This window comes from Epilithonimonas sp., from assembly GCF_056329745.1.
Genome location: NZ_JBWEYV010000003.1, coordinates 1 through 115,343, shown reverse-complemented (window position 1 = coordinate 115,343; position 115,343 = coordinate 1). Strand labels below are relative to the sequence as shown.

Sequence of the window (115,343 nt, the reverse complement as noted above, 5' to 3'; positions counted from 1 at the left end):
CCCGGAATTATATTCACGGTTATTTTGGATAACGAAAAATTTTGATTCCTAAAAAATGAAGTTAAAATTTGTGGCTGGCAAATTAGCATTGATAACAGCCATTGGATCATTCATTGTAGGAACAATGTTGCTTGTAATATATTATTTTACAATGTCTGTTTGGGTAGTGTTTTGCAGTTATTATTTCGTAGCAATACTTTTCATCATCAATGTTGTCGTTTTAATTATTCTTTTGATTAATTATTGGGTAAAAAAAATAAACGGAAAAACCCTTTTAAAATCAATTGGATTTCTATTACTTAACATTCCTGTTGGAGTCCTTTACTTCTATGTATTTTCTAATTTGCTTAATACAGTTCGGCTCACATTAGAAAATAAAACCAATTTTACAATAACCAACGTCGGTATCCATGGCTGCTCCGAAAAAATGATACATGATTTAAAACCAGGAGAGCATCAGACTGTTTGGGTTAATATTCCTGCGGATTGCAGTATCACTACCACTTATATAATAAATGGAGAAAAGAAAACCGAAGAGATTGTTGGCTATCTTACCCCGATGCAGGGCCAGAAAGTTACTTTTCTGCTTGGTAATAATCATAAGCCTTTTATTGGCAGCTCTTAGTTAACCGCACTTAGTTTCTGGATTTATAAAAATGCATCACAATTATTTTGTGTTGTATGACGAAAATATAATTGTATGCTAACAATAAAAAAAGTTTTTTTTCTTATTTTTGCTACATATTTCGAAATTACAATGAAAGAATTTTCTAAAGAAGTCTACCTGAAATGGTATGAAGAAATGACGATGTGGAGAAGGTTTGAAGACAAATGCCGTTCTCTTTATCTTAAACAAAAAATCAGAGGTTTCTTACATCTTTATAACGGTCAGGAGGCTATTCCTGCCGGATTTGCCCATGCAATGGACCTTACTAAAGACAGCATGATTACGGCTTATAGATGCCACATCCACCCAATGGCGATGGGCGTAGATCCTAAAAAAATCCTTGCAGAACTTTGCGGAAAAGCAACAGGAACATCCAAAGGGATGGGTGGTTCTATGCACATTTTCAGCAAAGAACACCGTTTCTATGGTGGCCACGGTATTGTAGGTGGTCAGATTCCTTTGGGAGCAGGTATTGCATTTGCTGACAAATATTTTGACAGAAAAGCGGTAAACATCTGTTTTATGGGAGACGGCGCCGTACGTCAGGGATCTTTGCATGAGACGTTTAACATGGCTATGAACTGGAAACTGCCAGTGGTTTTTGTTTGCGAAAACAATGGTTACGCTATGGGAACATCGGTTAAGAGAACAGCCAATCACGAGGATATTTATAAATTAGGATTAGGTTACGAAATGCCTTGTCTTCCTATTGATGCAATGGATCCTGAGAAAGTGGCAGAAGCGGCTTACGAAGCGATAGAAAGAGCAAGAAGAGGAGATGGGCCAACGTTTATTGAGGCTAGAACTTACCGTTACAGAGGTCACTCTATGTCAGATGCAGAACCTTACAGAACTAAAGAAGAAGTGGCTGAGCACAAAAAAGAGGATCCAATCGAAATCGTAAAACATAGGATTTTGGAAAATGGTTGGGCTACAGAGCAGGAACTGGAAGTTATGGATGAAAAATCAAGAGCTTTTGTGGAAGAGTGCGTAGAGTTTATGGAAGAATCTCCGTATCCAAACGTTTCTCAAGTTTATGATTTTGTATATTCTACACCTGATTATCCATTCTTAGACAAATTAGAAAATTAAAAACAGAATTAATTTGAAATTTGAAATTTGAAATTCGTCGGGTTTCAAATGTCGAATATCGAATCTCAAATCAATAAAAATTATGGCAGAAGTAATTACTATGCCCCGTTTATCGGACACGATGACGGAAGGCAAAGTTTCAAAATGGCACAAGAAAGTAGGGGACGCTGTAAAAGAAGGCGATATCCTGGCAGAGATAGAAACTGATAAAGCCGTTCAGGATTTTGAATCCGAGATCAACGGAACATTACTCTATATAGGTGTTGAAGAGGGTTCTCAGGCTCCTGTGGATTCGGTTTTAGCCATCATTGGGCAAGAAGGTGAGGATATTTCTTCTCTCAAAGCCGGCGGTGCTGCTACCGAAGAAAAGAAATCTGAAGAAGAATCTAAAACAGAGAACGAAGAAACTCCTGTTGAAACAGGTCAGGACGCTCCTGCTGCTGCCATCCCGGATGGTGTGGAAGTTATCACCATGCCAAGGCTTTCTGATACCATGACGGAGGGGAAAGTTGCCAAATGGCAAAAAAATGTGGGTGATACAGTAAAAGAAGGCGATATCCTTGCTGAGATCGAAACCGATAAAGCCGTTCAGGATTTTGAATCTGAATTTAACGGAACTTTGTTATATCAAGGAGTTGGCGAAGGCGATGCGGCTGAGGTAGATAAAATATTGGCAATCATTGGCCCTGCAGGAACTGATGTTTCAGCCGTTGTTTCCGGTGGTGGTAAACCTGCTGCTGCACAAAAAGCAGCTTCTGAAGATACAGCCAAATCTGCTGCACTGGCAGAAGATAAAAACGAATCAGCACCTGTGGCGGCGTCCACGGGGGATCGTGTAGCAATTTCGCCTTTGGCAAAAAAAATTGCTCAGGACAAAGGGATTGATTTTGCAGCTATCAAAGGCTCTGGGGAGAATGGCAGAATTGTGAAAAAAGATGTTGAGAATTACCAACCATCTGCACAAGCACCTGCGGCATCTGCTCCAAAAGCTGTAGCAGCGCAACCAAGCGCAGCATTTACACCTGGTGAAGATTCTGAAACACAGAATTCTCAAATGAGGAATATTATTGCCAAAAGACTTGCCGAAAGTAAGTTTACGGCACCACATTATTACCTTACTGTTGAGATTAATATGGATAAAGCCATCGAAGCCAGAAAAGAAATCAACAGCCAGCCGGATACCAAAGTCTCTTTCAATGATATGGTGATTAAAGCTGTGGCGGTGGCACTTAGAAAGCATCCTCAGGTTAACTCTTCTTGGGCAGGTGACAAGATTGTTCACCATGGCAATATCAACGTGGGTGTAGCTGTAGCTGTACCAGACGGATTGGTAGTTCCTGTACTTAAGAATACAGATTATATGAACTATAACGAGATCTCGGCATCGGTCAAAGATATGGCAGGAAGGGCCAAAACGAAAGCGCTTAAGGCTAATGAGATGGAAGGTTCCACATTCTCGGTTTCCAACCTTGGGATGTTTGGTATAGAGACATTCACTTCTATTATCAATCAACCTAACTCAGCCATATTGTCTGTTGGGGCGATCGTTGAAAAACCAATCGTTAAAAATGGTCAGATTGTCGTTGGTAATACCATGAAACTTTCCCTGGCGTGTGACCACCGTGTTATCGATGGTGCTACAGGTGCTCAGTTTTTACAAACATTAAGAACTTATCTGGAAAGCCCACTTACGCTTCTATTAGGATAGAATATAAAGTTCGGAATATTGATAAACCCTTTCAGTTTTTACTGAAGGGGTTTTATTTTTAATTCTTTTTTATTCGGTGTCAAAACAAATAATTGTCCATATAATATGGTTGATTTACTTATCTTAGTCTGGTGAAAAAAATAATAATTCTCGTGCTGTTTCCTGTTAGTATGCTCTATTCCCAAGGGCATGTTTCGGGATTTAATATGGTCTCTCTTAATTATAAGTTGAATCCAAAATGGTTAGCTTATGTGGAGTTTCAAACAAGATCGAGACGAGATTACTCGGTATTGGATTATTACGAAGTGAAAGGTGGTTTGGGCTATAATTTTGATAAACAAAATCAGATTTTTTTCGGTACAGGCCGTTATGCGACTTATGAGAAGATGGCAATTAGTCAGGAGGAGTTGCGGATATGGCTACAGTATATTTACAGTCACCGTTTGGGCAATGTAAAAATAGATCACCGGCTTCGTACAGAGCAAAGATATTTTTTGGCAAGCCAGTCAGGCGAAAAAAGTCAGGCTGTGCGTTTCCGTTACCGTTTGGGTGCAACTGTGCCACTTAATAATGATAAAATTGAGGCTAAGACCTTATTCGCAAATGCTTTTGAAGAAGTTTTTTTCAGTAACGGCGCACCGGCATTTAAAAGATACCGATCATTTGCGGGATTAGGTTATCAGTTTAATAGTTTACTTTCTTCTACTATTGGATATATGTTTCAGCGTGAGTTTTCTGCCAGGAAGAACGATAATTATCATTTTGTTTATTTTGCACTCAATTTCACTATCGATAGCTTTGATACAGAGCGGGATCCCAATATGCCACTTGGGGATTAGTTAGTATTTCTCTGTGAGATAAAGAAAAGCTTTCAGGTATTTATTAAACCTTTTTAGGTCTTTTTCTTCCAGCAGGCTGGGCAATCTTGTGAGATCCATATTGTCCCGCAGGTCGTTCAGTTTTACAGCAATTGCAAGGCTGCTTTGTTCTGTCCTTTTTACAAAAGCATCATAGTCAGCTTCTTCGTTTTCACGTTTTGTGAGACAATCCACGGCAAAGATAATATGCTCTGGGAATCCTTTTTCTCGGAGATAAGCAAAGTCATAATCCGGCACGTCTTCTACCACGTCATGCAACGCACCTACAATTTTTTCGTCAATAGTTTTTCCAGCATTCATTACGCGGAAAACATGTCCCAGATAGGGCGCGCCATACTTGTCGGTTTGTTTTTTGTGTGCTTTAGTTGCGATTTTTATGGCTTTGTAGAGGAGTTCGTGGGACGACATTTATTTGGAAAGTGGTTTAAGTGGTTTGAGGGGTTTGATAGGATCTAAGGAAAAAGGTTTAGGTTTTTCCTGTTGATAATGTTTGTTTGATGGGACTTTTTTGGTCAGCATTTTATAACGAGCCGCCTTGTTGGAATCTAGGTTTTTATAAAAAGGGCTGCTGGCGGTTTCTCTTTTCAGTTTTAAGCTAGTAGCAGAATCTGAATGGGCGAAAATTTCTTTCTTTGGTGTTGGTGATAATAATTTTTCGGCCTTTTCCTGAGAGAAAACCAAACCAAAAGCTGACAATCCAAATAGTAGACAAATTTTTTTCATCTCAATAATTTTGAATGAATTTATAAAAAAAACCTTAATCATAAATGTTAAGGTTTATTAAAGTTTAGAGTTTTTTTTGTGTTATCTTCCCTTCAATTCATCCAAAAGTTTCTCCAGTGAATTAAGGTCTGTAATCTGGACTTCTCTGGCTTTAGCACCATTAAAACCACCAACAATACCGGTTGCTTCCAGCTGATCCATAATTCGGCCGGCTCTGTTGTAACCTAATTTCAACTGCCGCTGCAGCATGGATGTTGATCCCTGTTGTGTGGAAACCACTATTCTTGCAGCTTCTTCAAATAGAGCATCTTTCTCATTCGGGTCAAAAGAACCTACGGATGAGCCACCATCTTCGCCGGAGTATTCAGGAAGCAGGTAAGCGTCGGAATACCCTTTTTGTTCACCAATATATTCCGCAATCCGCTCAACTTCCGGTGTATCCACAAAAGCGCATTGCAGACGCGTGAGATCGTTACCATTAAAGTAAAGCATATCACCTTTACCAACCAATTGCTCCGCTCCAGGCGAATCCAAAATGGTTTTGGAATCGACTCCCGAAATCACCCGGAAGGCAACCCTGGCCGGGAAATTAGCTTTGATCATACCGGTAATTACATTTACAGAAGGCCTTTGTGTCGCCACAATAAGGTGGATCCCAATGGCTCTGGCCAACTGTGCCAATCGCGCAATAGGGTGTTCCACTTCTTTGCCAGCCGTCATAATAAGGTCGGCAAATTCATCCACTACCAGAACAATGTACGGCAAATATCTGTGTCCGTTTTCGGGGTTCAGTTTCCTTTCAGAAAATTTTTTATTATATTCTTTGATGTTTTTACAAAATGCATTTTTCAGCAATTCGTAACGGTCATCCATCTCAATACAAAGCGAATTCAGTGTGTTAATTACTTTCGCATTGTCTGTGATAATCGCATCTTCTGTATCAGGAAGTTTTGCCAAATAATGTCTTTCAATCTTTGAATATAGTGATAACTCCACTTTTTTCGGGTCCACCATCACAAACTTAAGCTCGCTAGGATGCTTTTTATAGATTAATGAAGTCAGGATCGCATTGATCCCTACAGATTTACCCTGGCCTGTTGCCCCGGCCATCAGCAAGTGTGGCATTTTGGCGAGATCGGCAACAAATACTTCGTTGGAAATGGTGCGCCCAAACACCACTGGCAAATCCATATCGGCGTTTTGGAATTTTGGCGAAGCCACTACGGATCTCATGGATACCATTGTCGGGTTTTTCCTTGGCACTTCGATCCCGATAGTTCCTTTCCCAGGCATTGGTGCAATAATCCTAATCCCGAGTGCTGAAAGGTTGAGGGCAATATCGTCCTGTAATTTTTTGATGGCTGCCACGCGGATTCCTGCTTCTGGTACTATTTCATAAAGTGTAACGGTTGGCCCAATTGTCGCTTTGATTTCCGAAATTCCTACATTAAATGTTTTCAGAAGTCCAACAATTCTGTTTTTATTTTCTTCGAGTTCATCTTTGTTGATGGTGATTTCCTCGTTGCCATAATCTTTAAGCAGATCTACTGAAGGCATCTGGAATTTTGCCAAATCAAGCTTGTGGTCATACAAACCATGTTTGCTGATAAGGTCATCGGATTTCTGTTGTTCAGGAGTTGGCAAAAAATCTTCATCTTTTTTTATCTCAACATTGAAGGCAATATGGTCATCAGTTTTAGCAGTATGTGTCTCCACAGGTTTTTCCTGAGAAATAGTTGGGGTAGAAGGCGAAAGGATAACCGGCGAAGGCACAGTTTCCTTAACCTCTTCCTGAAACGAGGTTTGATTCGGTGTTTTGATGGGTTCAACCTCTTGGGTTACCCTGATATTACTGAATTCATCTTCGGTTTTAGTAGGTACTACTACAGCCGCTTTGTTTTCCGCTACTGGTTCCTGTTCCAGTTCTTCGTCCGCTTCAAATTCTTCCTGAGAATCCGGCATCATACTTTTTATCTTGCCAATGGTCTGGTCGTTGATATCGCTCAGTTTCTTTTTGATGGAACTTGGCCTGAGGTTAAATTCTAAAATAAAATAGAGTGCAAAACTTACTACTAAAACCAGCCAAAGTCCTACAGAACCAATGTATGACCTCAGGTAATCCATAATCTGGTAACCGTAAACACCGCCCAACACGCCTTGTCCTTTGGTAACGGCACCAAAGAAAATAGGAGTCCAACAGATGAAAAATAAACTGTGCGATATGGTTTTCCAAGGTTTGAAATAGTTTTTCTTAAAGATCAAAGTCCCAAAAACAAAGAACAAAAATGCCACTACAAATGCTGCAACTCCAATGCTTTCAAAAATAAAAAGGTTGCCCAGCCAGTCACCAATTTTCCCAAAGATGTTGGAAGATTTTACCGCTTTGTCGGCCATAGTACCAGCTTGGCTTTGGTCTGCTTTCCAGTTCATCAGGTAGGAGACAAAAGAAAGTGTAAGTACGATGGATAAAAGGATAAAAACAATTCCGGTGATAATTCTCGGCTTAGAAATAATTTTGCTGTTGTTGAGGCTTGTAGGTTGTTCTTTATTCATTTTTACTAAGGTCAGTAGGTTGCAAATTTAATGTTTTTTCTTTCGGTTAAAAATTAATTGGACTACAGAATCCCTAAAATTATCAATAATGTTGGTAACAGTTTTTTAATTCTATCTGATAGCTAATTTCAAAAAATGATCTTTTACGACTTCTAATAATGTATTGCATGGTTATTTTTAATTATAATTTAAAAATTAATAATTATGGTGTGGAATTTGTATTTTTTAATGTTCAAATATAATAATTTATTAAGTGTTATGATTTTTTATTGATAATTTTTAAATTTAATAGTTATGGCTGATTTTCAAACGCAAGAGCGTAACCCAGGCAAAAAAAGAGGAAACAGTTCAAGAACAACCATGCGTGTAGATATGACACCGATGGTCGATCTGGGTTTCTGTTAATTACATTTTTTATGTTTACCACCAACTTTTCCAAACCCAATGTGATGGATGTGGCCTTTCCTGCCAAAGGGCCTCATACACCTACAGAAATTGATTACAGGAATCAGATTACCTTTATTCTCGGGAAAGATGGCAAGGTTTTTTACTATCAGGATGAAAAAAGCAAGCTTAATGAAAGTAGCCTGAAACCAGTGTCTTTTGATCACTTCCAAGTGGCTAGAACTATTGAAACAGCTAAGGCTAAAGCGCCTAAAAAAGAATTCTTCACCGTGATTATAAAACCTACAGACGATTCACAGTACAGGACAATGGTGGATATGCTGGACGAGCTGGCTATCACCAAATCTCAGCGCTATGGTATTGCAGAGATGAATGATAAAGAAAAGGAACTTTACCTTGAAAAATTAAATTAAGTCAAGAATTAACATACAAAAAGCCCTTTCGGATTATCTATTTCGAAAGGGCTTTTTAATGGATTTTCCTTATTTTAGTGCAAAAATTAGATCCATGAAGAAAATCTTACCTGTCTTGGTGTTATTGTTGGTTGTGGCGTGTAAAAAATCAACTGTTTCTGATACGCCCAAAATTGACAGCGCAAAGATTATTGATTCCATTAATGCCGCCAGAACAAAAATTAACGACAGTATTCTCAGCCATAACCGCTTCCGTAACTGGGAAGGTGAACATAGCATTACCCACGATATGATTCCCGGAAAAGGGCAGGTTCGTTTCTCAAAATTAGGGCGGGACGAGTATAAGATCAATGGCAAAATAGCTCATGGAAAAGATTACATGATCATAGACGGTACTGGCGAGATGCGGTCTGAGAAGTATTTGAGTTTCAATGGAGTCATCAAACAAAGCTTGCAGGCAAACGACAATGGCAAAATCGATGTAAGAAGTGGGCGAAAAACTTTTCTTACCAAAGATGGTGGTAAATCCTTTAGGTTGCAGGAATCGCTTAACGGCTCGGGGTTTGCAGATCAGATTTACATCAAGTTCTAGTCTCCGAAAATGATTGGATTTGATTATAAAACTATAGAATATGCTTAATTATAAAATAGAAGGTACAGGAAACGAAAAGTTGGTTTTGTTGCATGGATTCATGGAGAATTTATCCATTTGGGATGACATGACACCTTACTTATCAGAAAAATTCACATTAATAAAAATCGATTTACCTGGTTTTGGGCAATCCAAAACCATTGCCGAAGTTCAAACTATGGAACTGATGGCAGAGGAAGTGAAAAAAGTAACCGATACTTTGGGGCTGGATCATTTCCATTTGCTGGGACATTCTATGGGCGGATATATTGCCTTGGCTTTTGCGGAAAAATATCCCAAGTTGCTGAAATCAATCACTTTATTTTTTTCCACTTATTTTGCGGATGACGAGGCCAAAAAAGAAATCCGAAGAAAAGGCCTTAGGATAATCAAGGATAACCTTCGTGGTTTTGTGAATGCAGGTGTTCCCAATCTCTTTAATCCCAACGAAATTGATGTTTTGGAAGCTAAGATCGCATTGGCTAAAGAAACGGCTTATTCTTCTTCGGTAGAAGGTGTTTTGTCCGCACAGAAAGGAATGATTGAACGCCCCGACAGGTCTCAGGTTTTAAAGGATTTTGAAGGTCGCATTCTTGTACTCGCCGGCAAACATGACTCTGCGGTTAATTCTGCCCAAACACTCAAAAACCTGCCGGATCAAACGAATATCAAATCTTATCTTTTGGATTGTGGGCATAACGGACACTGGGAAAAACCGGGCATTTGTGCAGCTATTATCAATACAGAGTTGCTCCATCATTTGCCAAAAAACCTGGTCATGTAATGCATTGGTTTCTGGATCAGCCCAAAAAACCGAAAGTGGGCATTGCGTTGTCGGGTGGTGGCATGCGTGGCGTAGCACATATTGCGGTGCTAAAGGCTTTGGAAGAATATGGCTTAAAGCCTGATGTAATTTCCGGAACTAGTGCCGGAGCAATCGTTGGTGCTTTTTATGCCGCCGGGAAAACCACCGATGAATTGACCGAAATGGTGAAAACGGAAACTTTTTTCTCCAGATCCTCTATCAAGTTGTCTGGCCGGGGGATTTTTAACCCACTGTTTTTGCGCCGGATTTTTGAAAAATATTTTGTAGATGATGATTTCAGTGTGATGAAAATTCCGCTGTATGTGGCAGCTTCCGAATTAACGCAGGGCAGGATAGAATATTTCTCCAGGGGTAGTTTGTTTGATGTTCTTATGGCGTCGGCGAGCGTTCCGTTCATTTTTCCGCCCGTTATCTTGGGCGACAAATTTTATGTAGACGGCGGCGTACTCAATAACCTTCCCATAGAGCCTATCAAAGATCAATGCGATGTTTTGATTGGTTCGCATGTCAACTCTATGAAACCGGAATCGGTGCAAAAACTCACCACAGCCACCGAGGTAGACCGCATTTTCCATCTCGCTATTTCCAATTCGGTTTATACCAAGCAGCAGGATTGCCGGATTTTTCTCAACCCGCCCGAGATGCTCCGGTTCAGCCTTCTCAGTAAAGAATCTGTAGATGTCATGCTAACCGAGGTTTACAATTATACCTGTCAGCAGCTGGAGGCGCATCAACTCAAAAAAATAGCGAGGTAGTTCTTTTTCTGCCTCGCTTTTCGAATTTTTAGGAGCTTATTCCCGCTGTCCGCTGTATCTTTTTTTCCAACGCCCAGCCTCCGCAAAAAAAGGATGCCGCTTCCATCGGGGCTAGGGGATTGGTCTTCAATAAGAATTTTCAGTATAAAATTACATCCTTTTAAAAATCTTCCTGCTCCACACGTTCTTTAAAATCAACGATGGTTTCTTCAATCGTTTTATAATATTTCCCTCCGGAAGCGTTGATATGTCCGCCACCATTAAAGTATTTCCTTGCAAACTGGTTGGTATCCACAGATTCTTTGGATCGGAACGATATTTTCACAAAATCATCGTAAAGGTCTTCCATAAAAAAGGCGGCCATTTTGGTTCCGGCAAGGCTTAGTCCGTAATTAACGAAACCTTCGGTATCACCTTTGTCAAAGCCATATTCTTTCAGTTCGGAACGTTTTAGCCAAAGGATTGCCACTTTGCCTTCCTTGGTCAGTTCAATCCGGCCAAGAACCAAAGATAGGAGATGGAGCCGCGAAAGGGTATTGGTATCCCAGGTGTTGGACGTAATCACCGCAGGATCCGCACCTTTCTCGATAAGGTCTGCCACAATGCGGTGCGTGGTAGCACTCGTAGAACGGAAGCGGAACCCGCCGGTATCCGTCATAATGCCCGTATAGAGACATTCGGCAGCTTCTTTTGTGACCAGTTTTTCCTCATGGTTTTCCTGGATAAAATGATACACCATCTGGCAGGTCGCCGGTACTGTGGTGTCAGAATAGATATAGTCAAACTGCTCAGGCATCTGGTGGTGGTCAATCAGTATTTTTTTTGCCCTGGATTTGCTTACCCAGTCTCCCAAAATCCCAATCCTGGACGGCGAATTAAAATCCAGACAAAAGATAACATCTGCATTGTAAATTGCTTCTCCAGCCAATTTTCTTTTGTATTCGCCAATCACTATTTTTTTGGCTTCAGGCATCCATTTCAGAAATTTTGGAAAGTCGTTGGGTGTGATAACGGTGGCATCCAGACCTTTTGCTTTCAGGTAATGTTTAAGGCCAAGAGAAGAACCAATGGCATCACCGTCCGGATTGTAATGCGTAACGATAACGATATTGTTTTCTGGTTTTAGAAGATGGTTGATTTCTGAGATTTCTTTGGCTGTAAACATTAGGATTTTTTGAAAATTGAAGTGGTCAAAGATATGGAAAAAGAAACAAGGTTATATCGTCTCTTGATGTACAAAATTTACAGTATTTTTAAAAATTATATAATAAGCCTCTAAGTTTTTGATTGAATGCTGATTTATCTTAAGTTAAAAAAACCTTACCTTTGCCAATCAATAATTCTTATAACAAAATAGCTGCTTTTACTTGTGGCTTTATAATATTTACCAATGCACAAAGCAGGATTTGTCAACATCGTCGGAAAACCGAATGCCGGAAAATCAACCCTTCTCAATCAGCTGATGGGCGAGAAACTGGCGATTGTTACCCAAAAAGCCCAGACAACGCGTCACCGGATTTTTGGGATTTACAATGAAGATGATCTTCAGATTGTTTTTTCTGATACGCCGGGGGTTTTGGATCCCAAATATAACCTTCAGGAGAAAATGATGGATTTTGTAAAGGACTCTTTGCAGGATGCAGACGTTTTTCTTTTCATTGTAGATGTCACAGATAAGGATCAGCCTTCAGAGTTTCTTATCGATAAGCTTAACAAGATCCCTGTACCTGTGCTTTTGCTGCTGAACAAAGTAGACCAGACCGATCAGGAAGGCCTGGAAAAACTGGTGGCAGAGTGGCACGAGCGTATCCCAAAAGCCGAGATTCTCCCAATCTCTGCGCTCAATGCCTTCAATACAGAAATTATTTTACCGAAAATCAAATCTCTGTTGCCTGAAAATCCCGCGTATTATGACAAAGACCAGTTTACGGATAAGTCTGAACGTTTCTTTGTAAACGAAGCGATTCGCGAAAAAATCCTTCTTAATTACGAGAAAGAAATTCCGTATTCTGTAGAGGTGGTAACAGAAATGTTTAAGGAAAAGGAAGGGATTATTTTCATAGATTCTATCATCTATGTAGAGCGCGATACCCAAAAAGGCATCGTCATTGGCCAAAAAGGCGAAGCTATTAAAAAAGTGGGGACAGAAGCGCGTTTGGACTTGGAGAAATTCTTTAGTAAAAAAATCCATCTTAACCTTTTTGTAAAAGTCAAAAAAGACTGGCGTAAGAATGACCGCGACCTCAAGAATTTTGGTTATCGCTAAAAATCCTTTGTGGTAAAGGATTTTTTTGTAGTTTTGATAGAAATTTGATTCATACCAATGAAAAATTTTAATTCATCAAAATCAAATCCCAACTTGCAGGATTTTATGATATTAGTCGTTCGTGTTTTTGTGGGCTTATCCATGCTAACACACGGCATTCCCAAAGCAGAAAAACTAATCTATACAGAAAAAATTGAGTTTGTAAGCATCTTGGGTATGGGATCGGCACTATCCCTAGTTTTGGCTGTTTTTGCAGAATGCGTTTGCTCTGTCCTTATTATTTTTGGGTTGCTTACACGCATGGCAGTCATTCCGCTCATTGTTACCATGCTTATAGCATGTTTTGTTGTACACGGCGCAGATCCTTATGATGTCAAAGAAGCCAGTGTCCTGTACTTTTTTCTCTATTTTGTGATTCTTATTTTAGGCTCCGGCAGGTTTTCTCTGGATCAGCTGTTTGCCAAAAAGGAAGTGGTTTATTAATCAAACCATTGGGTTACATAATCCCGGATTATAACCCAGAAGTTTTTCCCTAAAAAATAGATCAGGGTAGATGTAATAATCCCTTTTACCGTAAAAAAAATAATTCCACCAATCCCAAAACGCTTCACCCAAAGTTTCCATTTCGGTAATTGTTTTTCGGCATCCTTGTTTTGCTCCATTTTTATTTTTTTGTAAAACTAAGAAAATTTAGCCAATTTAGATTCATTCAAAATTATTGATTTTGGCGTGCCCGTAAGTTTTTCCCCAATGCTAGGGCCCATGCAAAAAAACAAACGGTCGGTCTGCGGGCAGTCGCTATTTTTTTTAAGCTTTGTCATTCTTAGGATTCCGAAGCACCAAAATAAAAAAAATGAGCTCCAACAATGCCCTCCGCCCTCACGCACCACAATACAACCTTTCAGTTATTTTAGAGGTATAACTAACGATTGTTAGTTTTTCATTTTGCCGGTCAAAATATATTTTTATCTTTAGAGATACTAAAAATGACGATTATTATGGTCCTTACCTCAATAGTAAAAAACCTCGAAAGATTGGGAATAACAAACAATAATCTTGGTTCATCCACAGGACAGGAATTTTTTGCTTCCGGCAATCCTATAACAAGTTATTCACCTGTTGATGTCAAAGAAATTGCAACGGTAAAAACAGCAGTTACTCAGGATTATGATCAGGTTCTTGCAAAAGCACAACAGGCTTCTAAAGAATTCAGGTTGGTTCCGGCGCCCAAAAGGGGAGATATGGTTCGCCAGTTTGGGAATAAACTGAGAGCATATAAAGATGACCTTGGGCATCTGGTGTCTTATGAGATGGGAAAATCCCTTCAGGAAGGTCTTGGCGAAGTTCAGGAGATGATTGATATTTGTGATTTTGCCGTGGGGTTGTCCCGTCAGTTGCATGGCTTCACCATGCATTCTGAGCGTCCTGGGCACAGGATGTACGAGCAATACCACCCGTTGGGCATTGTGGGCGTTATCTCTGCATTCAATTTCCCGGTAGCAGTTTGGAGCTGGAATGCTGCTTTGGCCTGGATCTGCGGAAACGTTGTCATCTGGAAACCCTCCGAAAAAACACCGCTTTGTGCCTTGGCTTGCCAACATATTTTTGCGGAGGTGGCTAAAGAAAATAATCTTCCGGAAGGCGTTTCCAACCTTTTGATTGCCGATCATGAGCTTGGTGACAGGCTCGTAAAAGATGAAAAAGTCGCCTTGGTTTCTTTCACAGGTTCTACAAGAGTAGGTAGGATGGTTGGGAAAAATGTGGCGGAACGTTTTGGGAAATCCATTCTGGAGTTGGGTGGCAACAATGCCATTATCATTACAGAAAATGCGGATATAAATATGTCAATTATCGGTGCGGTCTTTGGAGCAGTGGGTACTGCGGGGCAGCGCTGCACTTCTACAAGGCGATTGATCATTCACGAAACCGTTTATGATGAGGTCAAAAACCGACTGGTAAAAGCTTACAGTCAGCTAAAAATTGGAAATCCATTGGACGAAACCAATCACGTGGGGCCATTGATTGACAAAGACGCCGTAAAACAATACCTGGATTCCATAGAAAAATGCAAGTCAGAAGGTGGCCGATTTGTGGTAGAAGGTGGTGTTTTGGAAGGTGAACAATATGCTTCTGGCTGTTATGTAAAACCATGTATTGCAGAAGTCGAAAATCATTATGAGATTGTTCAGCATGAGACTTTTGCACCAATTCTTTATTTAATCAAATATAAGGAGTTAGAAGAAGCTATCGCTTTGCAAAATGATGTCCCACAAGGTTTATCTTCTGCAATTATGACGCAAAACCTCCGCGAAGCAGAGCTTTTCCTTTCCCAAGCCGGGTCAGACTGCGGTATTGCCAATGTGAATATTAGGACTTCGGGTGCGGAAATTGGCGGTGCATTTGGCGGTGAGAAAGAAACGGGTGGCGGCCGCGAATCAGGTTCCGACGCTTGGAAATATTATATGAGAAGGCAAACCAACACGATTAATTACACAACAAGTTTGCCTCTGGCACAAGGGATTAAGTTTGATCTTTAGGATCTTAAAACTTATTTAAATTTGGATTCACAATAGCTTTACACCAATAATCTTCAATAAAATATGATTACAACAACAGAAAATAAAGTAAAAGAATCGTTAGGCAGGCATATCCTCGCTGATGGGTTTGATTTTGTGATGGATTATGAGAATTCACAAGGCTCGTACATTGCAGATCGCATTACGGGGAAGAAATATCTGGATATGTTCTCTATGTTTGCCTCGGCTTCGGTAGGATACAATCATCCTTATATCGTGCAGAAGGCAGCATGGCTGGGTAAAATGGCGATTTATAAACCTACACTCAGCGATGTTTACCTGCAAGAATATGCTGATTTTTTGGAAGTGTTTGCGTGTGTTGCCATCCCCAAAGAATTGCCCTACTGTTTTTTTATTGAAGGTGGCGCATTGGCTGTGGAAAATGCCCTGAAAACGGCATTTGACTGGAAAACCAGAAAAAACTGGCAAAAGGAGATCGATAAAGAAGCTGGCATTGCCATTCATTTCAAGCAGGCTTTCCATGGCAGGAGTGGGTATACGCTATCTTTGACCAATACTGCAGATCCTCGGAAATATCAATATTTCCCCAAATTTGATTGGCCAAGGATTACCAATCCAAAATTAACTTTTCCCATTACCGAAGATAATCTGGAAGAGACTATCAGGCAAGAGCAATTAGCCTTATTGCATATTCAGGAAGCTGTTTTGGCCAATCCTGATGAAGTTGCCTGCGTGATAATAGAACCCATACAGGCAGAAGGTGGCGATAACCATTTCCGTCCAGAATTTTTTAAAGAATTAAGAAGGATTTGTGATGAAAATGAAATCCTGTTGATCCTTGATGAGATCCAGACAGGTATAGGAATGACCGGTAAAATGTGGGCTTACGAGCATTTTGGGATCATCCCGGATATTATTAGCTTTGGTAAAAAATCCCAAGTTTGTGGTATATTGGCCAATCAGGAAAAATTGGATCAGGTAGATCATCATGTTTTCAAAGAAAGCTCGCGGATCAACTCTACCTTTGGAGGTAATTTGATCGATATGTTGCGTTTTCAGCTCGTTTTGGAAATTATAGAAAACGAAAATCTGGTAGAAAACGCAGCAGTTACAGGAGATTTTTTACTAAATGGTATTAGAAAGCTGGAGCAGCAATTTCCGGAACATATTACCGCAGCACGGGGAAAAGGCTTGATGTGTGCTTTTGATCTTAAAGATCATGGCAGCAGAGACTATTTAAGAGATCAGCTTTTTGAAGATGGTGTTATCATTTTGCCATGTGGTGAAAAGTCCCTCCGATTCAGGCCACATCTTAATGTAACAAAACAGGAAATCCAAATCGTTTTAGATAAAATATATTCTGTTTTTAATAAATTAAGCTAAGGATTTGTTTGTATTTATATTTTTTTCGTAAATTGCTTTGCTTAAACAAAATCAAAAAATCAGAATTATGGATACGACAACAAGAGTCGCTGTTTACGAAAGCAGCAACCCCCAGGAAATCCAGCTTATGAAGTCTAAACTGGAAGATGCAGGAATCAAATGTGATGTTGAGAATTCTTACCTTAGCTTTCTGTCTACACCTACTGCAACTAATACCTTTATTAAAGTGAATATCAGGGATGAAAAAAAATCCTTTGATATTATCGATGAGTACTTAAAATCAAATCAAAATTGATTCATATTTTTAAATTTTACGTTTTACAGAAGTCGGGTTCAATTTATTGAGCCCGATTTTTTTTGAAATTATTAAGAATCGCCTTGTAGGATGATATTTTTTTCTTTATTATTGCACTGTGAATGGGGAATTAGCTCATCTGGCTAGAGCGTTAGACTGGCAGTCTAAAGGTGACGGGTTCGATCCCCGTATTCTCCACTTTTTTTAACCATCAATTTTTTTGATGGTTTTGTTGAGTTTATAACCTAAAAAAGTCCCGGATTATAGACAAATATTTATGCTCTAAAAACTTGTAAGATGAAAAATTCTGTACTGGTCATCCTAGCTTCGATAATATTGGTCTCTTGCGGTACTTCCCACTCGGCAAAGAAATATACCTACAAAAAGCCCGCAACATCATACAGGCCGGCTAACATCAAAAAACTAAATTCTTCCTACGCCGGTAATGTTTCCGGGAAAAGAAAATCCGTTGTCAGCGGAGCAGAGAATTATTTGGGCGCGCCTTATAAATATGCCGGTAACAATCGTTCCGGCTTTGACTGCTCTGGGTTGGTATGCCGCGTTTTTGATGAGAATCAATTGACGCTACCGAGGCGTTCTCAGGATCAGGCCAAATATGGGCAATCTATAGAAATTGCGAATGTAAAACCTGGTGATCTTTTGTTTTTTGCCACATCAGGAGGTTCGTCTATCTCGCATGTTGGCATTGTACACGATATTTTGAATAGCGGCGAAGTCACTTTTATCCACTCTTCTACTACCAAGGGTGTTATTATCTCCTCTCTTAACGAAGCCTATTGGAACAAAGCATTCCTTTTTGCGAGAACAGTACTTTAGTTTTTCATACATTATAAGTTTAAAGATTTGATGGTAGTTCTTACTATCAGCAGAATCTTGATATCCGTTTAAAGTAAAATGATTTTGAACAAAGCATTTCTTTTTGCGGAAAGTGTGCTTTAGATTTATTATTTTTGCCATGATTAGTACGAAGGGGTTTAATAATTGTTATTGCCCTTTTTTATTTTTTAAAATCAATTATCATTAAACAATTATCATTTATAAAACATATGTCTTTACAGGAAAAAATAGAGAAAGTCTGGGAAAACCGCGAACTGTTAAAAGAAACCGAATATCAGGATGCTGTACGCGAAGTAGTTGCAAAGCTGGATGCAGGCGAATTGAGAACTGCGGAACCGACTGCTGATGGGTGGCAAATCAACGAATGGGTGAAGAAAGGTGTGGTGATGTATTTCCCAATCCAACAGATGCAGACGATAGAGGTTGGTCCCTTTGAATTCCATGACAAAATTCCTTTGAAGAAAAATTATGCTGAAAAAGGCGTTCGTGTTGTACCTCATGCTATCGCCAGACACGGCAGCTTTGTAGCCAGTGGTGTAATCATGATGCCTTCATATGTCAATATTGGTGCTTATGTAGATTCGGGGACGATGGTGGACACCTGGGCAACCGTGGGCAGTTGCGCTCAGATTGGTAAAAATGTACACCTGAGTGGTGGCGTAGGTATTGGCGGTGTTTTGGAACCTTTGCAGGCCGCGCCAGTGATTATAGAAGACGATGCCTTTATCGGGTCAAGATGTATAGTGGTAGAAGGTGTCCGTGTAGGTAAAGAAGCTGTTTTGGGAGCTAATGTCTGCTTAACGATGTCTACCAAAATTATTGATGTAACAGGGGATACGCCGGTGGAGATGAAGGGTTATGTGCCAGAGCGTTCTGTTGTGATCCCGGGAAGTTATACCAAGAAATTCCCTGCCGGTGAGTTTCAGGTGCCTTGCGCCCTTATCATTGGGAAAAGAAAAGAATCTACAGATAAAAAAACGTCTCTTAACGATGCATTAAGGGAAAATAATGTAGCCGTTTAAGATTTGGAAACGAACAACCCATTGAAAAGCAGGTTTCTGAAAATCATTTCTGACTACAGGATAGTATTTGCCGTTTATATGATTATAACGGCATTTTCTGCTTATAGCAAATGGAAAAGAGGAACGGGAGGTTATAATAATTACCTCATTTTCAAAGGGGTATTTAAGAATACGGTTGAGCAAAAAAATATTTTTCTGCAATATCCGGATATGTTTGCGGATAGCAACCATTATGGCGTATTCTTCAGTGTTTTGATAGCGCCTTTTGCTATGATGCCAGATTGGCTGGGTGCTATTCTATGGAATGTTGCCAATGCCGCCGTGTTTCTTTTTGCTGTTTACAAATTGCCTTTTTCCGGGAAAAAAAAGGCCTTTTTTGCATGGCTTTGTCTTCAGGAGTTTATCACCGCGGCATTGTATTTTCAGTTTAATATAGCGTTAACGGGGCTTTTAATGCTGTCCGCAGTCTACGTTTACGAACGAAAAGAAACCAAATCGGCCGTGGCAATTCTCATTGGCACTTTTGTCAAATTATATGGGATTGTTGGTTTGTCAGCATTTTTCTTTATCAGGAACAAGTGGAAATTTATCCTGGCTATGATAGGTTTTTCGGTGTTATTTTTTGTGTTGCCTATGTTGATTTCCAGTCCGCATTTTGGCGTGCAGTCTTACGCAGATTGGTATCAGTCCCTTTCAGAAAAAAATATTTCCAATCAGGTGCTGGGCAACCGTCAGGATTACTCGCTGATGGGCGTTGTAAGAAGGATTATGGGCCGTGCCGATATTTCTAATCTGATTTTTATAATTCCAGGATTTGTCGTTTTTATGTTGCCATATCTAAGGATAAAACAATATAAAAATTGGGCTTTTCAGTTGATGATCCTGGCTTCTACACTGCTTTTTGTGGTACTCTTCAGTTCCGGGTCAGAGAGCCCGACTTACATTATTGCCGTGGCAGGTGTGATGATTTGGTTCCTCATGCAGAAAAAACATTCCAGTTGGGACATTGGATTGCTTATTTTTGTTATGGTTTTCACCTGTTTCGCATTTTCGGATCTGTTTCCTAAATGGATTAAGGAAGAAGTTTTCATCAAATATTCTACCAAGGCTATACCTTGTATTGTGGTTTGGTTCAGGGTAATTTATGAACTTTTGACGCGGGATTTTGAAAAAGACTATCAACTGAATTAATGGATTAATGCCTGATTCATCATTATAATATCTCATTAATGAAAAAAATATCTATTGTAATTCCGGCTTTTAATGAAGAAGGCAACCTTTCCGAAATCAGAAGGGCGATAGCAGACGTTTTTCTTCATTTGCCCGATTATAATTATGAAATCATTTTTGTTAACGATGGCAGCCGGGACAGGACACAGGAATATCTGGAAGAGATGTCACTCAGCTACCGAGAAGTAAAATATATTGAATTTTCCCGCAACTTTGGTCATCAATATGCTGTAAAGGCAGGCCTTGATTTGGCCGATGGCAATGCCGTGATCTCTATGGATGCTGATTTGCAACATCCACCTACATTGATTGCCGAGATGATTACAAAATGGGAAGAAGGCTATGATATTGTTTACACCGTCCGAAAATACCCCAAAAGTATTAGCCGCTTCAAACGTTCTACTTCGGATTTTTTCTATAAAGTTTTATCCAACCTTTCTGATGTAGAGCTGGAGAAAGGCAGTTCCGATTTTCGTTTGCTGGATGCTTCGGTCATTGATGTTATTAGAGATGGTAGAGAATCTGACGTTTTCCTAAGAGGGCTGGTAAAATGGGTTGGTTTTCGGCAGTTTGCGATTCCGTTTGTGGCGGGTGACAGGTTTGCGGGCGAAAGCAAATATAGCCTTGGCAAGATGTTCCGCTTTGCATTTACAGGCATTACGGCATTTAGTGTAAAACCATTATATCTTGCCGCTTATCTCGGATTTTTCTTCTCGCTGTTGTCACTGCTTTATATTCCGTATGTGATTTATTCTTTCCTAAACCACTCAGAGATTTCAGGATGGGCATCATTGATTATGACGGTGGTATTCTTTGGTGGCGTTCAGCTTATTATTTTGGGGATTTTGGGAATTTACATGGGTAAGATTTTCAAACAAATCAAAGGACGGCCCAATTACATCATCCGTTCGAAAAATTTATAATTATGATCTTATTAAGTTTTGATATAGAAGAGTTCGACATGCCGCTGGAATATAACGGTGAGATCCTTTTGGAGGAGCAACTGGCGGTGTCCAGGGATGGGCTACAGAAGATTTTGGTGCTTCTTAAAAAACATGATATAAAAGCCACTTTTTTCTCAACGGTGGTTTTCGCAGAAAATAATCAGGATTTGATAACCGAATTGTTGAGCCAAGGCCACGAACTTGCCAGCCACACATGTTATCATTCTTATTTTATAGAAGAACATCTAGCAGAATCCAAACGGCAGTTGGAGGGTCTTTTTGATACCAAAGTGACAGGTCTCAGGATGCCCAGGATGAGCCCAGTTTCGGTGAAAGCTGTGGCCGACGCTGGTTACCATTACAATTCTTCTATTAATCCCACATGGTTGCCTGGTAGATATAACAATCTAAAAGTTCCCAAAACTTATTTCTACGATCAGAAGATTCTCATGATGCCTGCATCGGTTTCTTACTTTCGGTTTCCTCTGTTTTGGCTGAGTTTTCATAACCTGCCTTTATTTTTGTATCAAATTTTGGTGAAAAAATCTTATAGTTACGGGAACTATCTTAATGTCTATTTCCATCCTTGGGAATTTTCCAATATCAAAAAAGAAAGCTACAAACTGCCTGGCTTTACAACCAGAAATACCGGTGATGCTATGGTAAAAAGGTTTGATAAGTTTTTGACATGGCTTAAAAAGAATCAATATAGTTTCGGTACATTTCAGCAATTTCAAAATCAGCTTGGGTCATGATTATTGCTTACGATGCCAAACGCTTTTTTCATAATACATCAGGTTTAGGCAACTATTCTCGGGATCTCGTTCGGATTCTTGCAACGCATTATCCCGAGAATCAATATCTTTTACTCAATAAAAATCAGTCGGAGAGAGGTCAAAGTATTCTTAACCTTTCTAATGTCAAATTTGTGCAGACCAGCAAAGGTCGCATGTCTCGCCAGTTGAAAATGGGAATAGATGCACAACGTCACAATGCCGACATCTTCCATGGTTTGTCCGGAGAATTGCCACTGCGGTGGGAAAAGAAACCAATCAAGAAGGTTGTAACGATCCATGACCTTATCTTTATGAGGTTTCCCAAATATTACTCATGGTTTGACCGAAAAATCCATCTTTGGAAATTTAAAAAAGCGGCAAAATCGGCGGATCAAATCATTGCCATCTCGGAGCAGACCAAGCAGGATATTATCCGGTTTCTGAAAACGGATGAGCGTAAAATTACCGTTGTTTATCAGGGTTGCCATCAGAGTTTTAAAGAAAAACCAAGTGAGGGTTTTTTAGTTCAGATTAAGGAAAAATTTAATTTGCCGGAGAAATTTGTCCTTAATGTCGGCACTATCGAGGAACGTAAAAACCTTTTCAATCTTGTAAAAGCTTTAGCCGGCAGTGGTATTCCGTTGGTAGTTGTGGGCAGAAAAGACAAAAGCTATTTCGGTAAAATTGAAAAACTCGTCAAGCAAAGTGGCGTAGAAGTCTATTTTCTGGAAAATGTTTCGATGAACGAGTTGGCGGCAATTTATCGTCTGGCAACCATTTTTGTATATCCCAGTTTTTTCGAAGGTTTTGGTATCCCAGTGATTGAAGCCCTTTATTCGGAGACCGTAGTTGTGACAAGCAATGTTAGTTGTCTTCCGGAAGCTGGCGGACCGGATTCGGTGTATGTGGATCCTCATAACGTGGAAGACATCAGCGCAAAAATCCGATTCCTTTGGGAAAATGAACCCGAAAGGAAAAGACGGGAGGAAAAAGGGCTGGTATTTGTTCAGCGTTTTAATGATGACGTAATTGCAAAGGATCTGATGGATGTTTACTGCAATTTGTAATGTATTGTTCCTGTTTTAAAATGAAAAAGCATCACGATTATGATGCTTTTTTACTATTGATTTGTTGATATTACAGTTCTGTAATCAAGTAATTATGGTATTTTGCCTTATCAAACGTAAAAACTGAAGATGATAGAGGCTGGTTTTCTTTGTAATTATTGATGCTGATGACCGCAGTTTCGTTATTTCCCGAAACTTGTTCTAGCTTTATTAATTTTTTCTGTGGTGTATTAATATACAGTGTTACAGATTTGATTCCGTTATTTTTAGCAGGTAGCATGGTGATAATATCAACAGGGATTCCACTCACTGTTTTTTTGCCCATATACTTTACATTATAGTCTTTTTTGTAAGAATCTAGGTAACTGAGCGGTGAAAAATGTGTTTGATTAGCGTTAGGTTTCGAAACCGTTACTTCTTTGTCCTCATCATTGATATTATAGACTTTGTTGCCATCAAAAATCTGTTCTATACCCATTATTTTTAATCTGTAGCGGTTGTTATCAGAGTAGAAGATGCCCGTTTGATTTTGGCTGGTTTTCCCATTACCAGTCGAGTAAGAAAATTTGAAATAAGAATTTTTTTTGCTTTTGTAATTTCTTGTCACATCGTCCAAAATGCTTTTGGATTTGCTGTCTATTGTTTGTGAATGTGCACTGAATCCTGTACCTATAAGGATAACAGCAAGCAAGGTCATTAGAAAATTTTTCATTTATTTTTAATTAATTTTTTAGCAAAGGTAGGTTTTCAACATTGATGCCAAGCTTCATAGGTAATAAAGTTTTGTTAAAGATTATTGGCTTTTTACGATTATTTTGTGAACTTTTTAGTAGCTCTAAAATAATGAGCATAGTAATTTTGTGTCTAGTTAGAGTAAGGTATAGAATCTTAATTGCAATTGTAAGGTCAAGTAGGATTTCAATGAGTCTATATTTGTATTTTAAAGTTTTATTAATCCGCTATGCTATGGCATTTTTATATGTATCGGAGTTTTAAGTATTACTTACTGTAATGCCGCTTTTCAGTTTAAATATCTCAAATTATGGAATATAATACAAGATTCCTCTATTCAAATGATGTATGATTTTTCTATCAGGGAATGCTTTATATTTTAAAACCGGTTTAAGAGTTTTTGCAACAAGTTTGGTTTCAAGCGATTTAGTTATTAAATACTACAATTTTTCTTATAATAAGCATTGCAAAATATTGCAGAAAATACCCTTGCGTTAAGGTGGGTAAAAGGATTTGAGAAAAAAAAACATTTTTTTTGGTCCCATTTTTTGCTAATGATCTTTACTTTGACCTTTATTTATAACCGCAGGACTTATGCAGTACTTCTTTTTTGTTTTAACTTTACAGTTATAATGTAAAGCATATGAAAGTTATTTTATCATTGATTTTTTCTTTTTTCCTAATCGTTATAAATGCGCAGAGTCGGCTTTCTGAGGTGGCAGGCTATAAGGATGTGGTTTATAAAACTCAGGATTCGGTACAGCAAAAGCTGGATATTTACCTTCCCGAGTCAACGGGAAAAAAGGCGCCTGTCCTCGTCTTTATCCACGGTGGTGGATGGGTAGAGGATGATAAAGCATTACCTGAAGGCACTTACCCGCATGATTTTGTGTTGGCATTTGTAAAAAATGGTTATGCCGTGGTAAGTATCAATTATACGCTGGTTTCGAAAAGCAGGCACTTCCCACAACCTGTAGAGGACTGCAAAGAGGCGGTGCGTTGGATACGTGCAAACGCTGATGCCTACCATCTGGATCCTGACAATATAGGTGTTTGGGGAGCCTCGGCGGGTGGGGAGCTCGCCCTGCTGCTGGGGTACACCGGTGATGGTGAGTTTACGGCTAATAGTAATCTGACAGCTTATTCTTCTAAGGTTAATTATGTGATTGATTATTTTGGCCCTTCGGAAATGAATAAATTGTTTCGCACCAGGGCGTCACTCTTTACCTTATTACTTTTCAAACTGTTTTTGCCAAAGATTTACGATGTGCGCAGCCAACTTGTTTTTGCCCTAACGGGACTTAGCATAAAGGATCATAAAAAAGAGGTGATCAATACGCTGGATCGTTATTCGCCCGTCCGTTATGTTAGCAGTTCATCTGTACCCACGCTGATGATCCACGGTACCAGCGACAAGGTAGTGCCATACCGTCAGTCTGTCCTGTTGCAAAAACAACTTAATAAATATCAGATAGAAAATGAACTAATTCCCATCCCCAATGGGGACCATGGCCTGAATGATGTGCCAGAGCATGCCATGATGCTGGAGAAGACACTCCGCTTTATGAAAGCGCATACACATCCTGCTTTTTAACAGGAAATGGGCTATATTTGTAAAACTTTCTGTAAACATACCTCATGAAAAAATACCAGGAAACGGTCTATAAAATCATATTGGCCTTCTCGGCACTTATCAACGTCTTTCTGCTACTGCTCTTGTTCTGGGTTGTCAGTGATTCCCTGGCCGGCCGGGGAGACTGGTTGCTTGAGGGGCGCAGTTTTTGGTTTTTTGTGGGTATCGTACTTTTCTATTCTGTGGCCAATGCGGTGTTTGTCTTCCGATTATTAAAAATTAAATCTGAAGAGTAATGATATTGGTAACCGGTGCAACAGGGATATTAGGCAGGGTGATTGCTCTGGAACTTGTTAAAAAAGGTCATGCCGTGCGGGCTACCAAGCGCCCCATAAGCCATTTGGATGAAGTACGAGCATCTTTCCGATTCTATACAGATGAACCTGATTTCTATTTTGATCAAATCCAGTGGGTTGATACTGATTTTGAATCTATAGAATCACTGGAGCATGCTTTGGAAGGTATAAATGAGGTATATCATTGTGCTGCCAAAGTGAGCTTTAGCCCCAAAGATGATAAAGAATTATTCAAAACCAATGTAGAAGGTACTACAAACCTCCTGTATGCCATAAATCCTGCGTTGGTAAAGAAATTCCTTTTTGTGAGTTCTATTGCCGTGCTGGATGGCTATAATGAAGAGGGTATGATGGATGAAAATTCGGATTTCAACTCTAAGCTAAGTCATTCCGCTTATGCTATCTCCAAACATATGTCGGAGATGGAGGTATGGCGGGCATCTGCAGAAGGCCTCAATACAATTATCATCAATCCAGGATTAATCATTGGCTCCGGCAACTGGGGCAGCAGCAGCGGTGACCTGATGGCTAAATCCGGTTTGTCTGTTACCTTCCCGGGAGGTACGGCTTATGTGGATGTGCGCGATGTTGCAAGGATTGCCATTGAGTTGATGTCCAAAAATGCTTTTGGGGAACGTTTTATTCTTGTTTCTGAAAATTCCAAATATCAACTGATTTCAGACATTGTAAGGCAAGCCGAAGGTAAGCCAAAGGCAAAAGTGATCTCGCCTGTCCTTCTTGATCTGGCACCTGTGGTAGGAACACTTTTGGGCTGGCTGATTCCGGATCTTGGTATACTTACAAAATCGAATGTAGAGGCAATAAAGTCAGATTCACGGATTTCTAATAAAAAGATTATGGATTACCTTGGTTATCGTTTTATACCGGTTGCAGAGAGCGTGGCTTTCCATTTGAAAAACTACCTTTCTGATAGGAAATAGGAGTTTTCATTTTCAGATTGATCCGTTGCTCAGTTCTTTTAAAATTAGTATTTTTACGAATCTTTTTCAGTAAAAAATCTAATCTAAAGTTTATAAATGAACACACAGCAATTTGTTAACCGCCACATCAGCCTCAACGAAGCTGACAAGGCGGAAATGCTAAACAAAATCGGTGTTAGCAGTATCGATGAACTCATTTCTCAAACCATCCCGGACAGTATAAGGTTACAGAAGGACCTCACCCTAGATGAGCCCCTCTCTGAATATGAAATGCTGTTGCATTCAAAAGATCTGGCAGCTAAGAATCTTGATTTTGATACCTACATCGGATTCGGGTATTTCAATACAATTTTACCATCACCTATCCAGCGTAATATCCTAGAGAACCCAAGCTGGTACACGGCTTATACACCTTACCAGGCAGAGATTGCACAGGGCAGGCTAGAGGCTTTACTTAATTTCCAGACTGTGGTGTGTGACCTTACAGGTTTTCCAATGGCCAATGCCTCTCTGTTGGATGAGGCTACAGCAGCGGCAGAAGCGATGCACATGTTTTTTAATAACAGAAGCAAAGCGCAGAAAAAAGATAATGCCATTAAGTTTTTTGTTTCGGATTTAGTTTTACCACAGACTATTTCTGTGCTTAAAACCAAAGCAGAAGGCCTTGGTATTGATATTATTGTGGGTAACCATGTTAATCATCAGTTTAATGATTCTTATTTTGGTATTCTTCTTCAGTACCCGGGTAAAAATGGGATTGTGCTGGATTATACAGATTTTATAGCTGAGGCTAAAACATTTGACCTTCAGGTAGTTGTTGCCTGTGATCCAATGGCTCTTGTAAAGCTGAAATCACCTGCCACTATGGGTGCTGACTGTGCTGTGGGAACTACGCAGCGTTTCGGTATTCCTATGGGATACGGTGGCCCTCATGCGGCATTTTTTGCCTGCAAAGATGATTATAAAAGGGATATCCCGGGCAGGATTATTGGTGTTTCTCAGGATGTGTACGGCAAACGTGCCCTCCGTATGGCTTTGCAAACCAGAGAGCAACATATCAAAAGAGAAAAAGCAACATCCAACATCTGTACGGCTCAAGTGCTGCTGGCAGTAATGGCAGGTATGTATGCTGTTTACCACGGGCCAAAAGGGCTGAACTTTATCGCAGACCAAATCCACTATAAAACCAATGCCGTAAACGATGCCCTGAAAGTGCTGGGTTACGATGTGGTAGAGGAGCCGGTATTTGATACGGTAAAATTCAGGTTGCATGAAGAAGAGAAAACTTCTCTTCGCCTGCTGATGAGGGATAGAAAGATTAACCTTAACTATTTCTCTCATGGCATTGTGAGTATTTCCGTTAACGAAACAACTACGGTAGAGAAGCTTAATAAACTGATTGATGCTTTTGCCCACTTCAAGGGTAAACAAGGTTACAAATTAATGATTAAAGAAGACTATTCGATTCCTGATGAACTTCTGAGAACCGACGATATCCTGACGGAAGATGTCTTTAATAAATACCATACAGAAACCGAACTGATGCGCTACATCAAGCACCTGGAAAGAAAAGACCTTTCCTTAACCCATTCTATGATTTCTTTGGGATCATGTACCATGAAGCTGAATGCGGCTACAGAGATGATTCCATTGTCATGGGCAGAGTGGGGAAGTATCCACCCATTTGTGCCAACAGAGCAGGCGGGCGGTTATCAAAAAATGATCAAACAGCTAGAGAAAGACCTTGCTGAGATCACAGGTTTTGCAGGCACAAGCCTTCAGCCCAACTCGGGAGCGCAGGGTGAGTATGCTGGGCTTATGGTAATCCGAGAATATCATAAAAACAGAGGCGAAGGCCACCGTAATATTGTTCTTATCCCACAATCCGCACATGGTACAAATCCTGCGTCTGCCGCTATGGCAGGAATGAAAATTGTAGTGGTTAAAAACCTCGAAAATGGGGAAATAGACTTCGAAGATCTGAAGGCTAAAACGGAACAGCATTCCACTAACCTAGCAGCGGTGATGATAACATATCCTTCTACTTACGGTTTCTTTGACGCCAATATCAAAGAAATCACCCAACTAATCCACGAGCATGGTGGCCAGGTTTATATGGATGGCGCTAATATGAATGCGCAGGTAGGCTATACCAGCCCAGGGAACATTGGTGCAGATGTTTGTCACCTGAACCTCCACAAGACCTTTGCTATCCCGCATGGTGGTGGCGGGCCTGGAGTAGGGCCTATTTGTGTAGCAGAACACCTGGTGCTGTTTTTACCAACCAATGCCAATATTCCTGTCGGATCAAAAGAGGCTATAGAGGGTATTTCAGCAGCGCCATACGGTTCCGGACTTATTCTTAATATATCGTATGCTTACATAAAAATGCTGGGTACATCGGGCCTTAAAAACGCTACCGAATATGCTATCCTTAATGCCAATTACCTGAAAGAGATTTTGGCTGCACATTTCCCAATCCTTTATGCCAACGCCAACGGACGTGTTGCGCATGAATGTATTGTGGACTTCCGCCAGTTTAAGTCATTGGGAATTGAGGTAGCAGATGTGGCTAAAAGACTGATGGATTATGGTTTCCACGCGCCAACGGTGAGTTTTCCTGTGGCCGGGACGCTGATGATAGAGCCTACCGAATCCGAAAGCAAAGAAGAAATCGAAAGGTTTGCGGAAGCTTTAATCAGTATTAAGCAGGAGATAGAAGAAATTGCCAATGGTGATGCCGATAAGGATAACAATGTTCTTAAAAATGCGCCACACACAGAGCAAGTTGTGATCTCAGACAGCTGGGATAAGCCATACAGCAGGGAAAAAGCAGCCTATCCGCTGGATTGGGTGCGTACACACAAATTCTTTGCTACGGTATCCAGAATCGATGAAGCTTACGGTGATAGAAACCTTGTCTGTACTTGTGAGCCTATCGAAGCATACATGTAGTTGCGGCTTGAAGATAATTAATAAAAATTTGGCTGAATTATAATTTATGTCTTTAGCTCTGCCAAAAAGCAAAAACCTCTCTTTTAAGGAGAGGTTTTTCTGTTTAGGCTTCCCACCATTTTTGGAAGGTTTGGTTTTGATTGTCGAGGTTAAGTTTTTCGCCGATAGCTGGAGTAAAAAGATTAAATCCTTTTTGAGAACAGTTTTCGCAGACTTTTTCTAAAGGTTCTTTCCAAGGATGTTGGGCGAGGGCAAACTTCCCGGAGTGGACAGGAAGAATATTTTTTGCATTAAGGTCTTCGGCAACTTTTGGAAACTCTTCTGGCAAGGTGTGGATGTAGCGCCATTTTTCATTGTACTGGCCGTTTTCCAAAATAGCCCAGTCAAAAGGCCCGTAGGTTTCTCCTATGGATTTGAAGTGGGAATCAAAGCCACTGTCGCCTCCTATGAATATCTTTTTGTGAGGCGTTTGCAGTACATAAGATGACCATAATGTGTTATTTCTTTTAAACCTTCTTCCGGAGAAATGCCTTGCCGGTGTAGAGGTAATTTTAAAACCATCAGTTAAGTTTTCTTCCTCATACCAGTCTAGCTCTATTAGTTGGTCTTCCTCGTATCCCCATCTCTCGAAATGCGCACCAACTCCAAGTCCGCAAACAACAGTTTTAATTTTAGGTTTTAGGCTTTTGATGGTTTTATAATCCAAATGGTCGTAATGGTCATGCGATACAATCAGGAAGTCTATCGGCGGGAAGTCCGCTGCGCTGTAAATATCTGTACCGGCAAATGCTCTGGTTGTGCCAGGGATAGGAGATGCATGACCGCTAAACACGGGATCTACCAAAAATCGTTTGCCGTCTAGCTGAAAATAGTAGGATGAATGTCCCATCCACACAAGAAAATTATCTGTAATAAGCTGATCCTTAAGGTTGGTTTTAGTGGTGATAATGCTATGATTAGGTCTTATTTCTGAGCTTTTGTTAGTTAAAAATTCCCATATAACACGCGGCATACTGTAGCCTTCTGCAAGTGCGGGCGTAGGACTAAGGTTTTGGAATGCACCTTCGTGGTAATTTGGGGACTGTTTTATTCTAACCAATCGTCTGCCTTTTGATTTTGAACCAAATACAGGATGGTTGTACATATATATTATGAAAGCTGCTGCTATAACAAAGATATAATTAAGCATAATAGAAAACGTGATTGAAAGATTTGCTTGAATATGATGTTGACGTTGGTATCATTATTTTCCTTTAATCTGAATAAAAATTACGACTTTTTTTAATGGCAAGCTTTTATTGTATTCATAAAAATTGTAAATTAGTCAAAATGTTATTTTTGTTTATTTTTAACTTTATTTATAAATAATTTTTCAATGCAAACATGATTTTTAACACATAATTAATACTTAATACATTATCGTAATGGGAAAATATGAATTAATTATTAAATTTATATCATAAAAAGAAGGCCCTTTTTAGTTCTTAGCTGTTTATTAAATCTGAATACAATATCTATAAATGATTTGCATAAAAATTTAAAACCAGAACTAACTTACTTGTTAAACCTAAAAAAAATAACTGATTGTTATGATAACCAATACGATTAAAAAAACATTTCTCATTTGTGGTGCGCTGTTCTCTAGCTATGCATTTTCACAAACCAAAGACAGTATTTCAAAACCTGAACCTACACCAGAGGTTAAGTACCCGCAGTTTCAGTTCAAAGGTCTATTCCAAGGCCGTTATGTGGTTTCAACTACAAAAGATGTAGATGTTAATGGTTTGCAACATACAGATCACAGTGGTACCGATAATACTTTTTTGATTAAGTATATGAGGGTACAGATGCAGGCCAAGATTAGTAAACATGCCGATGTGGTGGTTCTTGCTAATCTTGCGGATTTTAAAAGTGATACCAAAACCAAAGTTTTGGAGAATGCATATTTGAGATACACCTTCAGTCCAAAATTATCCTTCACGGTGGGGCAATTCCGCCCTTGGTTTGGTATAGAAGAGACTTACCCTATTGATATCATCAAATCTTTGGACTGGTCCAACCAATATGTAGAATTTGGTAAATTGGGTTGGACAAGTTTCCAGATTGGTGCATCGGCCAACGGACAGTTAAAACTGGGTACTATGCCATTTCAATATGCCGTGTCTGTGGTAAATGGCAACGGTAAAAATCAGATCAGCGATAGCGATAACGGAAAACAATATTCAACACGATTAATTTTTGGGCTTGCAAAAAAATACGCTCTTAATCTTGGATTAAATGGCGGTATAGGTGAGGTTTCTGCCAAAAAAGTATATGCACTTGGCGCGGATCTGACTTCCTTGGTTTACTTTAACCCAAAGTGGAGTTTGGATATGCAGCTGGAAGCTAAACAGGCAGTCAACCATGTTTTGTATTATGCTATGGATCCTGCAGTGCGATTGTCTGATATTACCAATTATCAGGTACGTGGTATTTACTTCCTGCCTAATCTAAAATATGAAATCCATCGTAAAAATTTGAGTGCTCTTGAGTTCTCCTGCCGTTATGAGTATCTTGATTCTAATTTCCGGGTGGGATCTAATCCCAGACAAACGATTACACCAATGTTTGGCTTAGAATTTTTAAAAGATTATGGTGCCAGGATACAGCTTGGGATGCAGTTTGACAGATACAAACATCAGATTCCCAATACCGCGCAATACAATAATAACCTTTTCATAGTTCAGGTACAAAGTAGATTTTAACCGATTAATACAATCAATATCATGAAAGAGATTAACATCAGAAATGTAGGCATTACAATTGCCATTGCCATTATACTGTGGTTTATCCCGGTTCCTAAAGGCGTTACAGAAGATGCCTGGCATCTGTTTGCAATTTTTGCAGCCACCATCTTGGGCATTATTTTAAAAGCAGCTCCTATGGGCACCATGTGTATGATGGCACTGGGGATAACGGCACTTACTCAGGTTTTAGCACCTGGCGATGCCGGAAAGTCCATTACCAAAGCATTGTCAGGATTTGGAGATAAGGTGATCTGGCTTATTGGGATATCTTTTTTTATTGCCAGAGGGTTTATCAAAACAGGGTTGGGTAACCGTATTGCATTTATCTTTATCAGGATTTTTGGCAAGAGTTCCTTAGGTCTTGCCTACGGTTTGGGTCTTGCTGATGTTTGCCTGGCACCAGCTATACCAAGTAACACGGCGCGTGGTGGTGGTATTATTTACCCCATTATGAAGTCGATGGCCATCAATTTTGGATCCTTGCCTGAGAAGGAAGAAACACATAGAAAGTTGGGTTCTTTTTTAACTTTAAACAGTTATTACATGAACCTCATTGCATCCTCAATGTTTCTTACCGGTACAGCGAGTAACCCAATGTGTCAGAAATTTGCGGCTAATTTGGGAATTAATATCACATGGATGTCTTGGGCAGAGGCTGGGTTTCTACCAGGATTGGTTGCGTTTTTTGTAGTCCCACTGGTGTTGTACAAACTTTATCCGCCTGAACTCAAAAGTACTGGTGATGCGCCAAAAATGGCTGCTGAAAAACTTAAAGAAATGGGGCCTATATCCAAAAACGAATGGCTCATGTTATTGGCATTCTTTATTCTTTTAGGACTTTGGATTTTTGGTGGCGCCTTGTCTATTGATGCTACTACCACAGCTTTTATTGGTCTAACATTATTACTGTTAACTTCTGTACTGACTTGGGAGGATGTAAAATCAGAAAAAGGCGCTTGGGATACCATTGTATGGTTTGCTGTGTTGGTGATGATGGCCAGCTCATTAAATGATCTTGGATTTATTGGATGGTTCAGCGGATTGATTAAAACGCAAATATCCGGCCTCAGCTGGCAATATGCTTTTCCTGTCATAGTAATAGTCTATTTTTTCAGCCATTACATTTTTGCAAGTGCTACAGCTCACGTTGCTGCCATGTATGCAGCACTATTAGGTGTGGGTGTTGCGGTAGGAGTTCCGCCTATGTTGTTGGCCATGATGCTGGGTTTTGTAGGTTCCATATATGGTGTTTTGACACAGTATGGGCATGGTCCTGCACCTGTATTTTTTGGAAGTGGTTATGTGGATCTCAAAGCGTGGTGGCTCCGAGGTCTGGAGATTGGCGTAGTACTCCTCATCATCTATATGGGCGTAGGAGGATTGTGGATGAAAATTCTTGGATATTATTAATCATTAAAACTAAAGTATGTTATCAACCTTAGCCAGAAAAATGCTAATGTGCCTCACGGGGCTGTTTTTGAGCTTTTTCTTACTGATTCATTTTTTGGGAAACCTGCAGTTATTCCTTCCCGAGGAACAGGCGCATCATCAGTTTAATGCTTATTCCCACTTTTTATCAGGTAATATTATCATTATGATTGTGTCTTATGTTCTGTATGCAAGCATTATTCTGCATGCTGTGGATGGTTTGGTGATTACAATTAAAAACAGGAAGACACATGGCAGTTATAAAGATGACCGCCGTGGAAGAGCCAGCAAATGGTACTCACGTAACATGGGGATTCTGGGAACCCTTATCCTGATTTTTTTGGTCATTCACTTTCAGAATTTTTGGTACGTCTACAAATTTGGAAGCCTGCCTTTGGATCAAAGCGGAAACAAAGACCTTTACCTGCTTGTTGTTGCGGTTTTCAAAGAATGGTGGTATGTGCTTATCTATGTATTGGCTATGATTGCGTTGTGTTATCATCTCATTCATGGCATATACAGTGCGACAAGGACTTTAGGGCTATACCATCCTAAATATGTTAAATGGTTTAAAGTGGCTGGTGTAGCTTATTCCGTCATTATCAGCGTAGGATTTGCCATGATGCCAGTTTATGTTTTTTTCACCGCCCGTTAAATAAAGAAGTTATGATTTTAAATTCAAAAATACCGGAAGGCCCGCTTGAAGATAAATGGGCTAACTATAAAAAAACGGCCAAACTTGTAAACCCGGCCAACCGGAAAAAGCTGGATGTTATTGTTGTTGGAACCGGCCTTGCAGGCAGCTCTTTGGCGGCATCGCTTGGCGAGATGGGATATAATGTGAAATCGTTTTGCTTTCAGGATACACCCAGGAGGGCGCACTCTGTAGCAGCTCAAGGTGGTGTGAATGCGGCAAAAAATTACAAAAATGATGGCGACAGTGTTTACAGGATGTTTGTGGATACTATCAAAGGTGGCGATTTCCGGTCTAGGGAAGCGAATGTTTACCGAATGGCTGAGTGCTCCCTTAACCTGATAGATCAGGCCGTGGCGCAGGGCGTACCGTTTGGCCGCGAGTACGGAGGTTACCTTAATAACCGTTCCTTTGGTGGTGTGCAGGTCAGCAGGACATTTTATGCCAGAGGGCAAACTGGACAGCAGTTACTTTTGGGGGCTTATCAGGCTTTGCAAAGGCAGATTGGTAAAAAGTCGGTTCAGTTATTTTCTAGGCACGAGATGCTGGATTTGGTGGTTGTAGATGGCAAGGCGCGAGGCATTATTGCTAGAAACCTGGATACCGGAGAATTGGAAAGACATGCCGCACATACGGTGGTCCTCGCCACAGGCGGTTACGGGAAAATCTATTACCTATCCACTTTGGCAATGGGCTGTAACGGCTCTGCCATCTGGCGTGCCCATAAAAAAGGTGCCCTCATGGCATCGCCAAGCTGGATTCAGATCCATCCAACATCGTTGCCGCAATCCGGGAATTATCAATCCAAATTAACATTAATGTCAGAATCGTTAAGGAATGACGGCCGTATTTGGGTGCCTTTGAAAAAAGATGAAACCAGAAATCCCAACGACATTCCCGAAAACGAACGCGATTATTATCTGGAACGCCGTTATCCTGCTTTCGGGAACCTTGCACCACGTGATATTTCTTCCCGTGCGGCCAAAGAAAGAATTGATGCCGGATATGGAATCGGTCCGCTTAAAAATGCGGTTTACCTGGATTTCTCAAAAGCCATCAAAGAGCAGGGTATTGATAAAATTAAGGAAAAATATGGTAACCTCTTCGATATGTATCTCAAAATTACGGGATACAACGCTTATCAGCAACCGATGATGATTTCGCCATCTGCACACTTCTCTATGGGCGGTTTGTGGGTAGATTATGAGTTGATGACGACCGTTCCGGGATTGTTTGCATTGGGCGAAGCTAATTTTGCAGACCACGGTGCCAACAGATTGGGTGCTAACTCATTGCTTCAGGCTTCTGTGGACGGTTATTTTATAGCTCCTTACACTATTGCCAACTATTTGTCCAATGAGATTCATACAGGTAAAATAGACCCATCAACCCCTGAGTTTGACGAAGCGGAGCAAAAAGTACGGCAGCAGATTGAAGGTTTTATGAAGATTAACGGTACCAAGACAGTAGATTATTTTCATAAAACATTGGGTAAGATTCTTTACGATTACTGCGGCCTGGCCAGGAATGAGAAAGGTTTGCGCTATGCAATTGACGAAATCCGCAAACTGAAAGATGAATTTTATAAAGATGTTAAAGTTTCTGGACATGGTGATGCCATGAATGCCGAACTTGAAAAAGCTGGTCGCGTTGCCGATTATTTTGAAATTGGCGAATTGATGTGTTATGATGCATTGACAAGAAATGAATCCTGTGGCGCCCACTTCCGCGAAGAATACCAAACCGCAGATGGAGAAGCTAAGCGTGATGATGCCCATTACCAGTTTATATCTGCTTGGGCATGGACAGGCGAAAATAATGAACCGGAACTCGTAAAAGAGCCTTTGGTTTTTGAAGAAATACAACCTACAGTCAGAAGTTATAAATAAGAAATTATGGATCTACACCTTAAAATATGGAGACAGAAAGATCGTAAAACCGAAGGTAAATTGGTAGATTATGATCTCAAAGATTTGAATACCAACATGTCTTTTCTGGAGATGCTGGACACACTTAACGAAAAACTGATTCTGAATGATGAAGAACCTGTAGAGTTTGATCACGATTGTCGGGAAGGCATTTGTGGACAATGTGGTATGATGATTAACGGGATTGCACACGGTCCGCTAAAACATACTACAACCTGCCAACTGCATTTACGCAGTTTCAAGGATGGGGAGACGGTTTTGATAGAGCCCTTCCGGGCAGAGGCTTTCCCTGTGAAAAAAGATTTGAAAGTAGACCGTTCCGCATTTGACAGGATTATTTCTTCCGGTGGTTTTGTGTCCATCAACACAGGCCAGGCTCCCGATGCTACGGCTATTCCCGTTACGCATATAACGGCGGAGGAGGCTTTTGATTCTGCGGCGTGTATTGGTTGTGGCGCTTGTGTGGCGACCTGTAAAAACGGCAGCGCAGCACTTTTTACCTCTGCAAAAATTACCCACATGGTATTGTTGCCGCAAGGGAAAGAAGAGAGAAGCGAACGTGTGCTCAATATGGTGAAACAGATGGATGCCGAACATTTTGGTCATTGCTCCAATACCGAAGCCTGCGAGGTAGAATGCCCTCAGGGTATTTCTGTTCTTAACATTGCGAGGATGAATTATGAGTATGGCCGGTCCTTGTTTTTCAGAAAAAAATAATGGATTACTGATTTTTTTGATGTGATTATCTCTGTAATGCAGCTTTTTTGTACTGTTCCTAAGTACGAAAAAGTTGCATTTTTTTATTCATTCACATTTCTTACCAGCAAGATCCAGTCATTGTCAAGGAACTTGTAGCCCTGCTCGTAGATAAAGAAATATTGTGCACCATTTTTATAAGTCACAGTCTGCGTGAGGTAATCGAAATCAAATCCGGCATTGGCCAGCTTCTGTCGACTGACTTTCGTTTTCCCTTCGGGATTATGCTCTGTGAGGATGCGGTAATTTTTGCGCAGTTTGTTGTTCACATTCCGCATATAGTTGGTGGTGGTTTTGTTCTGCTTGTTATTGTAGGCATTGCGGCAGGCATCGGAGCAGAATTTTTTATCAGACCTTCCAACGATTTTATCACCACATTCCGGACAGGTTAAATGTTCCATGGTTTTTGTTTTTATACAATTATTCTATATTCAACAATTTGAAATATAGATGATTATAATATTAACTCGAATTTAAAAATAATTTTAATATGAATTGTTATCGGAATTAAAAAACATTTGTAACCGACTACAAACGGATATAAATACTTCTTAACCGAATCATGATCCGGGTATTTTGAAAATTTGCATCAAGGAAATCGGGAAACACGACAACAGAGCCCGGTTTTAAATGTTTAATTTCAAATACTATTTATTATGTCGTTAAGAAACAAAGTGACATTAATTGGTCACACAGGCAAAGATGTGGAAATCTTTAATTTTGAGAACGGAAACCGCAAAGCGACGGTAACACTGGCAACCAATGATTATTACACCAATAACAATGGCGAAAGGGTAGAAGAAACACAGTGGCACACACTGGCGGCTTTTGGTAAAACTGCAGAGATCCTGGAAAAATATGTCCCAAAAGGGAAAGAAATTGCCATAGAAGGGAAAATAATGTACCGGAATTATGAAGATAAAGACGGTGTAAAAAGAACGATTACTGAAATTCGCATAGAAGAACTACTGCTTTTAGGAAGCAAATGATGAGAAAGGGAGGAGTTAGCCTTAACTCCTCCTTTTTTTCTTGATTTTAAAGTAAAAATAACATAGCAATAGATGGAGGTTAAGACTTTATCTCTTACATTTGTTATATGCTAAATGATCAGAAAATTGAAAAATTCCGGCAGATTGTAGAAAATAAGTTTCAAATCTACAATGCGCTCTTCATGAGTTTGCCGTATGATAAAATGACAAATATTGGGATGCTTCTTCCTTTTCTTTATGAGGAAAGTAAAGATGGTTACCAGCTGGGGAAATCACCGGAGGAAATAGTGGAAGAGTTTTTCCAGAAACATACCGAACTAGATACCGAGGAGCAGAAAACCGAATTGCTCTTTAAAATTATCCAGTACATAGAAAGACAGGTGGTATTGTTTGACAGTATAGAGGATGCAGCGTTTCAGCAGCTCCATTTGGAGACGGATCCTGGGACAATCCTTAATATGTCTGACCGTGCAACGCAGGAACATCATTTGACAGCTATCCGCCAAAAAATGGATGATTTTGCTATTAAAATTGTGTTTACAGCACACCCTACGCAATTTTATCCCAATGCAGTACAGCGGATAATCCATGATTTGAGGGATGCTATTATCAATGATTCGGTGACGCAGATTGATACATTGCTTCAGCAGTTGGGGAAAACACCTTTTGTCAACAAAGAACGGCCTACACCTTTGGATGAAGCCATGAGCATCATCTATTACCTGCGGTATGTCTACTATCAGAGTATTGGTGAGTTGTACAAAAAAATTAAATCCGTATTCGGGACTTCTAATTTTACACCAAGTCCGGATATTATTCAGTTAGGATTTTGGCCAGGGGGCGACCGCGATGGCAACCCTTTTGTAACAGCAGATATTACCATGCAGGTGGCAGAGGAACTTCGGATTTCTATTCTCAAAGATTACTACGGGCATCTCAAAATTGTAAGAAGGCGCCTTAGTTTCCGCGGTGTGGTAGATGTTTTGGACGAACTGAGTAAGAATATTTACGCTGCTATTTTCCAGAAAGATATTAAGATTTCCGCTGAAGAGATTATTTCACAACTCAACAAAGCAGAAAAAATACTTGTAGAAGAACATAACGGACTCTTCCGTGATGTGATAGACGATTACCGCGATAGGGTGAGGATTTTCGGAACCCATTTTGCAACCTTGGACATCCGCCAAGACAGCAGGATTCACCAAAAGGTAATGGATGATATTTATGCCAAAGTTTCCGGTCTTTCCGGTGATAATAAAACGCCTGATGAGAAAATCAAATTCTTGTTGGACAGCAATGCTATATTGAATCCCGGGGATTTTGAAGACGAGATGACTTGTGAGACCCTGAAAAGTATCTATAACATCAGTAAAATTCAGGAGAATAATGGGGAAAGGGGAATGCACCGCTACATTATTTCAAATTCTGATGAGGTGAAGGATGTGATGAATGTCTATGTGATGATGAAACTTTGTGGTTATTCAGAAGAGGAGATCAATATTGATATTGTACCTCTTTTTGAAACAATGGAAGGCCTTGACCGATCCGAAGAAGTGATGAAAACACTCTATAACCATCCTGTTTATCAAAAGCATCTTAAAAAGAGAAATAATAAGCAGATCATTATGCTTGGTTTCTCCGATGGAACCAAGGATGGAGGCTACCTAAAAGCCAACTGGCAAATCTATACTTCCAAAGAAAAACTGACCAAAATATCCGAAGATAACGGTATAAAAGTGATATTTTTTGATGGTCGTGGCGGTCCGCCGGCAAGAGGAGGTGGCAAGACGCATGATTTTTACGCCTCGCAGGGCAATACAATTGCTAATAACCAGATTGAGCTGACAATCCAAGGGCAGACCATCACAAGTGTTTTTGGAAATAAAGATCAGGCAAAATTCAATTTTGAGCAGTTATTGACGGCTGGTATAGAAAATGACGTTTTCAAAAGCCACAAAAAAGATCTGGATGAGCATGAAAGAAAATTGATCTCTGAACTGGCAGAAATTAGTTATAAAAAATATTCTGATCTCAAGGCGCATCCTATGTTTGTGCCATATCTGCAAGAGATGAGCACGCTGGAATATTACGGACGTACCAATATTGGCAGCCGCCCCAGCAAGCGTGGCGCAGGATCTGAACTGAAATTTGAAGATCTCCGGGCTATTCCGTTTGTTGGATCCTGGGCGCAGCTCAAGCAGAATGTTCCCGGATTTTTCGGGTTTGGATTTGCGTTGAAAGCACTGAAAGACGAAGGCCGGTTTGACGAAGTACAGGCGCTTTATAAGGGTTCTGATTTTTTCAAAACGCTGGTTCTCAACTCGATGATGTCTATGAATAAGACTTATTTCCCGCTGACTTATTACATGCGGAATAATCCTAAGTTTGGGGAATTTTGGAATATCCTGTTCTCCGAATTTGAATTATCTAAAGAAATGATGCTGGAGCTTACCGGATACAAAATCCTGATGCAGGAAGAACCTCTTAACCGAAAGTCTGTGAAAATCAGGGAGAAAATTGTCCTTCCGCTGTTGAGTATCCAACAATATGCACTCATCAAACTACAAAAAAACGAAGGCGACCGCGAAACCTATGAAAAACTGGTAATGCGTTCCCTGTTTGGAAATATCAACGCGAGCAGAAACTCGGCGTAGATCTTTCCCAATATCTATAACAATCCCGCTTCAGTTTTCCTGAAGCGGGATTATGTTTTAATATTTAATTATCAATTTTAGAAAGATCATCAATATAATTTTTGATCCGTTTCACAATAGAAACTGTTGCGTTTGGAAAGACCAGTTATTTTGTCAATGATAGCATTTCCACACTTGGGACATGTTTTCTGGTGATAGGCTAAAAAGTGTTTTGATAATGTATTTTGCATCTTCCATTTCATGAAATCAAAACTGTACGCACGGACTTCTTTTATTAAATCATTGATCTTGGCAGACGGGATATTTCCAACAATACTTTCCGGCTGTAAGCCAATCCTGAACAAAACTTCATTCTTTATAATATTTCCAACGCCTGAGAAAATATCCTGATTCATCAGCGCATCGCAAACCATTATTTCGGGATTGGATTTCAGTTTTTGTCTGGCTTTATCGGGGTTCCAAATATCACTCATCACATCAGCTTCCCAGTCTATGGTTTTCAGAAAATCGAGTGGCAAAAGCTTAACGGAACAGGTGTAGAAGAATGCTTTACCATTTTTAAATTCCAGGCTGAGGCGCAGGTTTTTTTCCGGTTTGGTCTGCTCATCCACCTCATATGAGCCAAACATCAATAAATGAATCCGCACGCAGCAATGATCAAAAATCAAATAGGTCTGTTTGCCATATAGCTTGATCTCTTTAAGTTTCTGCCCAACAAGCCGGCTAACATCCGGGATGGCATTGCCGCCGGTATTAAACACTTTTTGACCTTCAAATTTTACAAGGTCTTCTTTCATCAGTACAATGGTTGGTCCTTCTGGCATAGCGATATTTTTGCCTGAAAAATCAAATATTATTCCGATAAAAATAAAATATCCCTTATTTTTGACATCGATATGAATCTTAACACAATTTTTACAAACCAAAGGACGGGTAACAACCCGTTTACTAAAGCTTCCAGAACAGACTTCCAAAGAGATTTTGACCGGATTATTTTCTCTTCTGCGTTCCGTAGGCTACAAAACAAGACACAGGTTTTTCCGCTTCCGGGTAGTGTTTTTGTTCATAACAGGTTAACGCATTCTCTGGAGGTTTCCTCTGTAGGACGCAGTTTGGGCAGTATAATTGGCGAGTTTTTCCATGATCATTTTGCGGGAGATCTTACGGAAGATTCCAGTAATTTTTACCTTCATAATTTGGGTAATGTGATAGCAGCAGCCTGTCTTTGCCATGATATAGGAAATCCTGCTTTCGGGCATTCCGGCGAAGATGCCATTGCAAGTTATTTTGAAAGAAACGAGAGTGATATCAAGCGAAAATTTAATGATAAAGAATGGGCAGATCTTGTTAATTTTGAAGGGAATGCCAATGCGATCAGAGTCCTGGCACAGCAACAGCAAGGCAAAGATGCTGGCGGAACGCAACTGACGCTTACCACTTTAGCCAGCATTGCAAAGTACCCTTGTGAAGCTATTGCAAAGAAAAAAGGCATGTTGCACCGCAAAAAGTTTGGGTTTTTCCAGAATGAGAAAGATATTTTTTTGGAGATTGCAAAAGGCACACAAATGATTCCGGAATCTGATGATCCTTATATTTTTAAAAGGCATCCGTTTGTATGGCTGGTAGAAGCCGCTGATGATATCTGTTACAATATTATTGACATGGAAGATGCCCACAGGCTGGGAATTGTCTCTACAGGCGATTGCAAAAACCTGTTTTATGAGTTGATTAAATCTGAAACGGATGACATCGGAAGGGTTGAGCGGAAGCTGGATTCCATCAGTAACGAAAACGAAAAAATATCTTACCTGAGGGCTAAAGTCATTAATGCACTCATCAACAAATCGATTGAACTTTATACATCTAATCTTAATCTTATTTTGGATGGTCGCCTGGAAAAAGGGCTGCTGGATATTTATAAATCCGAAAATAATACACTGCAGGATATAGAGCAGTTTTCTATTGATAAAATCTACAACCACCGCGCTGTTGTCGAGATTGAAAATGCAGGTTACAACGTGATGTATGAATTGCTGGATCATTTTATCCCTTCTATTCTCAAATCCGGGGATGACCGAAAATCTTATGATAAAAAAGCCCTAAAGCTGCTCCCAAAACAGTTTTTTTATGAAGAAGGATCAGATTACCAAAAAGTGCTTGGGGTGGTAGATTTCGTCTCCGGGATGACCGATAATTATGCCACTGATCTTTACAGAAAAATAAAGGGAATAGACATTGGAATGACGATGTGATCATAAATGATGAGAGTCAAAATTAATCAATTATCGTTGATCACTCATCATTTATAAAACCAATTCGCAGCCAAAAACATCTTCAAAATGTTTTTTGATCTTGCCTTTAACTTCTTCTGTATTGACCTCATGCTCCAGTTCCCTTTTAAGTGAGGTTACCTGTTTATCTGTAATTCCGCAAGGGATGATGTATTCAAAATATTTCATATCTGTATTGACATTCAGCGCAAATCCGTGGATAGTGACCCAGCGAGAAGCTTTGACGCCCATTGCACAGATTTTTCTTGCATAAGGTTTGCCAACATCCAGCCAAACGCCGGTTTCTCCATTGGAACGTTCGCCTTTCAGCCCGTATTCGGCAATCGTGCGGATGATGACTTCTTCCAAGTCGCGCATATAACGGTGGATGTCTGTATAGAAATTTTCCAGATCCAGAATGGGGTAGCCTACAATTTGGCCAAAACCATGATAGGTAATGTCGCCACCGCGGTTGACTTTGACATAAGTAGCTCCAATTTCTTTGAGTTTATCCTGATTGGCCAGCAGGTTTTCTTCGTGCCCGCTTTTCCCCAAGGTATAAACATGCGGATGCTCTACAAAAAGTAAGTGATTCTCAGTATTTTTTTGATTCTCTGGGTTCTCGCGGTTATGGATTTTGGTATCTAGGTTTTTTTTTAGCAATTCTTCCTGATAATCCCAGGTTGGCTGGTAGTCTCGGGTACCCAAATCCTGAAAGCTTACTTTTTTATTGATAATGGTATTCACTGCTGTTACATTATTTTCACAAAAATACTCATTATTTTATCAAATTACAAAATAATAAAAAACCACCCGAAGGTGGTTTATAAAGAATAAAATTAGAAATAGGGCTTATTTGAAGATCAGTTTTGTAGTTACTTCACACCTATAAAATTATCTTTGTTTTAATACAAGTTATTTCTTAATGAATTTGGACTTAAAAGTGTTTCCATTATTATTTTCTAAAATTATGAAATATACCCCGGATTGAAGTCTAGAAATATCTATGGTACTGTTTGTAACTTTTGTCGGTAATGCCGTTTGCCCAGATGCAGAGTAAATCTTTGCTGTGGTAATTGCCTCGGCTGAAGTAAACTTTAAAAAATTATTATCTGATGAAACAGCAAATTTCATATTTGCAATCAGGCTGCTTTCATTCAAGGATAAATTACTGTCATATTTTACATTGTCTATTTGTAAAGCGGTATGTTCAATCGTTGGTGTTTCCTTTATAACCAGATAGGTTCCCGATGAAGCTGGTATATTAACTTTTATATTTTGAATAGTTGTACTGGTAATTTGTATTGGATTACCCACAGCAACAAAAGTTGACATATCTGTAGGGCTGGTTGCTAAGCCAATTTGAATGGTACTAGTGCCGGGTGAAGATTCAACCAATCCTGTGTCAAAAGAAATTGCTTTATCGCCAGCGGGTGTCACAATTTGGGGTGTCACAAGATACAAGGGCATGTTTGAACTACCGCCTGCGTAAGCTTGTATCGCCTTATCTGTACCTGCCGTCACAATCATCATTGGCTGCGGCTGTTTCGGTCCCGTTGGTAATACAGCAGACCATCCATTTTGAGGGAAGGTCTTACTTCCTGCTGTAAAGTTGTTAAAATTTTCATCAATTGTAGATAATTGTGCTTGTGCCACCATAGAGAATAGTGATCCGACTAAAAGTAATGTTGCTTTCATAAGTATTAATTATTTATTATTTAGAACTATTCTACAAAAGTATAAATTATTTTTATTGATTCTAAATAAAATATTATATTTGCTAAAAATTTTTTTGATGAAGAAGTTAACAGTAAGTGCTTTATCCCTTTGTATTACGGGTTTTGCATCTGCCCAAACCGATACACTCAGCCGGAAAACAATAGAAGAAGTTGTGGTTACCGGGCAGTATAGTCCGCAGTCAATCAACAAATCCCTATACAAAGTAGAGGTGATTAATGCACAAACTATAAAAAATATGGCGGCAACCAATGTGTCTGAAGTTCTTAACCAAAACCTCAATATGCTGATTGTTCCAAACTCTTCTAGTGGTAGTTCTTTTGCGAATATCTTGGGGCTTGGCGGTGCGTATACCAAGGTGCTTATAGATAATATTCCTGTTGTGAACGATGAGGGGCTGGGCAATCTTATCGATCTTACCAAAATTAGCCTTGATAATATAGAAAGGATAGAGATTGTGCGTGGTTCTATGGGTGTGGAATATGGTACCAATGCATTGGCGGGTGTTATCAATATTATTACTAAGAAAAATTCTTCAAAAAAGGTAAAGGCAACATTAGCTTTGCAGGAAGAGACGGTAGGCAAAGGCTATGACTGGTATAAAAGAGGCAAAGGGCGACATGTACAGAATCTAAATCTGGGTTACAATATAAATAGCAATTGGTACGTAGGTTTAGATTTTAACCATAACGATTTTCAGGGTTATGAAGGCTCTAAGAATGGATACCGCTTTTTTGATGAAAACAGCAACGGAAAACGAGGTTACGACTGGCAGCCAAAAGACCAGATTAATTCCAATGGCATCGTCAAATACTCCAATAAAAACACTTCTGTCTTTTATAAGGTCAACTGGCTAAAAGAAGAAATCAATTACAGAAATCCTAATACAGAATTGCTTAGCTATGCTGGTGGAGACAGGACTTTTATAAGCAGGGATCGTGATTATTTTACCAATCGTTGGCTTCATCAGTTGAATGTTGTAAGTAAGTTGGGTCAGATAAATTATGTGGGGGATTTTTCTTACCAAAAACAGGAAAAACAGTTGCAGGATTATATCTACGATGTTCCTAACCGGGCAGAATCATCCCGAGACAACAAGAAAACGTACTACGACATCAATACCTTATACTCCCGGGGGATGTTTTCCAACTTTTTGGATAGTGACAAATTTAATTTCCAGCTAGGCTATGAGCTGGATAGAACCAATGGCTTTGCAGATGCCAGTGTTGGCCGGTTTAACGGGAATAATGTAAGAAGAACTATTTTTAATTATGCTAATTTCTTCTCTGCCGAATGGAATGCATTACCCAATCTCTACATAAGGCCAGGAGCGCGTCTTACAGTAAGTGATAAGTTTAAAAATTTATATAATTATTCATTGGCGGTAAGATTGGCTTCCGGCCAATCAGATTTCAGGATCTCTGGCGGTACGGCCAATAAACTTCCCACCTATGATGAACTGTACACTTATATGGTAGATGCTAACCATGATATCCGTGGGAATGAGAATTTGAAACCTGAAAATGGCTATACTGGTGCTTTATTTTGGGATTACAGCGATAACAATTCTAATAGGAGTTTTACAGCAAGCTTCTCTGCAATGATTATCTATCTGGAAAACCGAATCGAATCTGCAGTTTTCAACTTTACGCCATTGCAGTATAAATATATTAATGTAGATAAGTACAGAACCATTCCTATCAACGCCAGCTTTGGTTACCGAAAGGGTGATTTTTCTTTCAACGCCGGTGTTTCTTTTGCGGGCATATCCAAGTCATTATATGCAACTAACTCGGTTTCACCAGATAATTTTTATTTCTATCCAGAAGCTAACGCCAGCTTAAATTACAAGTTGCCAAAAGCAAAAACATCATTTGCCATCTATTATAAATATAATGGGGAAAGCAGGGTTTATAAAATGGTAAGCCAGGATACAAGTGGCAACGCGGTTTACGAAATAGGAAAAATTGGCAGTTTTAATATGTTGAATGCTACCATTTCTCAGCCTTTTTTTAATAATCATTTCGAAATTACAGCTGGAGTCAAAAATATTCTTGATGTCAAGCAGATTACAAATACCACTAATACTGGGGATGCTCACAATGCAGCAGCAAGCCTTATGAATATGTTTTATGGCAGAAGCTTTTTTGCGCGTTTAATTTATAACCTATAAGAAAATACCAATGAAAAATATTTTATATGCGATCATTTTGTTGAGTTTTGCGACCATGCAATCTTGTATTAATGACAATGAAGATCCTGTTGCAGTATCACGCTTCGAAGGAAAAATGTTACAGCCAGCAGTTGGAGGCCCCTCTCAGCCTAACCAGGTTTGGATAGATTTGAGCACAGGTGACATGACAACGACGGCCAGGACGAAGTGGGATTTAGGTTTTTATTCTGGTGATTCTTTCAAAGTGGTGATGAACACGTCTTTGCTCATGGCAGCAGGAAAAATAGATGGAGCCACGGATATCGATGCCGTCACGGAATCTTCTGTAGCATTATTAAAGAAAAAAGTACAGGTTGCTAATTTTGATACTGATAACGAACAGTATATAGACAACGTTCGTGGTGAAATAAATGGTAAAACGGCTATCGCTGAGGTCAGTGCCAATGATTCAGACAACGCAATTTATATTTTAAACTTGGGTAAAGGTATCTATAATGGCACCGTACCCGTTGGATCTACAACTTACAGCGGCGATCCAAGAGGGTGGAAAAAAATTCAAGTACTTAGAAGTGGTAATGGTTATAAAATTAAATATGCTAATCTTAACGATACTACGCACAAAGAATTTGTAGTGGCAAAAAAACCGGATTACAATTATACATTTTTCAGTTTTGAAACCAACTCCGAAGTGTCGGTGCAACCTCAAAAAAAGAATTGGGATTTAAGCTTCACAGTTTTTACGAACATTATTCCAGGGGCTGGAAGTTATGCTTATGCAGATTTTGTAACCCACAATGTTTTAGGAAATGTTGGTGCTTATCAGGTTAATGTACCAGCGGCCGTTAACGCATCGGATTATTACAATAATTTCAAAGCTGCGGATATTGATATTTCAAGACTGATTTTTAATGACCAGCGTATCATAGGCTCCAACTGGAGAAATCCTGTAGGTACAAACGGGATCGAGGTCTATGGCGACCGTTTTTATATAGTTAGGGATTCAGACGGGCTTTATTACAAAATAAAATTTAATAGGATGACCAATCTAGAAGGCGTCCGCGGTTACCCTCAGTTTGAATATAAACCACTTTAATAAACTCTAAATACTAATTAAATAATTATGAAAAACATTAAAATTGCTGCATTGTCAGCCATTCTACTAGTAGGTTTTGCCTGCAAAAAAGATGATAATAAAGCGGTGGCTTCTGAGGGGCAATCAACCGAAAAGCCGGTATCTAATCAAAAGATTGTCAGCATTAGCGGTGGTGTTACAGAGATTGTAGCAGCATTGGGTCACGAAAAAGAGATTGTGGGGACAGACGTTACCAGCACCTATCCAGAAAGTTTAAAAGCTACAGCAAAGGATTTGGGACATGTGCGCTCTATGACTATTGAGCCTATTATGGCACTTAACCCAACTTTGATTTTAGCGTCTGATAAAGATGTTAACCAAGATCTTTTGGCAAAAATCAAATCTTCTGGGATCAAGTCTGATGTTTTTCAGCAAGAATATACCATAGAAGGAACCAAAAAACTCATCGCGCAGGTAGCAAAAGCCCTTGGGAATTCAGATTACCAAAAACTTGATGACAAAATAGATGCAGATATAAAGCAAATTCAGCCTATTGCGAAGAAGCCAAAAGTTCTTTTCATCTATGCCAGAGGCAATATGCTGATGGTAGCGGGCAAAAACACACCTATGGCTAACATTATAGAGATAGCAGGCGGGCAAAATGCAGCCAACGGTTTCGAAGATTTCAAACCATTAACACCAGAAGCCGTAGTGCAGGCCAATCCTGATGTCTTGTTGTTTTTTACTAGCGGATTGCAGGGTTCAGGCGGCTTAGAAGGTGCGCTTAAAATGCCGGGCGTTTCCCAAACTAATGCGGGGAAAAACAAAAGAGTAATTGCATTGGATGGCGGATTGCTATCATCTTTCGGGCCTAGGGTTGGTGAAGCTGCACTCAGCCTAAACAAACTTTTGGTAGAAAAAACAAAATAAGAATATTAAGAATCTGTAGATTCAAATATTAATCATCCCAGCTGGGATACGGACAAAACTTAGCATTTTGAAATCAAGAAGTCTTACATTTTATATCGTAGTCGTTATCATTTTATTGCTAATTGTGATGGTTTTAGCATTAAATATCGGAGTCTACGATTTTGGGAAATCTTCGGCTTATGAGGTTTTCTGGAGATTCATCACCGGTGATTCTGCTCTTTCTCTTAGTGAAAAATATGTCATTTGGGAAGTCCGTGCTGCAAGAATTGTTATGGCTGTTCTTATAGGGAGTATGCTGGCTGTGTCCGGGACAAGTTTGCAGGGGATGTTCAAAAACCCTTTGGCAACAGGAGACTTAATAGGTTTAACTTCCGGCGCTACACTATTAGCAGCTATTGCGATCGTCTTGGGGCATACTTTTCAAGACTATCTGCCGGAATGGATGAGGTTTTCTTTGGTGAGTATTTCCGCTTTTGTCGGGGCTTTGCTGTCAATGATTTTGGTGTACCGAATTTCAACTTCAGGCGGTAAAACCAATGTTGTGATGATGCTTTTAAGTGGTGTGGCCATTACAGCCATAGGTTTTGCCATTACCGGGATGCTTATTTATATTTCCAAGGATGATCAGTTGCGTGATCTTACCTTCTGGAATCTTGGTAGTTTAGCCGCTGCAACATGGACAAAAAATGCGATTCTCTTTGTTGTTTTAGTAGTTTCTTACCTTGTATTATTGCCAAAGGGCAAAGCTCTCAACGCTATGATGTTAGGGGAGAAAGATGCCCAACATTTAGGAATAAACGTTGAGAGGCTAAAAAAACAGATTGTGGTGCTTACGGCGCTGATGGTAGGCAGCTGTGTAGCGTTTTCCGGAACGATTGGTTTTATAGGATTGATCGTACCTTACATTTTGAGATTTCTTTTCCGTTCAGATTATCATTTTATTTTGCCTTTGTCGGCGATTGGTGGCAGCATATTACTGTTGTTTGCAGATACGCTCAGCAGGACTATGGTTGCTCCGTCGGAATTGCCGATCGGAATTTTGACAGCCGTGATGGGTGGGCCAATTTTTATTGCTATTTTATTAAAATTCAAAAATAATTTGAGATGATAAGGGGGCATCAGATTAATTATGAAAATCAGAAAATCAACATTCTGAAAGGTGTTGATATAGAAGTAGGTTACGGTCGTTTTCTGGCTATTGTAGGTCCCAATGGAGCCGGCAAATCCAGCTTGATGAATATATTGGCTAACGAGATTAAAACGACGCAGAAAATTGATTTCAAAGGTAAACAACTCTGCGATTGGAAGGTGGATAATCTTGCTCTTCATAAAGCTAAATTTTCCCAACATAATGCGCAGGACATTCCTTTGTTAGTAAAAGATGTGGTGATGATGGGGCGTTATCCGTATTTCAATTCCCAGCCACATAATGTTGATTTTGAGTCGGCAGACAAAGCAATGAAGGAAACCGATGTTCTCCATTTTGCATCCCGCGACTACAATTCACTTTCTGGAGGGGAGAAGCAGCGCGTGCACCTGGCAAGAGTCCTGGCGCAGCTAGATAATGAGTTGGCACATCGCCTCTTATTTTTGGATGAACCTCTTAATAATTTGGATGTCAAGCATCAATACAGGACGTTGGGATTAATCAAAAATTTCACAGAAAATGGTAATACGGCAATTGTAGTTTTGCATGACCTAAATCTTGCGGCACGTTTTGCTGATCAGGTTTTACTAATGCAAAATGGGGAGGTTTTGGCTAATGGTTCTCCATCACAGGTTTTTACCCAGGAGAATATCAGTAAGGCTTATAATTTCCCATGCACCATTTGCAAACATCCTGTTCATCAGGATACAATGATATTATTTGGATAAAAAATAACAAATTAAATTTATAAATATGAGTATATTAGTAAGTGATTTAAAAGAAAAATGGGCATCGTTAAAGGCAGATAACCCACATCTAAGAATAAGAAATGCCGCGCAGGAATTGGGCGTGAGCGAGGCTGAGCTTTTGGCTACCAATGTAGGAGAAGGCGTTACAGTCCTGAAACCAGATTTTGCTGCATTGTTGCAGGAAGTGGAAAGTTTGGACAAAGTGATGGCATTGACGAGGAATGACGAATGTGTGCATGAGAGAAAGGGCGTTTATCAAAATCCGGATTTCAGCAATCCGCACGGGCAGGTGTTTGTGAGTGAGGATATTGATCTTAGGATTTTTATCAATGCGTGGAAGTTTGGGTTTTCCGTAATAGAAGGAGACCGGAAAAGCTTTCAGTTTTTTGGTAAAGACGGGCTTGCGCTTCACAAGATTTACCTGACGAATAAAAGCAACGAAGCCGAATTTGATGCTTTGACGGAGAAATATAAATCTGATGTACAATCGCCGGAAATCTTAACAGAAGCAGTAGCGGAAAAACCGGCAGAAAAACCGGATTCAGAGATCGATATTGCAGGGTTCCAACAGGCGTGGAAAGACCTCCAAGATACACATGATTTCTTTATGATGACGCGAAAATTTGGGGTCAGCAGAACTCAGGCTTTGAGATTGGCACCACAAGGTTTTGCACATAAAGTGGATAACTCCAAAGTGGTCAACCTGCTAGAAGACGCTTCAGAAAAACATATCCCGATTATGGTATTTGTGGGGAATAGAGGGATTATCCAAATTCATACCGGCGAAGTGAAAAAAACGCTTTGGCATCAGCAATGGTTCAATGTGATGGATCCAGATTTTAACCTTCACCTAGACACAACCAAGATTGCAGAAACATGGGTTACCAAAAAACCCACCGAAGATGGCGAGGTAACCTCGGTAGAGGTTTTCAACAAAAATGGTGATTTTATAGTACAGTTTTTTGGTAAAAGAAAACCTGGCGTTCCCGAACTTAAAGAATGGAAAAACTTGGTGGCTAATTTGTAAATAGAATTTATTATTAGTAATATTGACAAGGCCATTCTTAGGTTTTAATTGACTTTAGAATGGCTTTTTTAAATAGTTTTATATGAGGAAGTTATTGCTTTTTATATTGTTTTTTAGTTTAAGTAAATTTTACGCGCAGGAATTTGAAGCCTTTAAGTTTTACGATAAAAATTCCAAAGGTATAAATGCTCAAAAAATGGTGAATAACTTAGCAGATTATGATGTGGTTTTGATTGGCGAACATCATAATGATGCCATTAATCATTGGTTGGAAAAACGGATTACAGAAGCCTTGTTCAATAAAAAAAATGGGCAAATTATTTTGGGTGCCGAGATGTTTGAGAGGGATAATCAAAATAGCCTTGATGCTTACCTTGCAGGAAAAATAGATCCCAAAAACCTAAAGGATTCCGTAAGGCTTTGGAAAAATTACGAAACCGATTATCGCCCGTTACTTGATTTTGCAAAAGATAAAAAGCTGGCTTTTATTGCTACCAATGTCCCACGAAAATATGCTTCACAAACATCCAAAAGTGGCATTGCAAGCCTGAATGGTTTGCCGGAAAATGAAAAGAAATGGATTGCCCCGTTACCAATAGATGTGACGCTGGAAACACCAGGCTACAAAGAAATGAAATCCCTGATGGGCGATCATGTTGATGAAATGAAGCTAATGAATTTCATCTCGGCTCAGGCGGTGAAGGATGCTACAATGGCAGAATCGATCTTCAAAAACCTGCAGCCGGGTAAAACCTTTATCCATTATAATGGTGATTACCATAGCAAACAATATGGTGGAATCTACTGGTATCTGAAAAAGCTCAACCCCAAACTAAAAATTGCCGTGATTTCCGTTTTTGAATCCGAAAATACCCAATTACCTTTGCCTGAAAAGGATTTTATTCCGACAGACTTTAACCTGGTAATTCCAGGTGATATGACGAAGACTTATTAGGTTAGATGTTTCCACTCATTATCATGATCAATGTTGTCAAAAGATAAATATGGCAATTGTTTGGAATAGATTATTGATTTTTTAACAAAATTTTATGATTTATAAAATAAATGCCTTTTCTTTGCCGTTCCTATCTTATGACAGAGATCTATGAGCGTTTACAGTCGGCTAGCTGAGAATTTACAATACATTTCGCCATCTTACTACAAAAGCAGGTTTTTCAAAAAGCTGAATAACCTGACGCCTCATAACTTGTTGCAAAGAAAGGTAGAGCCTGAGTTTTTGTGGATCCAAGACGTTCTTGATAAAGATGCGGTTTTTATGGACATAGGAGCTAATGTTGGAGCCTATATTTATGTATTGGAAAAGCATCTGAGACCTGAAAACATCTACGCTTTCGAACCTAATCCTCAATTATTCCGAAGATTAAATCGACTTTTTCCTAAGGTTAATTTGAATGCTGTGGCTTTGTCGGATATTTCAACGGTTGCAGAATTCAAGATTCCGGTAATTAATGGTGAGAAAGTCCATACAAGAGGGACTTTGCAGACTTCGATCAAAGAAAAAAATGAAGAAAAAACCATTATTCAAAAAGTTCAGGTAAAACCTTTGGATGATCTTAACCTCAGTTTAAAAAAGCTTGATTTTATCAAAATTGATGTAGAAGGAAACGAGATGCAGACTCTGCGTGGTGCCAGAAAAACAATTCAAAAATTTCAACCCATTCTCATGGTAGAGATGGAGCAGCGCCACCACCATGATGATCTTTGGTCACTCATCACAGAAATCATGGGCTGGGGCTATACTGCCAATTATCTGGATCTCCAGACGTTGAAACCACAGTTGCTAACAGAAGAGTTTCTGGCTCAACAAAATCCGGATCAGGTCAAGAATTATAAGGATTATATCAACAATATTATTTTTCTACCAGAGGCTAATAAGCCCTAATCTGGTTGAATAAAATTTATCAATTATCAATCATCATTTATAGAAAGTATGAGCGTTGTAGCAAGGCAAGGTGTAAAATATTCGATTATCGGTTATCTCGGTTTTTTGCTGGGAACTTTTTCGGCGATTTTCATTTTCCCCTACGATATGGAGTTTTACGGGAAACTCCGCTATATCCTGCCCACTGCGGAGATGATTGTCCCTGTTATTGTATTTGGTTTGTCATTTTCCAATGTCAAGTTTTTCAGTAAAGTGCGCGCGGATGGTAAGCATCACAATATGCTGTCGATTTCTCTGTTAGCAGTCATTTTTAATTTTGTCATATTTGTTGGGGCTTACTTTTTATTGAGCTGGATTTTTCCACAGTTGCAGAAACAACGCCTGTGGGAAATGAAAAACCTGATTCTCCCTCTGGCATTGGTTCTGGCACTTTCATCGGTACTTAATAAGTTTTTGACCAATTACAAAAGGATTGTTGTTCCCAACATATTTGAAAATTTTGTTCCTAAGATCGCTAACCTTGGCGCTTTCTGTTTGTTTTTCTTTATGGGCTTTGCAGAGAAAACGGCCTACGGGTTTTTCTTTCTGATGTTCTTTGTTTCGCTGGCGGGTTATGGTTTGTACACCAATCGGCTGGAGAAGTTCAGACCAGATTTTGACCTAAGCTACTTTAGAAAAGACAATTTTTATCAGGAGATTTTAACCTACAGCCTTTTCGGTTTTTTGGGGAATATCGGGAATTATATCGCTATCAATATTGATAACTACATGATTGGTGAATTTATCAGCTTCGAGGAGAATGGGATTTACAGTAATATTTATTCAATCATATCGCTGATTACTGTACCGCAGATGGGGTTGTTCAACATCTCTGCACCAATTATCAATAAAGTCCTTGCCAATGGTGATTATAACGAGCTGGACAGGTTTCATAAGAAGACCTCGCTGAGTTTATTTTTCCTCGGTCTGGTGTTGTTTTGTTGCATTGTTGTAGGATTTCCTTACCTAGCGGATTTTATGAAGAATGGTGAAGATTTGCGTGCCTCAGAACCTGTTCTCTGGATTTTGGGGTTTGCCATGCTATTTGATTTGGCTACAGGGTTTAACGGGCATATTATTTCATTGTCAAGATATTACAAATTCAATATTGTAGTCATGTTGATTCTGGCTGTTTTAACGGTGAGCCTCAACATGATCTTCCTAAAGCATACCAATTTTGGGATCTTCGGGATTGCCATTGCCTACGCCATTTCGTTATCCCTTTTCAATATTATTAAGATTAGCTTTAATTACATAAAATTCAAGGTATTTCCATTGGGCATTGAGATGATATACGCCCTAATTTTAGGCTGTATCTCCATTAATGTAGCCATTTTTCTGCCGGATTTTAAGCTTAATCTTATCAACCTATTCTACAAGCCGGGAGTTGTTTTACTACTGTTATTTGTAGGTAATTATTTCCTCAAAATTTATCCGGTTGATAAATACCTGAATAAAGCATTTATCAAGAGCCTTTTTAAATTCTAAAATTTTCTCAAAATTATAGTCAAAAAATATCAATCACATTACTATTGTAAAGGTTTTATCTTAAAACCATGAACCGATAATAAGATTTTAAAATTGTATTATCGGGAATTACAATTTTTTTGTTTTTTTTTCTAACATAATCAAAATCATTTCAACCGAAAAAAACTGTTCAAGCCTATTTTAGTTATTATTAAAATTTAATCATTTGATTAAAACAAATTAGTAGTTTTTAAAATTTTTATATATTTGTAGACTTTAACGCTTAGAAAATGGCTAAAAAGAAACTGCAGACATCGCAGGATTCTTCAACGGAAAACAAAATTAAAGAGGCTGCTAGGAAGGTTTTTCATGAGAAAGGCTATGCTGCTACCAGAACCAGAGATATTGCAGAAGAAGCTGGTATCAATCTGGCGCTCCTCAACTATTACTTTAGGAGCAAAGAAAAACTGTTTGGTTTGATCATGACAGAAACAATGTCCGGATTTTTAAAACAGTTGACACCTTTGTTGAACGATGACAGTACCACACTCGAGCAAAAAATTGAGTTGATTGCCTCTAATTATATTAATTTTCTTTCAGAAGAGCCCGTGATTCCATTATTTATCTTAAGTGAGATTAGAAATAACCCGGAGAAATTATTAGAAAAATTGCCTATAGGAGACACCGTGTTGAGCTCTGTCTTTATGAACCAATATCAGGCGGCTGTAAAAAACGGTAGTATGTCAGAGTCTAATCCGTTACAGTTCCTGATGAATCTAATGGGATTAGTAATTTTTCCATTTATTGCGCAACCTATGCTGAAAGAATTAGGTAAGGTAGATAATAAAATGTTTGATCAAATGATGCAGGAGCGTAAAAAAAATATTCCAATTTGGATTAAAGCCATGATGAAGGTCTGATTTTTTTTGCTTTTACTTTAATCATATGATTAAATCTATTGTTCAATTTTGAATAAAAATTTATAAATTTTAATTTAACATGTATGTTATGTTTTTAAATAAAATCAATGTTCTCTTGCTTGTAGTTGCTGTCTCGTTTCTGACGTCGAATCTGAAAGCACAGTCGGGGAAACTAACTCTGGAACAATGCTATGCGCTGGCTAAGCAAAATTATCCCGTGGTGAAAAAGCTAGATTTGATCAATAAATCTGCCGATTATACTATCAGGAATGCGAATAAAAAATTCCTGCCACAACTTAATATCAGTGGACAGGCCACCTACCAGTCCCAGGTGGTGGATTATGGTGCGCTGCTGGGCAATAATACCTCGGCTATTGGTATTGCGCCGCCGGAGTTCAGCAAAGACCAATACAGAATCGCTGGCGAAGTAGAGCAGCTGCTATACGATGGGGGCAATGTGCATTATCAAAATGAACTTACAAAAGCTAATACCGAATTGCAGGTGCAAGGTATAAAAACCCAACTTTATCAGGTAAATGAAAGAATCAATAATATTGTTTTCTCTGTTTTTCTGCTGGGTGAGCAGCTAGAACTTAACAATTTGAAAATCGCCAGCCTGCAGACCCAGCTCGATAAAACCGAAGCTGCCTATAAATACGGAACGGCTTATGCAAGTGATGTAAATGAATTGAAGGCGGAGATTGAGAACACGAAACTAACCAATATAGACTATGCTGGAAACCGGCAGGCGTATCTGAAAATGCTGTCCATCTTGATAGGTCAGGTGGTGGCAGATGCATCGGAACTTGCTAAACCAGAGCCGGTCTTGTCTACTGGTGATATCAGACGCCCAGAACTGGAGCAATTCAATCTCCAAAAAAACCTCAGCGAAATTCAGTCCAGTCAACTTAAATCCGGTTACTTACCTACGCTTAAAGCTTTTTTTCAAGGGGCTTATGGCCGCCCAACACTCAATCCCGTTTCCAATGATTTTGGCGCCTGGTACATTACCGGCCTGCGTCTTAACTGGAATCTGGGTAACCTTTACACAGTTAGAGACCAACGCAACATTTACAAAATTAACAGCCAGACAGCTGATGTTGACCGGGAAAGTTTCCTCCAAAGCGTGAAGCTGGACATGGCGCAGCAGGAGGAAAATGTGAGCAAATACGGGCTTATGATTGATCAGGATAATAAAACAATTCTGTTAAGGGAAGCTGTTACAAAATCGGCTTCTGCCCAGTTGGCCAACGGTGTTATAACCGTCCATGAGTATATCCAGAAACTCAATAATGAAAATGTGGCAAGGCAAAACCTCAAGATTCATGAGCTGCAACTGCTACAAGCGCAATATAATCTCAAATTTAAATCAGGAAATTGAAACACCAAGCCGTAGTGTATAACAGAATAAAAAGAATCAATATGAAACAAACAACAATACTTTTTCTGGCTGCAGCATTCGTTTTGTCTTGCAGTAAAAAAACAGAGTATGATGCATCGGGGAATTTTGAAGCCGATGAAGTGATCATCTCCGCCCAGCAAAATGGGGTTCTAGAGACTTACACTGTTAAAGAAGGGCAGCAGCTGCAACCCGGCAGCAATGTGGGGCAAATTGATGTTTCTGTACTTAAAATACAAAAGCAACAAACCGAAGCAAGCATAGCGGCACTGTCCCAGAAAACTGTTGCGCCTAATGATCAGGCAGAGCTGGTACGCCGCCAGCTGGAAGTACAGCAGGCGCAGCTGGATCAGCAACTGAAAGAGCGAACCCGAACAGAGAACTTGGTAAAAGCAGATGCCGCTACCCGCAAACAACTAGATGATATCAATGCTGCCATTATCCAGTTGAAAAGGCAAATAGCGGTAACCGCACAGCAGCTAAAACTGAATACCTATAATACCGGTGTACAAAACAAAAGCATCCTGAGCGAAAAAGGGCCACTCGAAAAAGCCGCAGCCCAGCTGCAGGAGCAGATTGATAAAGGCCAAATCATTAACCCTCTTAAAGGGACGGTCTTAACCAGCTATGCCTTACAGGGCGAGATGCAAACCATCGGTAAGCCGCTCTACAAAATTGCCAATACAGAACATCTGGATCTGAAAGCCTATGTTACCGGAAACCAATTGCCACAAATCAAGGTGGGGCAGAAGGTTAAAGTAAGGATAGATGATGGTAAAGAGGGTTACAAAGAATACCCGGGAACAATAAGCTGGATTTCTGCAACATCCGAGTTTACACCCAAAACCATACAGACCAAAGACGAAAGAGCCAACCTGGTGTATGCCATCAAGGTTCATGTTAAAAACGATGGCTTTTTAAAGATTGGGATGTATGGGGAAGTGATTTTCGGTCAATAGTAAAATATTCAAAATTGTAGAATGATTTCCGTAAGTGTAAAAAATATCACCAAAACCTATAACAAGGGCGAGCTAACAGCTGTCAGCGATGTGTCTTTTGAAGTCCAAAAGGGCGAGCTGTTTGGGCTGATAGGGCCGGATGGTGCAGGCAAGACTTCCTTGTTTAGGATTCTTACCACTTTATTGTTGGCAGACAGCGGAACGGCAAGTGTAGAGGGTTTGGATGTTGTAGACAAATACCGCGAAATTAGGAATATTGTAGGCTATATGCCCGGTAAGTTTTCACTTTATCAGGATTTGACGGTGCAGGAGAACTTATCATTTTTTGCCACAGTTTTTGGGACGACCATTGAGAAGAATTACGACCTTATCAGTGATATATACGATCAAATCAAACCATTCAACAACCGCCGGGCGGGTAAACTGTCTGGGGGCATGAAGCAAAAATTGGCGCTTTGCTGTGCTTTAATCCATAAACCGACAGTGTTGTTTCTGGACGAACCTACAACCGGTGTGGATGTGGTGTCCAGAAAAGAGTTTTGGGATATGTTGGACAAACTTAAAAAGCAGGGCATTACCATCGTGGTATCTACGCCTTATATGGATGAAGCCACTCGTTGCGACAGGATTGCGCTGATACAGAATGGCAAGGTCATGTCTATTGATACTCCCGAGAAGATCATCAACAATTTCCCAAAAACACTGTTCGCAGCAAAAGCGGATGATATATACAGGCTGTTGCAAGATCTGCGAAATGACGGGCGGGTAGAGAGCTGTTTTGCATTTGGGGAATACATTCACCTGACCCTTAAATCCGATGATAAGAACGGTGAAGAAGTTGTTAATCAATTGGCAAAGCAAAATAACTACTCTGCTGTGGAGGTAAAAGTCATAAAACCAACAGTGGAGGATAGTTTTATCTGTCTGATGAATGAAAATGATAATAATGGAAAATTAGAAAATGAAAGTTGAAATGCCCGCATACATTATCACACTACAAAGCTTAATCTCGATAAAATATAATTGAAATGGAGCAAGAACGGTCAGCTTTTAACTCTCAACGTTCGTCTGAGAACAAAGCAATCATCTGTAAAGATCTAACAAAACAGTTTGGGGATTTTAAGGCGGTAGATAACATTACTTTTGATGTGGAGAAAGGGGAGATCTTTGGGTTCCTCGGTGCTAACGGAGCCGGCAAAACTACAGCCATGCGCATCTTGTGCGGACTGTCTTATCCCACCTCAGGTGAGGCTTTTGTTGCTGGTTTTGATGTATACAAACAGCAGGAAAGCATCAAGAAAAATATTGGCTATATGAGCCAGAAATTTTCCCTGTATGATAACCTGACTATCCTGGAGAATATCGAATTCTACGGCGGTGTGTATGGCGTAACCCGCCCCGAAATCAAAGAACGGAGCAGGGAACTGATCCAAAAACTGGGACTGGAGAATGAAGCAAAAAAAATGGTGGGCGAGCTCCCTCTGGGGTGGAAACAGAAACTGGCGTTTTCGGTAGCTATTTTCCATCAACCACAAATTGTTTTTCTGGATGAGCCTACCGGTGGTGTGGATCCTGTAACAAGGCGGCAGTTTTGGGACATGATATATGAGGCGGCAGGTAATGGGATTACCGTTTTCGTAACAACGCATTACATGGATGAAGCCGAGTACTGCAACAGGATCAGTGTAATGGTAGATGGCAGGATAGAGGCACTGGATAGCCCTTGTAATCTCAAACATCAGTTTAAGACCGATTCTATGGATGAGGTTTTTTTCCAGCTGGCAAGAGGAGCAGTAAGAGCTTCGGATTAATAGTTGACAATGATGGTAAAGGGCAGATTTATTTACATATTAAAAAATATGATAATCAATAACAATAAAAATTTCAAGAGGGTGCTGTTGTCTTTTCTGGGGATGTTTTTCTTATCGCAGGCTTTGCTGGCACAGGCCAACCTAAGCAAAGACAGCACCGAGTATTATATCAGCAAATCACCGGCATTTTCTATTTTTAAGGATAATTATTTCATCAGTGGCATCCCACTGGATCATAAGCCTGATAAGGATAATTCGGATGCCAAATTCCAGTTCAGTTTCAAGCAGAGAATCCAGAACAGGCCTATAGTATGGGGTTCTTATTTTTATCTGACTTATACCCAAAAATCGTTTTGGGATATTTACAAAAAATCTAGTCCTTTTGCCGAAACCAATTATAATCCGGGTTTACAGCTGGTAAAACCTATTTATACCAAGGGGAACCTCACGGGTGTGGTAACCCTGAGTGTAGAGCACGAGTCTAATGGCCGGGACAGCATCTATTCTCGCAGCTGGAATTTTGTGGGAATTAGTTATTCTCATTTGTTCTCAGACAGACTGAATGCGACGCTTAAAATCTATATACCTTCTAAAAGCAGTGATAACCCAGATCTTAATAAATACATTGGCTATTCTGAAGCACAGTTTTCGTGGGGAATTAAAAAAGACCTTCTTATTCTTGATCTCACGGCGAGAAAAGGTGCCAGTTGGGATACCAAAGGCAGCCTCATGACAACCCTCAGTTTCCGCCCGTCGGTCAAAAGAAACCTTTATTGGACGGTGCAGTGGTGGCAGGGCTACGCAGAGAGCCTTGTAGATTATAGGCAACGAACCAGTATGATTCGGATTGGCTTTATGGTGAAACCTTCCTTTTTTAGATTTTATTAATCATCCTTAATGTCAGGAAATGAAACAGTTATTTGCATTTATACGAAAAGAGTTTTACCACGTTTTCCGGGATAAGCGGACCTTGCTCATCCTTTTTGGGATGCCTATTGTCCAGATTGTTCTTTTTGGTTTTGCGCTCAGTAGCGAGGTCAAGAATATCGGATTGGCAGTGCTGGATAATGCAAACGATGTACAGTCCCAGCAGATCATCAATAAAATCAATGCCAGCACCAATTTTAAAATGAGCTCTCCGGCCATTAATTATGATGAGCTGAAGAAACAGTTTAGGGAAGGCAGCATCAAGTGTGCATTAATATTCCCTGCAAAATTTGGTAGTGATATATACAGTCCCGGAGGCGCAAAAATCCAGTTGATTACGGATGGCTCAGACCCCAATACCGCAGCCACTGTCACCACTTACCTCAATGCTATTATTGCAAATTACCAGCAGGAAAACAATCCCACTTCCAGGCTTTCTTATCAGATTATCCCAGAAACCAGGCAACTCTACAACGAAACTCAAAATGGCTCGCTCAACTTTATTCCCGGTGTTATTGCACTAATCTTTATGATTGTAAGTACGGCGCTTACCTCTGTGGCTGTGGTACGGGAGAAAGAGTTGGGCACTATGGAGATTTTGCTGGTGTCACCATTCAAACCGATAATGGTATTGATTGCCAAGGCGGTCCCTTATCTGGTACTTTCACTCATTGATTTTATAATCATCCTTCTGCTGGCAGTGTTTTTTCTTAATGTTGAGATCAGGGGAAGCTTGCTTCTACTTTTTGCGGAAAGTATCCTATTTATCATCACCTGCCTGTCTCTAGGACTGTTGATTTCCAACATCACGGCATCGCAGCAGACGGCCATGCTGATCTCTATGATGGGGATGATGATGCCCACCATGCTGCTTACAGGCTTTATGTTTCCGTTGGAGAATATGCCCAAAGCGTTTCAGTATGCGTCTTACATTATACCTTCCCGCTACTATTACAGCATTACAAAGGCGGTAATGCTGAAAGGTTTGGGCTTTGGTTACATTTGGAAAGAAACACTGATACTGGCCGGAATGGCAACTGTGCTACTTACGCTGGCACTTAAAAATTTTAAAATCAGGTTATAATGAAGGTATTGCGTTTTATATTGCAGAAGGAGTTTCGTCAGATTCTCAGGGACAGAACGATCTTGTCCATGATGTTTTTTGCACCCGTCATGCAGTTGATTATTTTGCCGTTGGCCGCTAATTTTGAAGTTAAAAATGTCAATGTGGCATATGTGGATAATGACCACAGCAGTTATTCCCGAGAACTTGAACACAAGATAGCATCATCCGGCTATTTTAAAATGACAGATCGCGTAAACTCCTTCAGACAAGGACTGGAAATGGTGGAGTATGGCAAAGCCGACCTGATTCTGGAGATCCCTGCAGGATTTGAGAAAAACCTCGTCCGTGAAGGCAGTCAAAAAGTCAATCTTTCTGTAGATGCTATTAATGGAACCAAAGCCTCTCTGGGCGGTGCTTATCTGGTGCAGGTGCTGCGGGATTATAACCGAAATCTGGATGTCAATTACAAATTACCGGATGGCCGACTGATCCCGCAACAGAATATCAGTATAGAGAGTACCAATTGGTATAATCCCCATGCGGAGTATAAATATTATATGGTGCCGGGTATATTGGTCCTGCTGTTGACCATGATTGGCGGCTTCATTACAGCACTTAACATTGTTAAGGAAAAAGAGATTGGCACTATAGAACAGATTAATGTAACTCCCATTAAAAAGTGGCAATTTATCCTCGGTAAACTTATTCCGTTTTGGATCATGGGTATCATCGTTTTTACACTAGGGCTGATTGTTATGTACCTGTTTTACGGTATTTTTCCGAAAGGCAGTTTGCTTCTCTTATACGGTATCGCGGCTGTTTATCTAGTAGCAGTGTTGGGTTTGGGTCTGTTAATTTCTACTTTTGCAGACACCCAATTGCAGGCCATGTTTATTGCGTTCTTTTTTATGATGATATTTATGTTGATGAGCGGCTTGTTCACCAGTACAGACAGTATGCCCGACTGGGCCAAAACACTCTCTGCCTTCACCCCCGTCACGCATTTTATAAAAGTGGTACGCCTCATCGTACTCAAAGGAAGTGGTTTTGATGATGTTAAGTCCGAGCTTCTAAACTTAGCAGCCTTTGCTGTTGTCCTCAACGGATTGGCAATATGGAACTACCGAAAAACCAATTAGTATTCTTGATTTTTGGATACTTTGCCAAGTTATTTTACGGTAGTGATGATGAGTTGATAACTATTGTCTGAAAAAAACTAAATATATTACTGCCTCAGGACGAAGTGATAGAGGCTAGATTGGAAATCATGCTTCCATATGGCTTAGTGTTTACTTGTCAGTTACATCAAAACAGAACTTTGCAGCGGGTAGCTTTTTTTTATCAACACCGATTTTCTATTGGGGCAATACAGAGCAGTTTTTGATCTGCTTGTAGATCGCCATCAAGATTGAATCATTCTTAAAAGTGATTTGATTTTTTCGTTGTCAAACAATCTATAAACGTGGTGCACAATACATGAAGAACAGTATCTACCTAAATTAACTGTTACAAAATCTTTACTAGACGCTATTTGCGCCATGATAGCAGATCAAATAGAGCATCTTATTAAGAATTCTCACGTTTTTGGCAATATGAAATTTACATTATCCCACAAAGTGTGTAAGTTAAAAAGTTAGAGCTTGGATTTTATAATCTGAGCCTTTTTTCAAAAATAAGCATAAACTGGTTAAAAACAATACCCCAATTTTGGATAGGCATCGTCCATTTTTTACTAGCTTCTTTTAATGCGAGATATACTGATTTAATTACTGCATCATCGGTGGGAAAAGACATTTTGTTTTTGTTGTGTTTTCGGATTTTGCCGTTGAGATTCTCGATTAAATTGGTGGTGTAAATAATTTTACGGATTTCTAAAGGAAATTCAAAAAAATACGGTCAGCTCATTCCAAATGGAAGATTCATTGAATATCAATAAAATGATAAAATTAGATGAGATATTTATTCCACCAGGATTCAATCGTGTAAGAATATATACTTTCCCATTTTTCTGCAAAATCACTCAGAGCAGCTTCCGCCGCCTGCTTTGTTGGCCACTGTCGACCTTATTGTTTCATACTGCTCATTAGTGTATAATACAGTAGTGCCAGCAGCAATTTTACAGTTGTGTTTTGATTTGGCTATTATTTCAAAAACCTTCTTCACTAAGTTCTTTGTTGGTCATGCTGCCGGCAATTCCACCCATCGCTACGGCATTAGCGACCGAACGCATCATTGCTGTATTGTCACCACAAGCAAAGATGCCTTCAACTGTTGTTTTCTGAAAACTATCAACTTTAATATAACCCTGTTCTGTCAGTTCACATCCTAAAGTAAGGGGAATATCACAATACTGCTCAAATGGTAAAGGGGAATATAATGCATCAAAATTCATCATAATATCATCATTAAAAACCACATTTTTAATCTGCCCGCCAACATGTTCAATCCCGATAATTACTTTTTCGGTGATTTCAACGTTGTGCTTTTTCAGTTTTTCTAATTGGTCAGCGTTAAATTTAGCCTCTCCTGAAGTAAGGAGTGTTATATCATCCGTTAAATTACGAACCAAAGAAGTAAGTTGAAAAGCGCGATCCCCGTTTGAAAATATGCCGGTTTTCTGATTACGAAATTCATAACCGTGACAGTATGGGCAGTGGATTACGGAAATTCCCCAACACTCAGAGAAGCCTCTTATCGGCGGCATAATGTCCTTGATTCCTGTAGCAAATATTAATTTTTTTGCGTTGAAATGATTGTAGGACTGCGTGGTTATCGTAAAACCAGATTCCGTTTTTTTTCGCTTACTGCAAGGTCATTTACAATATGTACGGACGCATATTCTAAAACTTGGGATCTGGCTTTATCAGCAATTTCAGCAGGTCTTACACCATCTTGGGTGATGAAGTTGTGAGAGTAGGGTGTTTGCCTGTTACAAGGCAAACCACTATCAATAATTAGAACACGTCTCATCGAGCGTCCCAAAGCCATCGCGGCCGAAAGCCCCGCATAGCTGCCACCGATGATGATGACATCGAAATATTCATTATGATCCATAGCACAGATTTTTATTAGTGATTTTTAAAAAGAAGGAACGTTGATATTTAGTTAATCTATTGTAAATTCGGGGCCTAACTAACTTCAGCAAAGGTAACAAAAGTTTTATTAATGCAAATTATTCGCAATAACTAATTTCAAATTATTTCATTAATTTTGTAATAGATGAAAATGTATTTATGAAACGTCGAAATACACCGTCAAAAGAAGCAGTTTTGGACCTATTGATAAGGTCAGGTAAAGCAATGAGTCGTGATGTGATAGAGGAAAAAATTGATGTAGAAATCGACCGGGCAACGATTTACAGGGTTTTGAACCGTTTCTGTGAAGATGGCATTATCCATAAAATAGTGGCTGAAGATGGTAAGCAATACTTCGCTGCCTACATGAAATGTGATGAGAATAGTTTTAAGGATAATCACTTTCATTTCCGGTGTAAAAATTGCCAAACCATCGAATGTCTAACGCAATCGGTCCATTTCTCGGTACCTGCAGGTTACCATGTTGACAGCGTCAACTGTGTTCTAACAGGAATTTGTAAAGACTGTTCTTCTTAGTTGAAATCCTACTGCTATAAAGGACTTGTAGCCGGTCATATTAAAATCGCAAAAGATATAGACGGCGCTTATTCACTAATTAATGGCGATGACTTTCTATCCTGTGTCGATTTATCTTCGGATGCTCCAAATTTCCAATAAGCATAAGCATTCAGCTCTTCTCGCTGGAAATTTTTTTCATCACGTAGATAGCGTCGGATTTCTTTGACTGAAGAATACTCTGCAGCTATGTGTGCATACCGGTTTTCCTCCGGTAAGTCTGTACTCTTAAGTTTCTCTGGTAATTGGCTGCTTAAACCAGGTTGTAAACTATGTAACCATTCGAAATGAATATCTGCCGCAGTAGTTAGGGGCTGTTCATCTTCTTTATTGTAGACTTCAATTATACAGATACCTTTGGCAGTAGCCGGAAGATTTTCCAAAATTGCCGACAAAACCGGTATTCCTGTGGCATCTCCCATCAACACATAATGATCTACAATAGGGAATAATTCCTTTTTCCCGGCTTTCATCATCACACCCAAAATATCTCCTTCTTTTGCATTGATGGCCCAAGCTGATGCCGGACCTTCTTCTCCATGAGCTACAAAGTCGATCCATATTTCCTTTCTATTCAAATCAAATCCTCTGTGCGTATAGGTTCTTGTAATAGGGCGAACCTCTTCAGACGGTTGTATCCATTTCTTCGTCACTGGATCAAAATAGGGAAAATGAATATTACGGATTCCTTTCGGTGGAATTAAGATCTTATTGTGTTCTCCAACAGTTGTGTCTGCAAAGGCTTCTATATCATTTCCCGTAAGCCAGACTCTAATGTAGTGAGGGGTAAGATATTGTTTCCTACTGACTATTAACTCAGCTTGTATTGTTTTAAATGTTTCTTTACTCATGTTTGGATTGATATTATGGATATACTGTTTTACAAACAATATATCCATAATATACTTATTGATTTTTATTGTTAATCACCATTTAACCTCACCTTCTTCGCTAAAGAATTTTCCGGTCGCACCTTCATCGGAAAGTATAGCACATTTCACAATGGGTTTCGCGCCTTCTTCCACAGTTTTGAATCCTTTGTAATTGTTAAACTCTGTTGCGGTATGCCCAGGTGTAACACTGTTCACTTTAAAATTAGTGTCTCTGAGTTCATATGCCAAGGCAATCGTATAGGCATTAACGGCCGATTTTGATGCTCCGTAAACAGCGAAAAAAGGTTTTACAGAATCATATTTGAACCAGTTGGGATCACTGTTCTCAGTCAAAGATCCTACCTCGCTGGAAACATTAACGATTCTTGGTGAGCCGGATTTTTTTAAAAGTTCCATAAATTGTTGTGTCACCTCAATAGTACCAAAAACATTGGTTTCAAAAACATTTCTGTAATTCTCTATACTTGTTGTAGAAGGCTCCTGTGGCATATCTCCCAGTATGCCGGCATTATTAATGAGTACATCAAGCGATGCTGTTTTCTTTTCCATTTCTGCTCGAGCCTGCTTTATGGAGCTGCTATCAGCAATGTCTATATGTAAAAAATCAACATTCTGGAAACCTTGGTCCTTCATTAATTTGACGGCATTTTCTCCCTTTTCTTTATCCCTGCTCCCGAGATATACAAAATATCCTAGTGAAGCCATTTGTTTAGCGGTTTCAAAACCAATTCCTTTGTTGGCTCCTGTTATTAATACTGTTTTCATATTTTCTTTATTAATTGTTATAAATGATTATTCTTTATTGTAAGCTGTGGCAAAGTCTCTGGCAAAATCAACCAATTTTATCTTACCTAAGGCAGGTTTATTTTTATGGTAGTCTTCGTACAAAGCACCTGTTCCCTGACTGGTCTGAAACTCCGCAAATCCCTTTGCTATCTGTTCGTTAAAACCAATAGACAACCAATTGTCTGTTAATTCTTCATTGGAGATTACCTGCCACTGTAGATCTGGTATTCCAATAGCTTCGCCCAACACCTTGGCAATTTCGTTAGGTGAAACTTCATCGCTGGCCACATAACGAACCATTCTTCCTTCAAAAGGCTTTTTAATTTCTTCGGCAATGACATCCGCAATATCCAATGGAGAAACCCAGGGTTCTTTTTTATCTCCTCCCCAGTTCGAGATGATAACACCTTTTGTTTTTATGGTACGGATAAACCCAAACAGATTCGTGAAAAAACCTACCGGACGAATGAATTTTATGGATACATCTTCAGGCAACTGTCTCAGGATATTTTCCACATTGTGGTGGAATATCAGGATACCTGTTCCTTTATTAGTATGTGCTCCGATACTGCTGAGATGAACCACTTTTTTAACACCAGCTTCTAAAATGGCTTCCTTGTAATGATGTCCGATTTGGTTGATTGAAGCAATAAAATCTACGTCCTTATCAAAAAATCCCCCGGCCGCATCCAATGTTTCCATCAGGTAAACGATATCTGCCCCTTTAAATGTTTTTGATAGAAAGTTTTTGTCAAACATGCTTCCGATAGCTGCCTTTGCTCCAATAGCTTCAATATCAATCCGTCTTTCAGGTTTACTGCTAACGACCGTAACAGAGTGCCCTTCTTTTATCAATTTTTCGGTAAGAGGTTTACCTACATTACTAATAGATCCTGTTAATACAATATTCATATTTTATAATTTAATTTGTTTAAATAATGAGAGTAGCCCGTAGCTATTTTTCTGCAGCTGTCAATTCTATATCTTTCGTGGTCATGCTTTTTTTCTCACCAAGAAACAGTACCAACACGGCGATAAAGCAGCTAAGTGCCCCAAATATATACACCATTTGGTAGTTGTACCACTGGGCAACCAAACCGGCAATGGGTGCGGCAAGCCCCAGTGAAAGGTCAAAGAAGGCGCCGTAGGCTCCCAGTGCCGTTCCCCGCATTTGTGGAGATACCTTTTTTATAGCCATAACACCTAGAGACGGGAAAATCAATGAAAAACCTGCTCCTGTAAGACAGCATCCTACAATTGCCATCGCTTTGGAAGTTGCAAAGCCAATGCAAAGCTGACCAATAATTTCAATGACTAATGAGATTAAGGCTATCTTATAAGCACCGTACTTATCAGGAAAAGATGAGAAGAAGAGGCGAACAAGTATATAAAACCCACCAAACAACATAAATGCCTGTGATGCATTTCCCCAATGTTGTTGGGTAAACAATAATATAATAAATGATGATATGCAGGCGAAGCCGATGGAAGCAAAGGCAAGTCCCAAACCTTGACCATAAACTTTTCCTACAACTCTGTAAAAAGGGGCGCGGACATGATTTAAGTCTAACGGTAAAGGGGGGAGTTTATGAGTGATTATCAGACTAAATCCTGATAACAAAGCAATAGCTGCAAATGAAATCTCTATACCGATTGTCTTAACTAGTGTAATACCCAGGGGAGCCCCTAGCGCAATTCCCGCATACATCGCTATGCCGTTCCAGGTCATTACTTTTCCTGATCTGGACATACCTACCAATCCGATACCCCAGCTAAGCGAGCCTGTAACCAATAAGCTTTCGGCAACGCCATGCAAAATCCTTGATGTTAAAACAAGGGTGAGTGCTAGAGCAGGACTGGCACCAAATAAAGTTGATGTGAGATAAAGCAGCCCTGTAATTATTCCTAATGCTCCACCGATTCGGGTGCTTAATCTAGCTCCTCTTGTATCTGTAAGTTTACCTGCATATGCTCTGGTAACCAATGTAGCTAAAGCTTGTGCACCAATTACAACACCTACAATTACACTGTTGTATTTTAAGTTAGATTCTATATAATTAGGTAGGATTCCCAGCATCATGCCTATGGTAAGGTAAACGGAGAAGACGGATAGGATGATTGGCGTTGTAATTTTATAAAATCCAGCCTCAGCATTTTGTTCAATAGTTGCGTTCATATAAATTGTTTAAATTTTATGATGCAAATTTAAGAATGTTAGCTGCGAGAGTCCGGTGCTATTTCATGGTGATAATTGGACAAATTATGGTTTGTTTATACGAAATGCAGAGGCGTTATGTCCCGTATGTTTTTTAAAAAATCGTGAAAAGTACGTGTGATCTTCATACCCCAAATCCCACGCAATTTCTTTTATATCCTTCTCAGAATAGGAAAGTAGTCGCTTAGCTTCCAAAATTATTTCCTGCTGTATCCAATAGCTTGCAGGAAAACCCGTTATTTCTTTCATCACTTCGTTGAGATACAAAGGTGTTATATGGAGCAAAGCGGCGTAATCTTTAACTTGTTTAATGGTTAAAAAATTTAGATTTATTGATTGTTTAAATCGTGTTGCCAATAGGTATTTTGAGCTGTTAATATATTTAAAACTTGTGGAGGCACCCAATAGTTTAGACGCCATAAGCCCCGAAATGCTATCTAGTAGACCTCTTGTGATAGTAGGGGATAATTTATCTGTTGGTTTATCACTTAACCACCATCTTTCCAAATTATTGGCAAATGAAAAAATCAGGTCTTGTTGGTCAAGATGGACGTGTTGGGTGACGTTCAACATCGTATCAAAATTATCACGAACCTGTTTTGATAGATAATCTGTATTGAGAAATAAAAGCCATCCCTCACATTGCTCACATTTTAGGTAACGCTGTACCTGCCCGGGTGCAACATAACAGATACCAGCGTTATTGATCTCAATCATATTAAAGTCAAGCTCAAAAACAAAATGACCTTTATTTTGAATAATGAACATATAATGGTCATCCCTATGTAACCCCTGACTGGTAAACTGTAATCCTTTCAAAGGCAGAACCTCTATACCGATTTGTTTCAGTTCATCTTGATGAATGGGGATATCATGTTTTGAAATCAATTTATTTAATTTAGCTTTGGTAAATATAAGCATTACACAAATTGTCACTCACTTATTTAAAATTTAAACTTGTTTTCAAAAGGCGTAGCAATTTTTTTATTATAACGTCATAGATAAGCAATTTACGAAAGGTTCAGTAAGGATTTTACATAGATGACGTGTGCAAGGTGGAAATCATTCTTTTAAAAGATTTTTCATTTTTGTAGATTACCTGATCTCTAATTTTGACAAGAATAGAGTAGGGCTAAACTAAGTGGTGGTGATTGTTTTGTTGCCAAGGTAATTAAAAGATTTTCTATACTTGGTGGGAGAGATAAATGCTTTGTTCTTGAACAGTTTATGAAAAGATTGAGGGTATTCAAAGCCTAACTGATAAGCTATTTCCTTAACCGACATGTCGGTGCTGGATAATAATATTTTGGCCTTTTCAATTAGTTTTTCGTGGATATATTGCTGTGTATTTTGCCAGACAATACTTCGCAGAGCATCAGTCAGGTAATCTGCCGATACCGCCAATTCTCTCGCTATGTATTGTACGGTAGGCAAACCGAATCGACAAAAATTAAAATATTAGAAAGTCGTAATTTTATAATATAATATTAATATAATAGGAAATGCTTAATAGAGGTGTTACTACTTTTTATGATGAATACGTTGATCGTAAACCCAATAACCAGAAATCTTATCTGGGATACTTCGATGTATTGCTATGGGAAGACCTTAAAGACGATCTAAGCGCATGCGAACGTCTGCAACGAAAACCCTTTTATAAAATAGCCCTTTTAGATGGAGAGGCTAACTATTATGCTAATGGAAAAAATATAAAAATATCTGGCAAACATATCGTTTTTACGAATCCGCTGACAAGGTCAAGTTTTAAGACAGAAGATTTAGGATTCACGGCTATATACTGTGTATTCGATGAACATTTCATCAAAGGAACCGACCGCATCCCAGTAGAAGATTGGCCTGTTTTCAGGGGAAAAGAAATTTTCAACGTTGCTTTGAAAGAGGGTCAATATAACCAACTTTTGCAAATTTTTGACAACTTAAGGGAAGAAGAACAAAGTGAATACACTTTTAAAGAATCGTTGATCCGAAATAGGATTTTTGATCTGATTCATTATGCACAAAAAATCATTGATACACCGTCGACTGAATCGAAGAAAGAATATATCGAAGATCATTTTTTTAAATTATTAGAACGTACATTTCTTAATATCAATCCCAAGTACCCATTAGAAGGGAAATCACCCTCTTTCTTTGCTGAAAAATTGAGTATAACAACTGACCGCCTGAATAAGACGATGAAAAGGGTAACCGGGAAAACTACTCAAACACTCATCCACGAACGGATCATAGAAGAAGCCAATGTATTACTCAAACACACGGAATATAGTATTAAGGAAATAGCCTGGATACTTCATTTTCAAGAAACATCCCACTTTTTGAACTTCTATAAAAAGTATATGTGCCTTACGCCACTAGACTATAGAAGTAGCAAATAGCTTTTTTGCACCTCAAACACGGATTCTTGTACCTTCATCACCTTTCTACTGCCATACCTTTGCCTAAATCATTTTTAGAAACGTATGGAAAAATCATTTTTAATAATTGGTACGGGAGAACTAGGGTTGGCAATGCTCCATAGTCTTCTTCAATACCAAAAACAGCAGGGCTTGCATGATAAAATAGGTGTTGTCATCAAACCATCTCATGAAAGTATTGAAAAATTCAAAAATATTCCGGAGTATAATGATGTCATTATAGAAGAATTAGATCTTGGCATACCGATTAAAGAGCTGGCAAGTGTATTCAAAAAATACGACACGGTTATATGTTGTAGTGGATTCTCTATCGGGAAAGGAATGCAGGTTAAGATAACGGAAGCCGTATTAGAAGCGGGTGTGAGAAGGTATGTACCGTGGCAGTTTGGGGCAGATTATGACAAAATCGGCAGAGGTAGCGCCCAACCTGTATTTGATGAACAATTGGATGTTCGGGATCTTCTGCGTGGACAAGACAAAACCCATTGGGTCATTGTTTCAACCGGTATGTTTACCAGTTTCCTTTTCCGGGAAGATTTTGGAATCGTCAACCTTTCCAGCAAAACAGTCCATGCGCTGGGAGATTGGAACAACTCCCTTACCCTGACTACCTGTGAAGATGTGGGTGCATTGACCATAAAGGTGCTTTTTCATGAGCCGGAAATTTTGGATCAAGTCGTGTTTGTGGCAGGTGATACGTTGACGTTTAAAGAAATCGGAGACAAAATGGAAAAGATATTTTCCGAAAAGTTTGATAGACAGCTATGGGACACTACTACACTGGAAAACAATATAGAGATCAATCCGGAAGATGTATTGGCTCGTTATCGTCTGGTATTCACTGATCCGGGTGTTACATGGCCGATGGCGGAAACATTCAATTATAAGAATAATATTGAGGTGGTCGATGTAGAGCAATGGGCTCATAAAAATTTAATATAAATAGAATAAACGAACAATTTAAAAAAAGGATAAATGAAAAAAACAATTGTAATTTTCGGTGCAGGAGAAGGAATTAGCTTGGAGACTGCTAAAAAATTTCTTGCAAATGGATTCAAGGTGGCCTTAGTAAGCAGCGTATTAGAGCAAGCTTAACCCCGCTCAGTATATCTGTTGGAACTATGCAAATAAGCGGTGCTGTTTTAAAAGCAACAAACTTATACCACCCAGAAGATATCGCTGAATTGTTTTGGAAACAACATGCAGACAGGAGTTCAGCAGAAATCATATTGTAATTTGAGCTTTTACTCAAGAATGTCAGATACTAAAGCCTTGGGTTCTTTAACTCAGGGCTTTTTGGATTACATTTCTATTCTTATAAAAGGAGCAGAGAAATTTGTTTCATGATTCCTCCGAAATGCCCAAACTATTTTTTGTATCAACACGAGCGAATTTTGTCTAAGTCCATCACCATATTATTACAGCCCAGTTTCCTTATTTTGGCAAATGAGCAACCAGTTCTACCTCTAATGGTGAGTGAAGAGGGAAGTGGGAGGAGTGAAGATGGAAGATGAAAAGGGGGCTGGAGAGCTGTTGGGGGGCTTTTTTTATGGGATGGATATTTTCTTTTTTGTATTGTTATTTTTAATACCTTTGGTTCACACTATTTGGATGTTGCTGTTTTCCAAGGTCTTTGGCGGGAATTTCTATAATAGATCCTGACCTCCCGATTCTTACTCATTTCATTATTTTTATTTTTGGGGTTATATTTTTGTGAATTTAATAACCGAATTCTCGTCCTTTTTTCATGCACTATCCTAGGGGAGGCTATTAAGTATCCATGGCTTATCTATGAATGGAGTATTGGTAATGGATTATTGGTTTTATTGTGATTTATTTAAAATGGTGTTGGGCAATATTAATATCCAGAAATGACGACACTTCTTCATTTTTATAAGAAGCTTTTATATAAGCTAATAGACCCACCATATTAGACTGAGGGTCTCGAAGCCCGCCATATTCCTCTCCAATTCTCTACTCCCAGTTCACGTTCAGATCCCGGAACTCTTGATTAGATTGGTTAAAATTAAGAGGGTGGCCTTCCGGCTCATTCCGGGTAATAAATTTAAATAATTTAACGACTTTAGGCTCTTCGTTGTTAGTTTTAAAAACAAATTTTAATTTGAGAGGAACATTCAAGCTTATTTATTAGTGGTAGTTTTTTTTAATTTCTGTCGAATGTTTTTGGAATTATATTATTGTCGGTTTCACCGCAAAATGTCCATGAAATAATGTACCAACGATTATTTTCAAAAATCAATTGAATGCTGTTTATTCCTCTTCTTGCAACCTTTCCATCTTTTTCTAATTTCGTTTCTTATGTACTCCAAACGTGTGCAATGTTTCCAAAAACTCTTACCTCTCTATTAATTTCACTTTCATAAAATGCAGTTCCAAAAACCATATCATCGGTTTCTTTATGAAATTCCTGCAACGTCATAGTTTCTTGTTTTTTTGTTTTCTATCGAAGTATGAATATACTGCTTTTGGATGATGTAAATAGTTATCTCTTTCCCATTGCCGTTTTGCCACCTTTTCCCCTGAGACAACCTCATAGCTTGCTTTCATTAATGCATCGATTGTTTTTGCATCATTTTCGAATGTTTTATTTTGTGCTTTTAGATTTCCTGTAGTCATAAATGCGATAGTTGTTAAGTAAATAAAAAATTGTTTCATAATATTTTTTTACAAAGCAACTCCGATAATCTTTTCAAAAAAAATAAGCTATTTACTTCGGGTAAGTTTTTATGTAGATTACCATATTTCTTATTTAAAGTAGTAATTTGTCAATATTATTTAATAGGCAATCTTTATAACTTCTTGCTATAGTGATTTTATGTTCGCCAACAATCAAATGGTTATCTTCTATATATTCTACGTTTTTCAAATTAACGATGATTGAATTATGAACCCTCATAAATTCATCTGGTAGTTTGCCGATAAGCTCTTTTAAAGTTTTATAGTAAATATACTTTCTACTGTTTTTTGCAAAAATCTCGACATAATTTCCTAATCCTTTAATAAACATAATATAGTCAAAATTTAATTTCACTAATTTTTTGTCTGTTTTTATAAAAGTGAAATTTTGTTGATTTCTCATTTTGAGGCTCGTTTTTTGAAATTGCCAATTACGGTTGTGCGGATTGGGGAAGTTACCAATTGAAAGAAAGCTTTCTTTTGGGATTTAGCCAATCCTCCAAATCCTCCAAATCACCCAAATACACACGATATTTCTTACTGGAAACCATAAAAACAAAAATCCTGACAAGGTTAGAATTATCTTTATATCGATAAATCATAAATTAAAACTTAGTTACTAGCTGCTGTTTTAATGGGGGTGTAATAATTTTTAGCTATTTGCTGCATAGAAAATTTAGTGGATACGCTAGTGGTATATTAGCTGAAGTACAAGTCTTTTTTAATTCTTTTGCGGCAGAGAGTCGTTTTTGTTTTCTATAATTGCTTTAATATCTCTAGAAATTTCAAAAATTTTTCCTTTATAATTATTACTTAGAATTATAATGTCAAAATTATTTAATTCCGAAATCAAAATTGCATCATAATTTCCAGCTCTTCCATCGTGAGAATGCTCAATTAATTTTTTGTTTACAAATTTTGCTTCACCTAAAGCAGACTGCGTATCATCTTGTTTAAATTGTTGACCTAATTCAAACAAAGAATTTTCATTGATCAGTTTTTTTGAATGAAGGCAATTTATGAATCTCAGCAACTCTGCTGTTGTGATAAAAGTTCCTCCAGTTAAGAAATCGGGTTTATCTTCAATCAGTTTGTCATTAAAACCTTTTGCAACTAAGTTGACATCAACAATTGGTGTAATTTCTGCCGAATCAATTTTGCAAGGTTTGAAAATATATTTTTTCACATAGATCTTATATGGTAACCCAGTGATTTTTTCAACTACAAATTGCCTTAAAAATACATTGTTCATGTTGTAGTCATATTTTGTTCCGGGAACAAAATCAAGCTTATCAACTAATTTTAAATCTTCGAAAACATCTTCATTACTTTTGATTGATCTCCAATTAACATTTGGAAGCCCACTGGTATATTGCAGAATATCTTTTATCGTAACTTGATTTGACCACGTTGGTAATTCCGGAAAGAACTTTGAAATTTTATCAGTTAAATTAAGTTTTCCTTCCTGTTTTAATTGTTGCAACGCTACTGCACTAAATTCTTTGGTGATAGAACCAATATTAAATTTGAAATTGGGAGTTAATTTTGTTGTTTTACTAGCATCTGTAAATCCGAAAGAAGAATTGTAAATTACTTTACCATTTTTCGAAACAAGTACATTTCCGTTAAACATTCCATTTTTGCTGAATAAATTCATTAAAGAATCGATTCGCTGTGGAATATTTGTTTGAGAATATGTGTAATTTGTGACAATTACTAGAATTAAAAGTATTAAGAATTTGATTTTTTTGCGTAACATATTTTTTGACTTTTTTCTGGAGGCTTTATTTGATGCCTTCTTTATAACCATCATTATAACCTCTTTTCACAGCATCTTTGAAACCATTCCAATCATAAATAGTTTCAATTACAAAAATTGTCAGAATTCCAGCAATAAAAAAAATGATTTCTCTCTTTGTTATTTTCATATCAGTATATTTATTTTCAAATCTATGATATTTTATAATCAATTTCAAAAGAAACATGATAGAAAATTACCTTTGTAGCAGTAATTATTGCGCACTACAATAATCTCCTTATCCGCCTAAGTCTTATGATTGAAAATCAATCAATTTTTTAAGAATTAAGAATTATATTTATTTATAATTTATAACGTTTGAGAGGCAAAAGGCGTTGTGGCAGTTCATCATTGTCTTTTTTCGGTCAACAACTTTTACGGTAAACCATAATCCACAAAAAAATTATGACATTGTCAGAATTTTTTGTTTTTATATTAACAAATCAAAATCAAACGCTTATTTACTAGGCACCATTTTAATATGTTTCTGAAAATTTTTAACCAATTACTGCATAGAAAATTTGGTGGTTACCATAGTTCTATGTTATGTGCAGGGCTTTTTTCTCTACTAAAATATGGAGTTTTCTAATGTCCATTCTCCTTTATCTCCTTCTATAAAGATTGAAGCATCAAACAGGTATGGTTTAACATTAGTTTTTTCACAAAGTTGTTGAATTGCATCAGAAACGAAATTGTGAAAATTAATATCCTGTAATGTTATTGCAGAAACTGTAATCGGAAATCCTAACTCGTCATTCAACCATTTTGATATTCTACTGTCAATTGGAATTTCATAAATTGTTAAACCTAAAATCTGTAGTAGATTTCTGGATTGTTTTGGTCCAAAACCTTTTAAATTATCTTGAATTTTTTTTGCAAATTTTCAAAGTTTTTAGTGAGTAGATTAGCAATTCTATCATAAAATCTTATTCCTCCAAAAAGCTTTAATGAACTTGAAATATAGTTATCCAAATTTTCAGAATTAGATTTACAATTTTCTAATTCTAAAGGAAACGGTTTCTGTCTTGAATATCTTGAGATAGGACTTTCTGCGCTCGAATTTTGTTGGGATGTTAAAAGACAAATAATAATACATTTCCAAATTTTATCTCTTTCTGAAATTATAACTTTTTTCTCAATGTTTTTTGCTAATCTGTTTTTGAAAAAAGTTTTGTCATTATTTTTTTCAATTAATTTGCGAATTTTTTCGAAGTCTTGCTCTGCAAATTCCCATTTTAGTTCCATACTTACAAATTGATTTAGTTTTCGGTTATTCCATTTATATTCATAAACGAGAACGTAGTTTGTTCTATTTCTTTACAAAGTGCGATAAGTTTCTTAATATTTAAGTCCTCAACTAATTCAAAATGTTTAAGTGTTCTTCTAGTCCAATGAACGTGAAAGTTGAGACAAATAGGTCGAAACAGCTAATTTAATTCTTCGCTTACTTTTGCTTGTATGTCACCAAGCTTTAGGTCAGTAAACGAGCCTATTTCAAGGAATAGCATATGTTTCTAGAGCTTAAACATCTATAACTTAATAATTTGAAATTTAAAGCACGATCAAATTTAGGTTCTAAGCACTTTTTGGACTGCTGATGATTTTTTCGCCACAAATTTTACAATACCTAGCATTCTGATCATTATCATCATTGCCACATCTGCTGCAAATAATATTGCTTTTTCTCTGTCTTCTAAATTCGGAAGTGACGATGCCTGTAGGTACGGCAATAATACTGTAACCGCAGAGCATAACGATGATTGATAATATCTTGCCTAGTGGTGTGCCGGGTGAAATGTCGCCATAACCAACCGTGGTGACGGTAACTACTGCCCAATAAATACTTTGCGGTATACTGCTGAATCCATTTTTACCGCCTTCGATTACGTACATTAATGCTCCAATGATGGTAATAAAAATAACCATAAACAGCAGGAAAATGTAGATTTTTCTTGAGCTGTTGCGTAATGCCGAAACAATGAATTTTCCGTCATGCATATAGTCGGCAAGGTTGAAAATTCTGAAAATCCTTAGAATCCTGAGCATCCTGATGATAGCCACAAAATGCCATATAGGAAAGAATAAAGAAATATAAAAAGGTATTATGGATAAAAAATCAATAATCCCAAGCGGACTGAAAACATACTCCTCTCTATCTTTAACACATATAATCCTCAGGAGGTATTCAATGGTAAAAATTACTGTGATAAAAAATTCGGTGTAATAAAATTCTTTGTAGTACTGCAACCTGATGATAGGAATTGTTTCTACCATGAGTAAAACCGTACTGGTCAAGATCAGAAGAAGCAAGGCAATATCAAAAATCTTTCCGGCTCTCGTGTCGGAGAGATAGATGATTTTGTAAATTTTTTTTCTCCATCCATCCTCGGGAATAAGATCAAATTCGGATTTAATTTTCACTTTCATCATTCAAAAATAAACTTTGAAATTATAAAAAAAAATTTTTGCAGGACTATTTTAAAAATTTAGACAAAAGTCTTTTTATTTTAGACAAAAGTCTTATATTTGTGATGTAAAACAACCTTATGAAAAAGTACACAACATCACAGTCAGACCACACCATTCAAGAACCTGTGGCTGTTTATGGTTATCATAACTTTGATGATGCCGGGATTTTTCGCATAATAGATGTTGCAGAAAAAGGCATCAGTTTTAAGTTTTTTGATGCTCTTGTAAAAAAATTCCCATTCAGTTTTCAGGACTGGGCAGGTTTTCTTCATATCTCCGGTAAAACATTATCTAGGTATCAGAAAGAGGAAAAAACGTTCGATACATTACAGTCAGAGAAAATTCTTCAGATAGAAATGTTATACGCCAGAGGCGAGCAGGTTTTTGATTCTGCCGATAATTTTATGATTTGGTTGCAAGCAGAGAATCTGGCCTTAGGCAAAACCAGGCCTCAGGATTTATTAGGCAGTAGTTTTGGGATTGCTCTTTTAATGGATGAGCTTACCCGTATAGAGCATGGCGTATTAGCTTAGACGATGATTGTTTACAGGCTTTCAAAAGAGATGTATGCCAATGACCTTTCCGGGAAAGGTGCGGAAATTGCGGGCGGCAGATGGAACAGTAAAGGAAATGCGGCCTTGTACACAGGTCAGTCTATCGCACTTTGTGTTACCGAAATTGCCGTGCATATCCCATTGGGGATTTTGCCAAAAGATTACAAACTGGTTCATATAGAAATTCCGGATGACGTTTTTTTTGAGCCCAAACGCTTGCCCAAACAATGGAACACGTTTCCGCATCCTCACAGCACACAGAAAATTGGGGACAAATTCTTAAGAGAAAATGCTTTTCTTTTTATGAAGGTGCCTTCTGCAGCAGTTCAGGGAGAGTTTAATTATATTATTAATCCTCGGCATGCCCATTTTGAAAAAGTTAGTATAAAAAAAGTCGAAAAATTTACTTTTGATGACAGATTGTTCATCAGATAAAATAACAATTATGAAAATCAAAGAATTTATCAAAGAGTTTGAGAAAATAATCCCTATAAAACAGGCAGAGGATTTTGACAATGTCGGTTTGCTTTGTGGTAATCCGGATCGTGAAATATCCGGAGTGCTTATTGCACATGATGCGCTGGAATCTGTTGTTGACGAGGCTGCAGAAAAGGGTTTTAACCTGATTTTTTGTTTTCATCCCATTATATTTTCCGGACTTAAATCTATTACCGGAAAAAACTATGTAGAAAAAGCAGTTCTGAAAGCTTTGGAAAATAAAATTGCTATTTACGCTATTCATACGGCTTTTGATAATGATTATTTCGGGGTTAATTATAAAATTTGTCAAGTGTTGGGTCTTAAAAACCAACAAATCCTGATGCCTAAACAAAACCAACTGAAAAAATTGGAAGTTTATGTCCCTGTGGAATCTGCCGAGAGTCTTAAAAATGCTTTGTTTGATGCAGGTGCTGGTAATATTGGATTTTATGATGAATGCAGTTTTCTTATTAATGGGAAAGGTACTTTTCGGCCGTTGGAAAGTTCCAATCCTGTCACGGGAAAACATAATGAGCGGGAGAATGCTGACGAGGTTTTACTTTCCTTTATTTTCGAAGATTATAAACAGTACCAGATTCTTTTTGCAATGCGGCAAAATCATCCATACGAAGAGGTGGCTTACCAGCTGATTTCTCTTGATAACGACAATCAATACACCGGTTTGGGAAGGTTTGGCGAATTGGATGCTGCATTGGATGTTGTAGATTTTTTGAAATTGGTAAAAGAAAAATTTAATCTTAATGTCATCAGGCACAGTGCTTTTAATGAGAAAAAAATCAAAAGGGTAGGTGTGTTGGGAGGCAGCGGTGCTAGCGGGATAAAAGCGGCTTTGTCTGCAAAATGTGATGCATACATTACTGGCGATGTCAAATACCACGATTTTTTTTCTGCAGAAGGTCAAATGATGATTTGTGATATTGGCCACTTCGAGTCAGAACAATTTGTGGCTCAACAATTATTTGAAATTTTGTCCGAAAAATTCACTACCTTTGCGATCGCTAAAACGACGAAAAAAACAAATCCGGTTAATTATTTTATATAGATATGGCTAAAGTAAACGAAATTTCTGTAGAAGAAAAACTAAGAGCTCTTTACGATTTGCAGATTATAGACTCGCGTCTGGATGAGATCCGCAATACAAGGGGCGAATTGCCGATTGAAGTAGAAGATCTTGAAATAGAGATCGAAGGCCTCGAAAAAAGAGCCCAAAAGTTTGAAACAGAAATTGCTGAGCAAAATGCTGAGATCAATGATAAAAAAGAATTGATTAAGCAGGCTCAGAACCTGATGGAAAAATACAAAACGCAACAGGACAACGTTAGAAATAACAAAGAGTTTGAAGCGCTTGCAAAAGAAGTAGAATATCAGGATTTAGAAGTTCAGTTAGCTGAAAAAAGGATTAAAGAATTTGGTGCAAAAATAGACCATAAAAAGGAAACTTTATCTGATCTTAATACTAAAATCGAAGAACTTAAAAATCACCTGACTCACAAGAAAAACGAGTTGGATACATTGGTTGCCGAGACTCAGAAAGAGGAAGAATACCTGTTAGAAAAATCAAAAGAATTCTCAGAAAAAATCGATAATAGACTTTTGGTTTCTTACCAAAGAATCAGAAACGGTTCTACAACAGGCCTTGCCGTAGTTGGTTTGGAAAGAGGTGCGCCAAAAGGTTCATTCTTTACAGTACCGCCACAAAAACAAATGGAGATTGCCCAAAGAAAGAAAATCATTATTGATGAACATTCTGGTAAAATCCTTGTAGATGACGAGTTGGTAAACGAAGAAACTGCTAAAATGCAGGACGTTATCAAGTTTAACTAATCTCTATAACATAGATATAAAAAGAGACCTGTCAATCAGGTCTCTTTTTCGTTTTTATAAGTTGTTTTATCGGATGTTGACAGATCCGGAACTGCTTTCGTTTTTCATAATTTTGTTCAGGCTTCCTCTCTTAACCACATTGATGTCTCCGCTAGATGATGCGCTGGCAGTAAGCGATTGGCTCACACCCACTGTAATATCCGCAGAGGAAGAAGTGGTGAGAACCGCATTTTCAGCCGTTAGGTTTTCCGCTTTGATATCTCCGGAAGATGACGCTTGTGCCGTTACATTCTCCGCTTTTCCCTTGATGTTGATGCCGCCGGATGAAGACGTTTGCAGATTAAGGGTTTTGGCAATCACATCGCCATAAAAATCGCCACTGCTGGATGCTTGGATGTTGATGTTGTTCCCGCTGATATTCCCTTTGATATTTCCGGAACTCGATACTTTTACATCAAGATTAGAGAAACTGAAATCGTCTTTCAGCACAATACTTCCGCTGGAACTTGCCGCCAGTCTATCAAAATCTTTAGCATAAACTTTAATTTTGATTCGGTCTGTCGAGATATTTTTGAAACCGCGAGATTCTATTTTTACCTGAACTTTTCTGCCCTCTTGTTTCACCACCACGTATTGTATCAGGTCAGATGGTGCATAAACAATAATCTGTTCCTTATTGGATTTAAAAACTTCAGCGTTAAGGCCTGTAGAAATTTGAAGTTCGTCAAAATCCACATCATAAGTTTTTTCGACTACTTCTCCTTTTCCGGAATCTGACAGGATGTGGGAAAACATTACATCGTTAGAACCGTTTTTGCTTTGGATACAGGAAAAATTCCCTACCGCGGCCAGAAGAACCAGAGATAAAAGTTGTATTTTCATAATAATATATTTTATAGTAGTTAGACAGTTCAGCCTGATAAAGTGTTACATCTGACAATTATTTTTTCTCATTCTAAATAATTTTCTAAATTTACATTATTAAAAATAAATTTATGAAAAATCTGATTTCTGTTCTTTTATTAGGTGCGTCTTTGTCTTTTTATGCGCAATCCGGGCCGCCAGCCGGCGATGCAAAAGTAGGTGATTTCTATGGTCAGGATGTTTCTGCCAAAGCGGTAAAAAAAGCCGTTTCTACAGACGAATTGAACAAAGAGCTTAAAGCAAAAAATAAAGTAACCAATGTTTCCGTAAAAGGAAAAGTAACCGGCGTTTGCCCCAAAAAAGGCTGTTGGGTAAGCCTGGCAACCGATAGTGGCGAGACATTTTTTGTTAAGATGAAAGATTATGCGTTTTTTGTCCCAACCGCTTTGGAAGGTAAGACGGTGGTGCTGGAAGGCAACGCAGAGAGCAAAACAACCTCTGTGAAAGAGTTGCAGCATTACGCAGAAGATGCCAAAAAATCACAGGCTGAGATTGATGTCATCAAAGAACCAAAAACCGAGACCCGTTTTCTGGCCAATGCTATTAAGGTGGTAGAGTAAATTTGATGTCAAAATAATTGGAAAGCTTCAGGGATTAACTGAAGTTTTTTTTATTTTTTGGCGTATCCCTTTTTGCCTCACCAGATCCTTGCAAAGGGTCGTGCTGTCCACTCTTATCTTTTGTTTTTTAGAAGCTTCGGATCCAGATACGGTTTACGTGAAAAAAAACAAAAGGATAACCGTTTCCATCCCTTACGCAGCTGCGCACAATTCATACTTTCACGGCCATTATTCGGGAGCCAAAATCCAATTAATCTGCGTATATTTGGGGAAAATTTTCAAAAAAATGGCAGACTGGAAAACCGTCAAAGAATACGAAGATATTACCTATAAAAAATCAAATGGTGTTGCAAGAATCGCCATTAACAGACCGGAAGTAAGAAATGCTTTTCGCCCAAAAACAACCTCGGAATTGTACGATGCGTTTTATGATGCATCAGAAGATCCTTCTATCGGCGTTGTTTTATTAACCGGCGAAGGCCCAAGCCCAAAAGACGGCGGACACGCTTTCTGTAGTGGTGGCGATCAAAAAGCACGCGGCCAAAAAGGTTACGTTGGCGAAGATGGAAGGCATCGTCTTAATATTCTGGAAGTTCAGCGTTTGATTCGTTTTATGCCAAAGGTGGTGATTGCCGTAGTAAACGGTTGGGCTGTTGGCGGTGGGCATTCGCTTCATGTGGTTTGCGATTTGACGTTGGCCAGTAAAGAACATGCCATCTTCAAACAAACCGATGCCGATGTTACCAGCTTTGATGGTGGATATGGTTCTGCTTATTTAGCCAAAATGGTGGGGCAGAAAAAAGCAAGGGAAATTTTCTTTTTAGGCAGAAATTATTCTGCTCAGGAAGCGGCTGATATGGGGATGGTAAATGCAGTGATAGAGCATGCAGAGCTGGAAGATACCGCTTACGAGTGGGCTCAGGAAATCCTCGCAAAATCGCCAATGTCCATCAGGATGCTAAAATTCGCAATGAATTTGACTGATGACGGAATGGTTGGTCAGCAGGTTTTTGCCGGCGAAGCTACCCGTTTGGCTTATATGACGGAAGAAGCTAAAGAAGGTAGAAATGCGTTCCTCGAAAAGAGGAAACCAGATTTCGGTGACGACCAGTGGATTTCGTAAAATATTTATAATACACTATACATTTTGAAAAAAGCCTTCGAATTTCTGAAACATCTCAGCAAAAACAATAATCGCGATTGGTTTTCCGAACACAAACCGGATTATGATGCGATTGCAAAAGCTAATAAAGTGTTTTTTAATGACGTTTTTTCTGACTTTCAGGAATACGATGATGTAACCAATATTCATATTTTCAGGATTTATAATGATGTGCGTTTTTCTAAAGGCAAGCCTCCTTACAAAACTAATTTTGGCGCAGGATTATCCCGAAGAAAACCCAATTTGAGAGGTGGTTACTACATTCATTTGGAACCGGGCAACAGTTTTGTTGGCGGAGGTTTTTGGGCGCCTGATTCCGCAGATTTGTTAAGGATCCGCAAGGAATTTGAATTCGGTACAAGCGAAATCAATAAAATTACTTCGGATAAAAATTTCGTCAAATATTTTGGAAAACTCGAAGGGGAAGATGGTGTAAAAACAGCACCAAAGGGTTTTGACAAAAATCATCCTGCGATTGATTTGATCAAGAAAAAACAATATGTGGTGATGAGAAGGTTCTCTGATAAAGAGGTTTTCTCAGTTGATTTTAAAAAAGAAATTACCGCCACTTTTTTGGCAATGCGCCCTTTTTTCGATTATATGAGTAATGTACTTACCACAGATTTGAACGGCGAATCTGTAATTAAAGATTAAAAAATAAAATGATTCATTGGATAAAAGCAGCCCGGCTGCGGACATTACCACTTTCTCTCAGTGGGATTATTATGGGAGCATTCATTGCAAAATGGCGCATTTCTCAGGAAGGCGGATTTTGGGATTGGCGGATTTTTGCCTTGGCACTTCTTGTTACATTATTATATCAGATCCTTTCCAACTTTGCCAACGATTATGGCGATGGCGTGAAAGGAACAGACCAGAACCGGATTGGTGAAGCCGAAAGCAGGGCAGTAGCCTCGGGTAAAATCACAGCCAATCAAATGCGGAATGCTGTTATTTTGTTATCGATTTTATCTTTTGCGGCAACTGTTGCCTTGTTGTACGTTGCTTTTTATCCAGATTATACCAAAGAATTTTGGATTTTTATAGGATTGGGTATTGCCTGTATTTTTGCCGCAATTGGTTATACAGTGGGTAAAAAACCTTACGGATATATGGGATTGGGTGATATTTTTGTGTTTATTTTTTTTGGTTTGGTTTCTGTTTGCGGCAGTTATTTCTTGTTTACCAAAACTTTTGATTACGATGTTTTGATCCCGGCATCTGCCATTGGGATGCTGAGTATGGCCGTTCTAAACCTCAATAATATGCGTGATATTGTGAATGACAAATTATCAGGTAAAAAAACATTGGCATTGAGGCTTGGCTTTAGAAAAGCGATGGTTTACGAGATTATTCTTTTGCAATTGCCCATCCTGCTTATGTTTCTGTTTTTGATGATTAATTTTGGACAACAACACGATAATTTTTACCCTTTTATAGTGGTTGTTCTGATGTTTCCGTTTATGAAACTGAGGAGAAATATTATGGCAGTAAAAGAACCAAAATTATTAGATCCATTTCTGAAACAAGTCGGAATTTTAACTTTTATGATGGCAGTTTTGACGGCTTTTGGTTTGAATTATTTTTAACAATAAATAGAATAAAAATGAAAATAAAATTCCTTGGACAAAACTGTTTTTTGTTCACTTACAACGGTAAAACAATTCTTTCTGACCCTTTCTATAATTTTAAAAAGGAACAATCCGGTTTTGATATTAAGGCTCAAAAAATCGATTATGTTTTGATTACCCACGCTCACGGCGATCATATTGCGGACGTAAAAGAAGTTCTGGAAAATCATCCTGATGCAACGGTTATTGGACAACCCGAAATCTGCGGATATTTTGGGAATTCTAATAATATCGACATTAATTTTGGAGGTTCTGCAAAAATTGATGATCTCAAAATTTCGATGGTTCCTGCATTGCACACCAGCTCTTTTCCCGACGGAACTTACGGCGGATTGGCAGCGGGTTATGTTTTCAGGTTTTCAGATGGTAGAAACCTTTATTTGGCGGGAGATACAGGCGTATCGGCTGAGATGGGTATTTTGCCACAGGTTTTTGGGAAACTGGATTTGTCGATTTTACCTGTTGGGAGACATTACACCATGTGTCCAAGAAAAGCCGCTTTTGCAGCGTCTGAATTATTGAAAACACCTAAAGTGATTGGTTGCCACTTTGATACTTTTCCGCCAATCGAAATCAACCACGAGAATGCTAAAAAGCATTTTGCGGATAAAAATATCGATTTTACTTTACCGGAACTGGGACAGGAATTTGAATTTTAGGATCAAAAAAATGAGCTAACTTGAAAATTATATTACCAAATTAGCTCATCAATTAATTAAATAAAAAATGGCAAGCTACCTAAATCACACCGCTACAACCGATTACCTTTGCTGCGTTCCCACCCTGGAGGATTCTCAGGAGCTGGTTGTTTAGGACTTGCCGTTGCAAAGATAGAAATTTAAAATGAAAATGAAAAAAGAACAAAGGGAAAAGGCCAAAGAATCCTTGCAAAAATTGATAATCAACTGATTTTTAATTTGATTTTTTTTAATTGTCTTTCATTTTTTTCTTTAATCTGTTAATCTAAATTACATTATGACAAAAAATCCCCTGGCAGTTGGCCTAGGTTTGTACATCGCAACGATGCTCGTTTTTTTTACGATTTATTACTTTTTTGCCAATGCCAATTATTGGAATACCACTATGCAGGTGAATGCATTCGGGATGACATTTCTCTACGTTTTGGGCGGTTTCCTATCCGTATTATGGCTGAGAGGTAATGGGAAAATCACCTATCCGCAGGCATTTAAACAATGTTTTTTAACCTTGTTTGTTGGTGGTTTACTTTCTGTATTATCCATTTTTGCATTTCTTAATTATGTTGATACAGATGCGCGGGACCTTCTCAATCATCAATACATCCAGACAGAACTTAATAACCTGGACGAGGCTTATGAGCAAAAAAAGTTGGAAGCCGCCAATCTGAAAGACCAAACCAAAATCAAGGAATTGGAAACGGATTACAAAAATGCCAAAGAAGCAAGAGAAGTGGCGCAGAAAGAAAATCGTAATTATTTTTCTTTTCAGTTTCTATCGGCAGTGTTTGGTGGGTTTATGTTGTTTTATCTACTTTTGTCCATTATTATTGCAGGGTTTTTGAAGAACAAAAAACGGTACGAGTAACTTAACATAAATGTTTTTTTTGGCAGCTTTATCCGTCTTCCGTTCCCGCTATCCCGAAAGCCAAATTATATCCAAGGCTTTTCGGGATGAGCTCCACTCAAGCCGGGCTGCTTTTATTCAACGTTCCAAATAACATTTTAGATATTTATGAATCTCTCTATTATAATTCCACTTCTTAACGAAGAAGAATCCCTTGAAGAACTTTTTGCAAGGATAGACAAGGTCTGCAAAAGTAATAACCTGTCGTACGAAGTCTGGTTTATCGATGACGGAAGTACCGATTTTTCTTGGGCTATTATAGAAAATTTGAAAATCCAAAATCCTCAGATTCACGGGATCAAATTTTCTAAAAATTACGGAAAATCTCAGGCACTGCACGCTGCTTTCGAGAAAGTGAGTGGTGATGTGATTATCACAATGGATGCTGATTTACAGGATTTTCCGGAAGAGATTCCAGAACTGTATGAAATGGTAAAAGTAGGGAATTATGACATCGTTTCCGGCTGGAAGAAGAAACGTTTCGATAATGTGATGACCAAAAATATCCCTTCGAAACTCTTCAATGCGGCTGCCAGAAAGGTGTCCGGTGTTTCGCTTCACGATTTCAATTGTGGGCTAAAGGCTTACCGTAAGCAAGTGGTAAAATCCATTGATGTTTATGGCGATATGCACCGATACATTCCGGTTTTGGCCGCTAATGCAGGTTTCAGGAATATCACCGAAAAACCGGTTCAGCATCAGGCAAGACCTTACGGAACGTCAAAATTTGGCACTGAACGTTTCATCCGTGGGTTTCTTGATCTCGTAACACTTTGGTTTGTCAGCAGGTTTGGCGGAAGACCAATGCACTTCTTTGGTGCAGCAGGAACTTTGATGTTCATCATTGGCTTTTTATCTGCAATCTGGCTGGGGGTTTCAAAGCTTATTGATGTTTATTTTTTCAAAATTTATGGTAATCTTATTGCCAATAATCCTTGGTTTTTTATCGCTCTAACAATGATGATCCTTGGAACTTTGCTATTTGTGGCAGGATTTTTAGGTGAGTTGATTATCCGAAGCAATCGTGAGCATAAGAACTATCATATAGAAGAAATAATTTAGATTATGAGCCATCATTTGTTGTTGATTTTACATCTATTAGGTGCCTCGGTTTGGGTCGGCGGACATTTGATTTTATCAATAGCAATTTTGCCTGATGTCCTGAAAAAGAAAGATCCTGATATTCTTCTTGATTTCGAAAGAAAATATGAAAAGATAGGGTTGCCAGCATTACTTCTAATGGTGATTAGCGGTGTTTGGATGTCTTACCAATTTGGGATTGGATTCTCAAATTGGTTCCATTTTTCCAATCCTATAGAGACTGTTATTTCTTTGAAATTGGTTTTGCTATTGATAACTGTATTGTTTGCAATCAGCGCCAATTTCTTCGTGATTCCCAAACTAACGGCTAAAACTTTACCATTAATGGCTTTTCATATTTTATCGGTAACAATCATCGGTGTTTTGATGTTGTTGTTAGGGAGTTTTGTAAGATATGGCGGACTTACTTTTTGATTAAAGTCATTATCCCATTATCTGAAAATAATTGTAAATTGCTTAGGCTAAAAAGTATAACATTGAAACGAAAAATTAATTCTTTTATATATCTGTTCTTCTTCTCTTTATTGATAATCAGTTGTGGGAAAGTTACACCAAAGGGGGACATACAATCCAAAGATATAGAGTTATCTGAGTTCTCAAAACTTAACCTTAATGGGAAATTCCGAGTGTTTTACGTACAAAGTCCGCACAACTTTGTTAATATCGAGACCTATCCTAACATCTTTGATAACCTGAATGTTGAAGTGAAAAACAATCAGCTGGATATTACAGAAAACCGCCCTACGGACAAGGTTGATTTTTATAACATTACAGTGTATGGTAAAAACCCTTTTAGCGAAATCAAAATATCAGATTCTGTGGAGCTTAACATTTCCAGCCAGATGAAGGTGGATAATTTTACGCTTCATTTAAAAGATAATGCTAAATTTATCGGGTCAGTCATTTCGGAAAAATCCGAGATTGATATGTCCAATAAAAGCCGTGCTAACTTATTGGGAAAAACGACTTTAGCTAGATTAAATATTAAAGATACAGCAAGTATTATTTCGCCTTATTGGTACATCAAAGATTTGGAGATCGATTCTCAAAATGGGAATTATGCAGAACTGAATGTGGATGAAGAAATCAAAGGAAAAATCGGTAATACTTCTAAATTAATCTACTATGGAAATCCATCCAAAAAATTGAAGGTAGAACAAAAAGCAACTTTGGAGAATAAAAAATTGAATTAGAAATTAAAACTATATAAAAATAATGTCAGAATTATCAACATTAGATAAAGCAAAACTTTGGCTTGGAGAAGCCTTTGATGAGGAAACCAAAAACGCAGTACAAACGCTGATTGATTCCAATTCACCGGATCTAGAAGATTCTTTCTACAGAGAACTGGAATTTGGAACTGGCGGGATGCGCGGTGTGATGGGCGTTGGAACCAATAGGTTGAATAAATATACGCTTGGGCAGGCTACTCAGGGTTTAGCGAATTATCTTCATCAGCAATTTGCAGGTGAGGAGATTAAAGTGGCTATTGCTTACGATGTTCGTCACAACTCCAAAGAATTTGGGAAAATTGTAGCAGATGTTTTAACAGCTAATGGCATCAAAGTTCTTCTTTTTAAAGAACATCGCCCAACACCGGAATTGTCTTTCACGGTTAGAAATAAAAAATGCAATGCCGGAATTGTTTTGACAGCTTCCCATAATCCACCGGAATATAATGGCTACAAAGTTTATTGGAATGACGGTGCGCAGATTGTGCCACCTAATGACGAGAATATTATCAAAGAAGTCTATGCTACCAAATTTGAGGACATCAAATTCAATGGTAATGATAATTTGATAGAGTGGGTTGGCGAGGAGCAGGACGATGTTTATATCGATGCGTGTATGGAAAATTCTCTTTATCAAAATGTGGGAAGAGATAACCTAAACATCGTTTTCACATCCATCCACGGCACCACTTACACCACAGTTCCTAAAGCGTTGGCAAAAGCAGGTTTTAAAAAGGTAGACCTCGTTCACGAGCAAATGATACCAAGTGGAAATTTCCCGACGGTAGCTTCACCAAACCCTGAAGAACCAGCAGCACTTTCTATGGCAACAGATTTGGCAGAGATTACCAATGCGGATATTGTAATAGGAACGGATCCTGATGGAGACAGGCTGGGCATTGCCGTACGAAACTTGGAGGGGAAAATGCAGCTTCTTAACGGAAACCAAACCAATACGATTCTTACTTATTATATCTTGGATAGATGGAAAAAAGCAGGGAAAATTACCGGAAAAGAGTTTATTGGTTCTACCATTGTAACATCCGATATTTTCTTTGATTTAGCGGCTAAGTTTGGTGTGGATTGCAAAGTTGGGTTAACCGGCTTCAAATGGATTGGGAAAATGATCCGTGATTTTGAAGGTCAGGAAAAATTCATTTGTGGTGGTGAAGAAAGTTTCGGTTTTATGACCGGCGATTTTGTGCGTGACAAGGATTCTTGTGGTTCCATTTTAACGGCCTGTGAGATTGCCGCTTGGTGCAAAGCCAATGGTACAACGGTTTACCAATACATGATTGATATTTATAAAGAAGTAGGATTCTATTATGAAGGTTTAATTAATGTGGTGAGAAAAGGCAGAACTGGTGCCGAGGAGATCAATCAGATGATGAGCGATTTCCGAAATAACCCACCGAAAGAAATTGCCGGATCTCCTGTTGCTGAACTGAAGGATTTTAAAGAACAAACCATGCTGGATGTGGCTACGGGAGAGAAATCTGTGATGGATGATATTCCCAAGTCTAACGTGTTGATTTTCTACACCCAAGACGGAACCAAAGTTTGTGTGCGCCCATCTGGGACAGAACCAAAAATTAAATTCTATGTTTCTGTAAAAGACAGCATCCATTCTCAAGAGGAGTTTGTTGCCAAACTTCCTAAGCTTCAGGAGAAGATTAATCTCGTGAAAAAAGATCTTAATCTTTAATTGAAAATTTTTATTCAAAAAAAATATAAATACAAATATTTTTCATGAAAAGTTCTCAATTATTAAAGCAATTTAATTTTGGGAACTTTTTTTTGTAATAATTTGAATTAGTTGGTTACATTTAAGACATTTGTAAATCATAAAAAGTAAAATTCGGACTTGTTCCGGGAAATCTAATAAAAAATAATCCAGTGAAAGTATCAAAACTAGCCTCCAATCTTGTTGGGTCAGAAATTGTAAAAATAGGTAATGAAGTGAATGATTTGAAAGCCAAAGGAGCCCAAATTACCAATCTTACCATTGGCGACCTTAATTCTAACATCTATCCAATCCCTTCTGAATTGAAACAGGGAATTGAGAAGGCTTATCAAAATAACCTGACCAATTATCCGCCGGCTAACGGAATGTTGTCCCTGAGGACTTCTGTAAGCAAGGATCTTAAAAAACGTTGGAATCTGGATTATTCGGCTAACGATATTCTGATTACCGCAGGTTCCAGGCCTTTGATTTATGCCGTTTTTAAAACTATTGTGGACGAAGGTGATAAAGTAATTTACCCAATTCCTTCTTGGAATAACAATCATTATTCTTATTTAACTTCCGCTAATGCCGTTGAAGTTCAGACCAAGGAAAGCAATAATTTTTTGCCTACAGCCGATGATTTGCGGCCTTATGTTGACGGTGCTGTTTTGCTTTGCCTTTGTTCTCCCTTAAATCCTACCGGAACCATGTTTACAAAAGAACAATTGTCCGCAATTTGCGAATTGGTTTTGGAAGAAAATAAAAAAAGAGGCGCAGATGAAAAACCGCTTTATCTTATGTATGACCAGATCTATGCGATGTTGACTTTCGGATCGGAGCATTACAACCCGGTAAGCCTTTTCCCGGAAATGAAAGATTACACCATTTATATAGATGGAACTTCCAAATGTTTTGCGGCTACCGGTGTAAGGGTAGGTTGGGGATTTGGACCAAGTCTTGTGATTGATAAGATGAAAGCTTTGTTGACGCACGTTGGAGCTTGGGCACCGAAACCTGAGCAGGAAGCGGTTGCTGAGTTTTTGGCTGACGATTCTGCTGTCGATACATTCCTTGCAGATTATAAACAAAAGCTCAATACAAGTTTGAAAGAGCTTCACGCAGGCATTCAGGATTTGAAAACCAAAGGTTTCGCTGTAGAAAGTATCTCGCCAATGGGAGCGCTTTATCTCACTATCAAGCTGGATTATCTTGGGAAAACTACTCGTGAGGGGAAAGTAATCGAAAATTCTACTGACTTGGTTTTTTATCTGATAAATAATGCAGGAATGGCCTTGGTACCTTTTTCAGCTTTTGGAAATGATAAATCCGTTCCTTGGTTCAGGGCTTCTGTAGGAGGTTGTTCATTAGATGATATCAAAGACTGCCTTCCAAAATTAGAAAAAGCTTTAGAAAATTTAAAATAATTGGAAAAAATTCGTTTTTGATTTGGAAAAAATTCTATATTTGTGAAAAGGAAAATAGAATGGCAACCTCAGACAAAAAAAACAATTCCAAAAAACATCTCGTAGAAGAGCCAGTGGCAATTTATGGAACCGAGTTTTCTGTGTTCCATAAATTTGCTATCAAGGATGATTATAAACTTCTGAAAAAAGCACAGCAAGGTATCAAGACCGAGGTTTTTTATTCCTTGGCTAATGCCATAAAAATTCCAGAGAAAACTTTGGCTTCTATGATTAATCTATCACCCAGGACTATCAGCAATTACAGAGACCAGGAAAAAGAGTTGGATCCTATCTATAGCGAACATCTTTTAAAACTCATCAATCTTTATCAGTTTGGTAAAGAGATTTTTGGTTCTTTGGACGAGTTTAATCTTTGGATGGAGCGTCCTTTTTGGAGTTCCCAAGAAAAACCGATTGATTTTATTTCAACGTCCGGCGGAGTAGATTTGATTTATGAAGAAGTAGAAAAACTGGCGCAAGGCTATCCTGTATAATGCTTGTTTACAGAATAGTTCATAAAAGATACGCCGATTCTTTGTTTGCCAGCGGGCTCGAAGGACGATGGAATGCTGAAGGTAAAAAAGTAATCTACACAGCCGAAAGCGTTTCTTTGGCTTATCTGGAAACTTTTGCCCACAGAAAAGGGTTGGGTTATAATAAGGATTTCAGAATTATGATTATCGAAGTCCCTTCTGATACTGATATTCTGGTTGTGGAAACTTCACAATTACCCAAGACTTGGCGGGATTTTAGAAATTACGAAATTTGCCAAAATATTGGTAACACTTGGTTTGACGGTTGCGAAACTTTGAGTTTAAAAGTGCCGAGTGCCATAGTTCCTGAGAATAAAAATGTGGTGATTAATACGTTTCATAAAGATTTTAAGAAAGTAAAGTTAATTGAAGTCATCAATTTTGAGCCGGATGACAGGCTGGAACAGATTATCAAACAATATCAATAATTAAATACCGAATGCTAATAAAAGCATTTATTAACCTATGAACAAAGTTATTGCAGTGATACCTGCCCGTTACAATTCGACGCGTTTTCCCGGGAAATTGATGGAAGTTTTGGGAGAAAAAACGGTTATTGCAACAACTTACCAAAATGTGGTGGAAACAGGTCTGTTTGATGATGTCTTTGTAGCAACAGATTCCAAATTGATTTTTGATGAAATTGTGAATTCCGGTGGCAAGGCCGTGATGACGGGCGAACACGAAACCGGAAGTGACCGTATTGCCGAAGCGGTTCAAAGTATTGATTGTGACATAGTGATCAACGTGCAAGGTGATGAACCTTTCCTTAAAAAAAATCCTTTGAAACAACTCATCGATGTTTTTTCTGATGATGATAAAAAGGAGATTTCTTTGGCATCTTTAAAGATCCAATTAAAAGAATCCGAGGAAATCCAAAATCCTAATAACGTAAAAGTTATTACCGATCGGGACGGGTTTGCTTTGTATTTTAGCCGCTCTGTAATCCCTTTTCAGAGGGAGTTGTCTTTTGATGTCAAATATTACAAACATATTGGCGTTTACGCCTTCCGGAAAGAAGCATTGCTGGAATTTTCAAAACTTCCAATGCTGCCGCTGGAGACTTCGGAAAAACTGGAACAGCTTCGCTATCTGGAATATGGGAAACGGATCAAAATGATAGAAACCGATTTTGTAGGCGTAGGTATAGATACTCCGGAAGATTTGGAAAAAGCCAAACAATTGATCTAGTTTTCGCCAATTCTCCCGGAGCAGATTTTAGAAGTCGACAGTTTCCGGGTCTAAGCCAGAAAAGCCTGTTTCTTTAAGGGTTTTAAGTTGATCCATATCACTTTCGGATATTTTAAACCTCTCGAAATGGAGATTGTTATTGATGTTATCTGCATTTTCTGATTTTGGCAAAACAGCCACGCCACATTGCAGGCAAAACTGAATGCAAAGGATCGCCGGAGAAACATTGTATGTATCGGCAATGGCTTTTAGTTCGGGGTCTTTGAGAAGCCGGCCGGATCCAATTGGGCTCCATGCTTCTATAGCAATGCCTTTTTCTTTGAAATAATCAACAACTTTTTGCTGCGTATAGCCGGGATGGAACTCAATTTGATTAATCGCCGGGATAATTTCTGCATTTTCCAACAAAGCTTTGATGTGAGGCAACATAAAATTGCTGACACCAATACTTTTTACAACGCCGGATTTATACAGTTCCTCCATCGCCTCCCATGTTTCCGCATTGATTTCTTTCCAGTTAGGAAACTGTTTGTCGTTGGCTGGCCAATGGATCAGGAGCAAATCGAGGTAAGTTGTCTGCAATTTTTTAAGAGACTGTGCTACAGAAGCTTTAACACCTTCGGTACTTCGGTTGCTGTTCCATATTTTGGTAGTAATATACAGCTCTGTTCTGGGTATTCCCGAGGCAGCGATAGCTTCGCCAATTTCGGCTTCATTGCCATAGATATCGGCAGTATCTATATGTCTGTAGCCACTGTCAAGTGCTAATTTTATCGTTTTCTGAACATTTTCCGTAGTTTGCCAGGTTCCAAAACCGATGTCAGGGATTTCGGTTCCATTATTAAGAATTAAATTACTCATTATGTTTAATTTTCTGATTTGGTAGCGAAAATCACGCCAGCGAAGGGCTTTTTAGAATAAATAATTGTTATCAAAAGCCATTATATTTTCGGATATTTTATAAATTTGGACAATGGAGAAACACGAGTTTGGATTGCTTGGAAAGAATATTTCGTATTCATTTTCTAAAAAATATTTTGAGGAGAAATTTAAAAAATTATTCCTCAAAGATTACAGTTACAATTTTTTTGATATTAATGAAATAGAAGCTGTAAAACCGATTATTTCAAACCCAAATCTTGTTGGAATGAATGTCACAATCCCTTATAAGCAGGCCATAATTCCTTTTCTTGACGAACTTAGCGAAGAAGCTGAGATAATAGGTGCCGTGAATTGTGTTAGCTTAAGAAACGGCAAAAAAACAGGTTACAATACAGATTCATTTGGGTTTGAAAAGTCCTTGCTCATTCACCGTAAACCGGAACATAAAAAAGCACTCATCTTGGGTGATGGAGGAGCGGCCAAAGCCGTAAAATATGTTTTGAATAAGTATGATATCGATTATCAAATAGTTTCGCGAAATTCGGAAATCAATTTTGACAATCTTACGGAGGATCTGGTAAAAGATTCGTTGCTAATTATCCAGACAACGCCGGTCGGCACATTCCCGAATGTGAATGATTCTGTCCCATTTCCTTTTGGTGCAATTACCGATAAGCATTACGTAATAGACCTGATATATAACCCGACTGAAACGGCTTTTCTGAAAGCTTGTGCGTCGCAAGGTGCCACTACGCTTAATGGCTTCTATATGCTGGAGCAGCAAGCAGAAAGAGCTTGGGAAATCTGGAATGGTTAATTTACAAACAACTCATAATAATTTTCCATTTTTCCAGTTTTTCCTCAAACTTTATCGTATGCAATGGGCTGGTAGAGGGCAAAACAATAATGGGAATATCACTTGTTTTTCCTATTATTTTCTTTAGGTTTTTATAAGATTTTTGACCATTACAAAAGATTATTTTAATGTTCGGGTGGTTTTTGATTAGGGCGTGGATGTCATTATCTATCTCGGCTTTAATTTCGGTGTCCTTGCTGCCTTTTCTTTCACAGCTTTCTATCACGTCCCACAATGCAACATGGTTCTCTTTAAGTAACTTTAATCTTATTGGATAATCTGTTGAAAACTCACGGTCCAAAAGTTCAAACATCAACTTCCAAAACTGGTTTTGCGGATGTGCATAATACTGTTGCATTTCCAGTGATTTAGCACCAGGAACTGATCCTAAAATAAGGATTTTTGAAGATTTGGAGATGATAGGCGGAAATGACGAAATGCGATCCATAGTTATTTTAAATGATCCAGAATTTTGAAAAGTGCATTGCTGATGCTGCCACCCTGATAATTGTTAAGTATGATGGAGAACACATAGGTTTTCCCATTATTAGCTTTGTGGTAGCCCGCAAAAGATTTGCTGTCTTTGATGGTTCCGCTTTTCATTTTGATGCCATTTTGAGTAGGGAAACCATCGTAAAATACATCGAACCAATTTTGTTTTTTAGCATAGAGCAATGCCTGAACCTGAGCTTTTGCCGAGACATAATTCTGTGGAGAAAGTCCACTGCCATCCGCGAAATTAATCATCTTGGGATTGATTCCTTTAGATTGCCAAAAATCTCTCAAGTACCTCACCCCGGTTTCAAAATTGGGATTATTGCGTTTTTCTTTGGCCATGGTTTTTATCAGCGTTTCCCCATATAAGTTGATGCTTTTTCTTAAAAACCAATAGACGATTTTGTCCAGCGTAGGTGATTTATATTCTAATATGATGTGATTAGTTGGTGCATTATCGATAGATTTTCCTGCTAATTTTTCGTTGTAATAAGTGGTTATTTTTTCAGACATTATAATTTTATTGTCTTCAAGTAATTTTTTAATTTCTAATGCTAATTGTATTGGTGGATTGGGAGTTGCACCCGACACTAATAAAGTTTTACTTGAAGGTAATGTTCCGTTAATTAGAGCACTATGAGAATGAGGAGCCGTAAATATTAAACTTTGGTCAGAACTGCCGCCGGTCTTCAGCTCATTAACCCAATTAACGTGATCCAAATCGTAAGAAAAAGTTTTGATCTGGTCTCCATTGATATTAATATCAAATTGATTTTCGCGCCAATTGACACCAAAAGTTCCCGCACCATAATAGTTGCCCAAATCATTCCAGGGCCAGCCGCCGGGCGTACTTTGAAAATCGAAGTAAGAATCATCTACAACTAGGTTGCCATTTATTTTTTTGATACCTTGTTTTTTAATGGCTTCCAATAATTTGTCTTTAAAATTTTCCGGCTTGTAGCCATCATAGCGCCAACTTCCTAAAGTAGGGTCGCCATTGGAGGTGATATATAAATCTCCGTTTAATGTTCCATTACTGATGGCTCCGGAATATGAAGCTGTGGTGGTAAACTGATAATTATGTCCTAAAGTTTCCAGAGCGGCAGCTGATGTGAAAATTTTCTGTGTGCTGGCTGTGGAAAGGCCTTTGCTACCGTTGTAATCATAGATTACAGATCCTTTTTCATCGGTTACGTAGAAGGACAGATTGGCGGCGAGCGCATTAGGTGTGGAGAGCATTTCTTTTACCGATTGGTCAAGTTGGTTCTTAAGATTTTGTGAAAAATAGATTTGTGTACCTAACAACGCGAACAGGAAAATGCTTTTCATCTGTAATTTTTATCAAAGCTAAGGATTTTACTGTTTTTATTAAAATAGTGTGTTTGTTTAACGTATTAAACTAATCAAAATCTCATAAAGTTTTTTTATCATAAAGTTTCATAATTTTTCCTGCTTTAGTCGCCTCCAAATAATAAGTTTTCCCTATTTTCGTTGAAAAAGGAACAAACTTTGTTGCAGCCCTTGCTTCGACAAATAATTTTGAAAATCTATATGAATTCAAAAAAAGTAATACTAGCCTCGCTAATATCTTTTTACGGGATTGCCGAGGCGCAACAATCTCAATATTTTACTCAAAAAGAAGACTATCAGTTGGATCTGGCAGAGAATCTTTACAATACCAAAGTTTACAACGCTTCCCAATACGAATATTCCCAGCAATATTTTTATAACCAAAGCCTTAGCAATTCTCGCAAAGAAGCCGCTTTGTTTTTCAGCAATGTGATTGGCGTGATTTTGCAGCAACAATATGCCGAAGAAGGCTTGAAGGCGTTTATGAAAGAATATCCGAAGTCGGCTTATTTTGCTCAGGCCAACGGTCCTTTGGCTGATTATTATTTAGCTAAAAAGGATTTTCAGAAGGCTTTGGAAACTTTGCAGAATGTGAACCAATACCAGCTGAGCAAAGAAGAAAATACGCAGCATATTATGAAGCTGGGTTATGCCAAGTTTATGACTGGCGATTCGGCTGGAGCTATTGAAGCGTTGGAAGAATCCTACAAAAACGCGGATGAAGCCAGCAAACCCGCTATTGCTTATATGTTGGGACATCTTTATTATGCTGACAAGCAAAATGAAAATGCTTTTATTTACTTTGACCAAATCAAGAATAATGAAGACTATGCACATCTCGTAAAGCCGTATTATGTGCAGATGTACTACAATCAGAAAAATTATGATCAGGCCATCTCGGAAGGCAATGATATTTTGAATTCCGGGAAAACAACAGCCTACGATACCGAAATCCACAAAATAGTAGGAGAGAGCTACTTTATGAAAGGTGATTATCAATCTGCGTATCCGCATCTGAAATTGTTCCTTGATAAAGAACAGACACCATCAGAATCTGACCTTTATGAGATGGGATTTGTTGCTTCTCAAGTGGGGAAAAATGCCGAAGCAGTAGGCTATTACAACCAATTGATTAACAGTCAATCTCCGTTGGCACAAAATGCTTATTATCAGTTGGGAAATGCTTATTTGCAAAATAATCAAAAACAAGAAGCACTGTCGGCCTATCGTAATGCGTCTCAAATGAATTATGATACAAAAGTGCAGCAACTGGCTCTGGAGCAATATGCCAAATTGAGTTATGAATTGGGAAATCCGTTTGAGAATTCATCAAAAGTCATTCAAAGGTATATTGACAAGTATCCGAAAAGTGCGAAAATTAATGAGATGAAATCACTTTTGGTGAAATCTTATTTGTATTCCGGGGATTATAAAGCGACTTTGGATGCATTGGGCAAACTTGACCAGAAAACCAATGAGACGAAGAAAATAGAGCAGGAGGTTTCTTATTTATTAGGTTCTGAGGAATTTAATAAAGGCAATTTTGATGCTGCTGAAACTTATTTTAAACGCAGCCTTCAATCCAATCTCAATAAAGATTTTTACAAGAAAGCACAATATTGGCTGGGACAGACTTATTATCAAAAAGGTGATTACAAATCGGCAATAGAAGCTTATACCAAACTTGAAAACGAAACAGCCGATGGTTTCCCGGAACGTGAACAGTTGGATTATGATTTGGGTTACGCCTATTTCAAGTCTAAGGATTTTACGTCTGCTCAGGAATATTTTAAGGAATATCTTAGGTTCCCAAAACAAGAATACAAAGCTGATGCAGAGCTGCGTTTGGCTGATACTTATTACGCCAACAATCAGCTGAATGAAGCGCTGGAAATCTATAATAAAACCGAAAATGCCAGCGATTATACTTTGTATCAAAAAGCTCTGGCTTTAGGCTTTAAAGGTGATACCGTTGCCAAGATTTCTGAACTCAAAACCTTGATTTCAAAATATCCAAATTCGGAATATGTGGATGATGCGAGTTATGAAATAGCAACCGCTTATGCTCAGAATGATGAATTTGACCAATCCAATTCTTACTTTGATAAAATTATTAAATCAAGTCCTGACAAAGATTTGGTAGCCAATTCTCAGATTTACAGGGCACAGAATTACATCGATCAAACCCAAAATGATAAAGCGATTTCGGAATTCAGGCAATTGGCGAATCAGTATAAAAATACAGCTTTTGCAGATAAAATTGTGGCGGCTGCCAAACCGGCTTTTGTGAAAAATGGCGATGTTGCAGGCTATGAGCAATTTGCGAAAAGCCTAAGTGTCAATGTTTCAGGGAATGAAATCAGCGAAATCAACCTGAATCTGGCACAAGATAGTTTCTCGAAAAAAGATTATACAAAAGCGGTTTCTTATTACGAAAAATATCTGGATCAGAGCCCAAGCGGCGATAACCTTTTCAAAGCGCAGTATGAGTTGGGCGAGAGTTATTACCAATTAAAAAAAATTGACAAAGCACTGTTGCCGTTACAAAATGTAGCCGATTTCCAAAATGATTATCAGCAGGAAGCGCAGGTAAGGCTGGCTCAGATTTACTTGTCTCAGGACAAAGTGGCGGAAGCTAAGAAATACCTGGAGCAAAATGCCAATTCTACCAATGTAACGGTTAAAAATTTTGTATCCGTCGAACTGATGAAAATCTATGCGGACGAAAAGAACTTTTCCGAAGCAGAAAAATATGCGAATGCTGTAATTGCCAACACAAAAAATTCTGCGGCAACGCTGGAGCAGGCAAAAGTCATCAAAGCTAGAAGCCTGATGCAACAGGGCAAAGATAAAGATGCTCAAACTGCTTATTTACCGTTAGAAAAATCTTCTAATACAGAAGTGGCGGCAGAAGCGCTGTATGCAAAAGCCTTTTATCAAAACAAAGGGAAAGCTTTTAAATCATCCAACGAAACGATTTTCAAATTAGCTAACAATTATGCTTCGGAAGAATATTGGGGCGCAAAAGCACTGGTAATCATGGCAAAAAATTATCTGGCGCTGAAAGATAATTACCAGGCCAGTTACACAGTTGACGAAATCATCAATAACTACGGCGATTTCCCAGAGATTGTCGCAGAAGCGAAGGAAGTGAAAGCGCAGATAAAAAAGTAATTAATAATGAAGGGAATAATTTCATTAATCCTAATTTCAATTTCATCTCTTGTGCTGTCGCAGCAAGATTTGAAATCAACTTTGGAACATATTATCAAAGACAAAAAAGCAACAATTGGTGTTTCGGTTTGGCATTTGGAAAAAGCCGATAGCTTGAGCATCAATGGAAACAAACATCTTCCCATGCAAAGTGTTTTTAAATTGCATATTGCAATGGCAACTTTGGATTTGGTGGATAAGGGAAAGTTGAAGTTGAATCAGAAAATAATACTAACGAAGAAGAATTTACGACAGAATACTTGGAGCCCGCTTCGTGAAAAATATCCTAATGGGAATGTAGAAGTGCCTCTATCAGAACTGGTGGGATATTCTGTTTCGCAAAGCGATAACAATGCCTGCGATATAATTCTTGAATTGATTGGAGGAACAAAAATAGTTCAAAATTATATGAATAGAATTGGCATAAAAGATTTTCAGATTGTTGCTGATGAACAAACGATGCATCGAATTCTTGATATTCAATATCAGAATTATTCTTCTGCAAATGCGGCCAATTCTGTTTTGAGAAAATTATATTCTGAACTAATTTTAAGCAAAAAAAGTAAAGAATATCTTATTAAGATCTTAGAAAATACCACAACAGGACCAAATCGCTTGAGAGGAGAGTTGCCGCAAAATACAATCGTTGCCCATAAAACAGGAACTTCTTATACCGATGATAAAGGAAAAACTGCTGCAACCAATGATATTGGTGTTATTACTTTGCCAAATGGTCAGCACCTTGTTATAAGTGTTTTTATAAGTGATTCTTATGAAGATGAAAAAACCAACGAAAAAATCATTGCTGATATTGCAAAAACAAGCTATGAATTTTATAAATAATTTAAAATAAAGATTATGGTTATTTCTAAATCTTTTAATTTTTAAATCTTTTAATATTACTAAATGAACAAACTAAAATATATCGCCGTTTTGGCATTTTTGGGAACGGTAGGGATTTCGGAAGTGGGAGCGCAGATCAAAGAAGAGCAATTGATCCTGGCCAAAAAACGCGAACCCGAAGTTAAGAAAATAGAGAAGAAAAAAACGTCTGTTGTTCAGGAAAAAAACTATCCGCCGGATAACAAGAAAAAAGAAGATTCTCTGAATCTGAAATATGAGATTGTGAATGTTCCGCCGGTTTCTGACTTCAAAACCACTCAAATCCAAGGCGAAGATATTTCTCCGAAATTCAGTAATGATTACCAGTCTAATTATTTCAGATTGGGTTATGGGAATTACGGAAAGTTTTTGGCGGATGCTAATATTTCTGGGAAAATTCAGGATAATGTAGAGATTGGCGCTGATGCGCATTATCTTTCTACAAGTGGATTGAAGAAAGATTACGATTGGGATTCCAAACAAAACGAAGCCAAGATTGGTGTATTTTCCAACATCTATACAGAAACCGGAAAGTTTAATATTGATGCCAATTATGCCTTCAACAATTATAACTATTACGGGATCTATGCTTTGACACCAGCAAATAATGATGTCGATTTGCAGCAGAAAGTCAACAAATTTAGCGTGAATGCGTTTTATGATCATTACTCCAATGATATTCTGAACAACGCCCGTGTGAAATCTTACTTTTTGAGCGATCATTTTGGAGCGAGTGAAAACTATGCGAATGTTGATGTTAACCTCTCAAAACACGATTTTTCAGTTTATGATGACATCACTGCCAACGGCGATTTGGGAATCAATCTGGAAACGGTGAATTCTAAATTTGACATACTAAACAAGAATACAAATAATCAGTTTAACTTTACGCTGTCGCCGAAAGTAACTTTCTATAAAGGTGATTCCTACTTATTGGTTGGTTCGGATTTTAGTTTCCTTAATTCTAAAAATTCTGATGTGAGCGGCAATTACAAAAACAACAAATTTTATTGGTTCCCAAGAGCAGAAGTTTTGGTTGCAGCGGCGGATGAATTCAAGTTCTATGCAGGGATTGACGGCGGTTTGAAACTGAATACCTATGGCAATCTGCTGGATGAGAATCCCTATATTGTTTCAGATTTGCATCTTGTACCAACTGAAACCAAATACCACTTCTATTTTGGGATGAAGGGGGATGTGGATCAGGCATTTAAATATGATTTTAATGCAGGATTTAGCAAAGTGAACAATGCGCAGTTTTTTATGGCCAATAACCTGTTTGATTTTAATATTAACAGTAATCGTAATGCTTATGATTATTCCAATACTTTCAACTCCGTTTATGACAACGGAACGCTGATGGAGGTGAAGGGAGATTTGCAGGCTTTCCCAATGGAAAATTTGGTAGTGGATGCGGGTTTACATTTTATGAAATATAAATTGGATAATCTGGACGAAGTCTATTACAAACCACTTTTCAGGTTTAATCTGGGTGCCAAATATTCCATGCTGGAGAAAAAACTGAACTTAGGGTTCAAGGCCTATTTTGTAACAGATAGAACCACCAATTCATTTAGTTTTGATAATGGGGCTTCATTACCACCAAGTTACGTGGCAACAGAAAACATCAACGAAAAAGTTGGTGGATTTGCTGACATAAATCTTTCTGCAGAGTACAAAATTCACAAAAATTTCAGTATTTTCGCACTCGGAAATAATCTTCTCAACAGCAAGTACCAAAATTATCTGGGCTACAAAGTATTGGGTGCGCAGTTTGTTGCTGGTGTAAAGGTTACTTTCTAAATTATAAATGATAATCGATGAGTGATTCATCAATTATCATTTACAAAACTGGCTCCGTAGTTCAACTGGATAGAATATTGGATTTCGGCTCCAACGGTTGGGGGTTCGAATCCCTCCGGGGTCACTTAAGGAGACAACTATTTTTTAGTTGTCTCTTTTTTGTAGCCATAAATATCTCTTTGTCAAACCTTTATGATTTGACTTTTAGTGTTCGACATTTTAAACGTAAAATGCTTAGTCTGTTTGAAAAAAACAGTCTGAAATTACCACAGTAGGCTTGTAGTCTACAATTGTTAAGTGTTCGAAATCTTCTTAAGGTTAGGGCTTTTTCTCTTTTTGATTTATTGTAGATCTTTGATATTAAAGATAATAATTCTAATATAATTTTACCTTTCTTTTATTTCCCATACTATCATTCTTGTCTGTAATAATAATTGCTTGTTATTAATAGATATTCTTCTGAAAAATCTAAATTCTGATAAAAAGACTTTTGGATTAAATTTTATTTCTAAATTTGCCATATGAATTTCTTGAGACTATTCCTTACAATCTATTTTGCGGTACTAACTGTATTACCGTGCAATGATGTCAAGGCACAGTCATCCGCTGGAGAATTCACAAAAATATCCAGCTATTCAGAGGATTCTCACTCCAAAGACAAAGGAGATATATGTTCTCCACTTTGCATTTGTAATTGCTGCCAGATGACAGTAGGTTCATTTAAGATAGAGCCAATATTAAGTTTTCCTGAGCAGATAAAATTGTATTATTCCAAGAAAATTCTTTTCCACAAGAATGATTTTGCTTATTTGGTGTATGACCAGATATGGCAACCGCCTAAGATTTAATTTTTATTTTTTTTTTGAAAGTTAACTTTCAAAATATGTTGTAAAACATTGCAATATCATTGCATTGTTTACAGCTCTACATTTGCTGTAACCTTATGTTTGGGAATTTCCAAACTTATTGTGTTGGCAGTTTCAATAAAAATTAAATCAAAATTCTGTGTTAGATAAAATCATAAAATTTAGCATCAAGAACAAGATTGTCATTGGTATTATGACCTTGTTGTTGATTATATGGGGTATTTGGAGTGCAACCAAATTACCAATAGATGCTGTTCCCGATATTACAAATAATCAGGTACAAATAATTACAGTATGTCCAACTCTTGCGGGACAGGAAGTCGAACAATTAGTAACATTTCCAATAGAACAAAGTATTGCAAACGTTCCAGATATTGAAGAAACTAGAAGTATTTCGAGATTTGGACTTTCTGTGATAACAGTTGTGTTTAAGGAAGATGTTGATATTTACTTTGCCCGCCAGTTGATTAGCGAGCAATTAAAACAGGCTGTAGAAGAGATTCCAAAAGGAGTCGGTACTCCGGAAATGGCTCCTGTAAGTACGGGGTTAGGAGAAGTTTACCAATATATCCTACATCCAAAGAAAGGAAGTGAAAATAAATATACATCCAAGGAACTAAGAACAATGCAGGATTGGATTGTTAGGAGGCAGCTTAATGGAACTCCGGGTGTGGCTGAGGTCAATAGTTTTGGTGGAGAATTAAAGCAATATGAAGTTGCAATAGACCCGAATCGTCTTAAAGCGATGGATATTAGTATTACGGATATTTTCACTGCTTTAGAAAAAAATAATCAGAACACAGGTGGTGCGTATATAGATAAGAAGCCTAATGCCTATTTCATTCGTGGAATTGGTATTGTAACATCCTTAGAAGATGTTAAAAATATTCCTGTAAAAAACAATACCGGAAGTGTTCCTATTTTTATCAAAGATGTAGCAGATGTTCAATTTGGTAAAGCGGTAAGATACGGAGCAATGACCTATAACGGAAAGGTAGATGCAGTTGGAGGTATTGTGATGATGCTGAAAGGTGCTAATAGTAATGAAGTAGTGAATAACATCAAGGATAAAATTCCTACAATTCAAAAGTCTCTTCCAAACGATATAGTAATAGAACCTTTTCTGGACAGAACCGATTTGGTAGGTAGAGCTATCAGTACAGTTGAGAAAAATTTAATTGAAGGAGCGCTAATCGTCATTTTTGTACTAGTTATTTTCTTAGGTAATCTTAGAGCAGGTCTCATTGTGGCATCAGCCATTCCCCTTTCTCTTTTGTTCGCTCTGGGGATGATGAATGTTTTTGGCGTTAGTGCCAATCTGATGAGTTTGGGAGCAATCGATTTTGGATTGATTGTGGACGGTGCTGTAATTATTGTCGAAGCCACGCTTCATCACTTAGGTTTAAGGAAAAGCACCAAGATGCTGACTCAATCTGAAATGGATGAAGAGGTTTTTCTTTCAGCGTCTAAAATTAGAAGCAGTGCTGCTTTTGGAGAGATTATCATCCTAATTGTTTACATCCCAATTTTAACACTTGCAGGCGTAGAAGGAAAGATGTTTACTCCAATGGCAAAAACAGTTGGTTTTGCTATTCTTGGAGCATTGATTTTGTCTTTAACATATATCCCTATGATGAGTGCTTTGTTCCTTTCAAAAAAAGTATCTCATAAAGAAACGTTCTCAGACAAGATGATGAATAAGTTGCAGAACATTTACCAACCGATGTTGGAAAAAGCGATTAGATTCAAATATTGGATAGTTGGAGCAACTCTATCATTGTTTGTTGTCAGCTTATTGATTTTCAAAAATATGGGTGGCGAGTTCATCCCACAATTACAGGAAGGAGATTATGCCTTTCACTGCATTTTGCCACAAGGAAGTTCTCTTAGTCAGAGCATAGAAACATCTATGCAGGCATCCAGAATTATTAAAGAATTTGATGAAGTTAAAATGGTTGTTGGAAAAACAGGTTCAGCAGAAGTTCCAACTGACCCTATGCCTCCAGAAGCTACGGATTTGATTGTAGTACTTAAACCTCAGGACGAATGGAAAACCAAGAAATCTTATGAAGAATTAGCAGATGAAATCAGTGAAAAATTAGAAGTAATTCCCGGTGTTTTCTTTGAAAAAAATCAACCAATCCAGATGCGTTTCAATGAATTGATGACTGGAATCAGACAAGATGTAGCGGTTAAGATTTTTGGAGAAAATCTAGATTCTTTAGCAATTTACGCAGATAAAGTTTCAAAGGTTATTCAGACGGTAGATGGAGCAACGTCTCCACAAATTGAAAGGGTAAGTGGTCTTCCCCAAATCAATGTGGAATATGACAGAACCAGAATGGCAAACTATGGATTGAATATCGAAGATGTTAATAATGCTCTGAGTACAGCTTTTGCAGGAAAATCAGCTGGGCAGGTTTTTGAAAATGAAAGGAGATTTGATTTAGTGGTAAGATTAGACAGTCTTCACAGAACCAATATGGATGATGTCAATACTCTAATGATTTCCACCAATTCCGGAGCGCAGATTCCTCTTTCTCAAGTTGCAAATATTAGCTATAAATTGGGGCCGGCTCAAATCAGCCGTGAAGAAGGAAAAAGAAGAATTGTAATTGGTTTCAATGTGAAAGGTCGTGATGTAGAAAGTGTTGTGAATGATATTCAGCAAAAGCTGGATAAGCAGATAAAACTGCCTTCAGGATACTATTTCACTTACGGAGGTCAGTTTGAAAATCTACAGGCTGCAAGTAAAAGGTTGATGATTGCTGTTCCGGTTTCTCTCTTACTCATTTTTATGCTATTGTATTTTACATTCAGTTCTTTCAAACAAGCAGGATTAATATTTACGGCAATTCCGATGAGTGCAATAGGAGGTGTATTCGCATTAGTCATAAGAGATATGCCATTCAGTATCAGCGCAGGAATTGGATTCATCGCATTGTTTGGTGTTGCTGTTCTCAACGGTATAGTACTGATTGGAACTTTCAACCAATTGGAAAAAGATGGAGAAATTGATGTTTTAAAAAGAGTGATGGAAGGAACTAAGACAAGGCTTCGTCCGGTATTGATGACTGCTGCAGTAGCCTCTTTAGGATTTTTACCAATGGCTATCTCTACAGGAGCAGGTGCTGAAGTACAAAAACCTTTGGCAACTGTAGTCATCGGAGGATTGGTTACAGCGACTTTCCTTACATTATTCGTTTTGCCGATGTTATACATTATTTTTAATACAAAAATTAACAGAAGAAAATTGAAGGTAAAACCTTTGACGACTGTTATAATTTTTGGAATGCTGATGTTTGGTCAGACTCTTACAGCGCAAAGCAGAGCATTGTCTATAGAGCAGGCGACACAGATAGCTTTGGAAAATAATGACCAGATAAAATCAAAAGATTTGGACATCAAAGTTAGTGAAGCATTGAAGCCAACAGCGAACGAACTGCCTAAAATGAATTTTGATGCGTTACTTGGTCAGTACAATAGCCCAAAGTTCGACCAGTCATTTTCCATTTCGCAAAATATTCCGTTTCCGACTTTATTTAAAGCAAGAAAAGAACTTATTGCAGAAGAAATCAAAGCAAAGCAGATTGATAAAGCTGTTTCTGCGAACGAACTCGCTAAACAGGTAAGAACCTATTATTATCAGATTGAATATTTACAATATAACCAATCACAACTTTCTTATCTGGATAGTTTGTATCAGGATTTTATAAGGATTGCAACTGTTAGATTCAAAGCAGGAGATATCAAGAAAATTGAAATCAACACGGCTGAAACACAAAGGGGTGAAATCAATCTTCTACTCAACCAAAACAAGGTTTATCTCAGCAATGCTTATCAAAATCTAAAAATTTTATTGAATACTAAAGATGAATTTCAGATTTCAGCTAATAGAAATTATGAGCCGTTAAAAGCAGAGTATATTTTGGATAGTACAGCTATTGCTAATCATCCAACCGTGAGAGCTTTTTATCAGCAAATGGAAATTGCAGAAAAAAATAAAGCAGTACAAAAGTCTCAAGGTATGCCGGAATTTAATATTGGATATACGAATCAATCGTTAATTGGTTTTCACACTGCCAACGGTCAGGAAAAATTTTATAATGCTGGAAATCGATTCAGTAGCGTAGGCTTAGGTGTCGCTATTCCTCTGACTTTCGGAGCAACAAAAGCAAGAGTTCAGTCTCTGGAATATGAAAAGCAAGCGGCAGAGACTAATGCAAAGTTTCAACAGAAGCAGTTGTCAGTACAGTTGGAGAATATGCTGAGTCAGTACCAGCAGAATGTTTTACAATATGATTATTATGTAAAGCAAGCTTTGCCAAATGCCGAAAAAATTGTGAAAGCAGGACAGCTTGGTTACAAGACAGGAGAAATCTCTTACGTGGAATATCTTTTTGCTTTACAGACAGCAACCAATATTCAATTAAAATACCTTGAGTCCATCCAACAGGTCAATCAAGCTGTAATTACTATTAATTCATTAATCAATAAATAAAATGATGATAAAAGGAAAAATCATATATATCGCACTAATTTCTGTCTTACTTGCTAGTTGTGAGAAAAAAGAAGAAGCTGCCACAGAGAATGCCGAAAAAGTATCTCAAGAAAGCACTCACGAAGAAGCACCTCAAACAATCGCCTCTCTAACTGAGGAGCAGATAAAAGCGGTAGGTATTACATTAGGCAAAGTAGAAATGAAAGAATTGACCTCTACTATCAAAGCTAATGGAGCGTTGCGTGTTCCCAACAATAATAAAGCAACTGTAACATCGCTTTATGGAGGTGTCATCAAAACACTAAATGTACAGATTGGAGATTACATCAAGAAAGGACAGGTCATTGCTACCATCTCTAATCCAGAATACATCCAGTTGCAGGAACAATATCTTACTGTAAACAACAGAATTATTTTTGCCGAACAGGAATATAGAAGACAAAAAGAATTGTTTGATAATGATGCAGGAGCAAAGAAAAATCTTCAAAGTTCCGACGCTGAACTCAAAACATTGCGTACTCAAAGAGCATCATTGTTAAGACAACTTCAAATGATGGGCATCAATCCTGGAAAAATCAATAATGGTAATTTAAGAGCAGGATTGAGTATTACTTCTCCGATAAGTGGTACAATAAGTAATATCAATGCACAAATTGGAAGTTATGTAGATATTTCCGCACCTGTTGCTGAGGTTATAGACAACGGCTCGATTCATTTGGACTTACAGGTTTTTGAAAAAGATTTACCGAAGATGCGAGTTGGTCAAATTGTTCATTTCAAATTGACCAACAATCCGGAAACCGAATATGATGCGAAAATATATAGCATTGGCTCATCATTCGAAAATGACAGTAAAACAATTTCAGTTCATTGTGCTGTAACTGGTAACAAAGCTGGGTTGATTGATGGAATGAACATCACAGGGATTGTAAGTCTTGATAAAAGCACAACACCAGCAGTTCCAGATGAAGCCATCGTTGAAGCTGACGGAAAATATTATGTTTTCGTAAAAACCAACAAAAAGATTGAAGAACATAATGAAGCGGAAGGCGAACACGCAAATGAAAAGAAGATATCAGAAAAAGAATCAAAAACGATAAATTTTGAAAAAACTGAAGTTGTTAAAGGCTCTTCTGATATGGGTTATACTGCAATTACTACAGTAAATGCAATTCCTGCAAATATTGATATAGTAATAAAAGGAGCATTTTTTGTGAATGCTAAATTATCTAATGCTGGAGAACACGAACATTAACTAATTTCTAAAATATTAAAAATGGCTTTAAAAGAAGAACTTGAAAAACAAGGAAATTGGCTTTTCAGATACAGAAGTTTCTTACCACTTATAGTTTTGGTTGTTGGTTTAGCGGTTTTAGTCCAAACTAGTTTAAAAAAAGAAAGTTTTGATTGTTCAATTTACTATGAACTGTTTTGTCTGTTTGTAAGCATCATTGGTTTGGGAATAAGAATTTATACCGTAGGTTTTACACCTAAGAACACTTCCGGAAGAAATACAAAAGAAGGTCAGGTTGCAGATAAACTTAACACTACGGGTATTTATAGTATTGTTAGAAATCCACTTTATTTAGGAAACTTTTTTATGTGGCTTGGCTTGGCAATGTTTACTGAAAATGTTTGGTTCATTATTTCCTTTATTCTTTTTTATTGGATTTACTACGAGCGAATCATCTTTGCTGAAGAGCAATTTTTGGAAAGAAAATTTGGAAATTATTACAGTTCTTGGGCAGAAAAAGTTCCTGTATTTATTCCTAATTTATCATTGTTTAAAAATAACGAGTTGACTTTCAGTGTTCAAAAAGTATTACTGAAAGAGAAAAACGGACTCTTTGCACTGTTTTTAATCTTTACAGTTTTTGATTTAATCGGAGAAACTATTCAGAATCACGGTCATTATAATTTCATTTTTATAGTTGGTGGTTTTGTAACTATGATGCTATATGTGGCATTGAAAATTGTAAAGACCAGAACTGCTTTTCTTAAAAATAACAGATAAAATCAAATTTCAAAACACATAAAGTTATGCTACTCAACAAAAGAATTTCAATTGGATACTTTGTTCGTCAAATCAAATTTCAAATTTTACTTATTGTATTGTTTGCCTTTGTAATGGGCTTTTTGGATGATATTGCAGTGTTTAAGAATATTTCGATTCCATTAAGTATTCCAGCACTTCTGGGTACGGCAGTTTCCCTGCTTCTAGCTTTTAGAACTGCACAATCGTATGAGAGATGGTGGGAAGCACGAACGGTTTGGGGGGCTATTGTGAATGACTCAAGGTCTTTGATAAGATTGGTTAAACAATTTGCCACCAATAATGATAGAGAGACGAAGATATTCGCTGAAAGACAGATTATTTGGGTTTATGCTTTAGGTGAAGCTTTAAGAAAACAGACTTTTTCAAATAGAGTAAAAGAATACTTGCAGTCACATCAAATTGTGGCTGCGAATATTCCTAATGCTTTACTTGATGAACACTCGAATCAAATCAGGAAAATTGCACAAGAAGGACATATTTCTGATTTTAAAGAAATTCAAATGAATGAGGTTGTTATGAGACTATGCGATAGTATGGGGAAATGTGAAAGATTGAAGAATACAGTATTTCCTAGAGCATACAGTCTTTTGCTTCATACATTGATTTACGTGTTTGCATTTCTACTTCCTTTTGGGTTAGAAGATTCTCAATTAACGGTTGAGATTGCAACAACGATAATAGTTCCAATCATCTTCATTGCCATAGAAAAGACCGCAATCATAATGCAAGACCCATTTGAAAATACACCAGTTGATACCCCAATGATATCTTTGGCTCAAACTATAGAAATCAATATTCTTCAAATGATTGGCGAAGTAAACGTGCCAACAAAGAAAGAAAACACAAATTATTACGAAATGTAAATAGTAACCAATAATCATTAAATATTATGGAACATAAACATCAATATGATTCTAACGGAAAACAACTATGTTGTTCCCCTCAAGAAGAAAAAATAGATAAAAATGCAAACAAGCTTTTAAAAGAAGAAAAGCACAGCTCAGAAGATGGACATAGTCACGGTCATAGCGACGATGATGGTCACGACCACGGAAGTACGGATAAAACTACATTTGAAATGTTTTTGCCAGCCATTATTTCCTTAACTATTTTGTTAGCGGGGATAGGAATGGATAATTTCTTACCACAACAATGGTTTACTGGATGGGTAAGAATTGTCTGGTATGCCGCAGCTTATGCACCTGTAGGCTTACCAGTATTGAAAGAAGCATACGAAAGTATTATGAAAGGTGATGTGTTTTCAGAATTTTTCCTGATGAGTATTGCAACCATCGGAGCATTTATAATAGGAGAATATCCGGAAGGAGTTGCAGTAATGCTGTTCTATGCAGTAGGAGAAGTTTTTCAAACTTTGGCAGTTACTAGAGCAAAAAGTAATATCAAAGCTTTGCTGGACCAAAGACCGGATGAGGTTACCATTTTAGAAAATAATACTCCCAAGACAATTAAAGCAAAAGAAGCAAAAATCGGAGATATTATTCAATTGAAATCAGGCGAAAAACTGGCTTTAGACGGAGAATTGATAAGTGATTCTGCATCATTCAACACCGCTGCTTTAACAGGCGAAAGTAAACCCGATACTAAAAATAAGGGCGAAGTTGTTCTGGCAGGGATGATTAATCTACAAACTGTAGCCCAGATTAAAATTACTACAGCATATGAAGACAGCAAGTTAAGTAAGATTCTTGAATTGGTTCAGAACGCGACTTCACAAAAAGCACCAACAGAACTTTTCATCAGAAAATTTGCAAGAATTTATACGCCAATAGTTGTTGTATTAGCTATTCTTATATGTGTAGTACCTTATTTTTTTGTAGATAATTACATATTTAGGGATTGGTTGTACAGAGCATTGATTTTCTTAGTGATTTCTTGTCCTTGTGCGTTGGTAATTTCAATTCCATTAGGCTATTTTGGGGGAATCGGAGCAGCTTCCCGCAATGGAATTTTATTTAAAGGAAGTAATTTCTTGGATAAGATTGCAGAAATCCAAAACGTTGTGATGGATAAAACCGGAACAATGACGGAAGGCGTGTTTGAAGTCCAAGAAGTGAATATCAATCCTGCTTTTGACAAAACTGAACTACTTCAAATGGTCAATACATTGGAAAGTAATAGTACACATCCTGTAGCGACAGCTATTCATCAATATGTTGGAGAAATAAATCAGTCCCTAAACTTTCAGAACGTTGAAGAAATAGCAGGACACGGTCTGAAAGCAAACGTAAAAGGTGATGAACTGTTGGTAGGGAATTTTAAGTTAATGGATAAATTTAATGTTAATTACGATATTAATCCTGCTGATATTATTTATACAGTTATTGCAATAGCTTATCAGGGGAAATTTGCGGGTTATATTACCATTGCTGACAGTATCAAAGAAGATGCAAAACTGACAGTAGAAAAACTGCACAATCTAAATGTAAAAGCCACAATGTTGAGTGGAGATAAAGGTACAGTAGTAAAATATGTAGCGCAACAATTGGGAATTGATAATGCTTTCGGAGACTTACTTCCGGAGGATAAAGTAAATAAAGTCAAAGAAATAAAATCTAAGAATGAAAGTGTAGCATTTGTTGGAGATGGTGTCAATGATGCGCCTGTGGTTGCTTTAAGTGATGTAGGTATTGCTATGGGAGGTTTGGGAAGTGATGCTACTATAGAAACAGCCGATGTGGTAATTCAGGATGACAGACCGTCTAAAATCCCAATGGCAATTAATATTGGAAAGAAGACAAAACAAATTGTCTGGCAGAATATTATTCTTGCTTTTGTTGTGAAAGCAATCGTTTTGGTTTTGGGAGCAGGTGGACTAGCTACAATGTGGGAAGCTGTTTTTGCAGATGTTGGTGTAGCATTATTAGCAATCTTAAATGCTGTGAGAATTCAAAAAATGAAGTTTTAATAATAAGAAATTGTATACAATTTTTTAAATACCAAATGGCATTGGTGGCATTTGGTATGTGTAAACTTTAGCAAAACTTATAAATAAAGAGTAGTTGTAATCTTCCCCAAAAACAAGAACATTTAAAAATATAGTTTTTAAATTTGGAA

At 38.2% G+C, this 115,343-nt stretch carries 110 protein-coding genes, 2 tRNA genes, 1 other RNA gene and 1 pseudogene (1 of these 114 running past the window's edge); 82 read left to right on the top strand and 32 right to left on the bottom strand.

Features of this window, described 5'->3' with window-relative positions; all coding sequences use genetic code 11:
• From pstB to AC00Y6_RS03600, 5 genes are all read left to right on the top strand, one after another.
• Positions 1–32: the 3' portion of a phosphate ABC transporter ATP-binding protein PstB gene (pstB, locus tag AC00Y6_RS03620; RefSeq protein WP_474489250.1), read on the top strand. 715 nt of this gene lie to the left of the window's left edge; the window shows 32 of its 747 coding nt (coding positions 716–747); its start codon lies beyond the left edge, outside the window; the stop codon is at positions 30–32.
• Between the two features lie 23 nt (positions 33–55).
• Positions 56–625 carry a hypothetical protein gene (locus tag AC00Y6_RS03615; protein WP_474489249.1) on the top strand — a complete coding sequence of 190 codons (570 nt, stop codon included), beginning with the start codon at positions 56–58 and terminating at the stop codon, positions 623–625.
• 132 nt (positions 626–757) lie between these two features.
• Entirely contained in the window at positions 758–1,759 is a 1,002-nt protein-coding gene (gene pdhA, locus AC00Y6_RS03610; RefSeq protein WP_474489367.1) for a pyruvate dehydrogenase (acetyl-transferring) E1 component subunit alpha, read from the top strand.
• An 82-nt stretch (positions 1,760–1,841) separates the two neighbouring features.
• Entirely contained in the window at positions 1,842–3,467 is a 1,626-nt protein-coding gene (locus tag AC00Y6_RS03605; protein WP_474489248.1) for a 2-oxo acid dehydrogenase subunit E2, read from the top strand.
• A 131-nt stretch (positions 3,468–3,598) separates the two neighbouring features.
• Positions 3,599–4,306 carry a DUF2490 domain-containing protein gene (locus AC00Y6_RS03600; protein ID WP_474489247.1) on the top strand — a complete coding sequence of 236 codons (708 nt, stop codon included), beginning with the start codon at positions 3,599–3,601 and terminating at the stop codon, positions 4,304–4,306.
• On the opposite strand, the gene AC00Y6_RS03595 is transcribed toward AC00Y6_RS03600, so the two are convergent.
• From AC00Y6_RS03595 to AC00Y6_RS03585, 3 genes are all read right to left on the bottom strand, one after another.
• Positions 4,307–4,753, bottom strand: a complete 447-nt coding sequence (locus tag AC00Y6_RS03595) for a phosphohydrolase (protein WP_474489246.1) — start codon at positions 4,751–4,753, stop codon at positions 4,307–4,309.
• Positions 4,754–5,068: a hypothetical protein gene (locus AC00Y6_RS03590; RefSeq protein ID WP_474489245.1), complete on the bottom strand. Its 315-nt coding sequence runs from the start codon at positions 5,066–5,068 to the stop codon at positions 4,754–4,756. It lies immediately after the preceding gene.
• A gap of 81 nt (positions 5,069–5,149) precedes the next feature.
• Positions 5,150–7,621: an FtsK/SpoIIIE family DNA translocase gene (locus AC00Y6_RS03585; RefSeq protein ID WP_474489244.1), complete on the bottom strand. Its 2,472-nt coding sequence runs from the start codon at positions 7,619–7,621 to the stop codon at positions 5,150–5,152.
• 416 nt (positions 7,622–8,037) lie between these two features.
• On the opposite strand from AC00Y6_RS03585, the gene AC00Y6_RS03580 reads away from it, so the two are divergent.
• From AC00Y6_RS03580 to AC00Y6_RS03565, 4 genes are all read left to right on the top strand, one after another.
• A complete protein-coding gene (locus AC00Y6_RS03580; protein WP_474489243.1) occupies positions 8,038–8,439 on the top strand; it encodes an ExbD/TolR family protein in 402 nt (133 codons plus the stop codon).
• Between the two features lie 94 nt (positions 8,440–8,533).
• Positions 8,534–9,031: a hypothetical protein gene (locus tag AC00Y6_RS03575; protein WP_474489242.1), complete on the top strand. Its 498-nt coding sequence runs from the start codon at positions 8,534–8,536 to the stop codon at positions 9,029–9,031.
• Between the two features lie 40 nt (positions 9,032–9,071).
• Positions 9,072–9,854: an alpha/beta fold hydrolase gene (locus AC00Y6_RS03570; protein ID WP_474489241.1), complete on the top strand. Its 783-nt coding sequence runs from the start codon at positions 9,072–9,074 to the stop codon at positions 9,852–9,854.
• Positions 9,854–10,651: a patatin-like phospholipase family protein gene (locus tag AC00Y6_RS03565; RefSeq protein ID WP_474489240.1), complete on the top strand. Its 798-nt coding sequence runs from the start codon at positions 9,854–9,856 to the stop codon at positions 10,649–10,651. The genes AC00Y6_RS03570 and AC00Y6_RS03565 overlap by 1 nt, the downstream gene beginning before the upstream one ends.
• Positions 10,652–10,811: 160 nt before the next feature.
• Here the strand turns inward: AC00Y6_RS03565 and AC00Y6_RS03560 are convergent, their stop codons facing one another.
• Positions 10,812–11,816, bottom strand: coding sequence for a DHH family phosphoesterase (locus AC00Y6_RS03560; protein ID WP_474489239.1), 1,005 nt, complete (start codon positions 11,814–11,816; stop codon positions 10,812–10,814).
• A gap of 225 nt (positions 11,817–12,041) precedes the next feature.
• On the opposite strand from AC00Y6_RS03560, the gene era reads away from it, so the two are divergent.
• Together era and AC00Y6_RS03550 are read left to right on the top strand one after the other, a co-directional pair.
• Entirely contained in the window at positions 12,042–12,917 is an 876-nt protein-coding gene (era, locus tag AC00Y6_RS03555; protein WP_474489238.1) for a GTPase Era, read from the top strand.
• Positions 12,918–12,974: 57 nt separating this feature from the next.
• Positions 12,975–13,400, top strand: coding sequence for a DoxX family protein (locus AC00Y6_RS03550; RefSeq protein WP_474489237.1), 426 nt, complete (start codon positions 12,975–12,977; stop codon positions 13,398–13,400).
• Here the strand turns inward: AC00Y6_RS03550 and AC00Y6_RS03545 are convergent.
• Entirely contained in the window at positions 13,397–13,579 is a 183-nt protein-coding gene (locus tag AC00Y6_RS03545; RefSeq protein WP_474489236.1) for a hypothetical protein, read from the bottom strand. The genes AC00Y6_RS03550 and AC00Y6_RS03545 overlap by 4 nt on opposite strands.
• Positions 13,580–13,903: 324 nt before the next feature.
• Between AC00Y6_RS03545 and amaB the strand changes: the two genes are divergently transcribed.
• From amaB to AC00Y6_RS03495, 10 genes are all read left to right on the top strand, one after another.
• Positions 13,904–15,454, top strand: coding sequence for an L-piperidine-6-carboxylate dehydrogenase (gene amaB, locus AC00Y6_RS03540; RefSeq protein ID WP_474489235.1), 1,551 nt, complete (start codon positions 13,904–13,906; stop codon positions 15,452–15,454).
• A 63-nt stretch (positions 15,455–15,517) separates the two neighbouring features.
• Positions 15,518–16,837 (top strand): L-lysine 6-transaminase, encoded by a 1,320-nt coding sequence (gene lat / locus AC00Y6_RS03535; protein ID WP_474489234.1) that lies wholly within the window; start codon positions 15,518–15,520, stop codon positions 16,835–16,837.
• 67 nt (positions 16,838–16,904) lie between these two features.
• Positions 16,905–17,132, top strand: a complete 228-nt coding sequence (locus tag AC00Y6_RS03530; RefSeq protein WP_474489233.1) for a putative signal transducing protein — start codon at positions 16,905–16,907, stop codon at positions 17,130–17,132.
• Between the two features lie 124 nt (positions 17,133–17,256).
• Positions 17,257–17,330: transfer RNA gene (locus AC00Y6_RS03525), tRNA-Ala, on the top strand.
• Positions 17,331–17,429: 99 nt separating this feature from the next.
• On the top strand, positions 17,430–17,969 hold the full coding sequence (locus AC00Y6_RS03520) for a C40 family peptidase (protein WP_474489232.1): 540 nt from the start codon (positions 17,430–17,432) through the stop codon (positions 17,967–17,969).
• A gap of 230 nt (positions 17,970–18,199) precedes the next feature.
• Complete coding sequence (locus AC00Y6_RS03515) at positions 18,200–19,012, top strand: 2,3,4,5-tetrahydropyridine-2,6-dicarboxylate N-succinyltransferase (protein ID WP_474489231.1); 813 nt, start codon at positions 18,200–18,202, stop codon at positions 19,010–19,012.
• A gap of 78 nt (positions 19,013–19,090) precedes the next feature.
• On the top strand, positions 19,091–20,203 hold the full coding sequence (locus AC00Y6_RS03510) for a glycosyltransferase family 87 protein (RefSeq protein ID WP_474489366.1): 1,113 nt from the start codon (positions 19,091–19,093) through the stop codon (positions 20,201–20,203).
• A gap of 38 nt (positions 20,204–20,241) precedes the next feature.
• The gene (locus AC00Y6_RS03505) at positions 20,242–21,165 is read left to right on the top strand and encodes a glycosyltransferase family 2 protein (protein ID WP_474489230.1); all 924 of its coding nucleotides are present in this window, start codon (positions 20,242–20,244) and stop codon (positions 21,163–21,165) included.
• Between the two features lie 2 nt (positions 21,166–21,167).
• Entirely contained in the window at positions 21,168–21,941 is a 774-nt protein-coding gene (locus tag AC00Y6_RS03500) for a polysaccharide deacetylase family protein (protein WP_474489229.1), read from the top strand.
• Positions 21,938–23,029, top strand: coding sequence for a glycosyltransferase family 4 protein (locus AC00Y6_RS03495; protein WP_474489228.1), 1,092 nt, complete (start codon positions 21,938–21,940; stop codon positions 23,027–23,029). Before AC00Y6_RS03500 ends, AC00Y6_RS03495 begins: the two co-directional genes overlap by 4 nt.
• A 70-nt stretch (positions 23,030–23,099) precedes the next feature.
• Here the strand turns inward: AC00Y6_RS03495 and lolA1 are convergent, their stop codons facing one another.
• The gene (gene lolA1 / locus AC00Y6_RS03490) at positions 23,100–23,741 is read right to left on the bottom strand and encodes an outer membrane lipoprotein periplasmic chaperone LolA1 (RefSeq protein WP_474489227.1); all 642 of its coding nucleotides are present in this window, start codon (positions 23,739–23,741) and stop codon (positions 23,100–23,102) included.
• 663 nt (positions 23,742–24,404) lie between these two features.
• Between lolA1 and AC00Y6_RS03485 the strand changes: the two genes are divergently transcribed.
• The 4 genes from AC00Y6_RS03485 to gcvP all read left to right on the top strand — a co-directional run bounded on the left by AC00Y6_RS03485 (position 24,405) and on the right by gcvP (position 29,586).
• On the top strand, positions 24,405–25,355 hold the full coding sequence (locus tag AC00Y6_RS03485; protein WP_474489226.1) for an alpha/beta hydrolase fold domain-containing protein: 951 nt from the start codon (positions 24,405–24,407) through the stop codon (positions 25,353–25,355).
• A gap of 44 nt (positions 25,356–25,399) precedes the next feature.
• Complete coding sequence (locus AC00Y6_RS03480) at positions 25,400–25,630, top strand: hypothetical protein (RefSeq protein WP_474489225.1); 231 nt, start codon at positions 25,400–25,402, stop codon at positions 25,628–25,630.
• Positions 25,630–26,631, top strand: a complete 1,002-nt coding sequence (locus AC00Y6_RS03475; protein ID WP_474489224.1) for an NAD-dependent epimerase/dehydratase family protein — start codon at positions 25,630–25,632, stop codon at positions 26,629–26,631. The genes AC00Y6_RS03480 and AC00Y6_RS03475 overlap by 1 nt, the downstream gene beginning before the upstream one ends.
• Positions 26,632–26,727: 96 nt before the next feature.
• Positions 26,728–29,586 (top strand): aminomethyl-transferring glycine dehydrogenase, encoded by a 2,859-nt coding sequence (gcvP, locus tag AC00Y6_RS03470; protein WP_474489223.1) that lies wholly within the window; start codon positions 26,728–26,730, stop codon positions 29,584–29,586.
• 103 nt (positions 29,587–29,689) lie between these two features.
• Here gcvP and AC00Y6_RS03465 read toward each other — a convergent pair whose 3' ends face one another.
• Positions 29,690–30,685 carry an MBL fold metallo-hydrolase gene (locus AC00Y6_RS03465; RefSeq protein ID WP_474489222.1) on the bottom strand — a complete coding sequence of 332 codons (996 nt, stop codon included), beginning with the start codon at positions 30,683–30,685 and terminating at the stop codon, positions 29,690–29,692.
• A 490-nt stretch (positions 30,686–31,175) separates the two neighbouring features.
• Between AC00Y6_RS03465 and AC00Y6_RS03460 the strand changes: the two genes are divergently transcribed.
• From AC00Y6_RS03460 to AC00Y6_RS03440, 5 genes are read left to right on the top strand one after another with little or no spacing between them, the layout of a single operon-like run.
• Positions 31,176–32,330, top strand: coding sequence for a porin (locus tag AC00Y6_RS03460; RefSeq protein ID WP_474489221.1), 1,155 nt, complete (start codon positions 31,176–31,178; stop codon positions 32,328–32,330).
• Between the two features lie 21 nt (positions 32,331–32,351).
• Positions 32,352–33,782 carry an anion permease gene (locus AC00Y6_RS03455; RefSeq protein WP_474489220.1) on the top strand — a complete coding sequence of 477 codons (1,431 nt, stop codon included), beginning with the start codon at positions 32,352–32,354 and terminating at the stop codon, positions 33,780–33,782.
• Between the two features lie 16 nt (positions 33,783–33,798).
• Positions 33,799–34,455, top strand: coding sequence for a succinate dehydrogenase cytochrome b subunit (locus AC00Y6_RS03450; RefSeq protein WP_474489219.1), 657 nt, complete (start codon positions 33,799–33,801; stop codon positions 34,453–34,455).
• An 11-nt stretch (positions 34,456–34,466) separates the two neighbouring features.
• Positions 34,467–36,383, top strand: a complete 1,917-nt coding sequence (locus AC00Y6_RS03445) for a fumarate reductase/succinate dehydrogenase flavoprotein subunit (RefSeq protein WP_474489218.1) — start codon at positions 34,467–34,469, stop codon at positions 36,381–36,383.
• A gap of 6 nt (positions 36,384–36,389) precedes the next feature.
• On the top strand, positions 36,390–37,139 hold the full coding sequence (locus tag AC00Y6_RS03440; RefSeq protein ID WP_474489217.1) for a succinate dehydrogenase/fumarate reductase iron-sulfur subunit: 750 nt from the start codon (positions 36,390–36,392) through the stop codon (positions 37,137–37,139).
• Between the two features lie 83 nt (positions 37,140–37,222).
• Here the strand turns inward: AC00Y6_RS03440 and AC00Y6_RS03435 are convergent, their stop codons facing one another.
• Complete coding sequence (locus AC00Y6_RS03435) at positions 37,223–37,579, bottom strand: hypothetical protein (protein WP_474489216.1); 357 nt, start codon at positions 37,577–37,579, stop codon at positions 37,223–37,225.
• Positions 37,580–37,834: 255 nt separating this feature from the next.
• On the opposite strand from AC00Y6_RS03435, the gene AC00Y6_RS03430 reads away from it, so the two are divergent.
• Positions 37,835–38,167 (top strand): single-stranded DNA-binding protein, encoded by a 333-nt coding sequence (locus AC00Y6_RS03430; RefSeq protein ID WP_474489215.1) that lies wholly within the window; start codon positions 37,835–37,837, stop codon positions 38,165–38,167.
• A 107-nt stretch (positions 38,168–38,274) separates the two neighbouring features.
• Entirely contained in the window at positions 38,275–40,821 is a 2,547-nt protein-coding gene (locus tag AC00Y6_RS03425; protein WP_474489214.1) for a phosphoenolpyruvate carboxylase, read from the top strand.
• Between the two features lie 89 nt (positions 40,822–40,910).
• Here AC00Y6_RS03425 and AC00Y6_RS03420 read toward each other — a convergent pair whose 3' ends face one another.
• Positions 40,911–41,645: a DNA-formamidopyrimidine glycosylase family protein gene (locus AC00Y6_RS03420; protein ID WP_474489213.1), complete on the bottom strand. Its 735-nt coding sequence runs from the start codon at positions 41,643–41,645 to the stop codon at positions 40,911–40,913.
• 72 nt (positions 41,646–41,717) lie between these two features.
• On the opposite strand from AC00Y6_RS03420, the gene dgt reads away from it, so the two are divergent.
• Positions 41,718–43,073 (top strand): dGTP triphosphohydrolase, encoded by a 1,356-nt coding sequence (gene dgt / locus AC00Y6_RS03415; RefSeq protein WP_474489212.1) that lies wholly within the window; start codon positions 41,718–41,720, stop codon positions 43,071–43,073.
• A gap of 51 nt (positions 43,074–43,124) precedes the next feature.
• Here the strand turns inward: dgt and lipB are convergent, their stop codons facing one another.
• Both lipB and AC00Y6_RS03405 read right to left on the bottom strand, forming a co-directional pair.
• Positions 43,125–43,838, bottom strand: a complete 714-nt coding sequence (gene lipB, locus AC00Y6_RS03410) for a lipoyl(octanoyl) transferase LipB (protein ID WP_474489211.1) — start codon at positions 43,836–43,838, stop codon at positions 43,125–43,127.
• A 168-nt stretch (positions 43,839–44,006) separates the two neighbouring features.
• The gene (locus tag AC00Y6_RS03405) at positions 44,007–44,789 is read right to left on the bottom strand and encodes a T9SS type A sorting domain-containing protein (RefSeq protein WP_474489210.1); all 783 of its coding nucleotides are present in this window, start codon (positions 44,787–44,789) and stop codon (positions 44,007–44,009) included.
• Positions 44,790–44,886: 97 nt separating this feature from the next.
• Between AC00Y6_RS03405 and AC00Y6_RS03400 the strand changes: the two genes are divergently transcribed.
• The 17 genes from AC00Y6_RS03400 (at position 44,887) to AC00Y6_RS03320 (ending at position 63,556) form a co-directional block, all read left to right on the top strand.
• Entirely contained in the window at positions 44,887–47,001 is a 2,115-nt protein-coding gene (locus tag AC00Y6_RS03400) for a TonB-dependent receptor plug domain-containing protein (protein ID WP_474489209.1), read from the top strand.
• A gap of 10 nt (positions 47,002–47,011) precedes the next feature.
• Entirely contained in the window at positions 47,012–48,094 is a 1,083-nt protein-coding gene (locus AC00Y6_RS03395; RefSeq protein WP_474489208.1) for an HmuY family protein, read from the top strand.
• A gap of 27 nt (positions 48,095–48,121) precedes the next feature.
• On the top strand, positions 48,122–49,003 hold the full coding sequence (locus AC00Y6_RS03390; protein WP_474489207.1) for a heme/hemin ABC transporter substrate-binding protein: 882 nt from the start codon (positions 48,122–48,124) through the stop codon (positions 49,001–49,003).
• Between the two features lie 67 nt (positions 49,004–49,070).
• Positions 49,071–50,111: a FecCD family ABC transporter permease gene (locus AC00Y6_RS03385; protein WP_474489206.1), complete on the top strand. Its 1,041-nt coding sequence runs from the start codon at positions 49,071–49,073 to the stop codon at positions 50,109–50,111.
• The gene (locus tag AC00Y6_RS03380; protein WP_474489205.1) at positions 50,108–50,878 is read left to right on the top strand and encodes a heme ABC transporter ATP-binding protein; all 771 of its coding nucleotides are present in this window, start codon (positions 50,108–50,110) and stop codon (positions 50,876–50,878) included. Before AC00Y6_RS03385 ends, AC00Y6_RS03380 begins: the two co-directional genes overlap by 4 nt.
• A 25-nt stretch (positions 50,879–50,903) precedes the next feature.
• Complete coding sequence (locus tag AC00Y6_RS03375; protein ID WP_474489204.1) at positions 50,904–51,926, top strand: hemin-degrading factor; 1,023 nt, start codon at positions 50,904–50,906, stop codon at positions 51,924–51,926.
• An 82-nt stretch (positions 51,927–52,008) separates the two neighbouring features.
• Positions 52,009–52,881, top strand: a complete 873-nt coding sequence (locus tag AC00Y6_RS03370; RefSeq protein WP_474489203.1) for a ChaN family lipoprotein — start codon at positions 52,009–52,011, stop codon at positions 52,879–52,881.
• A gap of 150 nt (positions 52,882–53,031) precedes the next feature.
• Positions 53,032–53,829: an FkbM family methyltransferase gene (locus tag AC00Y6_RS03365; protein WP_474489202.1), complete on the top strand. Its 798-nt coding sequence runs from the start codon at positions 53,032–53,034 to the stop codon at positions 53,827–53,829.
• A 48-nt stretch (positions 53,830–53,877) separates the two neighbouring features.
• Positions 53,878–55,356 carry a lipopolysaccharide biosynthesis protein gene (locus AC00Y6_RS03360; RefSeq protein WP_474489201.1) on the top strand — a complete coding sequence of 493 codons (1,479 nt, stop codon included), beginning with the start codon at positions 53,878–53,880 and terminating at the stop codon, positions 55,354–55,356.
• A gap of 269 nt (positions 55,357–55,625) precedes the next feature.
• Positions 55,626–56,255, top strand: coding sequence for a TetR/AcrR family transcriptional regulator (locus tag AC00Y6_RS03355; RefSeq protein WP_474489200.1), 630 nt, complete (start codon positions 55,626–55,628; stop codon positions 56,253–56,255).
• Positions 56,256–56,343: 88 nt separating this feature from the next.
• Positions 56,344–57,636, top strand: a complete 1,293-nt coding sequence (locus AC00Y6_RS03350; RefSeq protein WP_474489199.1) for a TolC family protein — start codon at positions 56,344–56,346, stop codon at positions 57,634–57,636.
• A gap of 41 nt (positions 57,637–57,677) precedes the next feature.
• On the top strand, positions 57,678–58,613 hold the full coding sequence (locus tag AC00Y6_RS03345) for an HlyD family secretion protein (protein WP_474489198.1): 936 nt from the start codon (positions 57,678–57,680) through the stop codon (positions 58,611–58,613).
• 21 nt (positions 58,614–58,634) lie between these two features.
• Entirely contained in the window at positions 58,635–59,585 is a 951-nt protein-coding gene (locus AC00Y6_RS03340) for an ABC transporter ATP-binding protein (protein ID WP_474489197.1), read from the top strand.
• A 56-nt stretch (positions 59,586–59,641) separates the two neighbouring features.
• Positions 59,642–60,424, top strand: coding sequence for an ABC transporter ATP-binding protein (locus tag AC00Y6_RS03335; protein ID WP_474489196.1), 783 nt, complete (start codon positions 59,642–59,644; stop codon positions 60,422–60,424).
• 48 nt (positions 60,425–60,472) lie between these two features.
• Positions 60,473–61,312, top strand: a complete 840-nt coding sequence (locus tag AC00Y6_RS03330; protein WP_474489195.1) for a phospholipase A — start codon at positions 60,473–60,475, stop codon at positions 61,310–61,312.
• A 19-nt stretch (positions 61,313–61,331) separates the two neighbouring features.
• Positions 61,332–62,435 (top strand): ABC transporter permease, encoded by a 1,104-nt coding sequence (locus tag AC00Y6_RS03325; RefSeq protein ID WP_474489194.1) that lies wholly within the window; start codon positions 61,332–61,334, stop codon positions 62,433–62,435.
• The gene (locus AC00Y6_RS03320) at positions 62,435–63,556 is read left to right on the top strand and encodes an ABC transporter permease (RefSeq protein ID WP_474489193.1); all 1,122 of its coding nucleotides are present in this window, start codon (positions 62,435–62,437) and stop codon (positions 63,554–63,556) included. Before AC00Y6_RS03325 ends, AC00Y6_RS03320 begins: the two co-directional genes overlap by 1 nt.
• Positions 63,557–64,064: 508 nt before the next feature.
• Here AC00Y6_RS03320 and AC00Y6_RS03315 read toward each other — a convergent pair.
• From AC00Y6_RS03315 to AC00Y6_RS03305, 3 genes and pseudogenes are all read right to left on the bottom strand, one after another.
• Positions 64,065–64,468 (bottom strand): annotated as a pseudogene (locus AC00Y6_RS03315) (transposase); the annotation flags it as partial.
• A 95-nt stretch (positions 64,469–64,563) separates the two neighbouring features.
• The gene (locus AC00Y6_RS03310) at positions 64,564–65,121 is read right to left on the bottom strand and encodes an NAD(P)/FAD-dependent oxidoreductase (RefSeq protein WP_474489192.1); all 558 of its coding nucleotides are present in this window, start codon (positions 65,119–65,121) and stop codon (positions 64,564–64,566) included.
• Between the two features lie 65 nt (positions 65,122–65,186).
• A complete protein-coding gene (locus tag AC00Y6_RS03305; protein WP_474489191.1) occupies positions 65,187–65,471 on the bottom strand; it encodes an FAD-dependent oxidoreductase in 285 nt (94 codons plus the stop codon).
• A gap of 179 nt (positions 65,472–65,650) precedes the next feature.
• On the opposite strand from AC00Y6_RS03305, the gene AC00Y6_RS03300 reads away from it, so the two are divergent.
• A complete protein-coding gene (locus tag AC00Y6_RS03300; protein ID WP_474489190.1) occupies positions 65,651–66,028 on the top strand; it encodes a Fur family transcriptional regulator in 378 nt (125 codons plus the stop codon).
• 68 nt (positions 66,029–66,096) lie between these two features.
• Here the strand turns inward: AC00Y6_RS03300 and AC00Y6_RS03295 are convergent, their stop codons facing one another.
• The 6 genes from AC00Y6_RS03295 to AC00Y6_RS03270 form a co-directional block, all read right to left on the bottom strand.
• Positions 66,097–66,966: a siderophore-interacting protein gene (locus AC00Y6_RS03295; protein ID WP_474489189.1), complete on the bottom strand. Its 870-nt coding sequence runs from the start codon at positions 66,964–66,966 to the stop codon at positions 66,097–66,099.
• Positions 66,967–66,993: 27 nt separating this feature from the next.
• A complete protein-coding gene (locus tag AC00Y6_RS03290) occupies positions 66,994–67,725 on the bottom strand; it encodes an SDR family oxidoreductase (RefSeq protein WP_474489188.1) in 732 nt (243 codons plus the stop codon).
• Positions 67,726–67,752: 27 nt separating this feature from the next.
• Complete coding sequence (locus AC00Y6_RS03285; RefSeq protein WP_474489187.1) at positions 67,753–68,658, bottom strand: SDR family oxidoreductase; 906 nt, start codon at positions 68,656–68,658, stop codon at positions 67,753–67,755.
• 43 nt (positions 68,659–68,701) lie between these two features.
• Positions 68,702–69,922, bottom strand: coding sequence for an MFS transporter (locus tag AC00Y6_RS03280; protein ID WP_474489186.1), 1,221 nt, complete (start codon positions 69,920–69,922; stop codon positions 68,702–68,704).
• A gap of 84 nt (positions 69,923–70,006) precedes the next feature.
• On the bottom strand, positions 70,007–70,882 hold the full coding sequence (locus tag AC00Y6_RS03275; protein ID WP_474489185.1) for a helix-turn-helix domain-containing protein: 876 nt from the start codon (positions 70,880–70,882) through the stop codon (positions 70,007–70,009).
• A 216-nt stretch (positions 70,883–71,098) separates the two neighbouring features.
• Positions 71,099–71,395 (bottom strand): helix-turn-helix domain-containing protein, encoded by a 297-nt coding sequence (locus tag AC00Y6_RS03270; RefSeq protein ID WP_474489184.1) that lies wholly within the window; start codon positions 71,393–71,395, stop codon positions 71,099–71,101.
• Between the two features lie 68 nt (positions 71,396–71,463).
• Here AC00Y6_RS03270 and AC00Y6_RS03265 point away from each other — a divergent pair, with 68 nt between their 5' ends.
• Positions 71,464–72,357, top strand: a complete 894-nt coding sequence (locus AC00Y6_RS03265; RefSeq protein WP_474489183.1) for a helix-turn-helix domain-containing protein — start codon at positions 71,464–71,466, stop codon at positions 72,355–72,357.
• Positions 72,358–72,489: 132 nt separating this feature from the next.
• Complete coding sequence (locus tag AC00Y6_RS03260) at positions 72,490–73,338, top strand: aromatic alcohol reductase (protein WP_474489182.1); 849 nt, start codon at positions 72,490–72,492, stop codon at positions 73,336–73,338.
• 1,375 nt (positions 73,339–74,713) lie between these two features.
• On the opposite strand, the gene AC00Y6_RS03255 is transcribed toward AC00Y6_RS03260, so the two are convergent.
• The 7 genes from AC00Y6_RS03255 to AC00Y6_RS03225 all read right to left on the bottom strand — a co-directional run bounded on the left by AC00Y6_RS03255 (position 74,714) and on the right by AC00Y6_RS03225 (position 79,321).
• Positions 74,714–74,836: a hypothetical protein gene (locus tag AC00Y6_RS03255; protein ID WP_474489181.1), complete on the bottom strand. Its 123-nt coding sequence runs from the start codon at positions 74,834–74,836 to the stop codon at positions 74,714–74,716.
• Positions 74,833–75,072, bottom strand: coding sequence for a hypothetical protein (locus AC00Y6_RS03250; protein WP_474489180.1), 240 nt, complete (start codon positions 75,070–75,072; stop codon positions 74,833–74,835). The genes AC00Y6_RS03255 and AC00Y6_RS03250 overlap by 4 nt, the downstream gene beginning before the upstream one ends.
• Before the next feature lie 94 nt (positions 75,073–75,166).
• Positions 75,167–75,496 carry a LytR/AlgR family response regulator transcription factor gene (locus AC00Y6_RS03245; RefSeq protein WP_474489179.1) on the bottom strand — a complete coding sequence of 110 codons (330 nt, stop codon included), beginning with the start codon at positions 75,494–75,496 and terminating at the stop codon, positions 75,167–75,169.
• Between the two features lie 318 nt (positions 75,497–75,814).
• A complete protein-coding gene (locus tag AC00Y6_RS03240; protein WP_474489178.1) occupies positions 75,815–76,906 on the bottom strand; it encodes a serine hydrolase domain-containing protein in 1,092 nt (363 codons plus the stop codon).
• Complete coding sequence (locus AC00Y6_RS03235) at positions 76,878–77,021, bottom strand: hypothetical protein (protein ID WP_474489177.1); 144 nt, start codon at positions 77,019–77,021, stop codon at positions 76,878–76,880. The genes AC00Y6_RS03240 and AC00Y6_RS03235 overlap by 29 nt, the downstream gene beginning before the upstream one ends.
• 722 nt (positions 77,022–77,743) lie before the next feature.
• The gene (locus AC00Y6_RS03230) at positions 77,744–78,136 is read right to left on the bottom strand and encodes a hypothetical protein (RefSeq protein WP_474489176.1); all 393 of its coding nucleotides are present in this window, start codon (positions 78,134–78,136) and stop codon (positions 77,744–77,746) included.
• A gap of 330 nt (positions 78,137–78,466) precedes the next feature.
• Entirely contained in the window at positions 78,467–79,321 is an 855-nt protein-coding gene (locus AC00Y6_RS03225) for an ion transporter (protein WP_474489175.1), read from the bottom strand.
• A gap of 116 nt (positions 79,322–79,437) precedes the next feature.
• On the opposite strand from AC00Y6_RS03225, the gene parS reads away from it, so the two are divergent.
• The 4 genes from parS to AC00Y6_RS03205 are packed head-to-tail and all read left to right on the top strand — an operon-like array spanning position 79,438 to position 82,239.
• On the top strand, positions 79,438–79,893 hold the full coding sequence (gene parS / locus AC00Y6_RS03220) for a type II RES/Xre toxin-antitoxin system antitoxin (protein WP_474489174.1): 456 nt from the start codon (positions 79,438–79,440) through the stop codon (positions 79,891–79,893).
• A gap of 3 nt (positions 79,894–79,896) precedes the next feature.
• Complete coding sequence (locus AC00Y6_RS03215; RefSeq protein WP_474489173.1) at positions 79,897–80,349, top strand: RES family NAD+ phosphorylase; 453 nt, start codon at positions 79,897–79,899, stop codon at positions 80,347–80,349.
• Between the two features lie 10 nt (positions 80,350–80,359).
• Positions 80,360–81,457 (top strand): Nif3-like dinuclear metal center hexameric protein, encoded by a 1,098-nt coding sequence (locus AC00Y6_RS03210; protein ID WP_474489172.1) that lies wholly within the window; start codon positions 80,360–80,362, stop codon positions 81,455–81,457.
• A gap of 2 nt (positions 81,458–81,459) precedes the next feature.
• Positions 81,460–82,239 (top strand): zinc ribbon domain-containing protein, encoded by a 780-nt coding sequence (locus AC00Y6_RS03205; protein ID WP_474489171.1) that lies wholly within the window; start codon positions 81,460–81,462, stop codon positions 82,237–82,239.
• 66 nt (positions 82,240–82,305) lie between these two features.
• Here the strand turns inward: AC00Y6_RS03205 and AC00Y6_RS03200 are convergent, their stop codons facing one another.
• Positions 82,306–83,121, bottom strand: a complete 816-nt coding sequence (locus tag AC00Y6_RS03200) for a head GIN domain-containing protein (protein ID WP_474489170.1) — start codon at positions 83,119–83,121, stop codon at positions 82,306–82,308.
• Positions 83,122–83,234: 113 nt separating this feature from the next.
• Between AC00Y6_RS03200 and AC00Y6_RS03195 the strand changes: the two genes are divergently transcribed.
• The 5 genes from AC00Y6_RS03195 to AC00Y6_RS03175 all read left to right on the top strand — a co-directional run bounded on the left by AC00Y6_RS03195 (position 83,235) and on the right by AC00Y6_RS03175 (position 87,175).
• Complete coding sequence (locus tag AC00Y6_RS03195; protein ID WP_474489169.1) at positions 83,235–83,723, top strand: DUF4920 domain-containing protein; 489 nt, start codon at positions 83,235–83,237, stop codon at positions 83,721–83,723.
• Between the two features lie 286 nt (positions 83,724–84,009).
• Positions 84,010–84,846 (top strand): 1,4-dihydroxy-2-naphthoyl-CoA synthase, encoded by an 837-nt coding sequence (locus AC00Y6_RS03190; RefSeq protein ID WP_474489365.1) that lies wholly within the window; start codon positions 84,010–84,012, stop codon positions 84,844–84,846.
• Between the two features lie 24 nt (positions 84,847–84,870).
• A complete protein-coding gene (locus AC00Y6_RS03185) occupies positions 84,871–85,539 on the top strand; it encodes a DUF2461 domain-containing protein (RefSeq protein ID WP_474489168.1) in 669 nt (222 codons plus the stop codon).
• Between the two features lie 8 nt (positions 85,540–85,547).
• Entirely contained in the window at positions 85,548–86,474 is a 927-nt protein-coding gene (menA, locus tag AC00Y6_RS03180; protein WP_474489167.1) for a 1,4-dihydroxy-2-naphthoate octaprenyltransferase, read from the top strand.
• A gap of 17 nt (positions 86,475–86,491) precedes the next feature.
• Positions 86,492–87,175, top strand: coding sequence for a metal-dependent hydrolase (locus AC00Y6_RS03175; protein ID WP_474489166.1), 684 nt, complete (start codon positions 86,492–86,494; stop codon positions 87,173–87,175).
• A 65-nt stretch (positions 87,176–87,240) separates the two neighbouring features.
• On the opposite strand, the gene ffs is transcribed toward AC00Y6_RS03175, so the two are convergent.
• An RNA gene (gene ffs / locus AC00Y6_RS03170) (signal recognition particle sRNA small type) lies at positions 87,241–87,338 on the bottom strand.
• Between the two features lie 153 nt (positions 87,339–87,491).
• On the opposite strand from ffs, the gene AC00Y6_RS03165 reads away from it, so the two are divergent.
• From AC00Y6_RS03165 to kdsB, 9 genes are all read left to right on the top strand, one after another.
• Positions 87,492–88,079 carry a DUF4199 domain-containing protein gene (locus tag AC00Y6_RS03165; RefSeq protein ID WP_474489165.1) on the top strand — a complete coding sequence of 196 codons (588 nt, stop codon included), beginning with the start codon at positions 87,492–87,494 and terminating at the stop codon, positions 88,077–88,079.
• A gap of 147 nt (positions 88,080–88,226) precedes the next feature.
• Positions 88,227–89,180 carry a glycosyltransferase family 2 protein gene (locus tag AC00Y6_RS03160; RefSeq protein ID WP_474489164.1) on the top strand — a complete coding sequence of 318 codons (954 nt, stop codon included), beginning with the start codon at positions 88,227–88,229 and terminating at the stop codon, positions 89,178–89,180.
• Between the two features lie 3 nt (positions 89,181–89,183).
• Positions 89,184–89,633 carry a copper resistance protein CopD gene (locus AC00Y6_RS03155; protein WP_474489163.1) on the top strand — a complete coding sequence of 150 codons (450 nt, stop codon included), beginning with the start codon at positions 89,184–89,186 and terminating at the stop codon, positions 89,631–89,633.
• A 62-nt stretch (positions 89,634–89,695) separates the two neighbouring features.
• On the top strand, positions 89,696–90,412 hold the full coding sequence (locus AC00Y6_RS03150; RefSeq protein ID WP_474489162.1) for a GIN domain-containing protein: 717 nt from the start codon (positions 89,696–89,698) through the stop codon (positions 90,410–90,412).
• A gap of 22 nt (positions 90,413–90,434) precedes the next feature.
• On the top strand, positions 90,435–92,156 hold the full coding sequence (locus AC00Y6_RS03145) for a phospho-sugar mutase (protein WP_474489161.1): 1,722 nt from the start codon (positions 90,435–90,437) through the stop codon (positions 92,154–92,156).
• A 191-nt stretch (positions 92,157–92,347) separates the two neighbouring features.
• Positions 92,348–93,601, top strand: coding sequence for a pyridoxal phosphate-dependent aminotransferase (locus tag AC00Y6_RS03140; protein WP_474489160.1), 1,254 nt, complete (start codon positions 92,348–92,350; stop codon positions 93,599–93,601).
• Positions 93,602–93,660: 59 nt separating this feature from the next.
• Positions 93,661–94,134, top strand: coding sequence for an antitoxin Xre-like helix-turn-helix domain-containing protein (locus tag AC00Y6_RS03135; protein ID WP_474489159.1), 474 nt, complete (start codon positions 93,661–93,663; stop codon positions 94,132–94,134).
• Positions 94,134–94,601, top strand: a complete 468-nt coding sequence (locus AC00Y6_RS03130) for an RES family NAD+ phosphorylase (RefSeq protein WP_474489158.1) — start codon at positions 94,134–94,136, stop codon at positions 94,599–94,601. Before AC00Y6_RS03135 ends, AC00Y6_RS03130 begins: the two co-directional genes overlap by 1 nt.
• A 37-nt stretch (positions 94,602–94,638) precedes the next feature.
• The gene (gene kdsB, locus AC00Y6_RS03125) at positions 94,639–95,364 is read left to right on the top strand and encodes a 3-deoxy-manno-octulosonate cytidylyltransferase (RefSeq protein WP_474489157.1); all 726 of its coding nucleotides are present in this window, start codon (positions 94,639–94,641) and stop codon (positions 95,362–95,364) included.
• A 27-nt stretch (positions 95,365–95,391) separates the two neighbouring features.
• Here kdsB and AC00Y6_RS03120 read toward each other — a convergent pair whose 3' ends face one another.
• Positions 95,392–96,225, bottom strand: a complete 834-nt coding sequence (locus AC00Y6_RS03120; protein WP_474489156.1) for an aldo/keto reductase — start codon at positions 96,223–96,225, stop codon at positions 95,392–95,394.
• Positions 96,226–96,337: 112 nt separating this feature from the next.
• On the opposite strand from AC00Y6_RS03120, the gene AC00Y6_RS03115 reads away from it, so the two are divergent.
• Positions 96,338–97,063 (top strand): shikimate dehydrogenase family protein, encoded by a 726-nt coding sequence (locus tag AC00Y6_RS03115; RefSeq protein WP_474489155.1) that lies wholly within the window; start codon positions 96,338–96,340, stop codon positions 97,061–97,063.
• 1 nt (position 97,064) lies between these two features.
• On the opposite strand, the gene AC00Y6_RS03110 is transcribed toward AC00Y6_RS03115, so the two are convergent.
• Positions 97,065–97,550, bottom strand: a complete 486-nt coding sequence (locus AC00Y6_RS03110; RefSeq protein WP_474489154.1) for a DNA-deoxyinosine glycosylase — start codon at positions 97,548–97,550, stop codon at positions 97,065–97,067.
• Between the two features lie 2 nt (positions 97,551–97,552).
• On the bottom strand, positions 97,553–98,926 hold the full coding sequence (dacB, locus tag AC00Y6_RS03105; RefSeq protein WP_474489153.1) for a D-alanyl-D-alanine carboxypeptidase/D-alanyl-D-alanine endopeptidase: 1,374 nt from the start codon (positions 98,924–98,926) through the stop codon (positions 97,553–97,555).
• Positions 98,927–99,148: 222 nt separating this feature from the next.
• Here dacB and AC00Y6_RS03100 point away from each other — a divergent pair, with 222 nt between their 5' ends.
• From AC00Y6_RS03100 to AC00Y6_RS03055, 10 genes are all read left to right on the top strand, one after another.
• Positions 99,149–102,121: a tetratricopeptide repeat protein gene (locus AC00Y6_RS03100; protein ID WP_474489152.1), complete on the top strand. Its 2,973-nt coding sequence runs from the start codon at positions 99,149–99,151 to the stop codon at positions 102,119–102,121.
• A 6-nt stretch (positions 102,122–102,127) separates the two neighbouring features.
• Positions 102,128–103,003: a class A beta-lactamase, subclass A2 gene (gene bla, locus AC00Y6_RS03095; RefSeq protein WP_474489151.1), complete on the top strand. Its 876-nt coding sequence runs from the start codon at positions 102,128–102,130 to the stop codon at positions 103,001–103,003.
• Between the two features lie 63 nt (positions 103,004–103,066).
• Positions 103,067–104,845 carry a TonB-dependent receptor gene (locus tag AC00Y6_RS03090; RefSeq protein WP_474489150.1) on the top strand — a complete coding sequence of 593 codons (1,779 nt, stop codon included), beginning with the start codon at positions 103,067–103,069 and terminating at the stop codon, positions 104,843–104,845.
• A gap of 50 nt (positions 104,846–104,895) precedes the next feature.
• A tRNA-Arg gene (locus tag AC00Y6_RS03085) sits at positions 104,896–104,969 on the top strand.
• A gap of 397 nt (positions 104,970–105,366) precedes the next feature.
• Positions 105,367–105,693, top strand: a complete 327-nt coding sequence (locus AC00Y6_RS03080) for a DUF6660 family protein (protein WP_090001140.1) — start codon at positions 105,367–105,369, stop codon at positions 105,691–105,693.
• 157 nt (positions 105,694–105,850) lie between these two features.
• Entirely contained in the window at positions 105,851–110,212 is a 4,362-nt protein-coding gene (locus AC00Y6_RS03075) for a CusA/CzcA family heavy metal efflux RND transporter (RefSeq protein ID WP_295219878.1), read from the top strand.
• Position 110,213: 1 nt separating this feature from the next.
• On the top strand, positions 110,214–111,467 hold the full coding sequence (locus tag AC00Y6_RS03070) for an efflux RND transporter periplasmic adaptor subunit (protein ID WP_090001136.1): 1,254 nt from the start codon (positions 110,214–110,216) through the stop codon (positions 111,465–111,467).
• Between the two features lie 21 nt (positions 111,468–111,488).
• Positions 111,489–112,226, top strand: a complete 738-nt coding sequence (locus tag AC00Y6_RS03065) for a methyltransferase family protein (protein ID WP_090001134.1) — start codon at positions 111,489–111,491, stop codon at positions 112,224–112,226.
• Between the two features lie 26 nt (positions 112,227–112,252).
• On the top strand, positions 112,253–113,131 hold the full coding sequence (locus AC00Y6_RS03060) for a bestrophin family protein (RefSeq protein ID WP_474489149.1): 879 nt from the start codon (positions 112,253–112,255) through the stop codon (positions 113,129–113,131).
• Positions 113,132–113,157: 26 nt separating this feature from the next.
• Positions 113,158–115,194, top strand: coding sequence for a heavy metal translocating P-type ATPase (locus AC00Y6_RS03055; RefSeq protein ID WP_295219873.1), 2,037 nt, complete (start codon positions 113,158–113,160; stop codon positions 115,192–115,194).
• Positions 115,195–115,343: the final 149 nt, after the last annotated feature.

Coding starts and splice junctions, on each gene's coding strand:
- AC00Y6_RS03615 (WP_474489249.1), top strand. CDS start 56: ATGAAGTTAAAATTTGTGGCTGGCAAATTAGCATTGATAACAGCCATT.
- pdhA (WP_474489367.1), top strand. CDS start 758: ATGAAAGAATTTTCTAAAGAAGTCTACCTGAAATGGTATGAAGAAATG.
- AC00Y6_RS03605 (WP_474489248.1), top strand. CDS start 1,842: ATGGCAGAAGTAATTACTATGCCCCGTTTATCGGACACGATGACGGAA.
- AC00Y6_RS03595 (WP_474489246.1), bottom strand. CDS start 4,753: ATGTCGTCCCACGAACTCCTCTACAAAGCCATAAAAATCGCAACTAAA.
- AC00Y6_RS03590 (WP_474489245.1), bottom strand. CDS start 5,068: ATGAAAAAAATTTGTCTACTATTTGGATTGTCAGCTTTTGGTTTGGTT.
- AC00Y6_RS03585 (WP_474489244.1), bottom strand. CDS start 7,621: ATGAATAAAGAACAACCTACAAGCCTCAACAACAGCAAAATTATTTCT.
- AC00Y6_RS03580 (WP_474489243.1), top strand. CDS start 8,038: ATGTTTACCACCAACTTTTCCAAACCCAATGTGATGGATGTGGCCTTT.
- AC00Y6_RS03575 (WP_474489242.1), top strand. CDS start 8,534: ATGAAGAAAATCTTACCTGTCTTGGTGTTATTGTTGGTTGTGGCGTGT.
- AC00Y6_RS03570 (WP_474489241.1), top strand. CDS start 9,072: ATGCTTAATTATAAAATAGAAGGTACAGGAAACGAAAAGTTGGTTTTG.
- AC00Y6_RS03565 (WP_474489240.1), top strand. CDS start 9,854: ATGCATTGGTTTCTGGATCAGCCCAAAAAACCGAAAGTGGGCATTGCG.
- AC00Y6_RS03560 (WP_474489239.1), bottom strand. CDS start 11,816: ATGTTTACAGCCAAAGAAATCTCAGAAATCAACCATCTTCTAAAACCA.
- era (WP_474489238.1), top strand. CDS start 12,042: ATGCACAAAGCAGGATTTGTCAACATCGTCGGAAAACCGAATGCCGGA.
- AC00Y6_RS03550 (WP_474489237.1), top strand. CDS start 12,975: ATGAAAAATTTTAATTCATCAAAATCAAATCCCAACTTGCAGGATTTT.
- AC00Y6_RS03545 (WP_474489236.1), bottom strand. CDS start 13,579: ATGGAGCAAAACAAGGATGCCGAAAAACAATTACCGAAATGGAAACTT.
- amaB (WP_474489235.1), top strand. CDS start 13,904: ATGACGATTATTATGGTCCTTACCTCAATAGTAAAAAACCTCGAAAGA.
- lat (WP_474489234.1), top strand. CDS start 15,518: ATGATTACAACAACAGAAAATAAAGTAAAAGAATCGTTAGGCAGGCAT.
- AC00Y6_RS03530 (WP_474489233.1), top strand. CDS start 16,905: ATGGATACGACAACAAGAGTCGCTGTTTACGAAAGCAGCAACCCCCAG.
- AC00Y6_RS03520 (WP_474489232.1), top strand. CDS start 17,430: ATGAAAAATTCTGTACTGGTCATCCTAGCTTCGATAATATTGGTCTCT.
- AC00Y6_RS03515 (WP_474489231.1), top strand. CDS start 18,200: ATGTCTTTACAGGAAAAAATAGAGAAAGTCTGGGAAAACCGCGAACTG.
- AC00Y6_RS03510 (WP_474489366.1), top strand. CDS start 19,091: ATGATTATAACGGCATTTTCTGCTTATAGCAAATGGAAAAGAGGAACG.
- AC00Y6_RS03505 (WP_474489230.1), top strand. CDS start 20,242: ATGAAAAAAATATCTATTGTAATTCCGGCTTTTAATGAAGAAGGCAAC.
- AC00Y6_RS03500 (WP_474489229.1), top strand. CDS start 21,168: ATGATCTTATTAAGTTTTGATATAGAAGAGTTCGACATGCCGCTGGAA.
- AC00Y6_RS03495 (WP_474489228.1), top strand. CDS start 21,938: ATGATTATTGCTTACGATGCCAAACGCTTTTTTCATAATACATCAGGT.
- lolA1 (WP_474489227.1), bottom strand. CDS start 23,741: ATGAAAAATTTTCTAATGACCTTGCTTGCTGTTATCCTTATAGGTACA.
- AC00Y6_RS03485 (WP_474489226.1), top strand. CDS start 24,405: ATGAAAGTTATTTTATCATTGATTTTTTCTTTTTTCCTAATCGTTATA.
- AC00Y6_RS03480 (WP_474489225.1), top strand. CDS start 25,400: ATGAAAAAATACCAGGAAACGGTCTATAAAATCATATTGGCCTTCTCG.
- AC00Y6_RS03475 (WP_474489224.1), top strand. CDS start 25,630: ATGATATTGGTAACCGGTGCAACAGGGATATTAGGCAGGGTGATTGCT.
- gcvP (WP_474489223.1), top strand. CDS start 26,728: ATGAACACACAGCAATTTGTTAACCGCCACATCAGCCTCAACGAAGCT.
- AC00Y6_RS03460 (WP_474489221.1), top strand. CDS start 31,176: ATGATAACCAATACGATTAAAAAAACATTTCTCATTTGTGGTGCGCTG.
- AC00Y6_RS03455 (WP_474489220.1), top strand. CDS start 32,352: ATGAAAGAGATTAACATCAGAAATGTAGGCATTACAATTGCCATTGCC.
- AC00Y6_RS03450 (WP_474489219.1), top strand. CDS start 33,799: ATGTTATCAACCTTAGCCAGAAAAATGCTAATGTGCCTCACGGGGCTG.
- AC00Y6_RS03445 (WP_474489218.1), top strand. CDS start 34,467: ATGATTTTAAATTCAAAAATACCGGAAGGCCCGCTTGAAGATAAATGG.
- AC00Y6_RS03440 (WP_474489217.1), top strand. CDS start 36,390: ATGGATCTACACCTTAAAATATGGAGACAGAAAGATCGTAAAACCGAA.
- AC00Y6_RS03435 (WP_474489216.1), bottom strand. CDS start 37,579: ATGGAACATTTAACCTGTCCGGAATGTGGTGATAAAATCGTTGGAAGG.
- AC00Y6_RS03430 (WP_474489215.1), top strand. CDS start 37,835: ATGTCGTTAAGAAACAAAGTGACATTAATTGGTCACACAGGCAAAGAT.
- AC00Y6_RS03425 (WP_474489214.1), top strand. CDS start 38,275: ATGCTAAATGATCAGAAAATTGAAAAATTCCGGCAGATTGTAGAAAAT.
- AC00Y6_RS03420 (WP_474489213.1), bottom strand. CDS start 41,645: ATGCCAGAAGGACCAACCATTGTACTGATGAAAGAAGACCTTGTAAAA.
- dgt (WP_474489212.1), top strand. CDS start 41,718: ATGAATCTTAACACAATTTTTACAAACCAAAGGACGGGTAACAACCCG.
- AC00Y6_RS03405 (WP_474489210.1), bottom strand. CDS start 44,789: ATGAAAGCAACATTACTTTTAGTCGGATCACTATTCTCTATGGTGGCA.
- AC00Y6_RS03400 (WP_474489209.1), top strand. CDS start 44,887: ATGAAGAAGTTAACAGTAAGTGCTTTATCCCTTTGTATTACGGGTTTT.
- AC00Y6_RS03395 (WP_474489208.1), top strand. CDS start 47,012: ATGAAAAATATTTTATATGCGATCATTTTGTTGAGTTTTGCGACCATG.
- AC00Y6_RS03390 (WP_474489207.1), top strand. CDS start 48,122: ATGAAAAACATTAAAATTGCTGCATTGTCAGCCATTCTACTAGTAGGT.
- AC00Y6_RS03380 (WP_474489205.1), top strand. CDS start 50,108: ATGATAAGGGGGCATCAGATTAATTATGAAAATCAGAAAATCAACATT.
- AC00Y6_RS03375 (WP_474489204.1), top strand. CDS start 50,904: ATGAGTATATTAGTAAGTGATTTAAAAGAAAAATGGGCATCGTTAAAG.
- AC00Y6_RS03370 (WP_474489203.1), top strand. CDS start 52,009: ATGAGGAAGTTATTGCTTTTTATATTGTTTTTTAGTTTAAGTAAATTT.
- AC00Y6_RS03365 (WP_474489202.1), top strand. CDS start 53,032: ATGAGCGTTTACAGTCGGCTAGCTGAGAATTTACAATACATTTCGCCA.
- AC00Y6_RS03360 (WP_474489201.1), top strand. CDS start 53,878: ATGAGCGTTGTAGCAAGGCAAGGTGTAAAATATTCGATTATCGGTTAT.
- AC00Y6_RS03355 (WP_474489200.1), top strand. CDS start 55,626: ATGGCTAAAAAGAAACTGCAGACATCGCAGGATTCTTCAACGGAAAAC.
- AC00Y6_RS03350 (WP_474489199.1), top strand. CDS start 56,344: ATGTTTTTAAATAAAATCAATGTTCTCTTGCTTGTAGTTGCTGTCTCG.
- AC00Y6_RS03345 (WP_474489198.1), top strand. CDS start 57,678: ATGAAACAAACAACAATACTTTTTCTGGCTGCAGCATTCGTTTTGTCT.
- AC00Y6_RS03340 (WP_474489197.1), top strand. CDS start 58,635: ATGATTTCCGTAAGTGTAAAAAATATCACCAAAACCTATAACAAGGGC.
- AC00Y6_RS03335 (WP_474489196.1), top strand. CDS start 59,642: ATGGAGCAAGAACGGTCAGCTTTTAACTCTCAACGTTCGTCTGAGAAC.
- AC00Y6_RS03330 (WP_474489195.1), top strand. CDS start 60,473: ATGATAATCAATAACAATAAAAATTTCAAGAGGGTGCTGTTGTCTTTT.
- AC00Y6_RS03325 (WP_474489194.1), top strand. CDS start 61,332: ATGAAACAGTTATTTGCATTTATACGAAAAGAGTTTTACCACGTTTTC.
- AC00Y6_RS03320 (WP_474489193.1), top strand. CDS start 62,435: ATGAAGGTATTGCGTTTTATATTGCAGAAGGAGTTTCGTCAGATTCTC.
- AC00Y6_RS03310 (WP_474489192.1), bottom strand. CDS start 65,121: ATGCCGCCGATAAGAGGCTTCTCTGAGTGTTGGGGAATTTCCGTAATC.
- AC00Y6_RS03305 (WP_474489191.1), bottom strand. CDS start 65,471: ATGGATCATAATGAATATTTCGATGTCATCATCATCGGTGGCAGCTAT.
- AC00Y6_RS03300 (WP_474489190.1), top strand. CDS start 65,651: ATGAAACGTCGAAATACACCGTCAAAAGAAGCAGTTTTGGACCTATTG.
- AC00Y6_RS03295 (WP_474489189.1), bottom strand. CDS start 66,966: ATGGATATATTGTTTGTAAAACAGTATATCCATAATATCAATCCAAAC.
- AC00Y6_RS03290 (WP_474489188.1), bottom strand. CDS start 67,725: ATGAAAACAGTATTAATAACAGGAGCCAACAAAGGAATTGGTTTTGAA.
- AC00Y6_RS03285 (WP_474489187.1), bottom strand. CDS start 68,658: ATGAATATTGTATTAACAGGATCTATTAGTAATGTAGGTAAACCTCTT.
- AC00Y6_RS03280 (WP_474489186.1), bottom strand. CDS start 69,922: ATGAACGCAACTATTGAACAAAATGCTGAGGCTGGATTTTATAAAATT.
- AC00Y6_RS03275 (WP_474489185.1), bottom strand. CDS start 70,882: ATGCTTATATTTACCAAAGCTAAATTAAATAAATTGATTTCAAAACAT.
- AC00Y6_RS03265 (WP_474489183.1), top strand. CDS start 71,464: ATGCTTAATAGAGGTGTTACTACTTTTTATGATGAATACGTTGATCGT.
- AC00Y6_RS03260 (WP_474489182.1), top strand. CDS start 72,490: ATGCTCCATAGTCTTCTTCAATACCAAAAACAGCAGGGCTTGCATGAT.
- AC00Y6_RS03255 (WP_474489181.1), bottom strand. CDS start 74,836: ATGACGTTGCAGGAATTTCATAAAGAAACCGATGATATGGTTTTTGGA.
- AC00Y6_RS03250 (WP_474489180.1), bottom strand. CDS start 75,072: ATGAAACAATTTTTTATTTACTTAACAACTATCGCATTTATGACTACA.
- AC00Y6_RS03245 (WP_474489179.1), bottom strand. CDS start 75,496: ATGAGAAATCAACAAAATTTCACTTTTATAAAAACAGACAAAAAATTA.
- AC00Y6_RS03240 (WP_474489178.1), bottom strand. CDS start 76,906: ATGATGGTTATAAAGAAGGCATCAAATAAAGCCTCCAGAAAAAAGTCA.
- AC00Y6_RS03235 (WP_474489177.1), bottom strand. CDS start 77,021: ATGAAAATAACAAAGAGAGAAATCATTTTTTTTATTGCTGGAATTCTG.
- AC00Y6_RS03230 (WP_474489176.1), bottom strand. CDS start 78,136: ATGGAACTAAAATGGGAATTTGCAGAGCAAGACTTCGAAAAAATTCGC.
- AC00Y6_RS03225 (WP_474489175.1), bottom strand. CDS start 79,321: ATGATGAAAGTGAAAATTAAATCCGAATTTGATCTTATTCCCGAGGAT.
- parS (WP_474489174.1), top strand. CDS start 79,438: ATGAAAAAGTACACAACATCACAGTCAGACCACACCATTCAAGAACCT.
- AC00Y6_RS03215 (WP_474489173.1), top strand. CDS start 79,897: ATGATTGTTTACAGGCTTTCAAAAGAGATGTATGCCAATGACCTTTCC.
- AC00Y6_RS03210 (WP_474489172.1), top strand. CDS start 80,360: ATGAAAATCAAAGAATTTATCAAAGAGTTTGAGAAAATAATCCCTATA.
- AC00Y6_RS03205 (WP_474489171.1), top strand. CDS start 81,460: ATGGCTAAAGTAAACGAAATTTCTGTAGAAGAAAAACTAAGAGCTCTT.
- AC00Y6_RS03200 (WP_474489170.1), bottom strand. CDS start 83,121: ATGAAAATACAACTTTTATCTCTGGTTCTTCTGGCCGCGGTAGGGAAT.
- AC00Y6_RS03195 (WP_474489169.1), top strand. CDS start 83,235: ATGAAAAATCTGATTTCTGTTCTTTTATTAGGTGCGTCTTTGTCTTTT.
- AC00Y6_RS03190 (WP_474489365.1), top strand. CDS start 84,010: ATGGCAGACTGGAAAACCGTCAAAGAATACGAAGATATTACCTATAAA.
- menA (WP_474489167.1), top strand. CDS start 85,548: ATGATTCATTGGATAAAAGCAGCCCGGCTGCGGACATTACCACTTTCT.
- AC00Y6_RS03175 (WP_474489166.1), top strand. CDS start 86,492: ATGAAAATAAAATTCCTTGGACAAAACTGTTTTTTGTTCACTTACAAC.
- AC00Y6_RS03165 (WP_474489165.1), top strand. CDS start 87,492: ATGACAAAAAATCCCCTGGCAGTTGGCCTAGGTTTGTACATCGCAACG.
- AC00Y6_RS03160 (WP_474489164.1), top strand. CDS start 88,227: ATGAATCTCTCTATTATAATTCCACTTCTTAACGAAGAAGAATCCCTT.
- AC00Y6_RS03155 (WP_474489163.1), top strand. CDS start 89,184: ATGAGCCATCATTTGTTGTTGATTTTACATCTATTAGGTGCCTCGGTT.
- AC00Y6_RS03145 (WP_474489161.1), top strand. CDS start 90,435: ATGTCAGAATTATCAACATTAGATAAAGCAAAACTTTGGCTTGGAGAA.
- AC00Y6_RS03135 (WP_474489159.1), top strand. CDS start 93,661: ATGGCAACCTCAGACAAAAAAAACAATTCCAAAAAACATCTCGTAGAA.
- AC00Y6_RS03130 (WP_474489158.1), top strand. CDS start 94,134: ATGCTTGTTTACAGAATAGTTCATAAAAGATACGCCGATTCTTTGTTT.
- kdsB (WP_474489157.1), top strand. CDS start 94,639: ATGAACAAAGTTATTGCAGTGATACCTGCCCGTTACAATTCGACGCGT.
- AC00Y6_RS03120 (WP_474489156.1), bottom strand. CDS start 96,225: ATGAGTAATTTAATTCTTAATAATGGAACCGAAATCCCTGACATCGGT.
- AC00Y6_RS03115 (WP_474489155.1), top strand. CDS start 96,338: ATGGAGAAACACGAGTTTGGATTGCTTGGAAAGAATATTTCGTATTCA.
- AC00Y6_RS03110 (WP_474489154.1), bottom strand. CDS start 97,550: ATGGATCGCATTTCGTCATTTCCGCCTATCATCTCCAAATCTTCAAAA.
- dacB (WP_474489153.1), bottom strand. CDS start 98,926: ATGAAAAGCATTTTCCTGTTCGCGTTGTTAGGTACACAAATCTATTTT.
- AC00Y6_RS03100 (WP_474489152.1), top strand. CDS start 99,149: ATGAATTCAAAAAAAGTAATACTAGCCTCGCTAATATCTTTTTACGGG.
- bla (WP_474489151.1), top strand. CDS start 102,128: ATGAAGGGAATAATTTCATTAATCCTAATTTCAATTTCATCTCTTGTG.
- AC00Y6_RS03090 (WP_474489150.1), top strand. CDS start 103,067: ATGAACAAACTAAAATATATCGCCGTTTTGGCATTTTTGGGAACGGTA.
- AC00Y6_RS03080 (WP_090001140.1), top strand. CDS start 105,367: ATGAATTTCTTGAGACTATTCCTTACAATCTATTTTGCGGTACTAACT.
- AC00Y6_RS03070 (WP_090001136.1), top strand. CDS start 110,214: ATGATGATAAAAGGAAAAATCATATATATCGCACTAATTTCTGTCTTA.
- AC00Y6_RS03065 (WP_090001134.1), top strand. CDS start 111,489: ATGGCTTTAAAAGAAGAACTTGAAAAACAAGGAAATTGGCTTTTCAGA.
- AC00Y6_RS03060 (WP_474489149.1), top strand. CDS start 112,253: ATGCTACTCAACAAAAGAATTTCAATTGGATACTTTGTTCGTCAAATC.
- AC00Y6_RS03055 (WP_295219873.1), top strand. CDS start 113,158: ATGGAACATAAACATCAATATGATTCTAACGGAAAACAACTATGTTGT.